Source organism: Larkinella punicea, from assembly GCF_003334855.1.
Taxonomy (GTDB): domain Bacteria; phylum Bacteroidota; class Bacteroidia; order Cytophagales; family Spirosomataceae; genus Larkinella; species Larkinella punicea.
This window is the reverse complement of sequence record NZ_QOWE01000002.1, coordinates 288,356-403,698: the sequence shown is the minus strand read 5'-3', so window position 1 is coordinate 403,698 and position 115,343 is coordinate 288,356. Positions and strand designations below refer to the sequence as shown.

At 47.7% G+C, this 115,343-nt stretch carries 94 protein-coding genes and 1 tRNA gene (2 of these 95 running past the window's edge); 56 read left to right on the top strand and 39 right to left on the bottom strand.

Annotation, left to right across the window (positions count from 1 at the left end):
* Together DUE52_RS03465 and DUE52_RS03460 are read left to right on the top strand one after the other, a co-directional pair.
* A protein-coding gene (locus DUE52_RS03465; RefSeq protein ID WP_114404555.1) for an exonuclease SbcCD subunit D C-terminal domain-containing protein crosses the window boundary here: on the top strand, positions 1 to 450 show its 3' end. It extends 813 nt beyond the left edge of the window; only the last 450 of its 1,263 coding nucleotides appear in the window; its start codon lies off the left edge, out of view; it ends in the stop codon at positions 448 to 450.
* Positions 422 to 3,502 carry an AAA family ATPase gene (locus tag DUE52_RS03460; protein ID WP_114404554.1) on the top strand — a complete coding sequence of 1,027 codons (3,081 nt, stop codon included), beginning with the start codon at positions 422 to 424 and terminating at the stop codon, positions 3,500 to 3,502. The genes DUE52_RS03465 and DUE52_RS03460 overlap by 29 nt, the downstream gene beginning before the upstream one ends.
* A gap of 83 nt (positions 3,503 to 3,585) precedes the next feature.
* On the opposite strand, the gene DUE52_RS03455 is transcribed toward DUE52_RS03460, so the two are convergent.
* Positions 3,586 to 4,419 carry an enoyl-ACP reductase FabI gene (locus DUE52_RS03455; protein ID WP_114404553.1) on the bottom strand — a complete coding sequence of 278 codons (834 nt, stop codon included), beginning with the start codon at positions 4,417 to 4,419 and terminating at the stop codon, positions 3,586 to 3,588.
* Between the two features lie 110 nt (positions 4,420 to 4,529).
* Positions 4,530 to 5,903: an RsmB/NOP family class I SAM-dependent RNA methyltransferase gene (locus DUE52_RS03450; protein WP_114404552.1), complete on the bottom strand. Its 1,374-nt coding sequence runs from the start codon at positions 5,901 to 5,903 to the stop codon at positions 4,530 to 4,532.
* Positions 5,904 to 6,190: 287 nt separating this feature from the next.
* Between DUE52_RS03450 and DUE52_RS03445 the strand changes: the two genes are divergently transcribed.
* The 4 genes from DUE52_RS03445 (at position 6,191) to DUE52_RS03430 (ending at position 16,349) form a co-directional block, all read left to right on the top strand.
* The gene (locus DUE52_RS03445; RefSeq protein ID WP_114404551.1) at positions 6,191 to 9,397 is read left to right on the top strand and encodes a SusC/RagA family TonB-linked outer membrane protein; all 3,207 of its coding nucleotides are present in this window, start codon (positions 6,191 to 6,193) and stop codon (positions 9,395 to 9,397) included.
* Between the two features lie 23 nt (positions 9,398 to 9,420).
* Positions 9,421 to 10,872, top strand: a complete 1,452-nt coding sequence (locus tag DUE52_RS03440) for a SusD/RagB family nutrient-binding outer membrane lipoprotein (RefSeq protein ID WP_114404550.1) — start codon at positions 9,421 to 9,423, stop codon at positions 10,870 to 10,872.
* Between the two features lie 694 nt (positions 10,873 to 11,566).
* Entirely contained in the window at positions 11,567 to 14,800 is a 3,234-nt protein-coding gene (locus DUE52_RS03435; RefSeq protein ID WP_114404549.1) for a SusC/RagA family TonB-linked outer membrane protein, read from the top strand.
* 22 nt (positions 14,801 to 14,822) lie between these two features.
* Positions 14,823 to 16,349: a SusD/RagB family nutrient-binding outer membrane lipoprotein gene (locus DUE52_RS03430; RefSeq protein ID WP_114404548.1), complete on the top strand. Its 1,527-nt coding sequence runs from the start codon at positions 14,823 to 14,825 to the stop codon at positions 16,347 to 16,349.
* Between the two features lie 171 nt (positions 16,350 to 16,520).
* Here the strand turns inward: DUE52_RS03430 and lon are convergent, their stop codons facing one another.
* From lon to DUE52_RS03395, 7 genes are all read right to left on the bottom strand, one after another.
* A complete protein-coding gene (lon, locus tag DUE52_RS03425; RefSeq protein WP_114404547.1) occupies positions 16,521 to 19,043 on the bottom strand; it encodes an endopeptidase La in 2,523 nt (840 codons plus the stop codon).
* A gap of 209 nt (positions 19,044 to 19,252) precedes the next feature.
* Entirely contained in the window at positions 19,253 to 19,699 is a 447-nt protein-coding gene (locus DUE52_RS03420) for a DUF6702 family protein (protein ID WP_310587774.1), read from the bottom strand.
* Between the two features lie 124 nt (positions 19,700 to 19,823).
* Complete coding sequence (rseP, locus tag DUE52_RS03415; RefSeq protein ID WP_114404546.1) at positions 19,824 to 21,161, bottom strand: RIP metalloprotease RseP; 1,338 nt, start codon at positions 21,159 to 21,161, stop codon at positions 19,824 to 19,826.
* Between the two features lie 346 nt (positions 21,162 to 21,507).
* Complete coding sequence (locus DUE52_RS03410; protein WP_114404545.1) at positions 21,508 to 22,677, bottom strand: 1-deoxy-D-xylulose-5-phosphate reductoisomerase; 1,170 nt, start codon at positions 22,675 to 22,677, stop codon at positions 21,508 to 21,510.
* A complete protein-coding gene (locus DUE52_RS03405; RefSeq protein ID WP_114404544.1) occupies positions 22,670 to 23,260 on the bottom strand; it encodes an HNH endonuclease family protein in 591 nt (196 codons plus the stop codon). Before DUE52_RS03405 ends, DUE52_RS03410 begins: the two co-directional genes overlap by 8 nt.
* Positions 23,261 to 23,265: 5 nt before the next feature.
* Positions 23,266 to 24,606 carry an AAA family ATPase gene (locus tag DUE52_RS03400; protein ID WP_114404543.1) on the bottom strand — a complete coding sequence of 447 codons (1,341 nt, stop codon included), beginning with the start codon at positions 24,604 to 24,606 and terminating at the stop codon, positions 23,266 to 23,268.
* A gap of 3 nt (positions 24,607 to 24,609) precedes the next feature.
* The gene (locus DUE52_RS03395) at positions 24,610 to 26,112 is read right to left on the bottom strand and encodes a GH3 auxin-responsive promoter family protein (RefSeq protein ID WP_114404542.1); all 1,503 of its coding nucleotides are present in this window, start codon (positions 26,110 to 26,112) and stop codon (positions 24,610 to 24,612) included.
* A 217-nt stretch (positions 26,113 to 26,329) separates the two neighbouring features.
* Between DUE52_RS03395 and DUE52_RS03390 the strand changes: the two genes are divergently transcribed.
* The 15 genes from DUE52_RS03390 to DUE52_RS03320 all read left to right on the top strand — a co-directional run bounded on the left by DUE52_RS03390 (position 26,330) and on the right by DUE52_RS03320 (position 44,858).
* On the top strand, positions 26,330 to 27,355 hold the full coding sequence (locus DUE52_RS03390; protein WP_114404541.1) for a rod shape-determining protein: 1,026 nt from the start codon (positions 26,330 to 26,332) through the stop codon (positions 27,353 to 27,355).
* A 98-nt stretch (positions 27,356 to 27,453) separates the two neighbouring features.
* Positions 27,454 to 28,293, top strand: a complete 840-nt coding sequence (mreC, locus tag DUE52_RS03385; protein ID WP_114404540.1) for a rod shape-determining protein MreC — start codon at positions 27,454 to 27,456, stop codon at positions 28,291 to 28,293.
* 15 nt (positions 28,294 to 28,308) lie between these two features.
* On the top strand, positions 28,309 to 28,815 hold the full coding sequence (locus tag DUE52_RS03380; RefSeq protein WP_114404539.1) for a hypothetical protein: 507 nt from the start codon (positions 28,309 to 28,311) through the stop codon (positions 28,813 to 28,815).
* A gap of 407 nt (positions 28,816 to 29,222) precedes the next feature.
* On the top strand, positions 29,223 to 30,722 hold the full coding sequence (gene glpK, locus DUE52_RS03375) for a glycerol kinase GlpK (protein ID WP_114404538.1): 1,500 nt from the start codon (positions 29,223 to 29,225) through the stop codon (positions 30,720 to 30,722).
* Positions 30,723 to 30,830: 108 nt separating this feature from the next.
* Positions 30,831 to 31,640, top strand: coding sequence for a 3'-5' exonuclease (locus DUE52_RS03370; protein WP_114404537.1), 810 nt, complete (start codon positions 30,831 to 30,833; stop codon positions 31,638 to 31,640).
* A 155-nt stretch (positions 31,641 to 31,795) separates the two neighbouring features.
* Positions 31,796 to 32,143 carry an NADH-quinone oxidoreductase subunit NuoK gene (gene nuoK, locus DUE52_RS03365; protein ID WP_114404536.1) on the top strand — a complete coding sequence of 116 codons (348 nt, stop codon included), beginning with the start codon at positions 31,796 to 31,798 and terminating at the stop codon, positions 32,141 to 32,143.
* A 117-nt stretch (positions 32,144 to 32,260) separates the two neighbouring features.
* Positions 32,261 to 34,198: an NADH-quinone oxidoreductase subunit L gene (gene nuoL, locus DUE52_RS03360; RefSeq protein WP_114404534.1), complete on the top strand. Its 1,938-nt coding sequence runs from the start codon at positions 32,261 to 32,263 to the stop codon at positions 34,196 to 34,198.
* Between the two features lie 45 nt (positions 34,199 to 34,243).
* Complete coding sequence (locus DUE52_RS03355; protein WP_114404533.1) at positions 34,244 to 35,698, top strand: complex I subunit 4 family protein; 1,455 nt, start codon at positions 34,244 to 34,246, stop codon at positions 35,696 to 35,698.
* A gap of 47 nt (positions 35,699 to 35,745) precedes the next feature.
* Positions 35,746 to 37,137 (top strand): NADH-quinone oxidoreductase subunit N, encoded by a 1,392-nt coding sequence (locus DUE52_RS03350; protein WP_114404532.1) that lies wholly within the window; start codon positions 35,746 to 35,748, stop codon positions 37,135 to 37,137.
* Between the two features lie 86 nt (positions 37,138 to 37,223).
* Entirely contained in the window at positions 37,224 to 37,730 is a 507-nt protein-coding gene (locus tag DUE52_RS03345) for a GtrA family protein (protein ID WP_114404531.1), read from the top strand.
* 161 nt (positions 37,731 to 37,891) lie between these two features.
* Positions 37,892 to 38,047, top strand: a complete 156-nt coding sequence (locus DUE52_RS03340) for a hypothetical protein (protein ID WP_229312051.1) — start codon at positions 37,892 to 37,894, stop codon at positions 38,045 to 38,047.
* A gap of 71 nt (positions 38,048 to 38,118) precedes the next feature.
* Complete coding sequence (locus DUE52_RS03335; RefSeq protein ID WP_114404598.1) at positions 38,119 to 38,721, top strand: SprT-like domain-containing protein; 603 nt, start codon at positions 38,119 to 38,121, stop codon at positions 38,719 to 38,721.
* A gap of 7 nt (positions 38,722 to 38,728) precedes the next feature.
* Positions 38,729 to 42,124 carry a type IX secretion system sortase PorU gene (gene porU, locus DUE52_RS03330; RefSeq protein WP_229312050.1) on the top strand — a complete coding sequence of 1,132 codons (3,396 nt, stop codon included), beginning with the start codon at positions 38,729 to 38,731 and terminating at the stop codon, positions 42,122 to 42,124.
* Between the two features lie 117 nt (positions 42,125 to 42,241).
* Complete coding sequence (porV, locus tag DUE52_RS03325; protein WP_133299751.1) at positions 42,242 to 43,489, top strand: type IX secretion system outer membrane channel protein PorV; 1,248 nt, start codon at positions 42,242 to 42,244, stop codon at positions 43,487 to 43,489.
* An 85-nt stretch (positions 43,490 to 43,574) separates the two neighbouring features.
* Positions 43,575 to 44,858, top strand: coding sequence for a M16 family metallopeptidase (locus tag DUE52_RS03320; RefSeq protein ID WP_114404528.1), 1,284 nt, complete (start codon positions 43,575 to 43,577; stop codon positions 44,856 to 44,858).
* A gap of 80 nt (positions 44,859 to 44,938) precedes the next feature.
* Here the strand turns inward: DUE52_RS03320 and DUE52_RS03315 are convergent, their stop codons facing one another.
* Positions 44,939 to 45,853 carry a PfkB family carbohydrate kinase gene (locus tag DUE52_RS03315; RefSeq protein ID WP_114404527.1) on the bottom strand — a complete coding sequence of 305 codons (915 nt, stop codon included), beginning with the start codon at positions 45,851 to 45,853 and terminating at the stop codon, positions 44,939 to 44,941.
* Between the two features lie 187 nt (positions 45,854 to 46,040).
* Between DUE52_RS03315 and cysS the strand changes: the two genes are divergently transcribed.
* From cysS to DUE52_RS03290, 5 genes are all read left to right on the top strand, one after another.
* Complete coding sequence (gene cysS / locus DUE52_RS03310; RefSeq protein WP_114404526.1) at positions 46,041 to 47,540, top strand: cysteine--tRNA ligase; 1,500 nt, start codon at positions 46,041 to 46,043, stop codon at positions 47,538 to 47,540.
* Positions 47,541 to 47,560: 20 nt separating this feature from the next.
* Complete coding sequence (locus DUE52_RS03305) at positions 47,561 to 48,559, top strand: M28 family peptidase (RefSeq protein ID WP_114404525.1); 999 nt, start codon at positions 47,561 to 47,563, stop codon at positions 48,557 to 48,559.
* Entirely contained in the window at positions 48,549 to 48,983 is a 435-nt protein-coding gene (locus DUE52_RS03300; protein ID WP_229312049.1) for a hypothetical protein, read from the top strand. The genes DUE52_RS03305 and DUE52_RS03300 overlap by 11 nt, the downstream gene beginning before the upstream one ends.
* A gap of 63 nt (positions 48,984 to 49,046) precedes the next feature.
* The gene (locus DUE52_RS03295; RefSeq protein WP_222930250.1) at positions 49,047 to 49,991 is read left to right on the top strand and encodes a DNA-methyltransferase; all 945 of its coding nucleotides are present in this window, start codon (positions 49,047 to 49,049) and stop codon (positions 49,989 to 49,991) included.
* A complete protein-coding gene (locus DUE52_RS03290) occupies positions 49,981 to 50,943 on the top strand; it encodes an XcyI family restriction endonuclease (RefSeq protein ID WP_114404523.1) in 963 nt (320 codons plus the stop codon). The genes DUE52_RS03295 and DUE52_RS03290 overlap by 11 nt, the downstream gene beginning before the upstream one ends.
* Before the next feature lie 28 nt (positions 50,944 to 50,971).
* On the opposite strand, the gene nadD is transcribed toward DUE52_RS03290, so the two are convergent.
* The 4 genes from nadD to DUE52_RS03270 all read right to left on the bottom strand — a co-directional run bounded on the left by nadD (position 50,972) and on the right by DUE52_RS03270 (position 53,185).
* Positions 50,972 to 51,544, bottom strand: a complete 573-nt coding sequence (nadD, locus tag DUE52_RS03285) for a nicotinate (nicotinamide) nucleotide adenylyltransferase (RefSeq protein WP_114404522.1) — start codon at positions 51,542 to 51,544, stop codon at positions 50,972 to 50,974.
* A gap of 36 nt (positions 51,545 to 51,580) precedes the next feature.
* Complete coding sequence (gmk, locus tag DUE52_RS03280; protein WP_114404521.1) at positions 51,581 to 52,180, bottom strand: guanylate kinase; 600 nt, start codon at positions 52,178 to 52,180, stop codon at positions 51,581 to 51,583.
* Positions 52,181 to 52,186: 6 nt separating this feature from the next.
* Positions 52,187 to 52,486, bottom strand: a complete 300-nt coding sequence (locus tag DUE52_RS03275) for a zf-HC2 domain-containing protein (RefSeq protein WP_225309527.1) — start codon at positions 52,484 to 52,486, stop codon at positions 52,187 to 52,189.
* Between the two features lie 84 nt (positions 52,487 to 52,570).
* Entirely contained in the window at positions 52,571 to 53,185 is a 615-nt protein-coding gene (locus DUE52_RS03270; protein WP_114404520.1) for a sigma-70 family RNA polymerase sigma factor, read from the bottom strand.
* 75 nt (positions 53,186 to 53,260) lie between these two features.
* Here DUE52_RS03270 and DUE52_RS03265 point away from each other — a divergent pair, with 75 nt between their 5' ends.
* The gene (locus tag DUE52_RS03265; RefSeq protein WP_114404519.1) at positions 53,261 to 53,464 is read left to right on the top strand and encodes a hypothetical protein; all 204 of its coding nucleotides are present in this window, start codon (positions 53,261 to 53,263) and stop codon (positions 53,462 to 53,464) included.
* An 18-nt stretch (positions 53,465 to 53,482) separates the two neighbouring features.
* Here the strand turns inward: DUE52_RS03265 and DUE52_RS03260 are convergent, their stop codons facing one another.
* Together DUE52_RS03260 and DUE52_RS03255 are read right to left on the bottom strand one after the other, a co-directional pair.
* Positions 53,483 to 53,788: a LytS family sensor histidine kinase gene (locus tag DUE52_RS03260; protein WP_114404518.1), complete on the bottom strand. Its 306-nt coding sequence runs from the start codon at positions 53,786 to 53,788 to the stop codon at positions 53,483 to 53,485.
* 89 nt (positions 53,789 to 53,877) lie between these two features.
* Positions 53,878 to 54,276 carry an OsmC family protein gene (locus DUE52_RS03255; RefSeq protein ID WP_114404517.1) on the bottom strand — a complete coding sequence of 133 codons (399 nt, stop codon included), beginning with the start codon at positions 54,274 to 54,276 and terminating at the stop codon, positions 53,878 to 53,880.
* A 304-nt stretch (positions 54,277 to 54,580) separates the two neighbouring features.
* Between DUE52_RS03255 and DUE52_RS03245 the strand changes: the two genes are divergently transcribed.
* Together DUE52_RS03245 and DUE52_RS03240 are read left to right on the top strand one after the other, a co-directional pair.
* Positions 54,581 to 55,030 carry an Hsp20/alpha crystallin family protein gene (locus DUE52_RS03245; RefSeq protein ID WP_114404514.1) on the top strand — a complete coding sequence of 150 codons (450 nt, stop codon included), beginning with the start codon at positions 54,581 to 54,583 and terminating at the stop codon, positions 55,028 to 55,030.
* 247 nt (positions 55,031 to 55,277) lie between these two features.
* A complete protein-coding gene (locus tag DUE52_RS03240; RefSeq protein WP_114404513.1) occupies positions 55,278 to 55,670 on the top strand; it encodes a DUF805 domain-containing protein in 393 nt (130 codons plus the stop codon).
* Positions 55,671 to 55,760: 90 nt separating this feature from the next.
* Here DUE52_RS03240 and DUE52_RS03235 read toward each other — a convergent pair whose 3' ends face one another.
* Positions 55,761 to 56,723, bottom strand: coding sequence for an amidohydrolase family protein (locus DUE52_RS03235; protein ID WP_114404512.1), 963 nt, complete (start codon positions 56,721 to 56,723; stop codon positions 55,761 to 55,763).
* A 216-nt stretch (positions 56,724 to 56,939) separates the two neighbouring features.
* Here DUE52_RS03235 and DUE52_RS03230 point away from each other — a divergent pair, with 216 nt between their 5' ends.
* From DUE52_RS03230 to DUE52_RS03195, 7 genes are all read left to right on the top strand, one after another.
* Positions 56,940 to 57,965, top strand: coding sequence for a PDDEXK family nuclease (locus tag DUE52_RS03230; protein WP_133299750.1), 1,026 nt, complete (start codon positions 56,940 to 56,942; stop codon positions 57,963 to 57,965).
* 494 nt (positions 57,966 to 58,459) lie between these two features.
* Positions 58,460 to 59,782, top strand: a complete 1,323-nt coding sequence (locus DUE52_RS03225; protein ID WP_114404509.1) for a site-specific integrase — start codon at positions 58,460 to 58,462, stop codon at positions 59,780 to 59,782.
* A 16-nt stretch (positions 59,783 to 59,798) separates the two neighbouring features.
* A complete protein-coding gene (locus DUE52_RS03220; RefSeq protein WP_114404508.1) occupies positions 59,799 to 60,710 on the top strand; it encodes a hypothetical protein in 912 nt (303 codons plus the stop codon).
* A gap of 91 nt (positions 60,711 to 60,801) precedes the next feature.
* Positions 60,802 to 61,092: a hypothetical protein gene (locus DUE52_RS03215; RefSeq protein WP_114404507.1), complete on the top strand. Its 291-nt coding sequence runs from the start codon at positions 60,802 to 60,804 to the stop codon at positions 61,090 to 61,092.
* Positions 61,093 to 61,258: 166 nt separating this feature from the next.
* Positions 61,259 to 62,161, top strand: a complete 903-nt coding sequence (locus DUE52_RS03210) for a hypothetical protein (RefSeq protein WP_133299749.1) — start codon at positions 61,259 to 61,261, stop codon at positions 62,159 to 62,161.
* Positions 62,162 to 62,360: 199 nt separating this feature from the next.
* On the top strand, positions 62,361 to 62,657 hold the full coding sequence (locus tag DUE52_RS03205; RefSeq protein WP_114404504.1) for a hypothetical protein: 297 nt from the start codon (positions 62,361 to 62,363) through the stop codon (positions 62,655 to 62,657).
* Between the two features lie 943 nt (positions 62,658 to 63,600).
* On the top strand, positions 63,601 to 63,942 hold the full coding sequence (locus tag DUE52_RS03195; protein WP_114404501.1) for a helix-turn-helix domain-containing protein: 342 nt from the start codon (positions 63,601 to 63,603) through the stop codon (positions 63,940 to 63,942).
* A gap of 226 nt (positions 63,943 to 64,168) precedes the next feature.
* Here DUE52_RS03195 and DUE52_RS03190 read toward each other — a convergent pair whose 3' ends face one another.
* Positions 64,169 to 64,756 carry an RNA polymerase sigma-70 factor gene (locus tag DUE52_RS03190; protein WP_114404499.1) on the bottom strand — a complete coding sequence of 196 codons (588 nt, stop codon included), beginning with the start codon at positions 64,754 to 64,756 and terminating at the stop codon, positions 64,169 to 64,171.
* Between the two features lie 142 nt (positions 64,757 to 64,898).
* On the opposite strand from DUE52_RS03190, the gene DUE52_RS03185 reads away from it, so the two are divergent.
* From DUE52_RS03185 to DUE52_RS32740, 5 genes are all read left to right on the top strand, one after another.
* Positions 64,899 to 65,885 (top strand): FecR family protein, encoded by a 987-nt coding sequence (locus DUE52_RS03185; protein ID WP_165840854.1) that lies wholly within the window; start codon positions 64,899 to 64,901, stop codon positions 65,883 to 65,885.
* Positions 65,886 to 65,907: 22 nt separating this feature from the next.
* On the top strand, positions 65,908 to 69,354 hold the full coding sequence (locus tag DUE52_RS03180) for a SusC/RagA family TonB-linked outer membrane protein (protein ID WP_229312048.1): 3,447 nt from the start codon (positions 65,908 to 65,910) through the stop codon (positions 69,352 to 69,354).
* A 12-nt stretch (positions 69,355 to 69,366) separates the two neighbouring features.
* Positions 69,367 to 70,830, top strand: coding sequence for a RagB/SusD family nutrient uptake outer membrane protein (locus DUE52_RS03175; protein ID WP_114404497.1), 1,464 nt, complete (start codon positions 69,367 to 69,369; stop codon positions 70,828 to 70,830).
* 62 nt (positions 70,831 to 70,892) lie between these two features.
* Positions 70,893 to 72,920, top strand: coding sequence for an FAD-dependent oxidoreductase (locus tag DUE52_RS03170; RefSeq protein ID WP_222930249.1), 2,028 nt, complete (start codon positions 70,893 to 70,895; stop codon positions 72,918 to 72,920).
* 456 nt (positions 72,921 to 73,376) lie between these two features.
* Positions 73,377 to 73,691, top strand: coding sequence for a recombinase family protein (locus tag DUE52_RS32740; RefSeq protein ID WP_229312047.1), 315 nt, complete (start codon positions 73,377 to 73,379; stop codon positions 73,689 to 73,691).
* A gap of 295 nt (positions 73,692 to 73,986) precedes the next feature.
* Here DUE52_RS32740 and DUE52_RS03160 read toward each other — a convergent pair whose 3' ends face one another.
* The 7 genes from DUE52_RS03160 to DUE52_RS32025 form a co-directional block, all read right to left on the bottom strand.
* A complete protein-coding gene (locus tag DUE52_RS03160) occupies positions 73,987 to 75,279 on the bottom strand; it encodes a hypothetical protein (RefSeq protein WP_114404496.1) in 1,293 nt (430 codons plus the stop codon).
* A gap of 4 nt (positions 75,280 to 75,283) precedes the next feature.
* Positions 75,284 to 76,423, bottom strand: coding sequence for a caspase family protein (locus DUE52_RS03155; RefSeq protein WP_114404494.1), 1,140 nt, complete (start codon positions 76,421 to 76,423; stop codon positions 75,284 to 75,286).
* Positions 76,420 to 77,619 carry a hypothetical protein gene (locus DUE52_RS03150; protein ID WP_133299748.1) on the bottom strand — a complete coding sequence of 400 codons (1,200 nt, stop codon included), beginning with the start codon at positions 77,617 to 77,619 and terminating at the stop codon, positions 76,420 to 76,422. The genes DUE52_RS03155 and DUE52_RS03150 overlap by 4 nt, the downstream gene beginning before the upstream one ends.
* 175 nt (positions 77,620 to 77,794) lie before the next feature.
* The gene (locus DUE52_RS03145) at positions 77,795 to 78,022 is read right to left on the bottom strand and encodes a hypothetical protein (protein WP_114404492.1); all 228 of its coding nucleotides are present in this window, start codon (positions 78,020 to 78,022) and stop codon (positions 77,795 to 77,797) included.
* Positions 78,023 to 78,260: 238 nt separating this feature from the next.
* On the bottom strand, positions 78,261 to 80,054 hold the full coding sequence (locus tag DUE52_RS03140; RefSeq protein ID WP_114404490.1) for a DUF262 domain-containing protein: 1,794 nt from the start codon (positions 80,052 to 80,054) through the stop codon (positions 78,261 to 78,263).
* An 83-nt stretch (positions 80,055 to 80,137) separates the two neighbouring features.
* Entirely contained in the window at positions 80,138 to 80,413 is a 276-nt protein-coding gene (locus DUE52_RS03135) for a hypothetical protein (protein ID WP_114404489.1), read from the bottom strand.
* Between the two features lie 23 nt (positions 80,414 to 80,436).
* Entirely contained in the window at positions 80,437 to 81,150 is a 714-nt protein-coding gene (locus DUE52_RS32025; RefSeq protein WP_133299747.1) for a hypothetical protein, read from the bottom strand.
* Between the two features lie 331 nt (positions 81,151 to 81,481).
* Here DUE52_RS32025 and DUE52_RS03130 point away from each other — a divergent pair, with 331 nt between their 5' ends.
* The 3 genes from DUE52_RS03130 (at position 81,482) to DUE52_RS03120 (ending at position 87,847) form a co-directional block, all read left to right on the top strand.
* The gene (locus tag DUE52_RS03130; RefSeq protein ID WP_114404488.1) at positions 81,482 to 84,553 is read left to right on the top strand and encodes an Eco57I restriction-modification methylase domain-containing protein; all 3,072 of its coding nucleotides are present in this window, start codon (positions 81,482 to 81,484) and stop codon (positions 84,551 to 84,553) included.
* Between the two features lie 2 nt (positions 84,554 to 84,555).
* Positions 84,556 to 86,205 (top strand): Eco57I restriction-modification methylase domain-containing protein, encoded by a 1,650-nt coding sequence (locus DUE52_RS03125; protein ID WP_114404486.1) that lies wholly within the window; start codon positions 84,556 to 84,558, stop codon positions 86,203 to 86,205.
* Positions 86,206 to 86,320: 115 nt separating this feature from the next.
* Positions 86,321 to 87,847: a hypothetical protein gene (locus DUE52_RS03120; protein ID WP_165840853.1), complete on the top strand. Its 1,527-nt coding sequence runs from the start codon at positions 86,321 to 86,323 to the stop codon at positions 87,845 to 87,847.
* Between the two features lie 77 nt (positions 87,848 to 87,924).
* Here DUE52_RS03120 and DUE52_RS03115 read toward each other — a convergent pair whose 3' ends face one another.
* From DUE52_RS03115 to DUE52_RS03110, 3 genes are read right to left on the bottom strand one after another with little or no spacing between them, the layout of a single operon-like run.
* The gene (locus DUE52_RS03115; RefSeq protein ID WP_165840852.1) at positions 87,925 to 88,719 is read right to left on the bottom strand and encodes an ImmA/IrrE family metallo-endopeptidase; all 795 of its coding nucleotides are present in this window, start codon (positions 88,717 to 88,719) and stop codon (positions 87,925 to 87,927) included.
* A complete protein-coding gene (locus DUE52_RS32300; protein ID WP_165840851.1) occupies positions 88,712 to 89,056 on the bottom strand; it encodes a hypothetical protein in 345 nt (114 codons plus the stop codon). The genes DUE52_RS03115 and DUE52_RS32300 overlap by 8 nt, the downstream gene beginning before the upstream one ends.
* Position 89,057: 1 nt before the next feature.
* Positions 89,058 to 89,750 carry a hypothetical protein gene (locus tag DUE52_RS03110; protein ID WP_114404482.1) on the bottom strand — a complete coding sequence of 231 codons (693 nt, stop codon included), beginning with the start codon at positions 89,748 to 89,750 and terminating at the stop codon, positions 89,058 to 89,060.
* A 92-nt stretch (positions 89,751 to 89,842) separates the two neighbouring features.
* Here DUE52_RS03110 and DUE52_RS03105 point away from each other — a divergent pair, with 92 nt between their 5' ends.
* The 8 genes from DUE52_RS03105 to DUE52_RS03075 all read left to right on the top strand — a co-directional run bounded on the left by DUE52_RS03105 (position 89,843) and on the right by DUE52_RS03075 (position 96,883).
* Positions 89,843 to 90,922 (top strand): nucleotidyltransferase domain-containing protein, encoded by a 1,080-nt coding sequence (locus DUE52_RS03105; protein ID WP_114404480.1) that lies wholly within the window; start codon positions 89,843 to 89,845, stop codon positions 90,920 to 90,922.
* Positions 90,923 to 90,928: 6 nt separating this feature from the next.
* Entirely contained in the window at positions 90,929 to 92,650 is a 1,722-nt protein-coding gene (locus DUE52_RS03100) for a ThiF family adenylyltransferase (protein ID WP_114404479.1), read from the top strand.
* Positions 92,650 to 93,177 carry a Mov34/MPN/PAD-1 family protein gene (locus tag DUE52_RS03095; protein ID WP_222930248.1) on the top strand — a complete coding sequence of 176 codons (528 nt, stop codon included), beginning with the start codon at positions 92,650 to 92,652 and terminating at the stop codon, positions 93,175 to 93,177. The genes DUE52_RS03100 and DUE52_RS03095 overlap by 1 nt, the downstream gene beginning before the upstream one ends.
* Positions 93,158 to 93,418, top strand: a complete 261-nt coding sequence (locus DUE52_RS33205) for a hypothetical protein (protein ID WP_510186370.1) — start codon at positions 93,158 to 93,160, stop codon at positions 93,416 to 93,418. The genes DUE52_RS03095 and DUE52_RS33205 overlap by 20 nt, the downstream gene beginning before the upstream one ends.
* 25 nt (positions 93,419 to 93,443) lie before the next feature.
* Positions 93,444 to 94,661: an SAVED domain-containing protein gene (locus tag DUE52_RS03090; protein WP_114404478.1), complete on the top strand. Its 1,218-nt coding sequence runs from the start codon at positions 93,444 to 93,446 to the stop codon at positions 94,659 to 94,661.
* 44 nt (positions 94,662 to 94,705) lie between these two features.
* A complete protein-coding gene (locus DUE52_RS03085) occupies positions 94,706 to 95,335 on the top strand; it encodes a hypothetical protein (RefSeq protein WP_114404477.1) in 630 nt (209 codons plus the stop codon).
* 187 nt (positions 95,336 to 95,522) lie between these two features.
* Positions 95,523 to 96,008, top strand: a complete 486-nt coding sequence (locus DUE52_RS03080) for a HEPN family nuclease (protein ID WP_114404476.1) — start codon at positions 95,523 to 95,525, stop codon at positions 96,006 to 96,008.
* 50 nt (positions 96,009 to 96,058) lie between these two features.
* Positions 96,059 to 96,883, top strand: coding sequence for a GGDEF domain-containing protein (locus tag DUE52_RS03075; RefSeq protein WP_114404475.1), 825 nt, complete (start codon positions 96,059 to 96,061; stop codon positions 96,881 to 96,883).
* 195 nt (positions 96,884 to 97,078) lie between these two features.
* On the opposite strand, the gene DUE52_RS03070 is transcribed toward DUE52_RS03075, so the two are convergent.
* The 8 genes from DUE52_RS03070 to DUE52_RS32730 form a co-directional block, all read right to left on the bottom strand.
* Positions 97,079 to 98,449 (bottom strand): FAD-dependent oxidoreductase, encoded by a 1,371-nt coding sequence (locus DUE52_RS03070; protein ID WP_114404474.1) that lies wholly within the window; start codon positions 98,447 to 98,449, stop codon positions 97,079 to 97,081.
* Between the two features lie 13 nt (positions 98,450 to 98,462).
* Positions 98,463 to 99,707, bottom strand: a complete 1,245-nt coding sequence (locus tag DUE52_RS03065; RefSeq protein ID WP_114404473.1) for a Gfo/Idh/MocA family protein — start codon at positions 99,705 to 99,707, stop codon at positions 98,463 to 98,465.
* Between the two features lie 134 nt (positions 99,708 to 99,841).
* Positions 99,842 to 101,296 carry a SusD/RagB family nutrient-binding outer membrane lipoprotein gene (locus DUE52_RS03060; RefSeq protein WP_114404472.1) on the bottom strand — a complete coding sequence of 485 codons (1,455 nt, stop codon included), beginning with the start codon at positions 101,294 to 101,296 and terminating at the stop codon, positions 99,842 to 99,844.
* Between the two features lie 16 nt (positions 101,297 to 101,312).
* Entirely contained in the window at positions 101,313 to 104,738 is a 3,426-nt protein-coding gene (locus DUE52_RS03055; protein WP_114404471.1) for a SusC/RagA family TonB-linked outer membrane protein, read from the bottom strand.
* Positions 104,739 to 104,912: 174 nt separating this feature from the next.
* Positions 104,913 to 105,989 carry a FecR family protein gene (locus DUE52_RS03050; protein ID WP_133299746.1) on the bottom strand — a complete coding sequence of 359 codons (1,077 nt, stop codon included), beginning with the start codon at positions 105,987 to 105,989 and terminating at the stop codon, positions 104,913 to 104,915.
* A gap of 144 nt (positions 105,990 to 106,133) precedes the next feature.
* Positions 106,134 to 106,742 carry an RNA polymerase sigma factor gene (locus DUE52_RS03045; protein WP_114404469.1) on the bottom strand — a complete coding sequence of 203 codons (609 nt, stop codon included), beginning with the start codon at positions 106,740 to 106,742 and terminating at the stop codon, positions 106,134 to 106,136.
* A gap of 603 nt (positions 106,743 to 107,345) precedes the next feature.
* Positions 107,346 to 107,684, bottom strand: a complete 339-nt coding sequence (locus DUE52_RS32735) for an amidohydrolase family protein (protein ID WP_229312054.1) — start codon at positions 107,682 to 107,684, stop codon at positions 107,346 to 107,348.
* Positions 107,685 to 107,761: 77 nt separating this feature from the next.
* Positions 107,762 to 108,247, bottom strand: a complete 486-nt coding sequence (locus DUE52_RS32730) for an amidohydrolase family protein (RefSeq protein WP_229312046.1) — start codon at positions 108,245 to 108,247, stop codon at positions 107,762 to 107,764.
* 99 nt (positions 108,248 to 108,346) lie between these two features.
* On the opposite strand from DUE52_RS32730, the gene DUE52_RS03030 reads away from it, so the two are divergent.
* Complete coding sequence (locus DUE52_RS03030) at positions 108,347 to 108,589, top strand: hypothetical protein (RefSeq protein WP_114404467.1); 243 nt, start codon at positions 108,347 to 108,349, stop codon at positions 108,587 to 108,589.
* A gap of 72 nt (positions 108,590 to 108,661) precedes the next feature.
* Here the strand turns inward: DUE52_RS03030 and DUE52_RS03025 are convergent, their stop codons facing one another.
* Together DUE52_RS03025 and DUE52_RS03020 are read right to left on the bottom strand one after the other, a co-directional pair.
* On the bottom strand, positions 108,662 to 108,862 hold the full coding sequence (locus DUE52_RS03025) for a hypothetical protein (RefSeq protein ID WP_114404466.1): 201 nt from the start codon (positions 108,860 to 108,862) through the stop codon (positions 108,662 to 108,664).
* A 362-nt stretch (positions 108,863 to 109,224) separates the two neighbouring features.
* Positions 109,225 to 109,297, bottom strand: a tRNA-Gly gene (locus DUE52_RS03020).
* A gap of 203 nt (positions 109,298 to 109,500) precedes the next feature.
* Between DUE52_RS03020 and DUE52_RS03015 the strand changes: the two genes are divergently transcribed.
* From DUE52_RS03015 to DUE52_RS03005, 3 genes are all read left to right on the top strand, one after another.
* Positions 109,501 to 111,537 (top strand): OPT family oligopeptide transporter, encoded by a 2,037-nt coding sequence (locus tag DUE52_RS03015; RefSeq protein ID WP_114404465.1) that lies wholly within the window; start codon positions 109,501 to 109,503, stop codon positions 111,535 to 111,537.
* Positions 111,538 to 111,659: 122 nt separating this feature from the next.
* The gene (locus tag DUE52_RS03010) at positions 111,660 to 112,538 is read left to right on the top strand and encodes an alpha/beta hydrolase (protein WP_114404464.1); all 879 of its coding nucleotides are present in this window, start codon (positions 111,660 to 111,662) and stop codon (positions 112,536 to 112,538) included.
* Between the two features lie 192 nt (positions 112,539 to 112,730).
* The gene (locus DUE52_RS03005) at positions 112,731 to 114,167 is read left to right on the top strand and encodes an FAD-dependent oxidoreductase (protein WP_114404463.1); all 1,437 of its coding nucleotides are present in this window, start codon (positions 112,731 to 112,733) and stop codon (positions 114,165 to 114,167) included.
* 87 nt (positions 114,168 to 114,254) lie between these two features.
* On the opposite strand, the gene DUE52_RS03000 is transcribed toward DUE52_RS03005, so the two are convergent.
* A protein-coding gene (locus DUE52_RS03000) for a M61 family metallopeptidase (protein WP_114404462.1) crosses the window boundary here: on the bottom strand, positions 114,255 to 115,343 show its 3' portion. 753 nt of this gene lie beyond the right edge of the window; 1,089 of the gene's 1,842 nt are visible here — the last part of the coding sequence; the start codon falls outside the window, past its right edge; it ends in the stop codon at positions 114,255 to 114,257.

Below are 115,343 nucleotides of genomic sequence, written 5' to 3'. Positions count from 1 at the left end.
GAATCCGTTCCGGTTCCGCATTTCCGCTCGTTGCGGCAGGTGGCCGGAACGCTGGATGCCGTTCGGGAGACGCTGGAAAAACTGGAAGAAACCGATGCGCTGGCCACGATGGTGGAAATTCTGGTCGAAGAAGAGAACGAAAGCCTGACGGTTCGGCAGCATTTTGAGCAGTTGCAGCGCGATTATGCCGAAGCGCCGTTTCTGATTGCCAAGTCCCGGTTGATTTTTCGCAATAAATTAAAAGGGTTAGACTCGCTTTACGTGGCCGACACGCAGTTGCAGGACCTTTCGTACCTCGATGTGTTTGGCCGTCGGCTGGATGCGTCGCTGGTCGAGGGCGACGAGCGGACCGCGCTTCTGGAAGCGTATAAAGAATTGTATCGTTTGGTTACGGAACAAGCAGCCCATCCTGTACTCCTGCATGAAAATCCGACAAATTCGCTTTCGTAACATCAATTCCTTTTACGGCGAACACCCGCCGATTCAGTTTAACGAAGGGCTGCTGAACAGTACCGGCCTGTTTGTCATTGCTGGTCCAACCGGAGCCGGAAAATCGACTTTGCTGGACGTCATTACGCTGGCGTTGTTCAACCGGGTACCGCGGATTTCGGGCGGTATTTCCAACACCAGCATCATCGACGAAGGCATCCTGGTCAATCAGCAGGCGGCCCGGGAACCGGGTACGGCGGCTTATGCGGAGATTGAGTATGAAGTGGGCGGGAAAGCCTACCGTTCGCGCTGGTCGATCAAGAAAAACCGCAACGGCAACTGGAACAACTACGAAATGGAAATTGCCTTTCTCCCCGAAGGGCAAACGGAAGGTCAGTTGTTACCGATCAAAGGATTAAGTGAATTTCCGAAGAAGAACGAAGAACTCATTGGCCTGACCTACGACCAGTTTATCCGGTCTATCGTGCTGGCGCAGGGTGCGTTCGACCAGTTTCTGAAGTCGCGGGCGGCCGAACGGAGCAAGATGCTGGAACGAATTACCGGCACCGAAATTTACCGGCAATTGGGTCAGCGGGCGCACGCGGTCAATAAAACGTACGACGAACGTATCAAGGACAAACGGCAGGAAGTCGAGCTGATCAAAGTATTGAACGACGAGCAGGTCGAGGAACTCAAAACCCGCCAGAAAGCGATTGGTAGTCGGCTGGATGAACTCGCCAAAGAGATTGTCTTTTACACGAACGAGGAACAGTTTCTGCGCCAGATTGCCGATGCCGATCAGCAGCTTGCGGTTTTGACCAAGCGGCAGCAGGTGTCGGAAGAAAAAAAACAGGCTTTTGTGCCGGATGCGCTGCGACTGCAACGCCACGAGCAGGTCGCCGATTTGGCTGCTCACTTCTCCGATATTACCAACGCCGAGCGGAACCGCAAAACCGCCGAACAGGACCAGCAAACGGCCCGCACGAATCTGCGCGATCTGGAAAACCAGCAGACGGTTTTGATGGGGAAAGCGCAAACGCTGACGCAGAAAACCGGGCTGTCGGAACAGACCTTTGAAAAAGAGTTGAACGACTTTCGGGAAACCGTGCTGGATCTAACCAACCGGTACCAAACTGAACGGGATAAAGCCAAACCGGCGTTCAGTTCGATCAAAAAAGAACTGGAAAGTACGAAACTGGTGTGGTTTAAGTCGCTTGATTTGCGGCATGTCGACCAGATGACGGCGTCGGTCAATGGGCGATTGCATGAGTTGAACGTTCAATTGGTGCAGATTGAGCAGGATTACGCGGCCCTAACCCCGGCTTCGATTCAGGACGAATTAAACCGGCTGCTGGAACAGGACGGAAATCTGGCCGAACTGCTCCTGTTGCTCATTCAGCAACAGGAGCGACTACTCGACGGAACGACGCTGAACGGCAAAATCAATGACCATACCGCTTTTTTGAACGAACACCAAAAACCGTTGGGCCAGCTATTGGCGGAGGTGGAAGGGCTTCAGCAGAAAATAGAACAACTTCAGAACACCAAACGGCGACTGGCCGAAGAAGCGGATCTGGAAGAGTTGCGGAAGGCTTTGCAGGACGGCGAACCCTGCCCGTTGTGCGGTTCGCTGGACCATCCATACGCCCAGCATTACATCAACCAGACCGGCAAACTGGAACTGGAATTGCGCCTGGCTACGAAGGATCTGGAGCATAAGAAAAAGCAGTTTGATACCTTGCAGGGCAAACTGCTGAAAATACAGTCGGAACTGGAGCTGTATTCCGAACAGCGGAACGCGCTTCGAAAAGCCTATTCTGAAAAACGGAACTTCATTTCAAACCGGTTGACCACACTCGCGCTGGACCCAACGCTGTCGCCGGAGCAAATCAGAGACGCCCAGCAGGAGATTCAGATTCAGCGGAAAGAACTGAACCAGATTCAAACGCTCTGGGAGGAAGAAAGTCTGTTACGACGGCTTTCGGGTGACCTGGAAACCGTGCAGCAGAGTAAAACTCAGGCGGAATTGCTAAAAGCGCAAAAGGAGCAGTTGTTTGTGGGCGATGATGTGCGGTTTCAATGTGAACAACTTGTCAATCAGTATACTACCGTTCGGGCAAAAATCAGTGCGCAGCGGAGCCTGCTCGAAAAGGCCACCGCCAACTATGCTGATTCGGATAAAAGCTACCAAACGCTGACGACCGAATTACAGCCGGTTTTGGCCGAACGCGGTTTTGCCGACCTGACCGATGCCCGCGCCTGTTTGCTCGAAACGCCGAAAGTCCGGCAGTGGCAGGAACTGAAAACCGCCCTGGAAAGAGAAGCAGACGAGATCGTTCGGAAGCAGCAGGAAGAAACGCAGAAACGCCGGGAAGCTGCCGACGCCTGCCAAACCGCCTTGCCGCTGGATGAAATAACGGCCAAACTTCAGATCACCAAAAAAGAAGAATCCGGTGAGCGGGAAAATATCGGGTATTACAAACGACAACTGGAGGAAGACAAGGAGAAACGTCGAAAATTCAAACAACTGACCAAAGACCTCGAAAAACTCGAAACCGAAGCCCGGCCCTGGCGGGAGCTGGACCGACTGATTGGCAGCGCGAAAGGCGACGATTACAGCAAGTTTGCGCAGGGATTGACGCTGGCGCAACTGATCGGTTTGGCGAATCGCCGGTTGAAAGAGCTGTCGGATCGGTATTTATTGTTAAAACCGCGCGACGGGCAGGACGAACTCTACGTTGTGGATCTCTACCAGGGCAGCACCGAACGCTCGGTGTCGAGCCTGTCGGGGGGCGAAACGTTTACGCTGAGTCTGGCGCTGGCGTTGGGTTTATCCGATCTGGCTTCCCAAAACGTCCAGATTGAAAGTCTGTTCATTGACGAAGGCTTCGGCACACTCGACCCTGATACGCTCGATACGGCGGTTGCGATGCTGGAAAAATTGCAGCACGACAGCAAGAAAACTATCGGCATTATTTCCCACCGCCACGAAATTAAAGAGCGGATCAGCGTACAGATTCAGGTGGAGAAAGGAATGGACGGCAATAGTAAGATCAGTGTGATTGAAGTGTGATAAGAACAGAAAAGGGAGAAAAGGACAAACGTGCCAGTGGCTCCCTTTCATCCTTTCCTCCCTTCTCCGGTATTCCTTCTTTTTTACTGTTGCTGTTGCTGATGCACCTGCGTCAGTTTCACGGCCATATCTTCAGAAATGCCGACGCTGGAGAAACCGCCGTCGTGCAGCAGATTTTGCATCGTAACCATGCGGGTCAGGTCGCTGAAGAGCGTGATGACGTAGTTGGCACAATCTTCGGCGGTGGCGTTGCCCAGCGGAGACATAATGCCGGCGTATTCGTAGAAAACGTCGAAACCACCTACGCCGGAACCGGCGGTTGTCATCGTCGGCGACTGAGAAACGGTATTGACGCGAACATTTTTCAGTTTACCGTAGCGGTAGCCGTAACCCCGGGCGATGGATTCGAGCACGGCTTTGGCATCCGCCATGTCGGTATAGAACGGGAACGTCCGTTGGGCAGCAATGTAGCTCAGGGCGACAAACGATCCCCACTCATTGATGGCGTCCAGTTTTTCGGCGGTCTGCATCATTTTATGAAACGACAGGGCCGAAACGTCGAGGCTTTTCTGATACCATTCGTAGTTCAGATCGCCGTACGGTTTGTTCTTGCGGATGTTGGGGCTCATGCCGATGGAGTGCAGCACGAAGTCGATTTTGCCGCCCAACACGTCCATTGATTTGGTATACAGGTTCTCAATATCCTCTAAAGACGTTGCGTCGGCGGAAATGATTTCGGCGTCGCATTGCTCCGCCAGTTGCTTGATCGCACCCATTCGCATGGCTATCGGTGCGTTGGAAAGCGTGAACGTTGCGCCTTCTTCTTTCGCTTTCAGTGCTACTTTCCAGGCAATGGATTTTTCATCCAATGCTCCGGTGATGATTCCTCGCTTGCCTTTCAATAATCCGTAAGCCATGAATTTGAGTTGCTTTGTTGGGTGATCGTGTCGATTCAGAAGGGGGCAAAGTAACTACTTTTTTTGCTGGAATGCCAACACCGGCGTTTGCCCCGGGCCGGGTTTGCGGATCAATATTCCTTGATATCCATGCGGATGCGCCATTCTTTCGGCAGGTAATTATTCACCCGGTTACCCACGCCTTTCAGCCAACCCAGGTTCAATCCGTTGTAGCGGGCCAGCAGCCAGCCCTTCACCGGTTCGTTCAAAACCAGGTTTTCCTTCTTGAAATACCGCAACGCATCCTCCTTTGATAATTCAATACCAGGCAGATTTTCGGCCAGAGCGTTACTCAAAGCCAGGGCGTGCGACGGAATGAAATCATCACCTTTGAACGTGCCCATTTCCAGGCCAAAACCTTTGTTGTGGAGGGCCGCATCCAGCACGCGGAGGTCGGCCGAGAGGGTTTCCGGGATCGCAAAAACGTCCTCATTCGGTTTCACATAAAAAGAAAATGCGTCGGAATTTTTCAGAAAAGTCTTTAAGATTTTCTCCTGCCAGTTGCGAACCGGTTTGAGCGACCGAAATGACCGGGGAACACCCATTTCGGGGCTGGACCGTTGTTTCTTTTTGAACACACTTAGGAAAAAACCTTCGCCGGTTACCCGGTGGGGATAACATTGGTAGCCGACGGTTTGGTCCAGCGTTTTTTCAGCAATTCCCCAGGATTCGGGCAAATCTAACGGAACGTTTTCAAAACCGTGTTTGCTCAGCCAGGCGGCATTCTGGCTATTTTCTTCGTCATTATAGGTACACGTACTATAAAGGAGCAATCCGTCGTCGCACAGCAGGGGCGTGGCGGCCGTCAGAATCCGCTGCTGGCGGGCGGCACAGAACACAACGCTGTCCGGCGACCATTCGAGCATGGCTTCCGGATCTTTCCGAAACAGTCCTTCGCCCGAGCAGGGGGCATCCACCAGCACGACATCGAAAAAACCGTTCAGGCTCTTGAAGTCTTCCGGATCGTGGTTGCTGATGACGACATTGGGATGCCCCCACTTTTCCATATTTTCTTTCAAAACCGGGATCCGGCTGCGAATGACTTCGTTACAGACCAGCAAACTGTCGGCGTTTAGCAGGGATGCGAGCAGGGTACTTTTGCCACCGGGCGCGGCACACAGATCCAGCACCCGCAGCGGGCGTTTCAACCGGGCCGTCTGGCGAAGGGCTTCTGCCACCAGCATCGACGATGCTTCCTGAACGTAAAACGCACCGGCCTGAAACAAAGGGTCGAGCGTAAAAACCGGCCGCTCCGGCAAGTAGAAGCCTTCGGAACACCACAAAACCGGTTCCAGATCGGCCGTTGGTAACGCCATTTTTTGGGGATTCACCCGGATGCTGATGGGGGGCGATTGTTGCAGAGACGCCAGAAAAGCCGCGTAATCGGCACCCAATTGCTGCGCCATTTGGTGCCGGAATTGGGCAGGTAAAGGAATGTCACTCATCGGACAAATATATAATTTTTCTGAGTTGTTTGCTTACAACAGAACGGCCATTGAATAGGAATTCAGGTTGGTGTAAAGGCAATGTTGCTAATATTAATTATTTGGTTGACAAACAGTTAACTTCTGATTAGTGTGTTTTTCTATGGGTATTCATTCATTTTGCAAAATATTTTGGCTTGGATTAGTGCCTTATGACTTGTTGACAAAACAAAATTTTGTAGTAATTTCACTTTACGAAATTAGTGATTAGCTAATTAGTGCATTGCTTCATTAACCTAACTAAGAACATGTTGAAACGTTTACTCATTGCCTCATTGTGCCTATTGGGCACGGTGGGCTTCTCCTTTGCGCAAACCCGTACGGTTTCGGGCAAAGTGACCTCCGCCGAAGACACTTCTCCACTTCCCGGCGTAAACATTGTCGTTAAAGGAACCTCCCGCGGAGCGACTTCCAATGCCAACGGCGAATACACCCTGAGCGTGCCTGACAATGCCGGAACGTTAACGTTTTCGTTCATTGGATTTAAAACGACGGACGTTTCCATCGGGAATCGCTCGACGGTCGATCTGGCGCTGGAACCCGACGCTTCAACACTCCAGGAAATTGTGGTGACGGCCCTCGGTATTTCGCGGGAAAAGAAAGCCCTCAATTACGCCGTTCAGGAACTGAAACAGGAAAAACTGAACATTGCCCGCGACCAGAATGTGGCCAACGCCCTGGCCGGTAAAATTGCGGGTGTGCAGGTGTTGGGCCAGTCGGCGGCTAAATTTGGCAGCCCCAGCATCCGGGTTCGGGGGGTCAACTCGCTGACGGGCGGTGATCCGCTGTATGTGGTAGACGGAACGCCCACCGATGTGAGCCAGGTCAACATGGACGATGTCGAAACGCTGTCGGTGCTGAAAGGCCCTTCCGCAACGGCTTTGTACGGAAACCGGGCTTCGGCCGGGGTTATCGTCATTACGACCAAACGCGCCAAAGCGGGCGAAACCCGGCTGGACATCAACCACAGCACCACCATCGATATGGTGGGTCTGCTGCCGAAATACCAGAACGAATACGGTGGCGGTTATTCGCAGGATTGGGCCACGTTTGAATATGACCCGGCGTTGCATCCGGCAGACTGGGCCTCGTTTAACGGACAGAAGATTCTGGATTATGCCGCTGATGAAAGCTGGGGTCCCCGCATCGACAATTCGCCCCACCGCTCGGCGGCATCCTGGCAACAGGGCCCCGGCTTCGGACAGTTGACGCCGTATTCGGCGAATCCCAACAACGTGCGCGATTTCTTCGCCAAACCGATCAGCAACAACACCAACATCGCCTTTTCGCGCGGAACGGAAGCGTTCCAAAGCCGGATTTCGTACACGCACATCATCAACAACGGGATTGTTCCGAACTCATCACAAACCCGCGATTTTGTCAGTGCCAAAAACACGATCAAATTTGGCAGCAAACTGTCGGCCAACCTGAATGTGAATTATACGGCGTTCAAAACGAACAACCTGCCGGCTGACCGCTACGGTTCTTCGGGCGGTACGACACCCTCAAACAGCCCGATCGGTATTTCGAACGCTACCCTGAACGGGTATAACCAGACGATCGGTTCGTTCAACCAGTGGTTTCAGCGCCAGCTTAGCATCGACGACCTCAAAAACTACAAGAATCCGGATGGCACGTTCCGGAGCTGGAACATTGGCAGCCCCACCGACCCGCGCCCGAAATACTGGGATAGCCCGTATACGCAGGTGTACGAAAATACGAACACCAACCGCAGCGACCGGCTGTTCGGAGACATTGGGTTAACGTACGAATTTACGCCTTTCCTGAAAGCCTCGGCCACCGTCCGGCGCGACCAGAACTACTTTACGCAGGAATCGCGCGTGGCACAGGGAACGCTGAACGCTGGTGGTTTGGGTGCCTACTCGACCCTGGGAGCCAGTGCCCGCGAAAACAACTACGAATTTCTGGCCAGTTACAACCAGGAATTTGCCAACCTGTCGGTGGTCGCCAATGCCGGGGGAAACATCCGCTACAACCGCATCGACGGTCAGTTCCAGGCCACGGTAGGGGGGCTTTCGGCACCAAATTTCTACAACATTGCCGCTTCCATCGACCGGCCTTTGTCGAACAACTACTTGTACGAACGGCAGGTCAACAGTGTGTTCGGAAACGTGAGCATCGGCTACAAAGATTTTGTTTTTGTAGAAGCTTCGATTCGGAACGACTGGTCGTCGACCCTGCCGAAAGCCAACAACTCGTATCTCTACCCGTCCGTGTCGGCCGGTTTGGTCTTCTCGGAGTTGCTTCCGCAGAACAGCATTCTGTCGTACGGTAAAATCCGGGCCGGTTATGCTCAGGTAGGTACGGACGTTGGGCCTTACCAGACGGCGTTGGCCTACAACTCCGGAACACCGTATTCGAGTAATGCAACCCTGTTTCTTCCATCGCTTTTGCCGAATTCCAACCTGCAACCGGGTCTGTCGTCTTCCTATGAAGGTGGTATTGACCTGCGTTTCCTGAATAACCGACTGGGTTTTGAATTTACGGCCTATCGCAACGACAACAAAAACCAGATTATTCCGGTGCCGGTTACGCCGACCAGCGGCTATACCAACGCCGTTATCAACGCCGGTCTGATTCAAACCAGCGGTCTGGAATTGCACATCAATGCGACGCCGGTTCGGTCGGCGTCCGGTTTTACCTGGGAGTTTGACATCAACCTGGACCGCAACCGCTCGAAGGTCGTTGAACTGCGGGAAGGTTTGACCAACTACCAGATCGACGGCCCCCAATGGCGGACGTTGACCCTCAACGCCCGCGAAGGCGAAGACTGGGGTCTGCTGGTAGGGCAGGGAATCAAGAAAGATGCGAACGGAAACCGTCTGGTCTACGGCAGTGGTGCCAATGCCGGTTTATACATCAAGGAAGAAAACGTGCCGCTGGGTTCCGTTTTGCCGAAGTTCAAAGGTGGATTCCTGAATACCTTCACGTATAAAGGGCTGTCGTTGCGGGTGAATGCCGACTTCATTGCCGGAGGTAAATTCTTCTCGACCACGAAAATGTTCAACAACTATTCGGGTCTGGGTGCCGAAACCGCCGGTCTGAACGAGTTGGGAGTGCCGAAACGCGATCCGGTAGCAAACAATGGCGGTATTTTACTGGAAGGTGTAACGGAAGATGGTCAGCCGAACACCACCCGGGTCGATGCCCAGAACCTGTATGAAAACTGGCTGTTTGCGCTGAATGAGTACTGGATTTACGATAAATCCTACATCAAACTGCGCGAAGTAGCTGTGGGGTACAATTTCCCGAAAAGCATGCTGGGTAAATTCATCAAATCGGCTAACATTTCGCTGATTGCCCGCAATCCGTTGCTGATATACAGCGCGATTGGTGGCGGCATCGATATTTCTGAATCAGAGACCCTGTGGTATGAAGGCGGTCAGTTGCCGCCCGTTCGCTCGTTCGGGATCAACCTGCGCCTGGGTCTTTAATCAACACTTCAAAAACAGACATCATGAAACTTTATAAGTCCATTCTTTTTGCCGGGTTGATGCTGACGACAGTCGCCTGCAGCGATTTCGAAGAAATGAACGTCAACCCCAACAGTCCGCTGTTGCCCAACACCGCCAGTTTATTTACGGGGGCCATTCGAACCGTCGGAACGATGAACAGCCAGGTGGGGCCGGCCGGGTTCAACATCACCCCGGCTCTGTACGTTCAGCAGTTTGGCGATGTAACCTACATCGAGGATTCCCGGTATAAGACCATCAACTTCAGCTACAACGGTTTGTATGCCGGGCCGCTGGTCAACCTGCAGGCCATTATCGATCAGAACACCAACGAGGCTACCCGCGCCAGTGTGGCGACGTATGGATCGAACAACAACCAGATTGCCATTGCGCGGATTCTGAAGGCGTATATTTATCAGTGGATGACCGATCGCTGGGGCGACATTCCGTATTCTCAGGCGTTGAAAGGCGATCAGAATTTCTCACCGGCTTTCGACAAGCAGCAGGATATTTACACCGATCTGTTTAAGGAATACAAGGAAGCCGCGGCCCAGTTTGACGCCGGGGCGGCTGTGAAGGGTGATATTTTGCTCAGTGGCAATGCTGCCCGCTGGAAAAAGTTTGCTGCCACCCAACGGATGCTGGCCGCGCTGCAATTGTCAAAAGTGGACCCCACGAAAGGCCGAACCGAATTTGCGGCAGCCGTAGCCGATGGCGTTCTGGCTTCGAATGCGGATAATGTCCGGTATACGTATCTGTCGGATGCCAACAACGAGAATCCGTTGTATACCAACTATGTCCGGAGCAACCGGAAAGACTTCGCGGTGAGCAACACGTTTGTGGATTATCTGAAGAAAGTGAGTGATCCGCGTCTGCCTTATCTGGCGGCTCCCAACCAGCGGGGTGAATACGTCGGGGTTCCGTATGCAGTTTTCCCGGCTACCGGCCCGGCGCAGAACTTCTCACTGGCGGCAACAACGGTTGCGGCACAAAATGCCCCGGCCAACATCGTGACCTACGCGGAGGTTTTGTTTGCGCAGGCCGAAGCCGCCAAATTGGGCTGGACTACAGGTAACGCCAAAACCCTCTACGAATCGGCGATTATGGCGTCGATGCAGCAGTGGATGGGAACCAACTTCACAGATGCAGCTTATAAGACGTACATCGCTCAGCCGGATGTGGCTTATACGGAGGCTAAAGGTATCGAGCAAATTGCGACCCAGCGCTGGATTGCTTTGTTCAACCAGGGAACATCGGCCTGGAACTCCTGGCGCCGGACGGGCTTCCCGGTGTTGAAACCGGCGGCTTCACCGCTCAACGGCGGCACGGCCATTCCGCGTCGTCTGGCCTATCCGGTCGCAACGGAAGGAACGCTGAATACGGCCAACTACAATGCCGTGATCGCCAGCCAGGGCGCCGACGATCCGTATACGCGCATCTGGTGGGACAAGCCCTAAGCAACGGATGTAAATCGGATTCGTGCCTTCTTAAAACCTCCTCTCTGCTACCGCAGGGAGGAGGTTTTTGTTTATAAAAGGAAACCGGGGCAACGCCTGGGGCGTGTAAAGATTAAAGCCGCATTAAATTTTACAATAATGCCATATAAAGGAACAAAATATGGGGATGTGGCGGCATCAGGGATAGTATATTTTGTATATTGGCCGTTATTATTCATTAACCTACGCTAAAAACATGAAGAAAAGTTTACTGCTTTACCCACTGTATCCCTCCGGGACGGTGGCCGAATCTCCTCCACAACAGAAATCCCGGCCGGAAAAAATGATTTCCGGAGAAGCGGGTTCGCTAGGTTCCGCTCCTGCCATCAGGTTATTCCACTCATCTTTTGCCAACGGTGCTGGTCAGCAGCGTAGGTAAAAATTACACCCCTTATCTCAGCGTATCGTACAGTACCGGTAGTTGCGTAAATCCTGAAACCCAGGTCGTCAGATGTAGGGATCTATTGTAGATCCGGTGCGATTCAGTACCCGATCCGTTCTGACTATACGGTTTTTGGATGTAGCAACAAGCGTTCGTGCTGCCCGCGTCCTGCGGGAGACTTTTCTAAAACAGGATGACGTAAACGGGCAGTGTTGACATTGTCACCGTGACCGTCTGTTTCGTTGAATTAACCAAACAAACTACAATTTCATTATGAAAAAACATTTACTCAGCAGCTTGCTGCTGTCATTTGTGTTCTGTTTGCCTTTGTGGGCGCAGGATCTTACCGTATCGGGCCGGATCACGGCTTCGGAAGATGGTTCTCCGCTTCCCGGTGTGAATGTGATTGTGAAAGGAACCACGAAAGGAACCACGAGCAGTGCCGACGGTACGTACCAGATCACGGTTGGAAAAGGAACGGTATTGCAATTCAGTTTCATCGGTTTTCTGAACCAAAGTGTTACAATAGACACGAAAACCAAGGTCGATGTTGCCATGAAGTCCGATGTTTCCCAGTTGCAGGAGATCGTGGTTACGGCCCAGGGTATTCGGAAAAACCAGCGGGAAATCGGGTATGCGTATTCCAATGTCACGACCGATGACGTAACCGTAGGCCGTTCGCCCCAATTGGCGCAGGCCCTTTCGGGAAAAGTAACCGGTTTGGCGGTTTATAACGTCAACAACAGCGTCGATCCGGCGGTGAAGGTAGTCTTGCGGGGCTATCGCTCTTTGACGGGGAACAACGAAGCCCTCGTGGTGCTGGACGGGATGCAAACCACCGCTACGGTATTGTCGATCATCAACCCGAATGATATCGAGAGCGTTTCGATCCTGAAAGGGGGCCAGGCGGCTACCCTGTACGGATCGGCCGGGATCAACGGGGCGCTGATCATCACCACCAAAAAAGGCGTGAAAGGCAAGCTGAAAGTGTCGTATTCAAACAGTACGAACTTTGAACAGATCAGCTTCCTGCCCCAGCTTCAGGATCAGTATGGCTCCGGGTCGCACTACTACCCTTCATTCGGGACGGCGGGTTACAGCAATGATTACCTGGTTCGGATGCAGGGCAACTGGCGCTCGTACGAAAACCAGCAGTACGGTGATCCGTTTGACGGGTCGATCCGGATGCAGGGCCGGACCACGGAGAGCGGAGGCCAGTATATGCTGCCTTACTCGGCCATTAAGAACGCCCGCCGGAAGGCCTTCGATACCGGCGTATCGATGAACAACCAGATCAATTTTCAGGGGGGCGACGAAACCAGTTCGTTCTATATGTCGATTGAAAACCAGAAGGTGAACGGGATTGTGCCCGGCGACAAAAGCGACCGGAGCGGGGCACGTCTGTCGGCTACGAAAGAATACGGCAAACTGACGGCGAGTTTCAATGCGGCTTTCACCCAGGCGATGTATAACCGGACCTCGGCGGACTTCTACAACGACATCCTCAATCAGCCCGCCAACCTGCCCTTGGAAGACCTGCGCGACTGGCGGACCAATCAGTTTGCAAACCCCAACGGCTTTTACAACGATTATTACAACAACCCGTATTTCAATGCCGACAACAACCGGATGAAGTACAAGGACGCCAACCTGAACGGAAACGTGAGTCTGGTTTTCAAACCGACGCCCTGGTTGATGTTCACCGAGCGAATGGGCGTGATGAACAACTCCCGGACGGGTAAAAACACCACCGGTAAGTTCCTGTATTCGGACTGGGCCAAAACCAAATCATTCATTCCGGCTCCCTTCTTCCGGGATGGCGACGGTACGGGCATCTACCGGGCCATTACCGACAACCTGGGCTCGGTGCTGGATTATTCAGGGACGGAGAACGTCGTGAACAACGAATTCCTGATTCAATTGTCGAAAGACTTTGGGCCGCTCTCCAACAGGTTGATTCTCGGAAACAGCGTTTACCAACGCACGACCAAAGCCATTGGCGTTGGGTCTACTTCCATTGTCGTACCCGATGTGTATAACGTAGCCAACCGGCAGGGTGAGTTGCAGGGTGGTGAAATCAGCACGCAGGAACGCCGGTTTGGCTACTACGCCGATTTGACCATGAACTACAAAAACTGGCTGATCCTGAACGGTACATTCCGTTTCGATGCGACCTCCCGGTTCTACAAACCCGACCGTCCGGCCAACACCTGGTCATATCCCTACTACGGTGCCGCGCTTTCGTTTATTGCAACCGATGCGTTTCCCTCGCTCAAGAGCAATATCCTGAACTACGCCAAGCTTCGGGTGAATGCCAACAAAAACGCCAACGATAACATCCCGCTCTATGGCCTGGATCTGGCCTATACGAACGGGGCTAACTTCCCCTACGGCAACACGGTTGGTCTGTCGGTGGGTAACATTCTGCCGGATGCCAACTTAAAACCGGAAATCGTTTATTCGGCGGAAATCGGTGGTGAGTTCCAGTTGTTCAACAACCGCATCAACCTGGACGTGTCGGCCTATACGCAAACTTCCGAAGGCCAGGTTATTACCGTTAAAGTGCCGAACTCGACCGGTTTCAACAACCTGTTGATCAACGTGGGCGAAACCAAAAACTGGGGGTATGAGGCTGAACTGAAATACCTGATTGCCCGGGGCGGTAAATTCTCCTGGGATGCCAGCCTGCGCTACTCCTACAACGATAACAAAGTGGTTGACCTCTATCCGGGCATCAACGAGTTCCAGTATGGCGGTTTTGCGTATGCCAACACAAACGTGATCAAGGATTCCCGTTTCCCGATCCTGAAAACCGATGGATATCAGTATGCGCCGGATGGTTCAGGCCGTGTGCTGGTCAACTCGACCACGGGTTATCCGTTGCGTCAAACGACGCTGTCACCGCGCGGTGGTGTATTGCCCCGTCACATTGCCGGTCTGGGTTCGAAAATTGAGTACGGTGATTTTGGCTTTACCTTTAACTTCGAATACCGGGGCGGCAACGTGATGTTCAGCGATTTGGGCCGTCAGATGACCTTCACCGGAACCGGCAAATGGACTGAAAACCGCACTCCGCACATTTACCCCAATTCGGCTTATCTGGACACGGACGGCAAAACCGTCATTCCGAATACGACGGTTAACGTCCGTGAGCCGGAGTACGCCCTGTGGGTCGATAATTACCGGTTGATCTCCGAAAACTTCGTTACACCCGCCTGGTTCATCAAACTCCGGGATGTCAATCTGGCGTATCGTTTGCCACAAAACCTGCTGGCTAAAACGAAGTTTATTTCGGGAGCCAGCATTTCCATCTACGGACGGAACCTGTTCACCATTGTGGATAAGCTTAATTACTACACGGATCCCGAGTTCAGCTACCAGGGCAATCCGCTGCCAGGTTCTACGGCAACGCCAACGACCACCTCAGCACTTGGGATCGGGATCAATACGACTGGCCAGACACCACCTGTTCGTCAATATGGTGTCAATCTTAATATTACATTTTAGTACTCACTGAAATTGTCTTGACATGAAATTAAAATCATTTTTCATATTCGCCTTCGTGGCACTGGTGGGTAGTGCGTGTAAAGAATCGTTTCTGGACATCAATACCAACCCGAACGTATTGCCGACGGCGTCGCCGAGTTTTGTATTTACGAATGCGGTCAATACGTCGGCAACCAACATTCTGGGCCCCAATGAAATTGGAACCTATTGGGCCGGGCAGTGGACGCAGGGAAACGGGTATATCCTTAATACTGCCCAGTTTGCCTACATCTTTACCAATGGTGATTTCAACTATTGGGATGGTTATTACGATAACCTGGAAGATTACCAGTTTGTGATCAACACGGCCGATGCCAACAACCAGAAGTACCTGAAAGGGCCGGCAAAGGTGATGAAAGCCATGCTGTTTCAACAGTTGGTCGATATGTACGGCAGCGTACCGTATACGGAAGCGTTGAAAGGCGGGGAAATCCTGGCTCCCAAATTCGACGATCAAAAAGTGGTTTACGAATCGTTGATTACGCTGTTGGACGAGGCTATTGTTGACTTAAAGGCGAACCCTTTTGCCAGTGCTTTTACCGGCTCGGATCTGATTTTCAGAGGGAATGTTACCAAGTGGGTTCAGTTTGCCAATTCGCTCAAGATGCGGATTCTGATTCGCCAGTCTAAAGTGGCGGGAAAAGAAACCTACATCAAAACGGAAATCAACAAGATTGTAACGGAAGGCTCGGGCTTTATTACCGGCGAAGAAGTGGGCGTTGGGGGTACATTTTTCTATCTGGCTACGGCTGGTAAGTTGAATCCGATCTATGACCGCTGGGGCTATGACGCCAACGGGGCGAAACGGGCGCTGAATAACTATCCGCGTTTAACAAAGTTTTTGATCGACGGTCTTAAAGCCTCGGGTGATACGTTGCGGATGAAGCGGATTGCCTACGCCAATGGCGGTGAAAATGGCAGTAATCCGGGGGTGAGTACGTTGAAGGAAGTGTCTGCCAACTACTCGGGTACCCCGTTTGGGGTCAGTTCAGGCTATTTGCCGGCCAACACAACCTCGCTGGGGCCAAGCCTGATTGTGAAAGGGGACTTCAACCGGCCGTATATTCTGATGACGGCGTCGGAAGTGCAATTCCTGCTGGCCGAAGCCAAGCAACGGTTTTCGGATGTAACGCTGCCGCTGACTGCCAAGGCCTATTTTGAAGCGGGTATTACCCAGTCGTTCCGCGTGCTGGGTGCGAATGTCGCCGGTGCAGAAGCTTTCAAGGGAAGCAAGATCGAAAACTATGATTGGGATGCATCGACGAACAAGCTGACGGCCATCGCAACGCAGAAATGGATTGCCCTGACGAACTTCAGCGGTCTGGAAGCCTGGACGGAATACCGCCGTACCAACCTGCCGGTTATTCCACAGAGTGTGCAGGTGACGGATGCAAAACGGCCGCTCCGCTTTTTTTATCCAAATACGGAAGCGGGTTCCAACAGTGCCAATGTAGAAGCGCAGGGAAAAATCGATGTCTTTGCTACCAAGCTGTTCTGGGATGTCGATTAGATGAATTTTACCAGTTAGGTTATTGGAAGGAGGTCATCGTATCGATGACCTCTCTTTTTTAAGAATTACAAATGCAAAATGATGAATGCTCAATGTAAAAGTAGAGTGCGCTAGCCTCTTCACTTTTACATTGAGCATTCATCATTTTGCATTTGTAATTAACTTAAAAGATCACAAAACCGTTACGGTTGCTGGAACGGCGGGTTCGCTTTCTTTCTCTTTATCCTTCGGGAAAACAAACTTCATCGGTTTGGAAACCTGTTGGGGCAAAAGGGCCGTTTCCAGCACCTGATCGACCGTATCGACGTAGTGAATGGTCAGGTCCTTGATGTAATTCTGGTTAATTTCCTCCACATCCTTCCGGTTTTTGGAACAAAGCAGAATTTCGCGAACACCCGCCCGGTTTGCCGCCAGAATTTTCTCTTTGATACCGCCCACCGGTAATACTTTTCCGCGCAACGTGATTTCACCTGTCATCGCCAGGTAAGGCCGCACTTTCCGTTGGGTATAAATCGATGCCATCGACGTTAGCATCGTAATCCCCGCCGAAGGGCCATCTTTAGGAACCGCGCCAGCCGGCACGTGAACGTGCAGATCGTAGTGGTTGAAAACGTTGTAATCGAGACCGATCTCGTCGGAATGGGCTTTCAGATACGATAAGGCCGTTACCGCCGATTCCTTCATGACATCGCCCAACTGGCCCGAAAGCGTCAGGTTGCCTTTGCCACGGCTCAGGCTCGATTCGATGAACAGGATTTCACCGCCGACCTGCGTCCAGGCGAGGCCTGTCACAATACCGGCAATATCGTCGTCGGAATACAGATCGCGGTCGAAGATTTCGGCCCCCAGCATTTTCAGCACATCCGCCGGTTTGATGGTTTTCGGATACTCTTCTTCCAGGGCAATCGATTTGGCGATTTTGCGAACCAGCGCACCGATTTTCTGCTCCAGATTCCGAACGCCCGACTCACGGGTGTAACTTTCGATAATCCGCTGAATGGCTTTGTCGTCCACCATCAGATCTTTCGGCTTCAAACCGTGTTCTTTCCGTTGCTTCGGAATCAGGTATTTCTTGGCAATCTGGATTTTCTCTTCCACCGTATACCCCGTCAGTTCGATGATTTCCATCCGGTCGCGCAGGGCCGGATGAATGGTGTCGAGGGAGTTGGCGGTGGCAATGAACAGCACCTTCGACAAATCGTATTCAACTTCGAGGTAGTTGTCGATAAACGTCGAGTTCTGCTCCGGATCGAGCACTTCGAGCAGGGCCGACGACGGATCACCCCGGAAATCGGAGCTTACTTTGTCGATTTCGTCCAGAATAAAAACCGGGTTCGACGAATCGGATTTCTTGATATTCTGAATGATTTTGCCCGGCATCGCGCCGATATACGTTTTCCGGTGCCCCCGGATTTCGGCTTCGTCGTGAACGCCACCCAGGGCCATCCGGATGTATTTCCGGCCCAGAGCTTTGGCAACCGACCGACCGAGTGAGGTTTTTCCGACACCTGGAGGGCCGTATAAACACAAGATCGGGGCTTTCATGCCTTCGGAGGCCCGGTCGTTTTTCAATTTCAAAACCGCCAGGTATTCAATCATCCGTTCCTTCACTTTCTCCAGCCCGAAGTGGTCGCTGTCCAGGACTTTCTGCGCCCGGCGGAGATCGAAATTGTCTTTTGAATACTCGTTCCAGGGCAGATCGACCATCAACTCGATGTAATTCATCGTCACCGGATACTCGGGTGCCATCGGGTTGATCCGTTGCAGTTTGTTCAGTTCCTTGTCAAAATGGGCCTGAACCGCCGGGGTCCACTTTTTACGGGCCGCCCGCATCCGGACTTCTTCCAGGTCGCGGTCGGGGCTGTCCATGCCGAGTTCGTCCTGCAACACCTTGATCTGTTGACGCAAGAAATAGTCGCGCTGCTGTTGGTCGATGTCCGAGCTGGCCTTGGTCTGAATTTCGCGTTTCAACTCCAGCAACTGAATTTGTCGCAGCATGAATTCGAGCAGAAGCGTCGCCTGTTGAGCACCTTCGGTCGTTTCCAGTAATTTTTGTTTATCGGCAACTTCCCCTTCGATGTTCGACGACAGAAAATGCATCAGAAACATCGGGCTTTCGATGTTATCGAGGGCAATCCGGGCTTCCTGCGGAATTTCCGGATTCAGACGCAGAATTTTATAGGCTGATTCTTTCAGTGATTGAATCAGGGCTTTTGATTCTTTGCGGTTCGGGCTCGGGAAATGGTCGTCGATCTGGCGGACGTTGGCCGTCAGATACGGTTCTTCCTGGAGGTAATTGACAATTTCAAACCGCTTTTTACCCTGAATGATGATGGTGATGTTGCCATCGGGCAGCGTAATCATTTTGATGATGTACGCGACCGTTCCCAGGCGGTAGAGGTCGTCGGCTGTCGGCTCGTCTTTTTGCTGATTCGACTGCGCTACGACGCCAATAATGCGGTTTCCCTTGTAAGCCTTCTTTACTAATTTGATCGATTTCTGCCGTCCCACCGTCACCGGGATAACCATGCCCGGAAAGAGTACCGTGTTCCGCACGGGCAGGATCGACAGGTCGCTGGGGACAATATAGTCGTCGTCGGCATCATCGGCTGATCCCAACGGAACAATTTCGAGATTGTCCAGATCCGATTCAGCTAACCACAATTGGGTATCGTATTTACTGTTTACACTCATAATTAGGTGCCTGCCAAACTGACAGTCTTAACGTATCATACAGGCTTAATAGGTATTGAGAAACAAAGATTGATAACTAGCGCAAGGGGTATGCCAAAGATTTTGTGTGAAAAAACAGGCAGAATTGTCTGTATCGATACAAGTAACAAAAAAGGAAATGAAACTCAAAGCATACGCAGAATCAATACATTTCCTCGGGGTAAGTACGTCTACCAGGTGAGTACCTGCTGCGTATTGCTTTTTCGGAACAGGACGGTTTTTTTCTCGGTCAGATAGCTTACATTCACCAGATTCATCTGGTCATCGAACAAATCCGTCAGCATGGATTGCTGGAGCAAACTGCCCTGAACCGGTTCATTATACGGTATTTCGATGTAAATCCAGGTGGCATCCACTTCCTGTTCCTTGCCCAGAAACCGATACGGTTTGCGTTGGCGGCTGGCGCTGGTCAGGCCGAAGTGCTTCCGGACGTAGCGTTCCACCAGGGGGCTGTTGGCGTCTTTATCACTGAGCCGCACACGCTGGTTGTTGTTCTCTTTCGTCAGGGCCTCTTCCAGATCGTCGGTGAACACCCGCAGACTCACTTCAAACGTTTTCTCAGCCGCATTGTACTGCATTTGCGTAATGCTGGTATGAACCGGATGGCTTCCCGTCAGACAAAAAAGTGCTAGAAGGCAAAACGTTATTTCGCGGAGTTGAGCGGAGCAAACAAGAGTTAAGCGAAGAAAAACTCTGCTTAACTCTGTTTTCCTCCGCTTAACTCCGCGAAATAACTCTTCCTTAAAAAACCGCTTTGAATACATCATTGAAGATTGCAAACGCCATCAAACTCAGCAGAATCACCATGCCAACCCGTTGGGCTCCTTCCAGAAACCGGTCCGACGGTTTCCGTCCCGACACCATTTCGTAGAGCAACAGCGTCGAGTGACCGCCGTCGAGGGCCGGAATCGGCAGAATGTTGAAGAAAGCGAGTGCCATGGACAGCAGACCCGTTACGAACCAGAAACGCTCCCACATCCAGACACCACCAAAAAGATTTTGGGCAATGCCAATCGGGCCGCTCAAGGCTTTGGAAGCGGACACATCGCCCCGGAAAATCTTACCGAAACCTTTGATGTTGTCGTAAACCACGCCGAAAGCCTGTTCCGTTCCTTTCACCAGCGCCTGGCCAAACGTGTAGTCGATATGGGTCTTTTTCAGCAGCGTTTCGGCACCAAAACCGATCTGACCTTTGTCGGTCACGGTTGTTTTGAGCGAAACCGGCTGGGGGACATTCGGGCGTTGTACGGTCAACGTAATCGGTTTGTTGACGTTCGCCTTGACAATGTCCTGAAACTCGTGGTAAAACCGCGTAGGCTGACCATTGACGGCCGTGATGACGTCGCCTTTTTTCAGACCTGACTTTTCGGCGGGCATTCCCGGCACCAGTTCACCGACCCGAAAGGGCTGAATGGCTTCAACAAACATCCCGGCATTCTTCTTGTCGGATAACTTGTTGATAAAGTCGTTGGGAATGTCGATGGTCACTTCCTCCACTTTCCCGTCGGCGCCTGTGCGTTCAACAATGTAGTAGCTGTCGGATCCCAGAAAGACCTCCGAACTCCGGATGTCGCTGAAATCTTCGAAAGGTTTTCCGTTGATGCGAACGATCTTATCACCGGTTTTCAGGCCGATTTCTTTGCCCAATTCGTAGGCGACAATACCGTATTTGGCATCGCGGGCCGAAAGATACGTTTCGCCGTTTTTGTAGGTGAGGGCAACAAAGATGACAATCCCAGTGATGACGTTGATGATGATGCCGCCCAACATAACGATCAGCCGCTGCCAGGCGGGTTTGGAGCGGAATTCCCAGGGTTGCGGTTCCTGCTGCATCGCTTTGGTATCGAGCGATTCGTCGATCATCCCGGTGATTTTGACAAAACCGCCGAGGGGGATGGCACCGAGACCATACTCCGTTCCTCCGCGCTTGATGCTCCAGACTTTCGGCGGGAAACCGATGAAATACTGCTCCACGCGCATCCCAAACGCCTTGGCGGCCAGCAGGTGTCCCAATTCGTGCAAACCCACTAATATTGACAGGCCCAAAATGAGCTGTCCTGCCATGATTACTATTTCCATTCGTTCAAACTTTGATTATTGCAGCGAACCGCCTGCTTGTTAATTGATTATGTTTTATTCTGTTGTTGCTTCCTTTTTCTGGATTTCAGGAGGTAGGTAATGCCATAAATGACTGAACAGACGATAAGGGCCTCGATAAACCCACTCCAGAAGGCCTGATTAAACAGAAGCATACTCTCCTTATTTTACGGCCGGCCTTTGTTTTTTCTTCGAAATACCTTGAGCAGAACGAAGCCAATTACCAACCCAATGATAAACCAAACCCAAAAATCCATACGTAGATAACGTTGAGTGGTTAAAAAACTTCCGAAAAACCACGAATTAATTCGCTTTTATCGGGAAACAATTAAACGAAACTTTTAATTCGGGCGGTGGCAATGCGCCGGGTTTCTTCATCCGTCCAAACGTAGTCTTCGTACGTTGGCCGGGCCACGTAAGCCACTTTCTGCATCCCTTCTTCGATGATTTCGGAGATTTCCAGAAACCCGATTTCGTCGTGCAAAAAAGCTTCCACCGCTACCTCATTGGCCGCGTTGACGATGCAGGGAACGTTGCCACCCCGCCCGAGCGCGTCAAAAGCGAGTTGCAAGTTACGAAATGTTTCAAGATCAGCCTGTTCGAATGTGAGGGACGGATACTGGAGGAAGTCGAAGCGCGGAAAATCGGAGGGCAGCCGGTAGGGATACGCCAGCGCACACTGAATCGGCAGTCGCATGTCGGGCAAACCCATCTGCGCCTTGATGCTGCCATCCTGAAACTGCACCATCGAATGAATGATGCTCTGGGGGTGAACCACCACCTCGATTTGCGACGGTTCCAGCCCAAACAGCCACCGGGCTTCGATGACCTCCAGCCCCTTGTTCATGAGCGTGGCCGAGTCGATGGTAATTTTTGCACCCATCGTCCAGTTCGGGTGTTTCAGGGCCTGGGCTTTGGTAACGGTTTTCAGAAATTCCCGCGTTTTTCCCCGGAACGGCCCGCCCGAAGCGGTCAGAATAATCTTCTCGATCGGATTGTGCAGTTCACCGGCCAGGCACTGAAAAATGGCCGAATGCTCCGAATCGACGGGGAGAATGTTGACGCCTTTTTCCTGCGCGAGTTTGGTAATCAATTCGCCGGCTACTACGAGGGTCTCCTTGTTGGCCAGCGCGATGTGCTTCCCGGCTTCGATGGCCTTGATGGTGGGCAGCAAACCCGCGTAGCCGACCATGGCCGTCAGCACGATGTCGATGCGTTCCATCTGCACCACCGACGAAACCGCTGCCGCTCCGGCGTACACCTTGATGCCCAGCGGATCGAGGGCCGAAAACACCTGGTCGTAGCGGTTTTCGTTGCAAATTACTACCACGTTAGGGCGCACCAGTGCGGCCTGTTCGATCAGCAGTTCGGCATTGTTGTTGGCCACGAGCACTTCGACTTCGAACGCATCGGGATGGGCGCGAATCACGTCGATCGTTTGCGTTCCGATGGAGCCAGTGGAGCCCAGAATGGCGATATGGCGTTTGGGGTTAGTCATATTTTTCAAGCAGATCAAAGTTAACCTTTACCTGCAATTCTTCTTGGAGGGCGCGGATAAAGTAAACACCTTCGGGATAACTCATTAGCAGATCATCTAAAAACTGCTGGCTGGATTTGTTAGCATCCTTAATCTCCTGCTTTTTTAGTCTCACATAACGTTTGCGTTGATCCGCCAGCCTTGCATTATCCAAATCTAATAGCTTTATAAGATTAATAGCTTCAATATCGTTTGGATTAGCTGGTTCATAGTCTCCATTGTTATATACTATTCGACTTTCTAGGTCTTCCGCTGTTGGATGAAGTATAGGCTGGTCGTCAGACCACTTTTTAGCTTTTCTGGTATTCCAAAGCCCTTTAACTAAAAACCAGTTGTTGTAATTGTCTTCGGCATTGCCTTTGAGCAGAGGATTGAAGTGTTCGATATGGGCGTCGTCGGAGGGGCCAAGATACGTTTCTGTGTATGCACAGATGCAATGTTGCTCATCAGCCAACAATTGTCTCAACTCATCATTATTGCCTTCTTTGTAGGTCAACTTGCGTTCAATTATTTTCGACTCAGTCGACTTTAATACTTGTCGCATGAGGGTCAAAATTTGTATAAATCTCCCAATTGGGCACGTTCAACAATCAATTCATCTTTTCGCTTAGGATCTTTCTCATTCCTAATCTCAACGCCCAGATTTCGATAGCGCTCATAGGCTTCTAAACCTTTTGGTAACATCAGTTCTTCTAATCCAAAATCTTCACTAAGAATATCATTCGGATCGTCGCCCTCCGGTGCGACACCGTTATGAAATTTCACTTCTCCATTTTCGTCGAAATAAAGAATAAACCGTTCGCAAGGTTCGAAAGCGGAGGCTATGATTGGTGAATGGGTGGCAAAGAAGAATTGGGCAGTTGGGGCTAAAGAAGTATAGTGTCCAATTAGCTCACGTTGAATATCGGGAAAAAGAGAGCGTTCAGGTTCATCGAAAAGGATAACTGAATTATCTGTATTGAATTTAAAAATAGAAATAGCTGTCGATAGTAGTTGACGAGTTCCGGTACTTAATTTTGAACTGTCAATTTTAATGCCTCGCTTTGTTCTTATGGCAATAGGGGTATTTGAAACTGTAACATCTGTATCTACTTCCAAAAACAGTTTATCCAAGATAGGATTTAGGCATTTTTCGGCTAATTCAGTTTTAGGGCTTTTTGTAGTGGATTTCCATTTAATTAGTTCCTCAATCTTTTTTGTTTCCGATGAGCCGTTGCCACTATAAATGATTTTGAGAGCTAACTCTTTTGCTTGGTCATCATAGTCATTAATATCTTTTAAAAGATACTGCCATATATTAAGCGATTGTAAATCACCCAAGTTGATTATTTGACTCTGAGCGATATCATCAATTAATTGCTCTTTTTCTAATTTTTCTTTGTCAATTTGGCTCTCTGTTTTTATAAAATCTGAAAATGTTTTTGGTGTAGACGTTTGATCTAGCAAGAATGCATTCGCTTCTCGGGCAACATTATCTTTTATGTAAATACATAATTTGTCAATAGATTCAGCTCTCTCAATTATTTCACTATACCGGTTAGCAAAATCCGGCTTAACTAGTTCATAGATGTTAACTGTATTGTCTAAAGGTATCCTTACATTAACTGTTTCATAATTTTCAATTGTATCACTCAGTTGTTTTGTATAACTAAAATCTACCTGATCTAAATACTGTACTACTCCACGAGGATAGAAAGGATAACCAATAATCAATCTGAAAAAATCGGCAATAACATTCAGCAACGTCGTCTTTCCTGTTCCACTCTGCCCAATAAAACACACCTTATCCAGCGGCTGTCCTGCTTTCGCATGACCTTCCGGATACGTAAAATCAAACTTAATATTCTTGAACTGACGATATTCCCCTATTTCAAGCCCGGTTATTTTCATAATCTATACCGTTTGCATCGTCTCTAACAACCCTTCCCCGATCACCCGATCGTTCGACAACCGCGGCACTTTGTTCTGGCCGCCGAGCTTGCCCTGCGCCTTCATGTAGTTGCGGAACGTTTCGCGGGGCAAAACCGTCAGCTTCAGCGGACGCAGGATGCTCCCCGAAATCAGGTCTTTGTAATACACGTTCAATTCGGTCAACCGGCGGTCGAGGTCGCGGACGAAGGCTTCGGCATCGTGCGGTGGCGTCGCAAATTCAACAAACCACTCGTGATAAGGCAGTCCTTCGCGGGGCGAAACCATCGGGGCCACGGTGAATTCGACCACTTCCGTTTCGGGGTGTTGCTCCATCGCGTAGTACAAGGCTTTTTCAACTTCCTCGCCGATGACGTGTTCGCCAAAGGCCGAGATAAAGTGCTTGATGCGCCCCGTCACCAGCAGCCGATACGGATCGTTCGAAACAAACTTAACGGTATCGCCCAGCGAATAGCCCCACAAACCGGCGTTGTTGTGAATGACCACGGCGTAATTCTTGCCCAGTTCGACCTGCTCGATGGTCAGTCGGCGCGGGTTTTTGGAAAAATAGTCTTCGGCGGGAATGAATTCGAAGAAAATACCGCTGTTCAGCATCATCAGCAGGCCTTCTTCCGTCTGCGTATCCTGATAGGCAATGAAGCCCTCCGAAGCCGGGTAGGTTTCGATGCTGTCGATTTTCTTCCCAATGGATTCGTACAATTTCGCCCGGTAGGGTTCAAAGTTGACACCGCCGTAGACAAACAGCGAAAAGTCAGGAAAAACGTCTTTGATCTTCTTGCCGGTTCGCGCCTGAATCCGGTCGAAATACATCTGCACCCAGGGCGGAATGCCCGAAATCAGCGACATCGGCTGCGTCAGCGTTTCGTCGATGATCTTTTCCAGCTTGGTCTCCCAGTCCTCGATGGTGTTGGTTTCGTACGACGGCAATTGGTTGGTGCGCAGGTAGGCCGGAACGTGGTGGTTCGAAATACCGGAAAGCCGCCCGATGTTGATGCCGTTTTTGACGACCAATTCGGGGCTACCCGACAGAAAAATTAGCTTCTTATCCAGAAAAGCCGACTTTCCGGTTTCGTGGATGTAGTTCAGCAGGGCGTCGCGGGCCGAGTTGATGTGGTTGGGAATCGACTCTCTGGTAATCGGAATATACTTCGTGCCGGAGGTGGTTCCGGAGGTTTTGGCCATATAAACCGGCTTTCCTTTCCACAACACATCCGACTCACCGGCCAGAATCCGCTCGATATACGGTTTGAGGTCTTCGTAGTCGCGGATGGGAACGGCCTGCCGAAATTCGGGGTAGGAGTTAATGTCTTTAAACCGGTGATCGCGGCCAAAAGCGGTATTTTTGGCCCCCTCGAGCAGGGCCTGAAACCACCGTTGCTGCGTCTCGCCCGGCCGGTGCATCCACTCCTGTTGCCGCTGTACGACAAACTGCGCCAGTGGCTTGCTCAATACTGATCGGATTCCCATAGCCCCGCAAAGGTAACAGTTTTACGCTAATGTATCCCGGCGGAATGATATTCTGAACCACCCCGTCCGGCGTTCTGAACCGTTGTTTTTTTAGTAAACAACCCTTATGGATAAAAAATAATAAAAATCCAATTATTTAGCGATAGTTGTCTCGAATTATCTATATTTTTGCACCTCCAAAAACAGGAGCTACACCGTGCTTGCACGAAAATAACGAATGGCACTATTTAACTTTCTTTCAAGCGATATTGCGATTGACCTCGGTACCGCCAATACGCTGATTATTCACAAAGACCGGATTGTGGTGGATGAGCCTTCGATCATCGCTATGGACAAAATTAATGGGAAAGTCCTGGCGATTGGTCACAAGGCGATGCAAATGCACGAAAAGACGAACGAGAATATCAAAACAATCCGCCCGCTTAAAGACGGTGTCATCGCCGACTTCACGGCCGCTGAGCTGATGATTCGCGGGTTGATTAAGATGATCGATACGGGCAACCGGCTGTTTTCACCCTCCCACCGGATGGTGATTTGCATTCCGTCTGGTATCACAGAAGTGGAAAAGCGGGCCGTCAAGGACTCTGCCGAACACGCCGGAGCCAAAGAAGTGTACATGGTTCACGAACCGATTGCGGCCGCCATCGGAATCGGGATCGATATTACCCAACCGAACGGAACGATGATTGTCGACATCGGCGGAGGCACTACGGAAATTGCGGTTATTGCCCTGTCGGGAATCGTCTGCGAACAGTCGATCCGGATTGCCGGTGACGTTTTCACGCGCGACATTGTCGATTACATGCGCCGGGAACACAACCTGCTGATCGGCGAACGCTCGGCGGAACAAATCAAAATGGAAGTGGGCTCGGCTTTGCCCGAACTCGACAACCCACCGGCTGACTACGAAATCCGGGGCCGCGACCTGATGACCGGTATTCCGAAAGAAATCAAGGTAACCTACAGCGAAATCGCCTACGCCCTCGATAAATCGATTTCGAAGATCGAAGAAGCCGTGATGAAGGCGCTGGAAATTTCGCCACCGGAATTGTCCGCCGATATTTATACGAATGGAATTCACCTGACGGGCGGTGGTGCGTTGCTGCACGGTCTCGACAAGCGGATCGGTGCCAAAACCAAGCTGCCGATCCACGTGGCCGACGATCCACTGAAAGCCGTCGTGAAAGGAACCGGCGAGGTCATCAAAAACCTCGACATGTACAAATCCGTCCTAATCAGTTAAGAGTGATGAGTTAAGAGTTAAGACGGGGCCGCCCGGCGGTTGGCTGAAGCAGGCTGACTTTTAACTCTTAACTCTTAACTCATAATTCTTAACTCTCTATGTTTGAGTTATTCCAGTTCATCGTCCGAAGCCGGAACTTCATTCTGTTTGTTCTGCTCGAGGTGCTGAGCTTTTATTTTATTATCAATACCAATAACTACTGGAGCGTTCGGTTTTTTAACACTTCCAATTATTACGCGGCCAAAATTCTGGACTGGTCGAACAAGGCGCAGGAATATGCCCGGCTGCGGCAGGTAAACACCGATCTGGCCGAAGAAAACCGGCGGCTCAATACGCTCGTTACCCAGCTTCAGCAGCAAAAACCGCAGGCTCCTACCAGCTACCAGACGGATTCGATTTTCGCAACCCGGTTTCAGTACCGGGTGGCCCGGGTGATCAACAACACCACGCAGCACCCCAACAATTACATCACGCTGGACAAAGGCAGCGCCGATGGCATCAAACCCGGCATGGGGGTAATTTCGCCCACCGGCGTCGTCGGAAAAGTCAAGATTTGTTCCGAACACCTTTCGATTGTTACTTCCATTCTGCATTCGGATTATATGGTTTCCTCCAAACTGGTGAAAGCCGGGGTCATCGGGACCGTTAAATGGGATGGCATCAACCCGACCCGGATGAAAATGCTGGACATTTCGCGCAACACGAAAATGTACCGGGGCGATTCGGTGGTCACGTCGGAATACAATGCCATTTTTCCATCCGGGCTTCTGGTGGGACGCGTCATCCGGGTTGGCGAAATGCCCAATCAAACCTTCCACGATGTTACCCTGTCCGTGGGGACGGATTTTAATAACCTGTCTTTCGTTTATGTGGTCGAGAATAAATTGCAGGGCGAACAGGAAAAACTGGAAGAAACCACCGAACCGGAACGGAGATAAAGTCAACACAAACCCATGACGTTACGCGAAATACTGAACATCATTTTCCTGTTTGTGTTGTACCTGGCTCTCCAGATTCTGATTGTGCGGAATTTGGTGCTATTCGATGTGGCGTTTTGCTTTGTTTATGTGGCCTGTATTTTGTTACTGCCCGCCGAAATGAGTCTGTCGGCTACCTTACTGACGGCGTTTGGGGTCGGAATTGTCGTCGATACGTTTTACAACACGCTGGGGATGCACGCGGCCGCGACGGTATTGATGGCTTACGTTCGACCGGCGGTGGTGCGGTTTCAGGCGGCCCAGCGGGGCTTTGACAGCCGGATTGTCTTTTCAATTCATGAAATGGGCTCGCGCAATTTCTTTTATTATGTCCTGACGCTCACCTTCATCCACCACTTCGCACTTTTCCTGATCGAAGCCAATAACGTCCTCCTTTTTCTGCCAGCCATGGTGAAAATTATCGCCAGTACGGTATTCACTTCCGTAACCATCATGCTGGTGCAGTATTTTTCGCGGAATTAATTCTCTGGCTTCTGGGTCATTATTGTATGGTTTGTGTGCAGGAACGGACAAGACAATGATTCAAAGTTCTTGATAACCGAGCTGAATTTTGCCCCAGTCGGGGCTCAACAGCGCAGCGTCGGTAGTCCAAGAATGTCGACCTGCTCCCGCATGCCGTGAGGTACACGACCCTTGGGTTGGGTTGCTGCGGATTGTTGCGTGCCGTCAGGCACGCGGAAGGATAGAATACCCTATCTACTACCGACGCTACGCTGTTCAATCCCTGCGGGATAAATAACTCCGATAGTTCTATTCTTCATTCGTCTTTTCATGGGAGATAGACCGAAATCCTATTCGATAGCGATAAATTCCTATATTACGGCTTTTTTGCAGCATCATTCCTAAAATCAGCCGAATTTCAGCCCCTTATGCCCACTTACATAGCCGCCATCGACCAGGGCACTACCAGCACCCGTTGCATCATTTTTGACCGCCAGGGCAACATTGTTTCCCTGGGACAGAAAGAACATTCCCAGATTTACCCCCAACCGGGCTGGGTAGAACACGATCCGGAGGAAATCTGGCGCAATACGCAGGAGGTTATTGCGCGGGCCCGCATCAACGCCCAGATTCAGGCCAGCGACATTGCTGCCGTGGGCATCACCAACCAACGCGAAACCACCGTGGTCTGGAATCGGAAAACCGGAAAGCCGTATTACAACGCCCTCGTCTGGCAAGACACCCGAACCGGCGATCTGGTGGCCAAATACGCTGAGGAAGCCGGACAGGACCGGTTTCGGGCGGCCACCGGATTGCCTATGGCCACGTATTTTAGTAGTCTGAAAATCAAGTGGATATTGGACAACGTACCGGAGGTGCGTGACGATGCGGAGCGCGGTCTGGCGTTGTTTGGCAACATGGACACGTTCCTGATTTGGCACCTGACGGGCGGTATTTACAACGGGCAGCACATTACCGATGTGACCAACGCCAGCCGGACCCAGTTGATGAACCTGGAAACGTTGGAATGGGACGATGCCTTGCTGGAAGCCTTCGACATTCCGCGGGCGATGCTGCCGCAAATCCGTTCCAGCAGTGAAGTCTACGGGACCGTAACCTCGGAAGTGCTGCCGGGCGTTCCCATCGCCGGTATTCTGGGCGACCAGCAAGCGGCTTTGGTCGGGCAGACGTGCTTTGAACCGGGACAGGCTAAAAATACCTACGGAACCGGCTGTTTTTTACTGATGAATACAGGCACTGAGCTGCGCCATTCGACCTGTGGTTTGCTGACGACGGTGGCCTACCGGTTTGGTGATCAGCCTGTTCATTATGCGCTGGAAGGCAGCGTGGCCATTGCCGGAGCGCTGGTTCAGTGGCTGCGCGATAACCTCGGCCTGATTTCGACCAGCGCTGAGGTCGACACCCTGGCGAGGACCGTCGCCGACAACGGCGGGGCGTATTTCGTTCCGGCTTTTTCGGGTTTGTATGCGCCCTACTGGAAGGCCGACGCCCGGGGCGTCATCGCCGGTTTGACGCGGTTTGTTACCAAAGCCCACCTCGCACGGGCGGTTTTGGAAGCCACGGCCTACCAGACGCTGGACGTGGTTCAGGCAATGGAAAAAGACGCCAGTATTGAACTGAGTTCGTTGCGGGTCGATGGGGGCATGACGGTCAATGAGTTACTGATGCAGTTCCAAGCCGATATGCTGGGTGTACCCGTGATTCGACCGAAAATGACCGAAACCACAGCCCTGGGCGCAGCCTATGCCGCCGGTCTGGCCGTGGGCTATTGGAGCAGTTTTGACGACCTGCGCCAGAACTGGGGCGTTGACCGAACCTTCGAGCCCCAGATGGCCGAAGCCGATCAGCAACGATTTTATCGCGGTTGGCAAAAAGCCGTTGAACGGTCGTTTGGCTGGGAAAATTAACCGGTCTTCCTGTAGTCACTGAATTAATTCGGTGACTACAGGAGGGCGGAGACCATACTCCTGCGTATTTTTGCAGCCGTACATCCCGTACACGTACGTAAACCGGCTATGACGCATACGCTCATTCTTAAAAAACCACTGGCTTTCTTCGATCTGGAAACCACGGGCATCGACCCGATGAAAGACCGGATTGTTGAAATCAGTATCGCCAAGGCACTTCCCAATGGCGAAGTAGTCATCAAAACCCAGCGCATCAATCCCACGATTCCCATCCCGATCGAAACCAGTCTGATTCACGGTATTTACGACGAGGATATAAAAGACGAACCGACCTTCAAAACCGTGGCCCGCTCTATGGCCCAGTTTCTGGACGGCTGTGATTTGGGTGGATACAACTGCAACCGCTTCGATATTCCCCTGTTAGTGGAAGAATTTTTGCGCGCCAATGTCGATTTCGACCTCAAAAACCGGCGTCTGATCGACGTACAGCGGATTTTTCACATGATGGAACCGCGAACGCTGAAAGCCGCCTACAAGTTTTATTGTGGCAAAGACCTCATCAACGCCCATAGTGCGGAAGCCGATACAGTTGCCACCTTTGAGGTGCTGGAGTCGATGGTCGTTCGCTACGACGGCGCGATTGTCAACGACGAAAAAGGCAACGAAATCATCATTGGCAACGATGTGGATATTCTCAACAAGTTGATGCTGAACAACAACGTCGATTTGCGGGGGCACATGGTCTACAACAAGGAAGGCAAGGAAGTGGTCAATTTTGGCAAGCACAAAGGCACGCTGGTGGTCGATGTGCTGCAAAAAGAACCGTCTTTCTACGACTGGATTCTGAAGAGTGAATTTCCGCTCGACACCAAACGGAAACTGACGGAGATCAAACTGCGGATGTTTAACAAGCGGTAATCGCGGAAGAAAACCGTCCGATAACCTGTACTCATTCCAAATTCCCAAACCGTTTGAGTAAGCGGGAATATTACTTAACTTTGCCGGGTCTTCTCCGCTGCTCACCCAGAACCGGAACAAGGCCTTAACCAGTAGTAATCGAACTTCAGAGTCGTATGCAGCCAACCCAAGTGCCGATTCAAGTACCCGAAGTGATCCAACTGATCGACTTGAAATACTACCTCATCATTAGCACGGCGCTGTTTGTCATCGGCATTATCGGTGTATTGACCCGGCGAAATGCCATCATCATTTTCATGTCGATTGAGCTGATGCTCAACTCCGTCAATCTGATGCTCATTGCTTTCTCATCCTACCGGGCCGATCCTACCGGTCAGGTTTTTGTCTTTTTCATCATGGCAGTTGCTGCGGCCGAAGTAGCCATTGGGCTCGCCATCATCGTGATGATTTACCGCAATACCCGTTCAATTGACGTCGGCTTGCTCAATAAACTCAAGTGGTAAGTTTCAATAAATGATGAACGATGTAATGATGAACGATGAATTGCTACGCGTCAGCCCATTCATCGTTCATCATCCATCATTCATCGTCATTTTTTAACAACGCTATAGCTCTAAGAAATGCAGACGGATTTACTGATACTCTTGATTCCGCTGTTGCCTTTAATCGGATTCATTATTAATGGAATTGGTTTTCGGAAGGTGCCCACCAGTCTGGTCGGAATCATCGGCGCTTTAGGCCCCCTGGCCGCTTTTGCCTGTGTTCTGCTGGTGTTCGACGGTTTTACTACCATTTCTGAACTAGGGAATGCCGCCCCCATCCGAACGGTTTTGTTCGACTGGATCACGGTCGGCCACTTCAACATCCCATTTTCGTTCCAGATCGACCAGCTTTCGCTGATCATGTTGCTGATTGTGACCGGTGTCGGATCATTGATCCACATTTATTCCATCGGCTACATGAAACACGACGACGGCTACGGAAAGTTTATGGCTTTCCTGAACCTGTTTTTGTTCTTCATGCTCCTGCTGGTGATGGGGTCCAACTACGTCGTCATGTTCATCGGCTGGGAAGGCGTCGGGCTTTGCTCGTACCTGCTGATCGGTTTCTGGAATAAAAATACGAGTTACAACAACGCGGCCCGGAAAGCCTTCGTCATGAACCGCATCGGTGACCTCGGTTTCCTGCTCGGTATTTTCATGATCATGGGCGCGTTCGGCACCGTCGAATACCTCGAAGTGTTCGAACAGGCGGCCGGTTTTCCCGTCAGCGATCCCACGGTCGTTGCCATTACGATGCTGCTGTTTGTCGGGGCGATGGGGAAATCAGCGCAGATTCCGCTCTATACCTGGCTTCCGGACGCTATGGCCGGGCCAACTCCGGTTTCGGCCCTGATCCACGCAGCCACGATGGTAACGGCGGGCATCTACATGGTCGTCCGCTCGAACGTTCTCTACACGCTGTCGCCGATTACGCTCGAAATTATGGGCGGCATTGCCATCGCCACGGCTCTGCTGGCTGCGTCGATTGGTCTGGTTCAAAACGACATCAAGAAAGTGCTGGCCTACTCCACGGTCAGCCAGTTGGGGTATATGTTCCTCGGATTGAGCGTGATGGGCTATACGTCCGGCATGTTCCACGTCATGACCCACGCTTTCTTCAAAGCCTTGCTGTTCCTCGGAGCCGGTAGCGTGATCCACGCGATGGCCGATGAGCAGGATATTCGCAAAATGGGCGGTTTGCGGAAATACCTGCCGGTTACCTACTGGACCTTCCTGATTGCCACCATTGCCATTTCCGGTATTCCGCCGTTCGCCGGTTTCTTCTCGAAAGACGAAATTCTGATGCACGTCTACGAGCACAACAAATTCCTCTGGATTCTGGGTGTGATCGGCTCGGCCATGACTTCTTTCTACATGTTCCGACTGCTGTTCCTGACGTTTTTTGGACGGTTCCGTGGCACGGAACACACCCGTGAACATCTGCACGAATCCCCCGCCACGATGACGGTTCCGTTGCTGGTGCTGGCGGTTTTGTCGGTCATCGGCGGTTTCTTCAACGTTCCGGAAGCCCTGGGCGGCAGCGCCCATCTGGCTGAGTTCCTGAACCCGATTTTTGAATTATCGCACAAAGTCAGACCCGAAGCATTTAATGAAACCCTGCTGACCCACAGCGAAGAATACATGCTGATGGGTATTTCGTCGGGTGTCGCTATTTTGTCGCTGGTGGTTGCCTACGTTCTGTATATCCAGCGGGTTACGATGCCCGAGCCGGATACGGTCGATCGCCCGGTGGTCGAGAAAGTGCTGTATAACAAATATTACATTGACGAACTGTACGAAACCATCATTGTGAAACCGACCCGCGGGTTGTCGGATGCCTTCTATAGTTTCGGTGAGTTTATCATCGACGGCGTCGTGAACGGCATCGGCTGGGGCGTCAAACAAACATCGGGGCAGTTGCGGAAAATGCAGACCGGTTCCATCGGTTTCTATCTTTTCGCGATGGTCGTCAGTATTGCCACCATTCTGTGGCTGCGGTTTTTTATCAAGTTTTAGTGCATGGGCGGATTGGTCAACAGTCACTTATCATACAACTAGTAGATGCTTACACTTTCTATTCTGCTTTTTCCGATTCTGGCAGCCCTGCTGGTGCTGGCTGTTGGGGGGAAACAGGCCAAACAAATCGCTTTTCTGGGCGCTCTGGTCGAACTGGGCTTGTCGGGTTACGCTTTTTTTAGTTTTGTTCCCGACGCAACGTCGCAATTCGCCTTCGATTATCCGTGGATTGCCGCGGGCAGCATTCGCTTCAGTGCCGGGATCGACGGCGTCAGTCTGTTGCTGGTGGTGCTGACCGGCCTCCTGACTCCCCTGATCATTCTATCGGCTTTTCGCCATACCTACGAACGTCCGGCGGTTTTTTACGCCCTGATTCTGTTCATGCAAGCCGCCTTGATGGGGGTTTTCACGGCGCGGGATGCGTTTCTGTTCTACCTGTATTTTGAAGCGGCTCTGATTCCGATTTATTTCCTGGCGGCTTCCTGGGGGGGCGAAAACCGGATCGCGGTTACGTTCAAGTTTTTCGTGTACACGATTTTCGGGAGCCTTTTCATGCTGGTGGCGCTGGTTTATCTGTACTTCAAAACATCGACCACAGCCGGTCTGCATTCGTCGGCGATTACGGATCTGTATAACCTGACGCTAAGCGCAACCGAGCAAACCTGGATTTTCTGGGCCTTTTTCATCGCCTTTGCCATCAAAATGCCGGTTTTCCCATTTCATACCTGGCAACCCGATACCTACGTCGAATCACCAACACCCGCCACCATGCTGCTGGCCGGTATTATGCTGAAAATGGGGGTTTATGGCGTCATTCGCCTGTTGCTGCCCATTGTTCCGGAAGGTGTTGACATGTGGGGAACCACGGCGATTGTCCTTTCCGTCATCGGTATTGTCTACGGTGCGATCATTGCCATTCGCCAGCGCGACATCAAGCGACTGATTGCCTATTCATCTTTTTCGCACGTCGGTTTGATGGCCGCCGGGGTTTTCTCGCAAACGTCCTATGGTATTCAGGGTGCGCTGGTGCAGATGCTGGCGCACGGGATTAACGTGGTCGGGATGTTTTTTGTGGCCGACATCATTGCGTCGCGCACCAACACCCGGCTGCTCGACCAGATGGGCGGCATCACCCGTTACACGCCAAAGCTGACGGTGTATTTCATGATTCTGCTGCTGGGCAGTGTAGCCCTGCCGCTGACGAACGGTTTTGTCGGTGAGTTTTTGCTGCTGGCCGGTGTGTTCGAATACAACAACATTCTGGGTGCCATTGCCGGTCTGACCATCATTTTCGGGGCGGTTTACATGCTGCGGTTGTTCCAAAAGGCGATGTTCGGCAAAACCACGGATGTAACGACCGGTTTCAAAGACGTCTCCGGCAGCGAAAGCTGGGTGTTCATTCCGCTTTGCATCATGGTTTTCTGGATTGGACTGGTTCCCAATTCGTTTTTGAAACTGACCGAACCGGCCGTCGCGAATCTGTTACAGTTTATAAAATAAGGATAAGCCGGGCCGCCGGTGCGGTTTGACTTCAAACGATAAAAGATATGCTTTCGATTATACTGCTGTCTGTATTTGGAATCGTACTCTTGTACCTGGGCTTTCTGAAGTCCCGGGCGGTTCTGTTACCGGCGACTTTATTTTTTATCCTGCTTACCCTGGGAGCCGGGTTTCTGGAGTGGAATAAATCGTACCTCTATTTCGGCGACATGCTGCTGGTGAGCAACACGGCGATTTTATTCACGGGCATCGTGCTGGTTTCGGCCTTTATGGTCGTCTCGCTTTCCGGTGATTTTTTGGACGATGAAGCTGCTCAACCGGCTGAATATTACGCCATTCTGCTGTTTTCAATCGTTGGCGCCATCATGATGATCGCCTATGAAAACCTGATTATGCTCTTTGTTGGTGTCGAAATTCTCTCGGTCTCCATGTACGTCCTGACGGGGAGTGACAAAAAGAATCTGCGTTCCAATGAAGCGGCTCTGAAGTATTTTCTGATGGGCGCTTTCGCCACCGGCATCATGCTGTTTGGCATAGCCTTGTTGTATGGCGCGGCCGGTTCGTTCACGCTGACCGATATCAAAGGCTACATTGCGCTGTCGCAGGGCCGTCCGTCTTTGTTGCTCTACATGGGTGTATTGCTGATATTGATCGGGATGCTGTTCAAAGTATCGGCGGCTCCGTTTCACTTCTGGACACCCGACGTTTACGAAGGCGCACCGACCTTGTTTACGGCTTTTATGTCCACGGTCGTCAAAACCGCCGGTTTTGCGGCTTTGCTCCAGTTGCTGTCGGTTGCTTTCGGGGCCATTTACGGTTTCTGGTGGATCACGCTGGCGGCTATTACGGGGCTGACCTTGCTGGTCGGCAACCTGACGGCGGCTTACCAGGACAGCTTTAAACGGATGATGGCCTATTCGAGCATTTCCCACGCAGGCTATCTCCTGATCGGTTTGGCGGCTCTGGGGCCACAATCAAAGCAGGCACTCGTCTTTTATTCATTGGCCTATTCCGTCGCCACCATCGCGGCCTTTGGCATTTTGCTGGTGGTCGCCAAACAGCGGGTTACCGACGGCCGGCCCGACGATACGTACTCGGCTTTCAACGGACTATCACGTCAGAACCCCTTATTGGCCTTCATTCTGGCGGTTTCCATGTTGTCACTCGCCGGGATTCCGCTAACGGCCGGTTTCTGGGGGAAATTCATGGTTTTCTCGGCGGCAATCGACAAAGGCATGGTCTGGATTCTGGTGTTGGCGGTTTTGATGTCGGCGGTGGGAATTTATTATTACTTCCGGGTGGTGATCGCCATGTATTTCCGGGAAGGTTCATCAACTTACATTCAGGTGGCTCCGTTCTACCGGTTTGTGTTGATCGCGGCCACGGCCATCACGATCATTCTGGGGCTGGTGCCCGGTTTATTTCAGAATTTGATGTAGAGCCTGCCAACCGTTGGCTCATAAACTCTTCACCGATACAGGTGTAATTCGGGTAGTTTTTTACCTTTGAGTTCTCAAACAACTAAATGCCCCTGCACCAGGTGATCAGTGTGAATAACAGCCAACCTACAACCCAGGAAGTAAAAGGGAAAAGCTTTTTTACATTCTTTTTAACGGCGCTTTTAGGAGCAACGGTCAACTTCGTCTCCCAGATCTTCTATCGAAAATTCTTCAATTTCGATACCAGCGTTTTATTAGGCTACCTGACGGCCACGGTGGTCAGTTTTCTCCCCACCAAGAATTATGCTTTTTCGGCGCGCGAAACCGGCAATACGGGTCGTGAAGTTGTCAAGTTTCTGGTGATTGCACTGGTTGCCTGGGGTGTGCAGGTGGGTATGGCGGTCGCAACGCTGAAATGGGTAGCCAACCCGCATTTCCCAACCGCATCGTTATTCTGGCGTGAAAAAAGCTCACACGTCGTAGGCATGGGATTTAGCTTTCTGGCCAATTATTTCGGGCATAAACTGTTGACTTTTCGCAGCACCGGCATGTATGACCGATTCAAAGCCCGATCCAGCCGCAGTACAGAATAAATACCATATGTAATGTGATATTTAGAAGCCTATCCTATATTTTACCAGTTGAGAGGCAGGATGTTATTGTATTTTTTGATTTTATGTTAAATTTGGAGCTCAAACCTTAAACGCCCCGAGACGCAATGAAAAAAGTATTCGCACTTCTGTTCGTAGGTAGCATGCTTACCTTCGCAGCCTGCCAAAGCAAACCAAAAACGGAAGAAACGACAACAACAGACAGCACGGCTACGATGTCATCAGACAGCAGCATGATGTCGACCGACAGCGCAACGGCTGCTCCGGCTGACAGCGCGGCTGCCGATACGACGAAGTAATCCGACGGTCTGAAAACGAACTGACGGAAAAAGCCTTATCTTTATGATAGGGCTTTTTTGTTTTAGTGGGAATGGAAGTACTTCGTCTTTTTGAAAAACACCTGCCGGGCCATGCGGTTTCCTATTGCTACGATTTGTGGAAAAACCATCCCTTCACATTTGTTGCGTCGCGTCCCCGGCGTACGAAGCTGGGCGATTTTCGGGCCGAACCCGGAAAAGGATTGACCATTACCGTCAATAGCGACTTGAATCCCTACGCTTTCCTGATCACCTACCTGCACGAAGTCGCCCATTTACTGGTGTACCAACGCTATCGGCGGTTTGGGCAGCCGCACGGACCGATCTGGAAAAAAACCTTCCGGGAAGTCATGCAGCCCGTGTTGCACGAGTCGGTTTTTCCAAAAACCGTATTGATTCCGTTGAAACATTATCTCAGTAATCCGGCGGCTTCGACGGGGGCACATCCGACGCTTACCCGTTCGTTGCGGGAAATGGATGAGCAACCCGCCGGAAAACAGTTGCTGGTGGAGATGCCGGAAGGGGAGACGTTTCGTTTTTTGCAGAAAGAATACATCCGAGGCATGAAACGGCGAACCCGCGTCGTTTGTACGGAGAAGACTACAGGATTGAGAGTATCAATTTGGGCGCATGTTTGGGTGGAAAAAACGGACTAGATGCGGGTTGGCGGGTTGGCTGCTTGGAATCGGATGGGCTCTGGCTACGCAGGCGCAATCGGTACCGTCCGTATTGGCCGAAGGACCGTGGCTGAAAATAGGCATTTCGAAAACCGGTATCTACAAACTCGATGCGGCTTTTCTGACGAAATCGGGCGTTCCTGTTTCGACCGTCGACCCGCGCACGATCCGACTTTTTGGCAACGGCGGGGCTACCTTACCGCAGGCCAACAACAAAACCCGCCCGCGCGACCTGACCGAAAATGTCATTTGGGTAACCGGCGAAACCGATGGCCGTTTCGATGCCAGCGACGCCGTCTATTTTTTTGCCGAAAGTCCGCACCCCATTTCCTACGATTCGACCACCCGGCGACTCTCGCACCAGATCAATCCCTACACCGATACGACCTATTATTTTCTGACGTTCGGCCACAAAACCGGCAAACGCATCGCCACTCAGCCTACGCTGCCGCAAACCGGTACAGTAATCACCGAATTTGACGACTACGCGTTTTACAAAGCAAGCGGAGAAATGACCAACCTGGTTCGGTCGGGCCGGGAGTGGCTGGAATATCTCGGCATCGGAACCGATAAAACCGTTTCGTTCAATTTGCCCGGTATCGTCCCCGGTTCGAGTGCGCTGGTTACTTCCGATGTGGTAGGACGTGCGCTGATCAATACCCAGTTTCAGTTGAAATGGGGGGCGCAAGTCGTCGGAACTCAAACTATCGAAAGCGTAACGGATTACCAGTATGATAGGAAAGGCCGTCAAAACCGCCAGACGTTTACCCTAACGCCTGCTTCGCTGGAAAGCCCGGTGAAACTAGTACTGGCGTACGACAGAAACGGGCAGGGCTATTTGCAATCGCTGGCGCTTCAGACCCGACGCATCCTTCGTCGGTATGACGAGCCCTTTCTTTTCCGATCGCTGGAATCGGTTCGTTCGGCAACCGTCCGCTACCTTATTCAGCAGGCCAATGCCACCATGCAGGTGTGGGATGTGACCAATCGGCAAGAGCCGGTTTTGATGCCCGTCACCCTCAATGACAAGCAGGAGGGAAGCATGCCAGCCGTAGGAAACCGCTTGCGCGAATACCTGGTTTTTTCGCCGGAGCAGGCAAGCGCGCCCGAAACCGCCGTTGCCGTTGCCAACCAGAACCTGCAAAGCCGTGAAACGCCCGATTTGCTGATCGTTACCCCGGCAAGCTGGCGAACACAGGCTGAGCGACTGGCCGATTTTCGCCGAAAAAACGATCAACTTGATGTACTGGTCGTTAGTTCGCAGGAAGTGTACAACGAATTTGCATCGGGACAGCCCGATCCGACGGCCCTTCGGGATTTCGCCCGTTTGCTGAATAACCAGACACCGCGTAAGCTTAAATACCTGCTGCTGTTTGGCGACGCGACGTTCGATTACAAAAATTATTCTAAGTTGCTGACCCCGGCCCAACTGGCGGCCACGCTGCCAACTTACGAAAGCCGGGAGTCGCTGCATCCGGTTTTGAGCTACAGTTCCGACGACTATTTCGGGTTTCTGGAAACCGCTGAGGGCGAGTGGACGGAAGATTTTTCGGGCGACCATTCGCTGGACATTGGCGTAGGCCGGTTGCCGGTGAAATCCGCTGAAGAAGCCCGGACGATGGTCGATAAGCTGATCCGGTATGCCGCTACGGGGAAACTGCCGGGGGACTGGCAGACGAAAATTTCGTTTGTGGCCGACGATGGCGACCGTGATTTTCCGAACATTCACCAAACCGATGCCGACCGGCTGGCCCAGAAAATTACGACCTTACGACCACCATTTCGGACTGAAAAGCTGTATCTGGATAGTTTTGCCCAGGAATCAAGCCCCGGCGGACAGAAGGCTCCGCTCGTGAATCAGGCCATTACGAAGGCGTTGAACGACGGTCGGTTGATTGTCAATTATACGGGCCACGGGGGTGAGTCGGGCTGGGCCGAGGAACAGGTGGTGACCTTGCAGGACATTCTGGGCTGGACCAACCAACGGCTCCCGATCTTTGTCACGGCCACCTGCCAGTTTGGTCGCTACGACGATCCGGCGCAGACGTCCGGGGCCGAACTGGCTTTGCTGAACCCGCAGGGCGGCAGCATTGCCCTCCTGACGACCGCACGACCGGTTTATGCCAGTACGAATTATCTGTTGAACAACGCGTTTTACGACGCCCTCGCCCAAAATACCGCTGACGGTGCGCCCCGGCTGGGCGATTTGATCCGGCTTACCAAAAATGGCAGCCTCAGCGGCAGCCTGAACCGCAATTTTACGCTCCTGGGCGATCCTTCCATGCAACTGGCTTTTCCAACGGCCCAGGCCGTGCTGACCCGTATCAATGGAAAAACCGTTGGCGCAAAGGCCGATACGCTCCGGGCGTTGGAAACCGTTCGGCTGGAAGGCGAAGTTCAGCAGGGCCGGTCGGTTCTGAATCCATTTAATGGGTACGTAAAAGTGACGCTGTTCGACAAAGCGGACACCGTAACGACCAACGGCACCGAGTTCAGTCCGCCAATGAACTATGCCGAATACCGAAGCCCGTTGTATTCCGGTCAGGTGCGCGTTCAGAATGGCAGGTTCGTCTGTCAGTTTGTGATGCCCAAAGATCTGGACTACCGCGTTGGTCTGGGAAAACTGTTTCTGTATGCTGTTCAGGCGGACAGTTTGGTTGAAGCCGCCGGGAGTTACGATAATTTATTAATCGGTAGCAGCGTCCCGAATCCGGTGGCCGATACGAAGCCACCGGTCATTCGTCTGTTTATAAACGATACGACTTTTGTAGACGACGGAACGGTTTTTGGACCGATTACTACACTGATTGCCAAACTTAATGACGAAAATGGCATCAATATTGCGCGTAACGGTATTGGTCACGAAATAACGGTTCGTCTGAACGACGGGACGCCGGTTGTGGTGAATGCGTATTTTACCCCAAATCTGGATGATTGGCGGGGCGGGACGGTTCAGTATGACTGGCAAAACCTGCCACCGGGTGCGTACACCGTTCGGGTAAAAGCGTGGGATGTTTACAATAATCCGTCGGAAACAACGTTGAATTTTGTAGTTTCCGCACAACCGCCCCTGGTCATTCAGTCGGTTGTTGTAACACCCAACCCATTTCAGGAACAGGCAAACTTCGGTTTGCAACACAATCGGCCCGGCGATGCGTTAGAAAGTACGCTGGTGATCGCCGATTTGAGCGGCCGAACGGTGAGCGAACGAATCGATCAATGTTCCAACTGCAACGCGTCTATTACCGGACTAAGCTGGAACGGAACCATGCCGGGCGGAGCAGCCATTATACCCGGTTTGTATGTATATCGGCTTATTTTGCGTTCAATGTCGGATGGCTCGTCGGCAATACATACGGGCAAGTTGCTCTACGTTAGATAGTTATAAAAATATATTCCAAACGTCCTTTTATATTCTATCTTAAACATCGTAAATTTGGCGTTCTTACCCTGGTTACCCAACGAACGCGCTGATTCGGGAGTTAATTAAACCTCTTTTATGACACGTACCTTATCGTCAATTTGTTTACTTGGTTGCCTGACACTTCCGCTTGTTTCAAATGCCCAGGTTAGTGGGGGGTTATTGGGGCAGGATACGGTTGCGTACCGGATTCCTCAAATGTCATTGCCGTTCCTGAACTTTACACCCGACGCCCGCAGTGCCGGGTTGGGAGATGCCGGTGCCGCGCTGGGTGCCGACGCCAATGCGGTTTTCTGGAATCCGGCGAAGCTGGTTTTTGCGGAGAAGGATCAGGGGCTGGCGTTGTCCTATACGCCCTGGCTGCGGAGTATCGGGGTTGACGATATGTATTTTACGTTTTTATCGGGCTACAAAAAAGTGAGCAAGAACGATGTAATCGGGCTTTCGCTGATGTATTTCGATATGGGAACCATCGACTTTACGACCATCCTGGGTCAGCCGGCCGGTTCATTCAACTCCAGAGAGTATGCCTTAACGGCTTCCTATTCCCGCCGGTTGTTTCAGAACTTCTCGATGGGCGTCAACCTGCGCTACATCAATTCGAACCTTTCCGGCAACTACTCGGTCAATGGCGTCTCGCTGAAACCGGCATCGACGGCGGCTTTCGACATCAGTGCTTTTTACCAAAACGAAGTTCGGGACGATATTACCGGCAAAGGGTTTAAATGGGCTTTCGGTGGAATCATTTCCAATATTGGTGGAAAAGTGACGTACGGCACGTCCGATCCGGCGCCTATTCCAACCAATTTGAAATTAGGGACGGCGTTGACGTTGTACACGGATAAATTCAACAAATTCAACTTCATTCTCGATCTGAACAAGTTGATGGTACCGACGCCACCGGTATACCAAACCGTCAATGGGGTGGTTCAGTACAATGGTATCAATCCTATTATTGCGCAGGGCAAAAATCCTAATCGACCAACCCTCAGCTCGATTTTCGGTTCGTTCTCCGATGCACCCGATGGCTTCTCGGAAGAGGTGAAGGAAATCAACATTGCCACGGGGATCGAATACTGGTATAATGAGCAATTTGCTGCCCGCGTTGGCTATTACCACGAGCCTCGCCTGAAAGGCGGTCGCCAATATTTTACGACCGGTTTGGGCATTCGGCTGCAACAGAAATACGGGATCGACTTTGCTTACCTGATTCCGGTAACGCAGGGTAGTCCGCTGGCGCAAACCTTCCGGATTTCGCTGATTATCGACATCGACAAAAAAGCCAAATCGGCTGAGGTTGACGATGCCGATGATAGTCTTGAATAAGCGAACCTAACTTCACTTGTAACGATGGCACCCTTCGGGCGTGCCATTCTTTTTTTACCGCCTGAGCATGGCAATTGATTGAACAATGGAAGTAGTAAACCGAACCGAAGCCCCCGAATATAAACGAATTGAAGAGGTCAGGGTGCCGGCCATCGCGACGCTGACGATGGACAATGGTCAGCCGATGTATTGGATTAATGCCGGCCAGCAGCCCATTATCCGGCTGGAGGTGATCTTCGATGCCGGTGCGTGGTATGAACCGTTGCCGGGGCTGTCGACGCTGGCGATGAAAATGCTGACGGAAGGAACCCATTCGCACACTTCGGCCCAAATCAGTGAATATTTTGACCGTTATGGGGCTTTTGTCGAGCAACAAAGCGGGACCAACCGCGCCAGCCTGACGGTTTACGGTTTGACAAAGCACCTGCCGGCATTGTTGCCGATGATTCAGGAAATGCTGACGGAATCGGTGATTCCGGAAAAAGAACTGAATCACCAGAAAAACATTACCCTGCAAACGCTGCGGGTTAATCTGGAGAAAAACAACTTCGTCGCCAGCCGCCTGATTCGGGAAAAGGTTTTCGGTGCCCACCATCCATACGGCCATAACCAGAAACCGGAAACGCTGGAAGCGATTCAGCGGGACAGGGTAGAAGCTTACTACCGGCAGCGCATCCGACAACGGCCCTTCCGGGTCATGGTGGCCGGACAAATTACCGAAACCGAAATTGCCCTGATCAACCAATACCTGGGCCATCAGGTCGTTGAAACCGTTCCGGAAACCGCTGATGCCGCCAAAACCGCCATCAGCGATCCGTCGCCGGGCCTGGTCGACAAACCCGACAGCCTGCAATCTTCGATCCGGCTGGGGCGGTTGCTGTTTACCCGCAAACACCCGGATTATTTCCCGGCGCTGGTGATGAACGAAGTGCTGGGTGGTTATTTCGGCTCCCGGCTGATGAAAAACATTCGGGAAGAAAAAGGATTTACGTACGGAATCTGGTCGAATCTGGCGATGCACCCGAATGAGGGATCGTTCCTGATCGGAACCGACGTCAAACGCGAAAATACGCAGGAAACACTCGACGAAATCGGGAAGGAAATCGGGCGGTTGCGCGAGGAACTGGTGCCGGAAAACGAACTGGAAACGGTTCGGAACTACATGGCGGGCTCCTACGTGGGCAATCTCAATACGCCGTTTGAAATTGCCGACCGCTACAAAGCGTTGCTCTTCGACGGTTTACCCGCCGACTACATCTCGACCTACATCGAACACATTCGTGCCGTCACGGCCGAACAGGTACTGGAAATGGCCAACCGGTATTTGCCGGATGGTTCGTTGATTGAGGTGGTGGTTGGGGGGAAGTAATCTGAACCGGGATTAAGCTGATTTTTCTGATTAAGCTGATAAAAAATCTGTTCAATCAGAAAAATCAGCTTAATCCTGGTTCAGATTTCAAAAGCCGACAACTGCACAAACTTCGCTACACGCTCATTGATCTCATCTATGGTTAGATTGAAAAGCCGTTCGGCACCGAATTTTTCGACGCAGAACGATGCCATGGCCGAACCGTAAATAATACCGCGTTTCATGTTGTTGAACGACACATCGCCGGTGCTGGCCAGGTAGCCGATAAAACCGCCCGCAAACGTATCACCTGCACCGGTTGGATCAAATACTTCTTCGAGGGGCAGCGCGGGTGCAAAAAAGATGTGGCCACCGTGGAACAGCAGCGCGCCGTGTTCGCCTTTCTTGATAATCACGGTTTTGGGTCCCATCGCACCAATTTTGGCAGCCGCTTTCACCAGGGAATATTCGCCGGACAACTGGCGGGCTTCCTCGTCGTTCACCGTCAGCACATCCACCAGTTTGATCACTTCCATCAGGTCGTCCCAGGCGATGTTCATCCAGAAATTCATGGTGTCGAGCATGATCAGCTTCGGGCGGTTGGGAAGCCGTTCGATGACCAGTTTCTGAATGGCCGGAGCGGTGTTGCCCAGCATCAGAAATTCGCAGTTACCGTAAGCTTCGGGAATAACCGGGTCAAAATTTTCCATCACATTCAACTGAACATCAATGGTATCCCGCGTGTTCATGTCGTTGTGGTATTTCCCCGACCAGAAGAACGTTTTTTCGCCGGGGCGGATTTCCAGCCCGGTGGTATCGACGCCGTGGCTTTCGAGGATGTCGATCATCTCCTGCGGGAAATCGTCGCCGACGACGGCTACCAGGTTGTTTTCATTCGTAAAATACGATGCTGACAGCGTAATGTACGTGGCGGCTCCGCCGATGATTTTATCGGTTTTGCCAAAAGGCGTTTCCAGCGCATCGAAAGCCACTGAACCAACGGTTAACAAACTCATGCTGATTGGATAAATACAGTGTAAACTAACTTATTGAACGAACAGAAGGCTGACTGCCAGCCCCAGAATGTTGCGAAGATAGGAAAAGTACGCCATTTGCCACTCGTCACAACGCGCTGACTTCCGACGAACATTGTGTAGATTTGTGGTCGAAGAAAACCGTAGGGTCGGATCGACCGATTGAAGAATGACAACACCGACACAGCCGCTAAAGTTATACAATACGCTCACCCGCCGGAAAGACCTGTTTGTACCGATTGCCGCGCCTTACGTGGGCTTGTACGTTTGTGGGCCAACGGTTTATAACTACGTGCATTTGGGCAACGTCCGCACGTTTCTGACCTTCGATACGCTGTTTCGGTATTTAACGCATATCGGCTACAAAGTTCGGTATGTGCGGAACATTACGGACGTGGGCCACCTGGTGGGCGACGGCGACGATGGCGAAGATAAGATCGGGCGGATGGCGAAACTGGAGAAGATCGAACCCATGGAAATCGTGCAGCGCTACACAAACGATTTTCATTCGGTAACGGAGATGTTCAATCTGTTGTCGCCCAGCATCGAACCTACCGCAACGGGTCATATGGTCGAGCAGATTGAAGCCGTCCGGGTGTTGATCGACAAGGGGCTGGCTTACGAATCGAATGGTTCGGTGTATTTTGACATTTTGCAATACAACCAGCAGGGCGGCAACTACGGAAAGCTGTCCGGGCGTATTCTGGACGACCTGCTGAACGAAACCCGCGATCTGGACGGTCAGTCGGAAAAACGAAATCCGCTGGATTTTGCCCTCTGGAAAAGAGCCGCTCCCGAACACCTGATGCGGTGGCCTTCGCCCTGGAGCAACGGTTTTCCGGGCTGGCATTTGGAGTGTACCTGCATGAGTACCAAATACCTGGGAAAACAGTTCGATATTCACGGGGGCGGAATGGATTTGAAATTTCCGCACCACGAATGCGAGGTGGCGCAGGGGCAGAGCATTTATGGCGAAGAACCGGCGCGGTATTGGATGCACTCCAACATGCTGACGGTGAACGGACAGAAAATGTCGAAGTCGCTGGGTAACTCCTTTCTGCCGTCGGAACTGGTAACCGGCACGCACCACCTGCTCGAACAGCCCTACAGCCCGATGACGGTGCGGTTTTTCATGCTGCAATCGCATTACCGGAGCACACTCGATTTTTCGAACGAAGCCCTCAAAGCGGCTCAGAAAGGTTACAAACGGCTGGCAAACGGGTTGCGGATCGCCAAGACATTGACCTATACCGCAGCCGACGGCGTGGTGGTTGATGAAAAAAAGCAGCAGGAAATTCGCAAAGCCATCGACGATTTTTATGGTGCGCTGAACGACGACCTGAACACGGCGGTCGGCATTGCCCAGTTGTTTGCGTTGCTGAAATACGTCAATATGCTGTATGCAAACCAGCTTCAGTCGGCGGCTTTGGGAGAAGAAATCTTTACGGAATTGAAAGATTCGTTCATCCAGTTCATGGAAGGCGTTTTGGGATTGACCGAAGAAAAAACCGGGAGTCAGGCGGTATTGGACGGCATGCTGACGTTATACCGGGAGTATAAAGACCAGAAGCAATACGATAAAGTGGATCAGGTCCGTTCCTATTTCAAGGCGCAGGGGCTGGCCATCAAAGATATGAAGCACCGGATCGACTGGGCTTACGAAGAGTAGTCAAACCTTATCGGTAAAACATGCGCCTAAACAGGAAAATCATTCTCTTTTGGCTGGCTGCGGTAATCACCGTCAGTTCCTGCAAAAGCAAAAAACAGGATCAGCAGGAAAACCAGGCCACCGAAGTCAAAACGGTTACGGCCCCGGCGTTCAATGCCGATTCGGCTTACGCATACGTTGCGAAACAGGTGGCATTTGGGCCGCGGGTGCCCAACACCGATGCACACCGGCGTTGTGGGGACTACCTGATTGCCCAACTGAAGCAATTCGGCTGCGAAGTCACGGTGCAGAACTTCACGGCGACGACCTACGACAACCTCAAGCTAAACGCCCGGAACATCATTGGCAGCATTAACCCGGACGCGCCCAAACGGATTGTTCTGGCTTCCCACTGGGATTCCCGCCCGTTTGCCGATCAGGACAGCGTGGCCCGAACCAAACCGGTGATCGGTGCCAACGACGGTGCCAGTGGCGTCGGGGTTTTGCTCGAAATGGCCCGAACCATTCAGCAATCCGGCACGAAACCCGATGTGGGCATCGATCTGATATTCTTCGATGCTGAAGACTGGGGTAATTCCGAACTGGCGAAAGACGAATACGGCGGTTTTTGCCTGGGATCGCAGTATTGGGCGGCCAACAAACACAAACCGGGTTATGCAGCCTATTACGGCGTTTTGCTGGATATGGTCGGTGCCAAAGGGGCTACGTTCCTGAAAGAAGGCAATTCCATGCAGTATGCGCCGACGGTGGTCAACAAAGTGTGGGAAACGGCCAGCCGCATGGGCTACAACCAGTATTTTGTCGATACGGGCCAATCGGGTCCCGCCATTACGGATGACCACCTGCCGGTGAACAAAGTCGCCAAAATTCCGATGATCGACATCATCCACCTGAAAGTGGAGTCGGGAAGTTTCTTCAAAGACTGGCACACTGCCCACGACGACATGGACAACATCGACCGCGGTACGCTCAAAGCCGTCGGTCAGGTGCTGCTGCAAACGTTATACAATGAACAATAACCCGTTAACCGCATTTGATTTCAGAAAGGGTCGGCGGTTTTTTCTTTGGCTGTTCATTCTTCCGGGCGCGTTGTTCCTTCTATCAAGTTGTTCTCCCCCGCCGGATCAGCTTGGTAAGCTGGATCTGGTCAAATGGCGGACCGATCGGGGTGGTTGTAACGGCGTTAGAGCCTCGCTGGTCGATGATTTCAAAACCGTTCGGCAGGAATTGAAAGGGAAATCCTCGAATGAAATTGGACAGATTCTGGGCCGCCCGGACAGTGAGCAACTGGACGACCGCAACCAGAAATTCTACATTTACTTTCTCGAAAAAGGCGTCCACTGCCAGGACCCGAAGGTGAAAACCGACAGCCGCTCGGTGGCGCTACGGATCAGTGCGATTGGGTTGGTGACAGAGATCACGTTTCAGCGGGGGAGGCCGTAAAGAGCAAGCTTAAATAAATAAATTGCTGTTAATCAGTATTTTGTAGTTTTATGTTTTGTTTTATTGAATCGCAAATCCGGTTTATATTCAAATAATTTTCATAAAGGCTTTTCAAAACATTTAATGTCTCAGGAAAGGGAATTAATAATGGTAAGACATGCAGGGGATATATTAACAGGATCATCTGAGAATAATTGGAAATCATCCGAGATTTTTCATGGTGATACGAGAGAAATTGTTGCTAGTTTACAAAATGAATTTTATTCAAGTATCATAACTAGCCCTCCCTATTGGGGAAAAAGGGATTATGGGTATTCTGGACAAATTGGGGCAGAGGAAAGCTTAAATGAGTATATAGATCATTTAGTTTCTATTTTCAGAATCTTGCGAGATAAACTTAAAAAGGACGGTACATTTTGGCTTAATATAGGGGACTCTTATACAAGCGGTAATAGAACCTGGCGTGCAGAAGATAAAAAAAATCCTGCAAGAGGAATGACTTATAGACCACAAACTCCAGTAGGATTAAAACCTAAAGATTTAATAGGTATTCCTTGGAGATTAGCTTTAGCTCTTCAGGCTGATGGTTGGTATCTTCGTTCTGATATTATATGGTATAAACCTAATTGCCAGCCTGAGTCTGTTAAAGACCGACCAACGCAATCGCATGAGTATTTGTTTATGTTTTCAAAAAATGAAGACTATTATTATGACTATGAAAATATGAGGGAACCAGCAGCGGAAAAAGGTAAAACCAGAAACAAGAGAACCGTTTGGCAAGTTAATACTGAGCCTTTTCCTGAAGCACATTTCGCAACATTTCCTGAAGAATTAATTAAACCTATAATTTACGCTACTTCCAAAGAAGGGGACTTTATTTTAGACCCTTTTTTTGGTGCAGGAACGGTAGGAGTAGTATGTAAAAAGTTGAAACGCAATTATCACGGAATTGAGCTAAAAGAAGACTATATTGAAATTTCAGAAAAAAGGATAAGCAATGTCGCCTAAAAATTTTCCAACTTTACTTCCTGACTTACAAATAGGACTTCACTACAGGCTTAGAAATATTAAAGATCTTTACTTTCATGAAGCTCTAAGTAAAGCTGTAAAGAATATGTCTATAAGCTCTATTGACAGCGAACTTAATAGTTTAGTATCTCAAGATGCTTTACAGAAACTAGCTTCTTTTTCGCTGAGAGGAGAAGCGCTTTTTCCTTTGCCTATTCTTTTAAAAGAAAATCCATTTTTACTAGGTTATTATAGATTATTGTACGGATTTTCACAAAAAGAATTTTACAATAAAGGCCCTTTCGGCGCATTTAAAGCAATGGAAGAAAAAGGGAAATTATCTAAAAATGCCTCAAATGATTTAGAGTATTTGTGTAAAAGTTTAATATCAACTGCTCAAGGATTTGTTTCTCAACTAGATGATATTAGTTTGTCGTTAATTGCTGAATTACAACTTTTAACGGTTGGCCCACAATTAAGAGGTTCTAAAAATAATGAATATGGACAAATTGCTACACAAAAGACTTTTAGTATTATAAAAGATTTACTTAAAAATTATATTTTATCTTCTGCCCAGACTTGGATTGAGGTAAAGAATGATTCTGGTAGAATAGTAAAGATAAAATTCTCTTCTGATCCAGATATTGAGATTATCGAGCAACTTAAGAGTGGCAGCAGAGGGTTAATTTCAATTGAAATAAAAGGAGGAACGGATTTGTCAAATGTGCATAATCGAATTGGAGAAGCTGAAAAAAGTCATCAAAAAGCAAGGCATAGAGGATATTTTGAGTTTATGACAATAATAAGCGTCGATATAGATTATAAAAATTTAAAATCAGAATCTCCAACAACAAGTCATTTCTTTAATTTATTTAAGATCGCAGATAAAAACTCAGATGAGCATCAGAAGTTCAAAGACACTTTAGCTTCAATAATAAGTGTAAATATTTAACAGGTAGGAAATTTGTAGAGAAAAGTGATCAGACATAAAACTTCTTTCGTTCAATAATTTCCCCGACCACATCCGGGACCAGATACCGAATGGAGCGGTTATTTTTCAGGGAATCGCGGATGAAGGTGGCGGAGATGTCGAGCAGGGGCGCTTGCACAAACCGCACATTCGGGTGCTGCTCCAGCGGACTGGGCTCGCTGTTTGGGCGTGGATACACATACAGTCCAAAGTACTCCAGGATCTGTTCGTGATTTTTCCAGTTGGGAAACTGCGCGAGGTTATCACCACCGATGATCAGTTTAAACGCGTGCTGCGGGTATTTTTCCTGCAGCCGGATCAGCGTGTCGATTGTGAAGCTGGGGCGGGGCATAGAGAACTCGATATCCGTCGCTTTCAGCTTCGAGTTGTCAGCAATAGCCCGCTCCACCAGATCGATGCGGTCGAACTCGTGGAGCAGGCTTTTATTCTTTTTAAACGGATTTTGGGGAGAAACCACAAACCAGACCTGTTCGAGATCGGTGGTGGTCGCCATGGTGTTGGCGATGATCAGATGGCCAATGTGTACGGGATTGAAAGAGCCGAAGAACAAACCGATTTTCATAAGCAGACCGCGTTCAGACTAGCCAGCCGGTTCGTATTATACGACAGTGGCTTTTTCCGGAATGATGTTCCTGTTCAGGAAATTATCTACCAGTTTCTGTGCTTTTTCCAGGGTTGTTGCCAGATCATCGTTCACCAGAATGGCATCGAACTGGTCCTGAAAGCTCATTTCGAAGTGGACCTTAAACAGCCGTTTAGACAGGCTGTCGTCGGTTTCGGTTCCGCGGTCCAGCAAACGTTGTTTCAGGGTTTCCTCGTCCGGCACTTTCACAAAAATGGCCAGGGCTTTGTCTCCGTAGTATTTTTTGAGTTTCAACCCGCCCTGAACGTCAACATCGAACAAAACGTGCTTTCCGTTGCTCCAGACGCGTTCGATCTCGGATTTGAGCGTTCCGTAGAAGGCACCGACATACACTTCTTCCCACTCGACGAATTCGTCGTTGTCAATTTTTTCTTTAAAATCTTCGGGAGTCAGAAAGTAATAGTCTTGGCCGTTTTGTTCTGCGCGGCCCCGGCGGTCACGGGTGCAGGCGGAGATTGAAAAACCCAGATTCGGGTTCGTGGCTAATAAGTGCCTGACAATGGTGGTTTTACCTGAACCGGAGGGTGCCGAAAAAATAATCAGTTTGCCGTCCAATGCCGCTTATTTAGTGATTTCGGATCGAATTGCAGCCGCAATCTTGTCGGGGCAGCACTTCTTTTCAACTTTGCCCTGTAAGGCTTCTTTAATACACTTTTCAAGGTGGTACATATCGATGCACGGTTTGCAAATATCGATATGCTGCTTGAAATGCTCTTTTTCTTCTTCGGTAGCCCCACCGTCCAGAATCGACTGAATCCGTTTCAGGCACTCGGCCTGATGTTCGCAGCTTTCCTTCATGGGGGCGGTCGCCTGCCTACCCTCTACACCAACCGTAGTCGACGAATGCAATGTGCCTGACATTGGAAATGTTTAATTTATTCCAGAAATAATTCTACAATATGTAACTTGACATAACAACCAAGTATCTATCTCAAAAAGTTTCAGTTAGTCATCATTTTTGTTGTAACCCATTGACGCTGCGTATTCTTTCAGCTTGTCTTTCAATAGATTCCGGGCACGGTGTAACCGTGAGCGAACCGTTCCAATCGGAATATCCAGAATTTTGGCCATTTCCTCGTACGTGAATCCTTCGATGTCACAGAGGATAATAACCGTCCGGAAATCGACGGGCAGCGAGTTGAGCGCGGAGGCCACTTCGTCACCAATCATGTCCTGCACTGTTTCGAACCGAAGGTCCGTCGTGTGCTCGGTTTCCGATGCTTCGTCAGAATTGTAGGTTGTCTCTACATCCTGATAATCAACCTTCGCAGGTTCTTTACTTTTCTTGCGATAGTCGTTGATGAAGCTGTTCTTCAGAATGCGGAACAACCACGCTTTCGCGTTAGTTCCCTGTTCGAAGGAGGAGATAAATCGAAAAGCTTTTAAATAGGTATCCTGCACCAGGTCGTTCGCGTCATCTTCGTCCATCGTCAGGCGGAAGGCAAAGTTGTACATGGAGTCGATGTGGGGCATGAACTCCTTGTTGAAGACCTGGTACTTTTGTTCGTCTGTATACCCTTGGAGTTGCGTATCTGACATAATTTCGGGCATCGTCGTCATAAAATTACAAATGAAAATTAAATGGCATCCATTTTTTTCTCGGGTTCAATACATACGGATGCGTGACAAGTAGCGATGTTTCATAGAATCAAGGGGTTAGCGCTTGAGAAAGACTATTTAACGGATAATAAAAAATTCAACGGCAATGTTTTAAGAATACTGCAAAAATCAATCCTAGCCGGTTTTGATCTCAGGAATCGCAAGGAACAAGACAAATTGGCAGGACGCAAGCCGGGGGTGATGGATGGTTGGTTAAGGCGGATGGAAGGACAGAAATAGAGAGTGAAAATCAGAACTTCAGGAATCCCGTTCGATGAGGGGGAGCGTGACCAAAAATTGTCCATTCTCTTCATGTACGGTCGGCCGGGGTTGATTCAACATCTGGTATTTACTTAAAATATTGGAGATACCGACGCCATTCGAAAAAATGCGGGAGGGTTTTCGCTGCAAATTGTTGGAGACCTGCACCGTACCCTCGTCGGTGGTGGTGATCTCGATCAGCAGCGGTTGGTCGGGTAGAATCATGTTGTGCTTGACGGCATTTTCCACCAGAAGCTGGCGCGTCAGCGGGGGCAGTTGGTGGCTCCGGTAGCGTTCGTCCACGCGGGTCCAACATGCAGTATTTTTAGGCAAGGGCGTTAAAACACTGCAAATGTGTGCAAAAAATCCACATCGCCAACATTCACTTGCGCTTACGAAACCAGCGTGATGCTCAGTCCCTGCCGCAAGGTATTGTGGATTTCAGCAATGCGGTCGGTGTGTTTAATCAGCGCGTCAATTTCATCCGAAGGAGCGTCGGAGATAACCGTGACCTTGTATTGAAAATCGCTCCCTGGTTCGCCCACGCCCCCGAACCGGCCGGTGCAGACGACCTTCACTTCCGACACGCTGATGTTTCGTTCGGCGGCTTCCCGGTAGATGTCATTGCAGAAGCAGGTTGCCAGCGACAGCAGGAGAAGTTCGCCCCCGTTGAGCGACGATCCGTAGCCCGACGGTTTTGGGGAAATCTGGACGGTTTTTGCGTCGCCGTTGGTTTGCACGACCACCTCGTGCTGCTGGAAGGTGTTTTTTATGGAAGCGGAAATTTCCATGCTTTTGCCATTTAAATCGGGTTAGATCGTGTCTTCCCACAGTTTTTGTGCTCTGGTAAAGCTACCGAAAAGGAGAGACGCTTCAAAGGCTACCAGCCGGGAAAATATTGGTAGAAGTCCGGGTATTCAGACTGACAAAATTTCTTTTTCGACGGTATTTCTGGCAGAAAACCGGCCCTGTTTCTGTCATTTTTTCTGCCAGAAATACCGTTGGCACAGGGTTTGAAAAACCGGTTTCTGGCGGTGAAAACCGATCATTGATGTTCATTTCTGTATTGTTTAACTTTTAAAAAAGGAGGTTGATATGTCACTCATCAAAAGGAATGGGGCTTCGTCCCCGGCGTTTCCGGCTTTGTTCGATGACTTTTTTAGCCGGGATCTTTTTAATTGGAACAACAGCAATTTTTCCACCACGCAAACGACCATTCCGTCGGTCAACATCAAGGAAACCACCGAAGCGTTTGAAGTAGAACTGGCTGCGCCCGGTATGGAAAAAACGGATTTTATGGTTGAACTGGACGGCAATCAGCTTACGATTTCCTCGGTGAAACAGCACAGCGAGGAAAAAGAAGCGCAACATTATTCGCGCCGGGAATTCAGCTACCAATCCTTCCAGCGCAGCTTCGTGCTTCCCAAAGACGTGGTGGATGAAGACCGGATTGAGGCCAAATACGAAAAAGGTCTGCTGCATCTGACGATTCCCAAAAAGGAAGAGGCCAAACAAAAAGGCCCGAGACGCATCGAGATCGGATAAACCGGACGGCCTGCTCCCCGAGCAGGCCGTTTTTTTTGTGTCGAAAGGATGGATAAATTTCCGGGTCGCCGGTGGTTGTCAACCAATTACGGCCACCAGACCACCAGTTACCAGATTTTTGCTACCAGTTACCATTCCGGCGTTGTGGACCCTTGGCCGACCCGCTACTTTTGATGCATCAACGGGCCAGAAAAGAGCGAAACCCGGACTCTCACATCATTCCAAACAACTACTTACAAACACTACGATGAACACATCCATCCCTTCTTCGACCACCAATTCAATTCTGGACAATTACGTTTCGGTCCTGAAAAAGTACAATGATTTCAACGGGCGCGCCCGGCGGAGCGAGTACTGGTATTTTTTCCTGATCAACATGCTGGTTACGCAGGCGATCAATTTCACCAACATCCTGCTTTTCGACGGTCTGGCGGTGATTGGCTGGATAACGATGCTGTTTAACCTGGCGATCCTGGTTCCTTCGGTGGCCGTAGCAATCCGGCGGATGCACGATGTCGGCAAGAGCGGATGGTATGCGCTGATTCCGTTTTACAACCTGATTCTGGCCTGCACCGAAGGCACGCGTGGCGTCAATGAATATGGTGCCGACCCGAAAGCCAAAGCTGCCACAGTTGCCTGATTTTCTCGCTTTTAACTATAAATGAAGCCGCCCGATTCTGGTAAATCGGGCGGCTTTTTGTGTTTTGTCCGTCAGCGGAACGTGCTGGCTCTACCCGGGCTGTGAAGGGTCGCGCTTTTGCCAGTGATAGGCCGCAATTGAGTTCTTCCAGAAATACTTTTCGGCTACGGTTTGACCTTTTGTGTTGAAGTATTCCCTAACCAGACCCAATCCGACGTGAAAAGGTAGCCACTGGTCGCTATTCGGCCAATCACTGCCATAAAGCAGTCGATCTTCGCCAAAAAGGCCGAAGAACTCATCCAGCCGTGCCCGGTAGAAAGGCAGCGTCTGTGGAATCGTTCCGTCCACCCGGCGCAAGACTTCAGAAATCTTCACATACACTTGGGGCCGCTTGCCCAACGCCTGCAGGTCGGCTTCAGAGGTTTTCCGGACCGCAGCCGCTTCCGGTGGGGTCATTTGGGGAAGATGATCGATGATGACCCGCAGATCCGGCACCAGATCCGTAACCCGCACGATGGCCGTCAGGAGCGCCGGATTCGGATTCGCCGTATCCAGCACCAGTCCGGCCTGAGCCAGGAACCGAAGGTCTGATACGAAGCGGGGATTGGCCAGTTGGCGGGACAGATCGTGTTCCCAGAGATTTCCATACCGAATTCCCCGAAACAGCGGATTGCGCTGGAAGCGTTCGAGTTGATGGCGGAAGTCTGGTTTGCCCGGTTCGAGATTGCCCACAGTTCCGACGATGATTTTGTCCGTGGCAGCGACGTCGAGTACCCACTGGTTGTCTTCCAGCCAGGGACTGGCTTCCACGACAATCGCGCCCACAATGCCGAGGGGCACCGCGATCTTGCGGTAGCGGTCCGGCAACGCGGGTTTATACAGAATGCCGTCTTTTTGGGTCGGCCAGGGCACACCCTGAGAGCGATCCGTATCGAACAGGTGAATGTGGGTGTCAATGACCGGGATGGCGGCATCCTCCTTCCGGTCCGACGGAGAAAGCCCGGTCGCAGCGGAAGCACCGACGGTCAGGGCCAGAAAATTTCTGCGGTTCATGGGCCTGAAATTAGTAGTTCCCAAGGAACTTGAACAGGATGGGCGCGAGTCGGATGTTCGGTTTTAGCTTAAATCCGAATTAATTATCCTTTTGATGCCGATTCGATTCCACCCTGCTCTACACCTGTTCTTTCTTCGCTCTGAAAGATAGTGTAGATTTGAGCATTGATCCGCCCGTTGGGACACCACAAGTTTAAATACCATATTATAATCATAATGCTACTCGTCGTACCTGACCGGAATCCAGCTACTTTTATCAAAGTTGAGTCTGATCGTTTTATCAGTTTAAACATATGGGAACGGCGTCATATCCAGGAGTGGATTCGTCAGGCCCCTGAAGTGTTGGGAGAAGACTTGTTGGTTGTCAGTACAGAATTTAATCGATTTAAAAATTCTGATGATCGGCTGGATATTCTAGCGCTTGACCGGAAAGGCAATTTAGTTATTATTGAATTGAAGCGTGATGGGTATGCCGGTTTTGCTGACTTGCAAGCGCTGCGCTATGCTGCGATGGTATCATCAATGCGTTTAGAAATACTCCTGCCTTACTACATTACTTACCAACGTCAGGCTAATTGCCATGACATTGACTCGGATTCGGCCTTAGAACAACTACGGGAATTTGTTACTGAGAAAGAATCCTTTGAAGAGTTGTCAGATAAACCTCGCATTATTCTCTGCTCAGAAGGCTTCTCAACGGAACTTACAACGACCGTATTGTGGCTCAATCAGCATGGAATGGATATCTCTTGTGTCAGTATTAAACCTCATAAAGTGGGGGAGCAGATTATTATTGTACCCAACAAAATTATTCCGCTCCAAGAAGCTAAACAATACCTGATTGAAATTCAGCAGAAAGAGGAGGCTAAACAGCAGGTAAACAGTCGCTCTAAAAGACCGACGACGATGAAAGTGCTAATTGAAAGCGGACGCTTGAAAAGTGGAGATAAGATTTATTTGAGTCGTTTTTTGCCTGCCTATCTTCAGCCTGCAAGCCGAACAGATCTGCGGTATGTAGCAGAAATTACGGGCAAGTTAGGTAAAAACGATAATGTCCGCTGGCTCAACGATGGAAGTGAATATTCAATTTCCTATTTGACACACCTTATTTTTCTGACTTATCATCCAAATAATCAGCATCCAGGTGCTATTCAAGGCGGCATTTATTGGGTAACAGAGACAGGTCAGTCGCTCGCGGAAATGGCAGATGATGTTTGGGCTTCAAAACAAATTTTACAGTGATCCCGTATTGGTAAATAGCATTAATTTTCAATCGTGAGGTCGTTGGGAGAATGTGTTCAGCTCATAAGAACTGGAAACCTCATGGAGTGCTTCAAAGAAGGAATGCGTATGGTGGAAAGAAACGGAGTAGACATTGCCGGAGACACCGTGGACACAAGAATCTGGACATGTTACGTTTGATACTGTGCTAAGCTGGGAATAGTTACTATCCGTCGTGCTGGGAGCTCTTATTCGTCAATTTCACTATAACTCATCAAAAAAAGCACCCAACCTTTCAGTTAAGTGCTTCATTTACAGAGATTACGAAACGAGCGGGAAATGGGGTTCGAACCCACGGCCTGCAGCTTGGGAAGCTGCGTTTGTTAATATTCAATATATCTCGTTAATGTCTTTAAAGTCCTTTAAGTGAGGTTTTTAGCAATTTTCTGTACTGGTTAATATTGGTTATGTTTGGTTGTATTCGTATATTTGTTTCAACCAACGTTTCAACCGACATGTCAAGATCTACCGAACATAAAGAGGGTAAGGCCACCGTTAAGGTCGTTTATTACAAGCATAAAACTCTAAGCGATGGTTCGCATCCATTTGTAGTAAGAATTACAAAAAACCGTAAGAACCGCTGGGTTTCCACCGGCCAGAGCCTACACCCTAGATATTGGAATGATGAACGCAATGAAGTTCGTCGGAGTTACCCGCATGATAAGCGGCAGGCACTGGAAGCAACATTGAAAAAATGGGAAGTACGTTATAGTGATGCAGCGGATAGCTTAGCCATGTCCGATGAGGTTCATGATGTCAAAGCAGTAGCTAGTAAAGTCAGCGATGAGCGTAAAATTAACAGTCAATTCCAATTGCTGGCATACATGGATGATTTGGCCAGCCAGATGCTTCAGTCGGGGCAAGTAGGGAACCGAAAAGTTTACCGGGAAATACGGTTACAGCTCACTAAATATATCCAATCGCAGTACAATAAAGAAGATATTCCTTTCGATCAGGTAACTGTCAAATTCTGCAATGGGTGGGAAACATTCATGCGGAAGAGTGGCCTAACTGAAATTACACTTTCCGTGAAATTCAGAACTCTTCGGGCTGTTCTGAATAAAGCTATTGCCAATGGCTACGCTAAAGCCGAATACTACCCATTTGCTCGCAATGCAGCAGAAAAGTATAAATTTCATATTGGTAAATTTGATACCTCGACTTCAAAAAGAGCAATCAATCGGGCTGAGATTCGTAAGATTGAAGAATATGAGCCGACCGGCGCGACCAAATATGACGTAGAAAGACTTCAGCTTGCCAAAGATGTCTTTCTATTCTCATATTTCTGTGGAGGAATTAATTTTGTGGATATTGCCGCGTTACGCTGGTCCAATATTGCTTCAAATCTTAATGGGCACCAACGGTTAAGCTATATTCGTCAAAAAACGGGAGGACGTTTTTCCTTTCGGTTGGTGCCACCGGCGCTAGCCATTTTGGACTGCTATCGTTCAGGACCTGGTAATAGTTTTAATGAATATATATTTCCCATATTAAATGATGCTTTGCATAAAACACCGCTTCAGATTCACAACCGGTGCAACAAGGTAATGGGCCATATCAATTCAGGTCTGAAGGAAATTGCTGAGGTTGTAGGAATAACAACGCTGTTAACTACATATGTGGCCCGCCATTCCTTTGCTACAACCCTGAAACATTCTGGAGTAGCTACAGGTATCATTTCTGAGTTAATGGGGCACAAGACCGAAGCAGTAACCCAGACCTATCTGGCTTCATTTGATAGTGATTTGATTGATGAAGCTTTTGAAAATTTATTGTAAAAACTTTAGTTAAACTATGGAGTCGAATAATAACAACATCATATTAGATCAACTAATTTCGATTTTTACAAATGTTAATCAAGTAATTAAAGGACAAGATGTTCGTGCGTATGATATAGTCGAAATTAAAGGGAAAATTATAGACGAATATAGAGGCATCCTATTTAATATATTTTGTCATTCGATAATCTGTTCTTCTGAAAATGGTAATTATATTCAAGAAGAAAATCTATTTATCAAAGAAATTGAGAAAAATGAATCAAATTTCGAATTCGCAAGATTCGTTCAATATGTGAACAGGTTAATTCGGTATCAGAAATCCTTATTTAGGCCATTACATTCGCTGATAGGAACAGAGATTGCCAAGCTTGGTAATTATTTAAGAAGGACTCATGATCCTAATGCAGGGTTTGATCCTGATTCGCAAATAACCCATAGTTCTCATTATCACTCCACCCTTAAATATTTGAATGAACATTACTTGGAAGTTGTTTTAGATAATATACAAATAGCAGAGCAGATGATTAGCGGCTTGCCGCAAAGCCAATTCCCTTCCCAAATTTTTACTGTTGCCAAGCCTAAAAAAGTTAAGCGCCCTATTAAATACGATTTTAGAGATTTTATTCTGGAAGAAAATTCAAAAAGAAAAGAAAAATTGATCAGTGGTCTGACTGAGGAATTACAAGGTGCAAAACCTCAGGAAATTACCTACATGCTGTACGCCTTATATGATCTGGGTTTCTTTAACAAGATTGATATGCAGAAAAATCAGACAAAATTATACGAAGCACTAAAAAATACTTTCGGTTTTGGAGGAACAAGACAAGGTCTTAATAATAGTATTACTGTTGTGGATCGAGCAACAAGTAGTATCGAATTAGAAATCAATAGATTTAAAAAGCTAATAAACAGCATCTTAACAAAATGAAAGTTGCTATTTTTTTGCTAGCAATTAAGTAGCAAAAACCTCAATAGATTCCTCTAATACCTTTGGCTTATCAATTAAAAAACGATAAGTCATGATTGATAACCCCTTCGCAGTTCTTGAGCGGCGGCTGAATCGCTTAGAATCTCTTCTTTTAGAAATAAAGGACAACTGTCGTCCTACCCAGTTCCAAACACCCAATAACGGGCCCTTAAAGCCAAGCCTTTCTAATTCTGAACAGATTATGGCAGCTACAGGGTGGGCACGAAGCACCTTCTATCAAAAGGTGTCAAAGATGCCTGCAGGTGTTGTAATCCGTCGGGGCAAAAGACTGCTATTTAATACTGAAAAGTTTTATGAATGGCTACAAAATAGTGGCAAATAATGGAAACCTGGTAATCTGCCAGCTAGTCAAATATGCCTTTCACCTAACTAAATACGGCATATTGCAAGATGACGGGTCATTCCACCAGTGATTCTGTAAATGGTAATCGAGGTTGGTCGCTAACCGACATTTAATTATTCGGTCGTTTTTTAAATAGACTACTGCAATGCCGATTTGCAATACCACACTAGAATATCCAGGCAATTTAGCGGAAAAATTGTTGAAAAGCTCGTTACTTCGTTTTGACGAAGTACGAGAAATGGGAGCGACATTTGTTAAAACTTATCGTACTAGTTCAAAGTTTAGAAATTTTTCATTTTTCTACTACCCGAAAATAGGAAAGGTATTTGTCAAAGGCTCATGGGCTAAATTCCATAATAACGGTGAACAGAACTATTCGCCGTATACTACAAAAGCGCTGGAGCATGACATTGATGAGCTTTCTGAATTATTCGATTATGACTTTTCAATCGGTCTGATTCATGGCGTTGAAGCAGGAGTGAATCTAAATCTATCAAATTTTATTCAGCCCTATTTCGCACCTAAATACTTTTTAGACCAAATGATATGCTTCCAGGGTAGGAAACCATTTGGGCTGATGGCGTCCATACGAGGAGAAGGATATGGGGTTGAATGCAGTCTTACGAACTACCGAATAAAGGCGTATGATAAAGGAACACAATATCATTTACCAGAGTCACTATTCCGGTTTGAATATGACAACAATGCCGCCAAAGAACTTTCCCCGATGGGTATTCGGTATATGGCAGATTTGACCGATCCTACTAAGTTACAATTATTAGGCAACAGGGTAGTTGGTTTATTAGAAGATGTCGTAATGGTTGAGCCGGTACATATAGAAAAATTATCTACCGCCGAACGGAAATTATATGAGAAAGCCCAACGCCCTCATTTCTGGCGAGATCTTGACTACCAGAAACGTTTCCGCAAGCTCCGACAATTTCGAGAGATTACGCAGACGTATAGCCAATACCGTATCCATCGTACTCTGTGTAATTTAGCACGGCAGCAGTGGGATTTGCTGACAGAAAATGATAAGATTCTCTAACATATTAATTGTGGAAAATCTTACAAAATGCCATTGGCCACAAAACCAATTCAATTACTTTAATCTCCGGCTGGTTGTGTTCGTGTTTCAATTTTGCAAACACAGGCATCCTCCTTTCTGAGCAAGAGCCAACCAATAGCAAAGCAATTGATTTTACAATCCAGAATCAAGGAAGCAATTGCGGAATCGTTAAAACCGAATGAAACCCTATGTCGAAAGCCACTCCGAAGCGTATTACTTGGTTCATGGTCCACGCAACGAGAAGAGTAACCCTGCCAACAACCTACTGCGACGAATTCAAAAAGCCCATGCCAACACATCATTATTTCCAGTGGTGGAAGTGTTACGGCTTTCTTCCAAACAGCAGACGATTCTCAATTATTTTGACGGGACAAAGAACGAAGTGGATATTTCAATCAAACAGCTTCACCGGCGTGAAGAATTAATAGATTCCTTTGGCCAAACCAAATCTACCGAAGCGGGGGGGATGGTGTAAAACGTGTGGGACGATGGGGGAAGCTCTGGGTACAGTCCCCGGAGACGCTCGTTCTACTATTTTGCTTAACCGAAGATTTAGTGAATTTACGAAGAAGTTCCTCTTTTAGAATTTGGAAGTAATCAAAAATCTTCATCCAACTTAAAAACTCGGGGGCCGAGTTGGCTCAATAATCGCTCCCGTGCCCAGGCTTGCTTTGCTACTTTGGTATAGGAGATATGAATGTAATGATCTTTATATTTTAGCTCCATTCGCTTTTTGAGCTTTGGAATGTTGAAGTAGTAGATCCAAAATACGGCTTGTAGCTTTTGAAGCAGCTTATGACGGAGCCTAGTCGATTTCATATCATTTATGGCAATCAGCCGTTTTTGTAATGGTGCCCAAGATTGCAATTAAATATACGCAGAATTACTAGGCTGGTGAAACTGAGGTCCGCGACACACGGTAATGGATTGAATTACCCGAAGAAATTTTACGTTTTGTTTCTTCTTGTGAACGTCATAGGAAATTGGTGATTTGCCAATAGTTCAGGTTGTTGTCGAACTGTCTGACGAAATGAAAATAGCGCTGTTAGCCGCACGCCCGAACCGAATCGGGAAGGGTCCCGCCAACTTAATGGAAAAGAACCCCACTACTGCTAACAACGCTATTACGATAACAAATTTACTGGATGCTGGAGTAAGTATCAACAGTTCAAAAGGATCAACCAGTAAAAAGCCCGGATTGACACATGTACCGTGCCATCGCACTCCCAGATGAAAGCCAAAGTACCTATCTGATCGAAATAACAACTGGGACTCGTAAAATGAAAAACCTACAGAGGGTAGAATAAGGTCCGAAGACAGTCCCCGGGGTTGTTTTTCACCCACATTTGGCACAAAAAATGGCTTTATTTTGTTAATATATTAAGTGTCAATTGCTTAACTCAAAACAGATAGAACCAATGGCGGCAAACGTTCTGCGCTATCATGACCGAAGCCCTTTTAAAGATTCAAAATCCCGGCAGATGGCTATTATATTCACACCAAATGAATATTATGCCACTAAGCTGGCTACACTATCACCAATTGCTTTACGAGTGCTATTAAAAATGGCTAGTGACCTAAATGGAGAAGGCTATGTTTTGGCGTCGTTAGACGAGTTGGCGGAGGAACTACAAAGTCCCCGCACTTACGTAAATAAAGGATTATTGGAACTGGCTCGTTTTGAAATTATCAGCAAAAAACGGCGTAGTGAGTATTGGATTAACCCGGCTGTATTTCGACCGGCGGTGATAGAACTATAAAGATTGCTAATTACTAAATTGGTTAATTTAGGTTACACTACTAGACGGTCAAAAATCTATAAACTTTTTGAACCTATTAGTTCTCAACGTAAAAAAGGGGCTCATTTTGAGTCAGGATATCGGTTCAGAAAATGGGCATTTAGTCGCAAACTATCCCTCATTTTGACGCAAATTCACCTGGCAATAGATTGGTTTAAACAAAGCTTTAAACTGCACCGCCAATTTTCTACAACCTCATGCAAAGCAATAACAGACAGAGATCCGTCAAATGGAGTCGCAACAGTCGAAGGGCTTTGGTAATGTGGTATTCGATGGCTTTGGGCGATAGATGCATCTTTTCGGCAATCTGGGCAACGGAAAGTCCTTCGAAGCGGCTTAACAGAAAAACTTGCCGGGTGGTTACTGGAAACGCATCGATTTGTTGCTGAATCAGGGCGGTCGTTTCCTCAAAAGCCAGTTGCTGTTCGGTGGTTTCTTCGGTCGCGGTCTGGGTGTAGGCCGCATAGTCGGCGTAGAGACTGGCGCTTTTCTGTTTATCCAGCAAATCGTACAGTCTGAACCGGATCGCGCCATACAGATAACTCTCCAGATTGGTGCGCACCACCAGTTCTTCCCGTTTTACCCATAAACTCATAAAAACTTCCTGAACCAGTTCCTGCGCCGTTTCCCGGGATCGGGTGTAATTGTAGGCTACCGTAAAAAGACGCTGCCAGTAGAAATCGTAGAGTTGGGTAAAAGCATTCCGGTCACCCGTTTTCAGGGCTTGCAGCCATTCCGATTCGATTGCGCTATCGGGCGAAGACCACCTGGACATTGCGTGCGGTTTAGTTCGAATGTTGAAGGTAAATGATTTTTTCTGGAATTGGAATCCCTCAAAAAAATCTTTAAAAAAGGTAAGATTCGGTTTAGGGATTGGGGTGAGTTGTCCTACTTACAAGCAAACCCCAACCAAATTCATGGGAAAACAATACCTGCAAACCCTAATCCGTAAACTTCTGCGGGGGAAGGCGACCGATGCGGAGAAGCGGCAATTAGAAAGCTGGTGGAAACATTTCTCCGATGACGATTCGTACCTGCGCTCGCTTTCCGAAACGGAACGCCAGTCTCTCCGCAACACGATGCTGTCGGGCATCTGGCAGCAACTCGACGAAAAACCGCTTGGTGAACCAACAAAGAACAAGCCGAAAAAAACCGTTCTGCCGGTTTCCAAATCAGGACGGGTGATGCACCTGCCGGTCGTGCGTTGGGCGGCTGCGGCAATCGTTCTGCTGGTTTCGGGATTGCTCCTTTATCCGTATCTGACGGGGCCACAAACCATCCGGACTTCCTACGGCGAGCAGCGCACGGTGGAACTGCCCGATGGGTCGGTGGTGACGCTCAATGGCAATTCATCACTGCGGTTTTCTGACGATTGGGACGAAACCGGTCAACGCGATGTCTGGCTGGAAGGGGAAGCTTTTTTTGGTGTACAACACACCCGCAATCACCAGAAATTTATCGTTCACACCCCCGATCAGCTTGCGGTCGAGGTGCTGGGAACCCGGTTTAATGTACAAAATCGCCGGGGTACAACGCAGGTCGTTTTGCAGGAAGGGAAAGTAAGAGTGACCAACCCGGCCCAACAAACGTATACGCTGAAACCCGGTGATGAGGTTCGCTACACCCAGGTTACGAAGCAACTGACATCTGTCCGGGCCAATCTCTCCCACGAACTGGCCTGGAGGACCTCCATCCTGCTTTTCACCGATCAGCCCGTTTCCGAAGTGCTTCAGGAAATCCGCGACAGTCATGGGTTGCAGGTGGAACTGCGTAACCCAACCGTTGGGCGGGAACTATTCAGCGGTTCGATTCCCGCCGACGATGTGAAACAGGTATTGAGCAAAATTGAGAAAATATACAAGGTTACCGTCACCTTCGACGGTGATCACTACATCATTGAGTAGTCAGTTTATATCCCAAACCCTTATGAAAACACATGTAGTTATCTGGGCCGTAATCGGTCTATTCCATTGCGGTTTGCCTGCCATTGGTCAGGACGTGGCCATGGCGTCGGCCCGTTCGCAGCAAACAAACCGCCAGAACCAGCAGGCCTTGATCGATGTCCTGAAAAATCTGGAAAAACAGCACCACGTTGTCTTTGATTACAACCGCCGGGAATTGAAAGATAAATTTGTTGCGCCGGTCACTAACGCAGCGGGTTCGCTGGAGCGTACTTTGCAAATCCTGCTGGAACCGTTCAATCTGGTGGTTGAAAAAAACAATCCGCATTCATACCTGATTTATAGCCGGGATCGGAAACGGCCGGAAACGAAGTCTGCCGGTGAAACCAAAAATGCAGAACAACCCACCAGCTTGCCCGCCACGAAAGCGCAAGCGCAGCAATCGTTTTCGTTAGAGGCATTTCCGACGGGCTCTTCACCAATCCAGGAACGAACGATCAGCGGCAACGTGACCGATGTGGTCCGGAATGAGCCTTTGCCGGGCGTCAGCATCATCCAGAAAGGGACAACCCGTGGAACCACAACCGACAAAGACGGGGCATTCCGGATGCCGATTCCAGTGGGAGACGTTGTGCTGGTTTTCAGTTACGTGGGCTACGAAAAACAGGAACTGTCAGTCGGTTCGCAGTCGACACTGACGGTTCGCCTGAAAGCCGATGAAAAATCGCTCGATGAAGTCGTCGTGGTGGGTTATGGCACCGTCAAAAAATCGGACCTGACCGGTTCGGTAGCCAAAGTTGGGGAAGAAAATATCAAAGCAACGCCTATTGTTTCGCTGGACCGGGCCATGCAGGGCCGGGCGGCCGGCGTACTGGTTACCCAGGGATCGGCCCGACCCGGTGGGGCAACGGCCATTCGCATCCGGGGTACGGGTTCGGTCAATGCCAGCAACGAGCCGCTCTACGTAATCGACGGTTTTCCAACCGGGAATCTGAATTCCATCAATCCGAATGACATTGAATCCATTGAAATCCTGAAAGATGCGTCGGCAACCGCCATTTATGGTTCGCGGGGTTCGAACGGCGTCGTGATGGTCACCACCAAACGAGGCCGGGAAGGCCAGTCGACGGTGAATTTCGAGAGCTACTACGGTGTCCAGACGGTTCGCCGGAAAATTCCATTGCTCAACGCCCGTGAATACGCCGAATTCATCAACGAAGCCCGGGTAAACGGGGGCGGAACACCTTATTTCGACGGTTCTTCCGCCGATCGTCCGGCCATTTCCGCGCTCGGGACCGGAACCGACTGGCAGGAAGAAGTATTCCGGCAAGCACCCATTCAGAACTACCAGTTGAGCTTTACGGGCGGTGAATCCAAAACCCGGTACGCCATTTCAGGCAGCTACTTCGATCAGCAGGGCATCATTCGGGATTCGTTTTTTAAACGGTATTCGTTGCGGGCCAATCTGGATCGTGAAGTGAAATCATGGCTCAAAGTAGGGCTTTCCATGCAGGGGGCTTACGGGCAATCCAACAGCGCCCGTACGGAAACTGAAGGTGGTATCAATTCCGGCGTTACCAATGCCGCCATTAATTTTGCGCCCACTTTCCCGGTCTACAACACGGCCGGAACCTACTACCGCGATCAGGGCCCCTTGAATGGAAACAATGTGGATAATCCGCTGGGGATTGCCCGGGAAATAACCGATCTGCTGACCACGACCCGCGTGCTGGCCAATGTATTTGCCGATGTGTCGCTGGCCAAAGGACTTACTTTCCGAACCAGTTGGGGGGGCGATTTATTCAATACCAAATCCAATTTTTACGCCACGCGCCTGATTGCACTCGGCGCCAACACCAGCGGTAACGCATCGGTTAACGCTGTTCAAACCGTCAATTGGCTGAATGAAAACACATTGACGTATATGAAGACCGTTCAGGAAAGACACAACTTGACGGCTTTGCTGGGGTACACGACTCAGACCTATCACAGCGAGGGTGTAACCGCCAATGCCGTCGGTTTCAACGACGATTTTGGTCTCTACAATAACTTGGGAGCCGGTGCTACGTTACGGGTTCCGGCCTCATCGGCCAGCGACTGGGCCTTGATTTCATATCTGGCGCGGGTCAATTACGGATTTGACAACCGGTTTTTACTGACCTTGACGGCCCGCCGGGATGGATCTTCCCGGTTTGGCCCTGCCAACAAATACGGTTTCTTCCCTTCCGGAGCGTTGGCCTGGCGACTCATCAATGAGAAATTCATGCAAAACCAGCAGGCGTTCTCGGATCTGAAGTTCCGGCTCAGCTACGGGTTGACGGGTAATCAGGAAATTGGCGACTACCGGTTTTTATCCTCCATTGCGGTGGCGGCTTACCCCTTCGGTGGAGCCAATCCAACGCGGTTCAACGGGGGCGCGCCGAACGGGATTAGCAACCTGGATTTACGCTGGGAAAAAAATGCCCAACTTGATGCGGGTTTTGATATCGGCCTGCTCAATAACCGCTTGCAGATTACGGCCGATTATTACATCAAAACAACCTCCGATTTGTTATTCAGTGTAAATGTCCCGCTGTCGACCGGCTACTCTACCTCGCTGCAAAACATCGGAAAAGTGCAGAACCGGGGTCTGGAACTGTCGTTGAACACGATCAATGTCGATCAGGGAGGACTTCGCTGGTCGACCGAATTTAATATCGCTTTTAATCGGAACAAGGTGTTAACGTTGGATGGCCGACCGGATTTTCTCACCGGCGACGGAGCCAGTCATTTAAATGTTTCCAACACCGTACAGTTGAAAGTGGGCGAACCGCTGGGAAATTTCTACGGGCGGGTATTCGAAGGTGTTTTCCAGAACCAGGAAGAAATTACCAATTCGGCTCAGAAAACCGCCAAACCGGGCGACATTCGTTATGCTGACCTGAACAACGACGGGGTGATAAACGACAACGACCGTACCGTGATCGGCAATGGCTATCCTAAGTTTTTTGGAGGACTCAACAACACGCTCAGTTACAAAGGCGTCGAGTTAAATTTCTTTCTGCAGGGTTCATCCGGCAACAGCATTCTCAACTACGGACGGTTTGATCTGTACAGCCTGAACGGCAACAACAACCAATCGAAAGAGGTATTGGACCGATGGACGCCCACCAATCCGAGTAACACCATTCCGCGCGCCAATTCAGCCGGAGGGCAGCGAATTTTGTCTTCTTTTCACGTTGAAGATGGCTCTTACCTGCGCTTAAAGACAATTTCTATCGGCTATAATTTACCCCAGGCGTTGCTAGACCGGGCAACCATCCGGTCGGCGAAAGTCTATCTATCGGCGCAGAACTGGCTCACCTTCACCAGGTATCAGGGCTACGATCCCGAAGTGAGCCGGTACGGCACCTCATCCATCAGCCAGGGCATGGACTACGGTGGTTATCCGGCGGCCAAAACCGTGCTGGTTGGTTTAAATCTTACTTTTTAACCGTTGCTATTCATGAAACTCCGACACGTATTTTCTGTTCTACTGACGGGCCTTTTACTCAACTGTCAGCCCGATCTGGACGTTGCGCCCCTGGGATTGCCCGCAACCACCACGTTTTATAAAACCGCTAAAGATGCGGAATCGGCGGTGACAGCCGCTTATGCGACCCTCTTAGCGATTTATGATTCCGAAAACATCGTGACGCCCACCACCGTCGGTTCCGATGATGGAGTTCCGTTTCTGACCGGCAACGCCGACCGCGTCGCCCTCTGGAAATACAACCTGGTTTCCACCAATACCTTTGTCAACAACGTCTGGAGCCAGGCCTATTCCGGCATTCAGCGGGCCAATGTGGTGATCAATCGGATTCCGGGCGTTGCGATGGACGAAACCCTTAAAAAACGCTACGTGGGCGAAGCGAAATTCCTGCGGGCCTTGCATTATTTCAATCTGGTCCGCTTTTTCGGTGACTTGCCGCTGGTCGTTGGCGAAACCACGTCGCTGGAAGGCGTGGAAGTTCCCCGCGCAAAAACCGAAGAAATTTACGCCCAGATCGAAGCCGATTTAAAGGATGCCGAGGGGGCGTTACCCAGGAGTTATACCGGAAACGACATTGGCCGGGCCACCCTGGGAGCCGCCAAAGGACTGTTGTCGAAAGTTTACCTCACCCAGGCCGGAGCCAACGCCAGCTCACCATTATGGGCTTTGGCGGCCGCCAAAGCGAAGGAAGTTATCGAGCTGGGGCAATACGATTTGTGGACCAATTACGCGGATGTGTTTGACATGAAAAACCGGGGCGGCAAGGAGTCGCTTTTTGAGGTGCTGTATATCACCGATCAATTGGGCAATGGCCATTCCACCCACTGGGCACCCCGAAGTGCGCCGATTGTGCCCAGCAACGGTTTTGGCACCATCCGGGTGGCCAAAAGCCTATGGGATGGCTTCGCAGCCAACGACAAACGCCGGGATGCCACTTTTCTGACCTCCTATGTCAACCCGACTACCGGCAATACCGTTAACCTTTCGATCGACACCTCAGACCCGGCACTGGCGGTCTCGTTGTGGAAATTTGCCGACCAGACGGCCAAAATTTCCGGTGGCAAAAGCTTTCCGTACCTTCGTTTTTCCGACATTCTGCTGGTGTATGCCGAAGCCCTGAGCGAAGCAGCCAACGGCCCAACGCCCGACGCTTACACCGCCCTGAACCGCGTTCGAAACCGGGCCGGACTTCCTCCGCTCGCGGGTCTGAACCGGGCGCAATTTAAGGATGCCGTTTTGCAGGAACGCCGGCTGGAACTGTGCTGGGAAGGAAACCGGTGGTTCGATCTGGTGCGGACGGGCCGACTGGTCGAGGCCGTAAAATCCGAAAATTCGTTTGGCCGGAATGCGACTATTCAAGCCAGCAACCAGTTGTTCCCCATTCCGCAACGGGAACGCGACATCAATCCGTCGCTGACTCAGAATCCCGGTTATTGATCCGGAATAAGGTTTTGTTCCTAAGTTCAAATTGTACTTTACCACAAAAAAACGTTTCTATCGTGCCTGTATTCGTTCATCGTCTGGTCTATATTCTGGTCTTGCTTCCACTTTTTGCGCTTGCGCAGTCCCCGCAAACAGCGGACGTCATTGTGTACGGTGGTACGGCGGGCGGGGTGACAGCCGCCATTGCGGCCGCCCGCGAAGGCGCATCCGTCCTGTTGGTCGAACCGGGTCGGCACCTGGGGGGTATGGTAACCGGGGGGCTTTCGCATACCGATTACGGGGACCGGGCAGTGATTGGTGGCCTGGCGTTGGAATTTTACGAACGGGTGGCCCGTGTATACAAAAAACCGCTCTTTTTCTGGCGGGGCCCGGAACCAACACTTGGTGAAAAAATCCTCAGCGATTGGCTGAAGGAAGCCAACGTGACGGTTCGGTTTGGTGACCGGGTCAAATCCGTTCAAAAGCAGGGGCGGAAAATCCGTAGTATCGAACTGGTATCGGGTACAACGTTGACGGCCAATGTGTTTATCGATGCCACGTATGAAGGCGATCTGATGGCCCGGGCGGGCGTTTCATACGCGATTGGGCGGGAAGGTGTAGCGCAATATGGTGAATCGTGGGCCGGGCGGCAACCCTTTTATCCCGACAAACATAATTTTCCGTTACCGGTCTCACCGTTCGTAAATGGCAAAGATGGCAAGCTGCTCCCCCTGATCAACGCCCGACCCCAGGCCGGTATTGGTGAAGCCGACAGCGCCGTGCAAGCGTATTGTTTCCGGTTGCTGATGACCAACAACCCGGCTAACCGCGTTGCCATCACACGCCCTGCCGGTTACGATTCGACCCGTTTCGAACTCCTCCGTCGCTACCTGAAACTCCGAAAACCGGCGACTTTATCGGAAAGCGGGGTCTTTAGAGCGGGCGTCAATCTGCCCAACCAGAAAGCTGAAATTAATTCGGCAGGACCAATTTCAACGAACCTGTACGATGGCAGCAACTGGGCCTATCCTGATGCCGATTATCCACTCCGGGATAAAATCTGGAATGATCACCTGCTCTACACCCACAGTTTATTGTATTTTATCAGTCACGATCCCGAAGTGCCGGAATCCATTCGGCGCGAAGCGCAGCAGTGGGGACTTTGCAAAGATGAGTTCGCAGATACCCAACACTGGCCGCACCAATTATACATCCGGGTCGCCCGCCGGATGATTGGCGAATATGTGCTGACGCAACGTGATCTGGAAAAAGATACACTCAAGTACGACGCCATTGCCATGGGTTCCTACAACATCGATGTGCGGCACACCCAACGGACTTACCACCTGGTATCACGATTTCCAGAACTCCAGGCCGAGACCATCAATGAAGGGTATTTGTCCATTCCGGTGGCTCCCTACGAAATTCCGTATCGCTCCCTGGTTCCCCGGTTTGACCAGTGTACGAACCTGCTGGTTCCGGTTTGTCTGTCGAGTTCCAACCTGGCGTATGCATCCGTTCGGATGGAGCCCCAGTTCATGACCGTAGGACACGCAGCGGGCGTCGCGGCTGCGCTGGCCAGCAAACAGCAGGTGGCGGTGCAACGGGTGGATATGACGGTTTTGCAAAAGAAATTACGGGCGCAGCGGCAGGTGCTGAGTTTTGAAGAAAATCCCAACGGTATTTTTGGACAGAATAATACGGTGGTGGTGGATGATGATATGAGTCGGTTTGTCGAACGAACCGGCACCTGGCGATCGTCCGAAAGCCCGCTGATGGACCGCCACGCCATTACGTTTCTGGCCAGCCCGAAAACGGAACCGGCGTCCATCGTTTATCAGCCGTATTTACCCGAAACCGGAAACTATAACGTCTACGGTTGGTGGCCAAACGGACCCGATTTTGCGACCAATACGCCGATGACGATCCATCATGCCGATGGAAAACAGCAACTAACGGTCAATCAGCGGGCAAAGGGCGGTCAGTGGATGCTTCTGGGAAAATTCCGGTTTGAGAAAGGCTACAAAGGGTCGATCCGGATGAGCAATCAGGGAGCTGTCGGATCTGTCATAGCAGATGCCTTCCGGTTTGACCGGGTAAAATGAGGAAATTGGACTTGCAACAAAACACTGGACGTGGTTCCCGCCGACGTGGAACGGGACAAATCGTTAAGCAACCTGTTGGGGTTACCCACGGTAATCGGTAAAATTGGAAAGGTAGCTTAACCCCGAATGCTTCTGTTGGTGATTGTACAGTTTGGGTAGCCCCGCTACGGCTGAGAATGAAACGGATTCTTTACAGAACCGCAGTGACGAATGATCCAACGAAACCGCCTGTAAAGCTCACCAAGCGGTTTCGTTTTTTCTTAGGGTTGGAAAGGGGTGGCCGAAGCCAGGGAAAAATGAAACTGGGCTCAATCAAAAATCTATAACTTTTTGAACCTATCATACTAACCACCCTTTTTCAAAAAGGTCTTCATAAAGCCAGGTCCAAAAAGTAGGTTCAGGATTTTTTTTGCTTTAATCTTACTGAGACTAACTTACTGACCCTAAATGGAATAGGTGTTTGGTTATGCCCGCGTATCCACGGTCGATCAGAACCTGGACACCCAAATCGAGTCTTTACAGAAGTTTGGCTGCGATGAAATTTTCCAGGATAATGTTTCCGAAGTTCATATTAGCCGACCAGCCCTGGATGAATTGCTTTCCAAATTACGAGGATATGACACCGTGGTAATAGCCCGTTTTTTTCGATTGGGTAAGAGTAGAGACCACCTCATTTCCCTGATCAGCCAGTTTGCCCAACTCGGTATTCATTTTCGGGCACTGGATCTGGGAGTGGACAGTTTCACACCTGCATGTAAGATGGTTTTGTAAATCTTTGCCGCCTTAGCGGAATACGACCGGGAGAGTATTTTAGAAAAAACCAGGGCTGGCCAGCTTTTGGCCAAAGCGAATGGGAAACATATTGGCCGGCCTAATGGCATTGATCCCAAGAAGTTTAAGAATGTCAAAAAAGCGTTTGAGCGAGGGTTATCAGTCTCAGAGATTGTGAATCTCACTGGTATTAGCATGTCTAGTGTCAAGCGGTATCGAAAACTGATTCAAAAATGATGGAATAGGGTAGGAGCAAAGTGACTTTATTACCATATTTATAAAATAAAAGTTTGAATTATAAATAATGAGTTTCGTGATATCCTATCAATGTTGTTACGGGTTGGTTCCAATCAGCTTTTGAGACAACAGAACGCAATTTATTTAAAGCTTTTTGAATTTTTTCCTTAACAATAGGTTCTTTATTTAAGCTAGAATGCGCAGCCAAGAGGTTCAAACCATCGTAGAGTCGGCGCAGGCCAATAGTATAATATGGTATACCACGATTAACCGCTTCGATAAATAATTCACTTGCTTGAATTAGATTAGGTGTTTCTTGTTTCAATAGGGTCCAACCATGAATGACTGCTCCATCAGGTATATTTGGAAACCAATTGTAAAGATTTTCAGTCCAGTTAGAAAAGCCTAAAACATCCATCGTTTGTAACAGAACATAGCCGCCAATAACAGCACCTAATGGATCCTCTCGTTTTCCAAATAAAGATCGTTGTGCTAACTCTAAAACCTCGTTCCTTAATTTACCAATGGATTGAAAATCACCGTTCATTAAGTAGCTCAACAAAGATTCTGCAGTAGGTTTATTACCGGCCACCATGACATGAAAAGGATCTTTTTCTGTTTCATTCCTGATGGCTTCGTCTGCCCCATCCAGCAGAATCAGTATTTTAACTTCTTCAAATGGAGGCAACAAAATTGATTTATTGGGAATTCCATTTGCAAAAACGTTAAGGACAATCTGGGCTTTAACATTTTGTAAACCTCGGATGATTATCTGACCCAATAAATGTAGTTGGTCAGGATCCTGAATAGATTCGAAGCTCAGCGAAATATCATATAAATTGAAGAATAATAAGTTGGGTGAGTAAGTTAATGTAAAGGGTGAGTTAGCTAATTCAAAAGTATGATATAAAATGTCATCATTTAACAATCTGTCTTCGTTTAATAAAAATAAATTCATTATAGGCTGAAGCTGCGATCTACTGTTTTTCTCTATAATTGTTCTTTTTAATGGATGGAGTGGGTCGTATCCTTTATTTATTCTGCTGGTTCTCTTTAAATAATACGCCCAGCTTAGTGATTCCCGGGGAGAATTCGATTCTGGAACCAAAATTACTTCCTTGGTTTGATCAAGTTCTACCTCGATTTGATTTGTGATGGTTTCTCCATTTGGTAGTTGTACCCTTACTAAATAGGAACCTGGCTCTACCGCAATATTCGTCGTTTCGCCTAAAACTATATAATTAGGATCCACTTTAACCTTTTTTAATCGTTCATCGATTAAATCGAATGCAATTCTAGCTGACCCACTGTCCGCTGTGTATCTAGAAAACAGTATTTTTAACGTACTCATAATGTTAGTGAAGTGGACAGTTTCGTTCCGGAGGAAATACAATGAATTTCGGATTTTCCATTCGTGGAAAAATCCCAGAGTCAAATTGGGCTTCCACACGGTAAACACCAGATTCGACCTCTTCCGTCCAAGGTTCTATTGAAGGATTACGGCTATACACTTTTGGAAGGTCAACCAATCGTTGAGTCATTATCAAGCGAGCGGCCTGGTGTCTTTCCGGAGGCGAACAGGTGACCTTCACTCTGCATAATACCGGGTCGGGAATTTGGTGAATTACTTTATTTGGTATCTGTAACTCTCCTTCCACACTGCAAAACCGATCCTGCCAACGTAAAGCATTCATTAGTCCTTTCGAAAGAGATTCCGGTGTGACTCGCCAAAAATCCTCAACTTGGTCTTCAGCCCCAAAATTGTTTAACGTCCGAATCAATTCCTGGGTGAAAAAGCTTACCTCTTCTTGTATCGCATCAGCGGTTCCTCCTTGAAGACTAGACTTAAAAATAGGCGCTGCCCGGGGTGGGAATTGTGTCTTTTGGGAAGTTTTCAGGGGGCGTGGCTTGTAACCTTCCGATTTAAGTGATTCTTTGTTAGCCTCCCGGCAAGCGTCAAGGAAAAAAATTTGCGTTTCTGCCTGGCAATCGATCATTCCGGTATATGTAGTCGTAAAATCTATCGCGTTCTCCCAAGGTCGTCCGGAACTGGCCCCAAAATCTTCAGTCAATAAAGTCGTCGTCATATAATCCAATCCATGGCCACAAAAGAAAAATAGGGCGACATTTTGTTTGGATTCATCACAGCGTGCTACCCATCGATCGAAGGCGTCCGCAATGTTGCTGAAGGTAGCGGCTTCAACGGGTATATTATTCCCGTTTGGGGATTTATATTGACCTGCTGGTGAAATAAGTAACTCAATACTGCCCAACGGGGCATCTAGATTCCGATGTGTTGATATCAGCCAATCCGTAAATGCTTTAGCTGAAATTGGGGGTGATGTCAACTGACCAAGTCCCATCGTAAACGGAGCAGGCTTGGTATTGTATAAATCACCCTCTGGTAAGTGCCGATATGCCCCAACGCCAATAACAAAGGCATGCGTTTGTGGCTGGTTAGGCTGAAAATCCGTTTTCTCGAATACAAGGCTCATTGTATATTTTGGTGTATTCGCTGTTGTAAGCGCTTGTGAAAAGTGGGCCGAAAAAAATACATGCTGTGGGCACCAAAAGGTGAAGCTCCGGTGTCGAAAACAAAATCCTCTGTTTCACTGAAAATTTTGCCAGTGGCATAACCAAGTATATCCATCGGGTCAAAAACATTGATCCACTTTTGGACATTGTCAGGTTTTAAGGCAAATTCTTGGCTATCTGAAGGTACAGAAGGATCACTTGCTAAAAACAATTTCAATTCTTCAAACATCCCAACCTGAGACCCAACCGTTATAAGTAAGTCTGGTCTAAGTTCGGGATGAAATCGAGTTAAAATGTCATAAGTAATATTTCCACCCATGCTGTGAGCAACAATAATAAAGGGATTATTAAGTTTTCTTTTAGACTGTGCAGCCAAAAAGTCATCAGAAATGATGCGGACAATTGGACCAGGGTTCTCAGGAGTACCTCGGTTTTTTAAGTACATAAATACATCTCCAACGAATCTGGCAACTCGCTCATGAGCCCATGGGCGAAGGGGTTTCGCTATTCCACCAAATACCAGTTTAGGTATAGCACTCGCAAGCCTACTGGCTGATTCTTTTACAACGTCCCATATCTCTGCACCACCGAATTGTTCACCGGCTTTGGAAGTTTGGGTTAAAATTCCTTTTGGTTTTGCGTAAAGTGTTGTTTCTGTCAGTAATTTGTCAACAAATTCATCATTACTGCTAACCAAGGATAACCATGAGGGATGGGGATTTTCTTCTGCATATTGTAATGTTAAATCCGCGAGTAAAGCTACCTCGTCAGATAGAAGGTTATCCTCGTTGCTTAATCCAACGGCTGTCCACAAACAATCTACGGCTAAACTAAGCGAAGCTTGATTAGCAATTTCCTTGAATGCTTGATCCGGTTCTTCAATTTTAACATCTGGAGCAATCTCCAGCAGCACCTGAGCCAACTGATCAGATTTTGAACCAAAGGATTCATATTTTTTACCCGGTAGAGAGGCATTTTTAAATGCCATGTGTGCTCCGTGATCACCCCAATATGGATTTAAAATGAGCTCGGTGGCCGGGTCAGTGACAATACCCTTTAATGCATACCTCCTGAACAATGCGTCACGTGTGATAACCTCTGAGGTATAGGTATCACCTTTGCGGGTATTTACACCATGAACAAAAACTAATGGCATAGAATTAATTACAATATGGACAAACAATTCAATAACTGTTTCAAAAGTGATTTTTTTTATACATTAATGTACTACCGTTTAATAAAGGGCTAAGTAAATTTTTCGAGCCATTTCTTAGTGATGATTTCAAGCTAGAAAAATGGAAATCTCGAGTCTCCTAACAAATGAAAATTGTTTAAAATGGCCATCTTTTATTTTCATCTAAGACCCATTCTAAAACTTTAGCATCCCTTAATGCTTTTTTCATCTGATTAGTAAAGGAGTTTTCATTAGCAATTTCTTTTTCTGATGTACTGAAAGATGCTTGTTGTTTGCAAAATTTAGCATTCGATTTAAGCTCAGCAATCTTTTTCTCAATCTTCGCTATTGACCTAGATGACCTTGTTCGGCTTTGACTTTCCATGGATTTTTTGGTAAAAAGTGTGTATGTCACTAAATGTACCAACTTTCACTCTGCTGTCTTTATGTTTTCACTATTTCCACTGTAAACACTGACCATCTTCATTTTGAGCATTTTAATTAAAATTGTTTAATAGCCGGAAGTAAAAAAACGCTATTCGTAGATGAGTCTGACTGAGGCAAAATAAAGGACTCAATACAGCAGGCAAAAGTTAAATAATGGATTTATGTTATTTTGTTTATTAAAGGGAATAATAATACAAGCGTAGCTTTTGAGAAATTAATAAGCGTCGTGATTCTAGAAACTCCTCGTAGTTTTCAACTGACATGTCGAAGATTGATTCAGGTATGTCATTCTGTCGCAAGTTTTCAAATAGAGCATTATCACTAGTTATTGCCCCATATTTGAGTGGTCCACCATTACATTGTTCTCGTAATTCGGAGAAGTATATTTTGGGGGCTTTATTTCCTATACGAATATTTGTGGCCGTCTCAGTATAAACAAAATTGGCTACTTGGTTATAGATCGCTTTACTGAGGTTTTGTTTTTTGAGATAGTCAGCAGGAAACAAATGGTGAACGTCACCTTGGTGAGTGATCATATCACGAATAGTAATGTCTTTTGACAAGAAGCCCTTAGCATTCTGGTGGCATTGGGCAGCTAGATAAACATTAAATGCAGGATTCGTACTACTCGATGAATTAAGTTGCTGTAATAGCCCTGCATCCCAAAACCCGTCAGATAACTGTGCCGCTTCTAAATCATCCAAATACAGCTGAAATCCCCGCTCCGAGATTTGACGAATATCATAATCAAATGTAGATTCTGGGCTGCCTGAGTATCGGCTTGTCAATAATGACATAACTAGCCACTTCTTAACTGCACTAGTAATTGTAGCATCATTAGCACGCTCAGCACGCAGATGTAGATAAACTACATAGGCGAAGTTGAGCGCATTCTTTGATCTTATCATATTAGGATGTACAAAGCCTGCCGACTTAACAATCATGACGAATCGCTGAAAATTAGTTTCGTTGATGAAGTTTAATACACCCTTCTTCAGCCTAGCATACGATGATTCGGCAATCTCTTCTTCAAACGTTTTCTTCTCGAAATTCCGGCCAGAGAGCAGGCTGACTAAATCACTTAACTTACCTCTGCCAAATTCACTGATGAATGCAACACGCAGTAAGTCGCTATAGTTAGGATCATATAAATCGTCGCTTTCATGCCGTAACCAGGCAACTTTAGAAAAGTATTCAGATTGAACAAACTCAATATCATTCTCTTTAATATGGTTATACGATTCCGGCGACACAGCCAAATGGCAAAAATAGTCTATGCCTTTACGTAGCATGTTTCCACCATATGTGTCATTGGAAGCAATTTTGGACATGGCGAAGTCCGCTTGACTCAATACCACTCCTTCGCGATTAATACGGATAAAGATTTCAGTTACCGTTTCGATCGGCAGATCACCGTCAAGTTCAATGATGCCGATTTGCTTTTTGATAATAGCCTTGAGTGTTTCCAGACTATCCTCTACTTCTTCCTCAATTGCATCAGGGTTCTTATCTAAATATGTTCGGACAACACGACTCACTCGTTCATCGCCACGAATAATCGGGGCTATATCATGAATCCAGGCTGCATCCTTGCCTATTGCTGGGTTGATTACTTCAAATTGTTTTTTAATTGGGTGAAATGCAATCGTAATTCTATCCCTTTTGTAGGTTTTATCCATTACAGGTTGACCCAGAATAGCTGCTGTTAGTGCAGTAACGCGCTGCTGACCATCAATTAAGATTTTTTTGCCTGAAGCTGAGGAACCATCTTTCAGCCGCACAGTTGGGTTTCGCCAGGCAATGATATAACCGATTGGGTATCCTTGATAAAGGCTATCCATCAGATCCCTTACTTTAACTTTACTCCAAACAAAGGGCCGTTGAATTTCGGGAATAGCAATTTCTCCAGATTTAACCCAGGAGAGCAGTGTTTCTATAAGCTGTTGGTTAACGGCGTACTTCTGTTTCATAGATTTTAATTAACACGTGATTCTGATTACTACTACGGTTTTCTAGAATTCAATGATGACCTATTGCCTATATAATGATATTTTCATAAATCACTTTGCTCATCAAGAAATTGCCGAAGAACCTTTGTAATGCGACCTTTTAGAGCTTCATCGGGGCAATCAACGGCAATTTTTAATCCTTCTTTTGAATTTCCATGAAATGTCAATCGAATAGAAAGACTTTGTTGATTCAACATCCGTACTAGGCCTTCCATCTTACGCATATCTTCCTGATAGGTTTTGTTCAAGGTTTTGCCTATGTCTAAGTCTGCTCGGCTGTCTGGTTTGGAATAAATGAAGGAATCAATAATTGTGATCATGCTAGTAAAAGGATAAGTAAAAGCTATTCTCCGACATGAGGAGGTAAACCTTTGTATCGGTTAATATATACAGCTTCTACTTGTGCAGAAAAGGACTCGATTCGTAAAGGTGATAGTGGGTCTGGTAAAGTGGGATTAATTATACTCGTTACCGGATTCCATAAAACTAATGAAATTGATTCGGCTCTATGTGATGGTTCATTAAAATCTAGACGTCTAGAAAGCCTTTCTAAAGTTTGAATGACCGCAGATAACCGAGGTTCAGTTATACATACTTCGGGAATGATTACCATAAAACCAACAATTGCATGGGGAAAGCGTGTATGAACGGTTGTTGCCTCTGTTGCTAAGTCATTGATCATATTCTGCCAATTTTTCTTTACGCTTTTCGTATCATTCAAGGATTTTGAATCAAACGCGAACCGAATTCCATCGGGTCGATAACCTACATCAAAATTCTGAGGTCTAACGCCACCGACTACCCGAACGGGACCCACTTCGACACAATTTGGATGACTAGGCGTTAACGCATTTTTATTTGGCACTACGACAGCGATGTTTCCCAACATGACTGCTAAGGCACGACCGACCTCTTGATCAAAAACCTCGCATAAGGCACTAGATGAATTAGGTGGTGAACGGGTTAGTTTGCCTCCATTATCTTGCCAAGCCTGCCCGAAAGGCAATAAAGCAGCAGGTGATACATGTAGGGCTGGCATTGGTTGTAGTAAACTCATAGATTGATTCTTTTTTAATCGTTTGCTGCTCTTCTCAGTAAAATCCGAACTGAAAGAGTTAATATACTAATGAATAGTAAATTTTGCATTAAGCGAATTCGGGTCCAGCTTTAAAATTTCGATCCGTTTTCGACTCGTTAATGTACTACCCTTTTTGATCATGCACTTAATTAAGTAGGCAATTAGCGCTACTTACTCAAGATTGGAATTGGGTTAACGAGCGATTGGGCCTACTAAAAATGGCCAATGATTAAACCTGATTTGTTAAAGTGCATTCCAATCGCAGTATTCAGTAACTTTAGTGCCAAGTACTTGACCCTAACCATACGACATGCCATTAAGTAAGGAGGATACATTCTCCCAAGTTCAAGCGTTAACGCAATCATTTTCCTACCAATATGCCTATTATCGAACTGCCGCTTATAGTGAAGCTCAGTTACGAATTGATTACCTAAACCCGCTTTTAAAAGCATTCGGTTGGGACGTCGATAATACAGAAGGCAAATCAGCCTATCTGCGAGACGTTATACAGGAAGAGTCTATTGCCATAGAAGAGAACGACACAGATGGCAATTCAGTGATTGCTAAAAAAAATCCTGACTACACCTTACGCGTTGCAGGTGCACGGAAGTTATTTGTAGAAGCCAAAAAAGTATCCGTTGATGTCGTAGGCAATCCTAAACCTGCTTTTCAAACCCGTCGCTACGGCTGGAACGCGGGCTTACTGGTATCTATCCTGACTAATTTTGATAAGATCATTGTATATGATTGCCGAGTTAAGCCTACGGCTGTTGATCCAGCTTCCACCGCTCGGCTAAGACTTTTCTCCTATCAGGACCTTATTGATAAGTTTGATGAAATTTATGAGTTGCTGTCTTTTGAGTCAGTAGCCTCAGGCCAACTGGAAGAAACCTATTCTACGACTCCTAAACTCGCTCAACCCTTTGACTCCTACTTTTTAGGACAGATCGAACATTGGCGTAATCTGCTGGCCACTGATATTATGGCCCGCCACAACTTGGATGAGGTTACCATTAACTACTTGGTTCAACGGCTGCTGAACCGAATCGTTTTTCTACGAATCTGTGAAGACCGAACGATAGAGAAATACGCTACTCTTCAACAGATAACTAATTATGAAGAATTAAAAGCCATGTTTCTGCGGGCAGATAAGCGCTATAATGCTGGCTTATTTGATTTTATTGAAGATGAGCTGTCCCTAAAAGTATCTATCAATACGGCCACCTTGGTAGACATTTTTAACGAGCTTTATTATCCACAAAGCCCATACGATTTCTCCGTTATTGATCCCGCTATTCTTAGTCAGATCTATGAACACTATTTGGGTAACCGGATTGCTGTAAGTGACACGGGGTCTGTTGCCATTGTTGCCGAAGCTGAAATTGCGGCATCTGATGGTGTAGTGCCAACGCCTAAAGTAATAGTAGAGAAAATTGTCCATGAAACACTTCAACCCTTACTCGTTGGTAAAAACATCCCTGATGTAATCCGATTGCGAATTGCTGATATCTGCTGTGGCTCCGGGATATTTTTGCTGACTATTTATGATCAGCTGCTAATCTATGTAGCCAGTCGATTGGAGGTAGACCGGTTACCAGTCGAATGGGTCATAAAAACGACAAACAACGACCAGCGCATCAGTATTTGGGGCAAACAGCAGATACTGCTCAATTGCCTATACGGTTTAGATATTAACCCTTACGCGGTGGAAGTGGCCAAATTTAGTTTATATCTGAAACTGCTAGAAGGAGAGACATCGTCTACGACGGACGATTTTGTTAGTCGCTATAAAAATGGCGTTTTGCCCTCCCTTTCCGATACAATCAAATGTGGTAATGCTTTAGTTGACAACTCGATCGTTACGGTAATTCCGTCTATTCTGCATAATGACGAATTACTTTACCGCATAAAGCCTTTCGATTGGTTAGCGGAATTTCCTTTTCTTTCTGAAACCGGTGGATTCGATGCCATTGTAGGAAACCCGCCTTACATTCGGATTCAAAATATGGCTCGCTATGCAGCCGAAGAATTGGTCTACTATCAATCAAATGTATCAGGCTACGGGGGGACGGGGCATGAAAGCTTTGATAAATATTATCTATTCATCCAGCGAGCGTTACGTCTTCTCAATTCCACTGGGTGGCTGGGTTATATCGTGCCCAACAAATTTTTTACACTAACCGGTGGTCGGGTACTCAGAGAGTTTATCATAACCAATAGCCATGTCCATAAACTGATCCATTTTGGCGTAACGCAGATCTTCCCAGGCCGATCTACGTATACGGCTATTTTGTTGCTCAGTCGTCAAAAAGCGCAAGAATTTACGCTGGTCAAAATAGCAAGCCTAGCCCTTGAGTTGTGGAAAGAACCCTTATCCGCTACGTACCCACATGCACAGCTTGACGGTGATCCCTGGATATTTATTTCTCCGCAAACGGAAACTATTTTTTCAAAAATTCGAGCAGGCCAAGTTAGATCATTGAAGCACATTGCCGATATTCCAGTAGGCTTACAGACGAGTGCCGATCCAATTTACATCATTGAGCCCTATCAGGAGGATACTCACTACTATTACTTTAAAAAACTAAAGACTGAATGGAAGATCGAGAAAGCCTTGTGTTGTCCTTGTCTTTACAAGGCTTCTCTTCATCTATTTCAAACAGTTACCCCCAACACTCAACTGCTATTTCCCTATAGCATCAGTGCAGCTGGTGCTGAATTAATGGATGAAGCTACGCTTCAAACTACTTATCCATACGGTTGGGCTTATCTGGTACATCACCGTCAACAGTTAGAAAAAAGAAGTATTAATGGGTCCAAAAAACCCAAGTGGTATCAGTATGGGCGGTCGCAGAGCCTCACCAAATTTCATCAGGCGCCTAAGCTAATTTGGTCGGTTCTATCCCTCCAGGCCGCTTATGCCTACGATGACCAAAATTCTCTATTCACGGGTGGGGGAAATGGTCCTTACTACGCCATACTGCAAACATCTGATTACTCCCTTTACTATATTTTGGCTATCTTGAGCCATCCGTTATGGGAAGCAATGATCAAAGCGGGTACTAGTCCATTCCGAGGAGGATACTATTCACATGGTCGTCAGTTCGTTGAGAGCTTGCCTATCCATACAATAGACTTTGCCAACCCTGACCAACGAGCGGTTCATGATGCCATTGTTATGGAAGCAAGGCAAATGATAGACACGCAAAAAACGTTTGATACATTAAAAAATCCGCTGAAACGTGACGTGCTGAAACGCAAACTGACGTTTATTCGGGCAAGGCTGATTCAATTAGTCGACGATTTATACGGCATAACGCATGCTGATAAACAAGTTGTAGCAAACGATGAATTACTGCATCGACGCGAAACAGATAATTAATTATGGGAGTAGCAATTAATGCTAAACTAGATCATGACAAGTTAAGAGGTGGTTATTATACCCCTAAACCGATTGCCGATTTTATTTGTCGATGGGGTATTACCTCACCAACCGAAACTGTATTGGAACCCAGCTGCGGTGATGGTAACTTTCTAGAGGCTGCTATTGAACGATATGAAGCATTAGGGGTCGCTAGAAAGGATTTGCCCGGGCGAATTCAAGGGGTTGAATTGTCTGAAATTGAAGCGGACAAAGCTCAGGAGCGGATAGGTCGGTATGGCTTGAATGGGACAACTGTCATTAATTCAGATTTTTTTAGTTTCGTACGTGACCATCGAGATAACCGCTATGATGTAGTCGTAGGCAATCCACCCTTTATTCGCTACCAAACGTTTCCCGAAGAGCATCGCAACCGGGCAATTACGCTGATGGCCGAAGTGGGTTTGATCCCCAATAAACTAACTAACATTTGGGTTCCATTCCTAGTAGTCTCAGCGAGTTTGCTGAATGAAACAGGACGACTAGGTATGGTCATTCCAGCCGAATTATTTCAAGTGAAATATGCGGCTGATACACGCGTGTTCCTGTCAAATTTCTTCGAGCGGATTACCATCGTGACGTTTCGTAAGTTAGTCTTTGACACAATCCAGCAGGAAGTTGTTTTACTGCTTTGTGAGAAAAGTGTAACTGACCGAGGGGGTATTCGGGTTGTCGAGCTAGATGGGCTGGCCGATTTACAAGCCATTGATCTGGATCAGTTACTGGACAAGCCTGTTAAGCAAATTGAACATAACTCCGAAAAGTGGACCAAGTACTTCCTTGAGGAAGAAGAAATAGCCCTGCTTAGACGCATCAAATTGGATGATCGGATTCAGATGTGTGGCACCTATATGGAAGTTGATGTAGGGGTTGTAACCGGTCGAAACGAGTTCTTTATGATGAACAAAGAGCAAGTGGAGGCTTGGAAGGTCGAACCGTTCTTACGCCCAGTGGTTAGTAAGTCTCCACACCTGAAAGGAATTACATTCAAACCGGATGATTTCGAGCTCAATAAAAAAAGTGGTTATCCTGTCCACTTATTTCTGCCTCCTAATCAACCGTTTGAAGAATTACCCCAGCCATGTCGAGAGTACATCGTTTATGGAGAAGATAAACAGTATAATACGGGTTATAAATGTCAGGTCCGTAAACGCTGGTATGTAACCCCATCACTTAAAATACCTGATGGATTTGCCCTGCGTCAAGTTAATGAGTTTCCAAAACTAGCTATTAATGAAGCGGATGCACTTTCAACAGATACCATACATCGAGTTAAATTCAAACCAGGCGTGAATAAAGGCCGGGCCGTTCTTTCTTATTTAAATTCGCTAACCTTTGCTTTTTCGGAGATTTTGGGGCGAAGTTATGGTGGGGGAGTATTGACGTTTGAACCAACTGAGGTTGAGGAATTGCCGCTACCTTTTTTAACTGGGGACGTACTGGACTTTGATGAGATTGACCAACTAATGCGCCAAAAGCGGATTCATGAGGTACTTGATATAGTTGATAAAGTATTACTAATCGATCAACTTGGTTTCTCGATTTCGGAAGTCGCGCAATTACGGTCTATTTGGAAAAAATTATCCGGCCGAAGGATAGGCCGTAAACATTAATTAGAAAAAATAAGCATGTAGATCATTGAAATGGAATTACCTCTTTCTCAACAAGAGGTAATTCCAAAAACTGTATACAAAACTATAAATAATGACTAGGCAAAATAATAAGTTATTGAAAACATTTGAAATTATAAATGATTTAGAAAAAAAACACAAAAGTATAACTGTAAATTTTAATGGTCAATCTAAAAAACTAAGACTATATAAAGATTTTGAGAATGGTTTTTTAATAAACCACTACCATAATCGACTATTATTTAATTATAATTCAGATTTAAGTGACATTAAAATTGCAACTCATAACAATGATTTGTTTATAATCAAGGCCAAATATAAAGACTATTCCACATTAACAATTAACAATTTTTATTCGGAAAGTTTTACAAAAGAGGAAAGTAGCCAATTCCGGCTTTTGATTCCAGTGAAAAGTAAAATATTTATTGATCATTTTATCCAACAGAATATTTCACAAGATATAGTTATAGAATATATTAATTTAAATATCAGTCTTTATCAGCACGAAACAGAGCCAGATAAGTCCGCATTCTTAATATTTGAAAGTCTAAGTGCTGTTTCGTTGAATACTTTTGAAAAATATTGCTTTTCCATAATTATATCACTTAATTATATAATTGGCAACATTTGCTTTAATGAAGGATATTTCTTTTCTTATAATATAAATGATTTTGAAACACCTAAAAGCTTATTCTACTCTAAACTTATAAGTGGATCGCACTCCATTTTCTCGCCATTAGGCAATGTTAATCTTTTTAGCCCAATAAGAAAATTCACTAGTGAATCTCAGCCAATGAGTAGTGCTGTATTTTCTAAGCTATGCCAATGGTCCAACGACTCATCTCATTTCTCATCTGTGCTGCAATTGATAATTGAAGCGAGAAGTGCTTCGCTTGCAATTATGCCATCTGGTTTTTTTGTTGCACTAGAAGGAATAACCACATTAATAAATACTAGTTCTATCTCAGAATCAAAAAATCAAGTAGAGGCAAAACAATATATACTTGGAAATTTTATTGAAAACTTGGAAATTGAGATGAACAAATACAATGAAAAAGCAAAAGTTAACTTTAAAGATATAATAGAAGAAGAAAAACAAAGAGCTAGAATTGTTAAAAAACTTCTTAGACAATGCAAAAATATGGCAAATAGCACAATCATTGATTTTAATGAGATAGTTAATAACGAAAAGTCAATAAAAGATAAAATTGTTAAAAAGTATATTAAATACTTAGAGGTTTTAATTGAAAAGGAGACTCAAAAATTAGGAGATTTCAAGACAGTAATTGAGGAGTTTAAGGTGTCTGAAAAAATAAATAATTTACTGCGAAAACCAAAAAATAGAGATGTTTTTACCAATATTTTCTCAGAATTGGACATTATTTTATCAGAATATGATGAAAAATCTTTAGATAAACGCAATTATTTTCTTCATGGGAACATTTCACTTACTGCCAAAACAGATAAGGAAATAGATAACAATAATATTCTTCTGTATGCAATGAACGTATATACATTATTAAACGCTTTAATTTTAAAGTCAATTGGATATGACGGAAAGATCCTTGATTGGCATAAAATATTTTTAAAATTAGAAGAAGATTATACTCGCAATATAAACTAATTATATTTATGGGCCAAACAACAAGCTGCTGTCCACTATTAATTTCATAAGACCTTATAATAAAAAACAAATTAGAATTACCATATGATGGTAAAAACCATATTAAAATTATCATAATAAAAGCACTGTTCATTTAAAGTATAGGTGTTGCGTTCATAATTAATGTATTCAAACCAATCTTCGGCAAAAATCTTTTCTGGATGATTATATCGTTTTTTATTTTTATAGTATTCCCCTGTCACAGTAGTTAAAGGTACACGGTTATGTGTTTTTTTTAAATACTTAAACTCAAAGTCATCGCTTTTCCAATCCCAAAGAATTTCACAATCCTTTGAGCAAATAACGACAATAGGATGGTTCCCAATATTAACATACCGAAGTAAGGTTGCTACCAAACTAGTATGGTATTTCTTGGAAAGTGATTGTATTAATTCTATGGACATCCTCTGGTGGTTGCAATCAGTCCTAAACCGGGTCTCAGGCATTAATAAAGAACATGAAAAATAATCAGCTTCAAGTTCCACTGGATTTTTAGACGAAAAATCGGTTACTGAAGGGTGTGAAGGCGTTCGGCCTGCTTTTAAGGCTATCCGGTGTTCGTCCAAAAAATAGTGTCCTAACTCATGTCCAAACGTAAATCGACTCCTGGGACTATCCTGACGCTTGAGTTTTGTTAAGTTCATATAGATGTGAAAACCGCCGGCTTTGTGTTCAATTAATCCATCAAAATAATCATCATAATACCCGTAATTAAAAGTAATCCCATTATCTACAGCAATTTGTTCGGGTAAAATAAGACTATTGGGAAAGTATAAATTTGAAATGTATTCGGCGGTGTTCGATATAACCCGCTTTCTAAAAAGACTAATCACTTTCCCTTTTTGATTTAGTAGCATTGAGACGATCCCGAAGCATTTGATCTCTAACATTAGATGGAATCTCTTTTCCTTCCCGTGCAGCCTGGGCCAGATTATCTTGCGTTTCCTCATTGATCTGGATGCGAAAATTAGCCTCAAAAGATATAATTCCGCGATTAATAATGTCAGCAGCGGACGTGATACTTGAGGGAATGTTCTGGAAAATATCCTGATGATTTGCTTCTAAAAATTTGACTTGTTCAATCAATATTGGGAATAAATATCCATTGGACCGCAACGAGTAGGTCAATTTAGATTCGGGGAGGTAGTGAAATTGCTCTTGATTTTCCATGTTATTTATTTTTTAAAACCCGAAGTTGGTTTATTTTATCTACTACTTTTCGCCGGGCAACACTTTTGACTTTTCTAAAATTCACCTTTGTAATATGCCAAAGCATACAGGTAGCATCAATGAAAGTAGAGGGAAGGTACTTACCCTCTTGTTCATAAGCTGAGCTCTGGACAAGGATATAGCGTTCCATATCATTGAGGGTAGCTAAAGCTTGATCGAGCAAACTTCGTTCGTAGGAAACCGGCTCTTCAATCCCTTCATCAGCAGGAATGTTCTCCAAGTCTTCTTCAGCGATTGGAACATCAGCCACGAGTTGGATAGCAGGTCTGTTTCTTAACTGACGTAGCAGCAATTTGTGCTCGTTATCAGCAATGCGGCCAATCCACGCTTTAATTCCTAAAGTCATGTCAGAAGCTTTTACTTCGGAGGGATTAAAAGTTTCTGCCCGAAGGTAGACTTTCATAAATGTGTTCTGAAAAACGGCTTCAAATAATTCGTTAGAAGATCCCGGAAATTGCGAAGAAACATTGCGCGCAACACCAAATAGAAATTGCTCGTACCGCTCATAGAATACCTGGAATGCGGCCCTTGCCAGGGATTCATTTTCTTCTCGTAAAGCGATAAGCTTCAACAAAGCTTCATCGCTTTTTTGTCGCAGTTCAGTAATCGAACTTGAAAGTACATTTTTATTCATAATGCGGCATAAATAGTAATATTCAAAAGCGTGAATTCGAGATTTAAATCACGCTTTTGAATATACACTTAAAAGCAACTATTTTAACGTATATGGCAAACGTACAAAAGCAATTCGATCAATACCACAACCAGATAAAACTTCGGCAGGAGGAGACCATTCTAGCGGAAAAACGGGACATTATCCGTAAAAAGCTAAAAGAAAACCTTCCAAAAGTATTCGAAGATCATGACGAGGAAAATTTGGTACCTGAGTTTTGTGACCAGGGAAGCTATGAGATGGGAACAGGGATTAAACCGTTGGATGGAGAATACGACATCGATCAGGGAGTTTATTTCCCCACGTCAAAAGATAACGGAACGTACGCAAAAGATCCGGTTCTACTAAAAGAACGGGTACATGAAGCCCTGGAAGGACATACTAAGGACGTTTGCATTCGTCGTCCCTGCGTTACTGTGTTCTACCAAAAAGATGGTGAACGTGTTTTTCACGTGGATTTGGCCATTTATTCGGACAGTAGTAGTAATACGGATAACACCGATTACTTGGCCATGGGCAAGCGAAATTCCGGTGATGATTACCGGGAATGGCAACGGTCGAATCCGACGGTGTTGAAAGACACGTTTTTTAGACGCTTTTCGAATGACGAACCAGCTCGTAAGCAATTCCGCCGAGTTATCCGGTACATGAAGCGGTGGAAAGATCTAAATTTCTCCAGTGATGGAAACAATGCCCCTCGGGGAATTGGACTAACAATCAGCGCCCATGAGGGATTTATGCCCAAATACTCTGATCCAATCACTTACAAACCCGATGATCTGGAAGCATTACTAGGGCTTGTTAATTATATGGTAAATAGCTTCTTTTCGATTACGCGAAATGAAAATGGCAATCTCATAACAGTTAGAAGATTGACAGCCTATCTTCCGGTTGAACCCAACACGGATATTTATGCCCGAATGTCCGATTCACAAATGCAAAGCTTTGAAGACAAACTGAAAAATTTAAAAACTGCCTTGGAAAAAGCAACCTCCGAAGTGGATACGGTTGAGGCTTGCAAAATTTTGGCTAGCGACAAGGTATTAGGAGATTGTTTTCCTATTCCAACAAAAGAAGCCACAGCGGTTGTTACCAAATCCGCAGCCGTTGCCTCATCCAGTAACGCAGGCTAATTAGCAATGCAAAAACATGAAGCATTAATTATTCTGGACCTATTGAAGACGGATGATAGTCTTCAGGAGTCAGAACTTGTCCCTAATGTGGAGGGAAATACGATTGCAATTTCAGGAAAGGTTTCAATAGAAGGCCATAAAATAAAAATCCTTCTTGTTCTTGATCCTGATTTTCCTAGAAGCTTACCATATATTTTTTTACAAAATGGCAGCGAATATGAAGATTTGCCCCATGTTTTAAAAGAGAACATGGTTTGCTATCAAACCACCGAAGGGATTATTCTTGATGAAAAACAGCCCGCTGAAATAATCCGGTGGGCAATCCAGAAAGCAGTGATTGTACTGGCTGATGGCAAAAAGGGTGCTAATTGGGGTGATTATGCGGACGAGTTTGAAGTGTATTGGGGCTACGTGAGTAGTAGCTCAATTATAAACTTAGTCAACACAACGGCTAAATCGCATGAAGTAAAGCTGTTTAAAAACGGTCAGAAAAGTTACTTAGCACAATCAGTGGGGGATGTTGCCCGTTATTTGCACCTTGATATTGACAAGGTCAGACAAAAATTCCCAATTGAGGAGCGAAGTGCAATTTTCGTTTTACCCGTTGGAACGGTTATTAGACCACCCCGTTTCGATCAACCTTTTTGGTTAGTTGACGAATTAAAGCGGGTTATACAACCAGCACTTGATACATTGTCGGTCAAACAATACAAGCAGTACATTAAGTTAAATAATTCGATGAGCGGCACGATGGTATTTGCCTTACCTCGGCCGAGTGGTGGGTTTTCCTTATTTGGCGTTTCATACGTCAGTCCAGAGGGCAATCATCCTTTTTCAGAACGAGGTAACTCTGCAAAAATACAGCCTATTAAGGTTTTACGCGAAGAAGCTAGCTATATACTCCCACGCGGTGGGAGTAAGACTGCACACAGTTCAAAACGTGTACTTTTAGTTGGGAGTGGAGCAGTAGGAGGGTATGTAGCTCATGAACTAGTACGGGCAGGCGTGATGAATTTGACAGTGGTAGATTCAGACAAAATGAGTCTGGAAAATACCTTCCGGCACGTTCTAGGAAATGCGTACCAAGGTCGCCCAAAAGCTTCGTCAATGCGCGATGAGTTGAACCGGAAGTTTCCGTATGCGGACATAGTAGCAATTGATACTTCCATAGAACAAGCGGTAAACGATGGGTTGGTCCGGTTTTCTACGTTCGATCTAGTAATAAGTGCTTTAGGCAAACCTACCACCGAAATTTGGTTGAACGAACAGGCCGTTAAATACGCAAAGGTTCCTATCTTGTTTGGATGGGTAGAGCCGTTAGGAATTGGCGGGCATGCATTGCTAGCGCAACCTGGCATAAAAGGATGCTTTAAATGCTTGTATAGCTCGATTGACCCGGAGGATGCCATGGCTAACCGAGCTGCTTTCGCCGGTAAAAATCAATGGTTTGGTAAATCATTGTCAGGCTGTGGTCAATTACACACACCGTACGGTTCATTAGATGCATCACGAACCGCAAATTTAATGACGCAACTAGCTTTGGATTCACTGACAGGAAAAGAGACCAAAGGCATGTTACTGTCCTGGAAGGGCGATTCCGCTGAGTTTTTAAAACAGAAATATGTGCTTTCGGAACGATTTAAAACCAGTGAGGAACAGCTTTATCATACTCGATATTTATTTGCCTCTTCCGCATGTCCTATCTGCGGTAGGCTACCAAATATATAATGAGTTTAGCCAAACAAACCTACTTGTTATTTCAACGTCCTAATGGTGGGCATTTAAAAGTGGTCACTCAGGCGTTGCAGCAGATGGTTCCTTATCTGCAACACAAATCTGTCGATTGTGAAGCCGGGGGAATCTTACTGGGCCGGTTACTGCGTGACAGCAATGATATCGTTGTGGATGAGGTGACTATTCCTATGCCAGGAGATAAACGTAACCGGTATGCTTTTTACCGCGCTAAGCGAAGGCATCAGGAAATTATAAACCAACGTTGGCAGGAGAGCAGTGGTACCTGTATTTACTTAGGAGAATGGCATACACATCCGGAACGTATACCGACTCCATCAACTATCGATCTAAAAGATTGGCAGCGCAAGCTTAAGACTGATACGTTTGAAAATGACCTGTTTTTCTTAATTCTGGGCATAGAAGAAGCAAGAATGTGGACTGGTAAGCAGAAATCTCACGAGATGCGACCGATGATTAACATTTACCAAAACAATCCTGATTATGACAGAAAGCTCACCTGAACCTCAACTTTTCACCCTAATTCGGCATAGTGACGAATCGGGCCTTAGTGGAAAGGGAAGAGTATTGGATGGTGTCATTTTTCATACGGGTCAGGTGGTCATTTGCTGGCGAAGTGATCTAAATCAAGAAAAAGCCTCATTCAGTAGCTTAGCTATCTATGAGTCCTGGGAGGCCTTCAAATTTATACATATTGATTCTCACCCTCCTACCCAGACAGAAGTCCAATTTAGGAACCATTGATTTTTGAAATTTTACTTAAGTGATCATGGAAACCAGAAAAACAAAAAAAAGAAAAAGTGACGCATCAACAACTGCGCAACGAAAAAAGCCTAGCGCAAAAGTTCAACAATTATTATACGTAAGGGCGGGTGGACGATGTCAATTGTGTCAAACCTATTTATTAGAAAGTGAAGACTTAGGCTATTACGAATTTAACAGGGGGGAAAAAGCCCACATTGTAGGACAAAGTTTAAATGAATCCTCTCCCCGTAGTAATTACCCACTAGTAAAAGAATTACGCGAGGAGGTGGATAATTTCATGTTGCTTTGCCCCACTCACCACCAAACGATAGATCAGGCAATAGCCCAGGGCGATTTTACTGTCGAAATACTGCGCGAATTGAAGCGCCAACGCGAAGCACACATTAAACATGTTACAGGTATACCACAAAATTACAAAACCTGCATCGTACGAGTAATTGGCAACATCCGGGGTAACACAGTTCAGATTACTCGATCAGAATGTAACAACGCAACTTTGTTTCATGATCCTTCACGATTTGCCGATTTTAGTTTAGACTATCATAGGCAGGGAGTCGAAATCGATCTTACCAATTTAGGGGAGCCAGAAGAAAATCTGGCATACTATGAGACAGCGAAATTGATTGTAGATAAAAATTTAAAGATTATAAGGCAGGGAATCGAACAAAAAGAAATTGACCATATATCAGTTTTCGCCTTTGCCAGAATTCCTATTCTGGTCTATCTAGGTTTTCAATTAGGCAACAAAGTCGGTAGCACCTTTTTTCAGCGCCGACGAGTTGATGCCAACCATTGGCATTGGAAAAGGGAAGAAGCCACTCAGCTATTTGATTGGGAGCTGTTGCAATCTACTTCCAATAACAATAAAGTGGCAGTAATTCTTAATATTAGTGGATCCATCCATCTGGATGAACTTCCAGATGAAATAAAAGACAGTTATAACATCTATGCAATAAGGCCAGTAGGTGTTGATCCAAATCCTGATATTGTGTTGACACTAGAGTCATTAATTGAATTCCGTATCTGTTATCGAAAATTTTTAGCTAATATTGAGGTAATGCATAAACTTACCCCAAGCATTCATTTGTTTCCGGCCGTACCTCTTTCAATCGCAATTGCCAGTGGATCTGATTTGATGCCTCATGCACATCCTGGTTTAATTGTATATGATCGTATGCCACAAGTTTTTAAGCCTGTTTTGTCAATCAATTCAATAATTTGAGTTACAACAAATATTATAAGCAAAACAGATAACTTCAAATTACCATGATCTTTCTTGCTAGAATGACTTATAATTACAATAATAATTGGGAAAAGCCATCGGGACCTAATTATAAATCAACTGATAATGATCAAGCTTTTGAAGCAAAATTCAAATTTGGGTTTGAAGAATGGTTTAGGTGTAAAAGACATGAGATTAATGGTCTTCAATATGCTTATATTGAAAGTTTAGAATCATACCATTGTGAGTCAAAAATAATATTACACACAATTAGACACAATGGTAAAAATAAGAAGAGTGACAGGAAATTAGTAGGTGTATTATATAAAAGTGAATACTATACAGATTGGAACGATATTACTTTGGATGCATTATCGAATGCACTTTACGGTGAAATGAAAACAGAATTAAAGGATGCCTTAAAGATCCTTCCAATTTATGAACAACAATTAGCTATTAATCAGCTTAACATCCATAAAAATTCAATTTCAGGAAAAGATAAACCGTTATTTAATGTTAGGTTTAAAAAAGAGGATTTCAATTATATTTTTTCAAAAAAAATAGATTCTACTTTAATTACAAAGAACAACAGATTTGGAATTGAAAAAATAGATGATGAAATCCTTGAGAGGTATCCATATTCAATTCAAGAAATATTGTTAAGTGTTAGATGATTTAAGATCACTATATGATTTGTAAGTAGTTATATTACTAAATCAAATCAAAATAGATAAGCATTATTGATAATTATAGTTTACAAAAAATAATTATCAGGAACAATAATTATTTAAATTAATCTGATAAATTTAGGAGGGGTTTATAGTGGAGGGCTATAGACACATTTAAAATTTTTATTTAAATATGGGGAATTACAAAAATATCGAAACCGAGTTTATAGAGAGAACTCTAGAACTAATATCTCAATATGATGAAAAAATGCAAAGCTTAGATTTTGAAAAACAGTTCAATCATACCTTATTAATTAATTGTTTATTAGGGATAATAGTGCTACCCAAGGAGAAAACAATTTCGTATTTACCTACGGATAGAATTACTGAGGATTTGAAAAGAGAAATGGGTATCGGTAATTCAACTATTAATAAAGATATAACAGACATGAGATCATTAATAGTTGGTTTGAGACATTCTATATCTCATTTTGATATCCAGTTCAATTCAAATGACGATGATTTCTTAATTGATAAAATTGTATTTTTAGACAATAAACGATCATCTAATTATATCGTAGCTACTTTTTTATCGGAGGAGCTGTTAAATTTTATTCGATATTATGGAGGATGGGTTGTTCATAGTATTAACAAAAACATGATAAATGAACAAGCATAATTGATAAGATTAAGGATATAGGTTTAATTTCTATTTGTATATAATATATAATGAACAAGAAAAGAATATATGATGTAATTGGGGCGGTAATTGCTACTTTGATAGCTACCGCAATCACAAATAAATGGGACAAGTTTATTAGTTTTATCAATAGTGAAATAAGTATCCCGTTATATTTTATTTTGCTTATTGTAATTGTAGCTGTATTTATGTCATTCCTTATATCTAATGGACTACTTATACGAAAGTATGAAAAGAAAATAAAAAATATAGAAAGTGAAAGAGCTTTAAAAATAGATTCACTTAAAGAAGAATTGATCGAAATTAAAAGCAAATATATTGAATTAGAGAAGGTATCAGCTATTGATGATTTAACAAACGCTTTTAATAGTAATCAGATCAATATATTTTTAGAAGAGAAAATTACCGATTCAAATAAAATGAACAAAACATTTTCAGTAATTTTAATTGACATTGATAATTTCAAGAGAATTAATGATAATCATGGTCATGAGGTCGGAAATTTGATCTTAAAGCAAATTTCCGACCTCATAAGACCTCGGTCTAAAGACGATATTTTCATTAGATATGGTGGTGATGAATTTTTGATATTATCTAAAATTGGAGACACTATTCAAAACGGGTATGGTTATGCAGAAAGGATTAGAAAAGAAGTTAATGATTATCAATTCTTAATAAATTATGAACAAATGGGAAAAGAAAATTTATCCATAAGTTGTGGTGTAACTGATTTCAAACCAGGTCTTGATTCAAAAGAAACCGTAAAAGCTAGAGTTGATTCTGCACTAAATAAAGCAAAATCAAAAAAGGCAGATGGTAGTGAAAAAAACTTTGTTCAAGTGCTGGATAGATAGGAACTAACAACGATATACTCCTATACTGTAAAACAGAGCACTAGGTTAACATAATTAAATTTATATAACTCAAGACTTTCAAAACAAATGACTGATGACCAACAAGTTAAAATGATACCGTCCCAAAAATTAACAACTACTAAAATTGATTTAATCTTCGAAACGGTACCAACAAAGTTTACAATCCTCTCTATTTTAAGCCTTCGCCACTTCCTTCCATTGCACTTCATGCGCTAATCGATTCGTGAGCGATGCTTTTGCCGCTACTTTTCCGGCGGCTTCCCCCATGGCCACTGCGTTGCCCGTTACCCGATAGCTGGCGTGGGCGAAAAAATCCCCGCTGATGCATCTCCCAGCCATCATTAATCCGCCTACTTCACTGGCAATCAGCGACCGCAAGGGGATGTCATAAGGTTGCACTTTAATTCCCTCACTGCCATACCCTTTATCACCCTTCCCATCCACCGAGTGGATATCCACGGCAAATTTCACCCGGCAAACCGCATCGTCAAAACGCGAGCCTTTAATAAGGTCTTCCCGATTGACTGTGTATAAACCCTTGATCCTTCGGCCTTCTCGCAGTCCAATTTGCTCCGAAGTGGCCACAATTCTTAAATCACTCCAGATACCGCCTTTTTTCCGAAGCTTGTTTACCATGTTATTGACCTCCAAGCGCGACTCCATAGTTGCCTGGGTGATCTCCTGTGCATCCAACGCATTCATGTTGTACTGATGATTTGCCATCATTGCAAACAGGTCGTCCCGAATCAAAAACAGGGTGGGCATACCGTATGAGGGATCCATGCCGACGCTTCTGATCTCTTCGCGAAGATTAATTTTGTGTTGAGAGTTCTTTACCCCCGCGTGACTGATCAGGTTATTGCGCACCATGTCGTACTTGGTGATTCCGGTCAAAATGGCCATCATGGAAGCGGGTTGCGCCAAACCGGTGCTTGGATGCCCTTTCACAAAGCTACAGCCGGCCTGGGCCGCCAAATCCCCATTCCCGGTGGTGTCGATGAACGTCTTGGCCCGCCAGGCTTCTCTTCCCGACTGGCTTTCGGTAACGATCGTTTCCAGCCTTTTCTTGCTATTGGTATAAGCCGCTACGACACGGGTGTGCAATCTGACGTCCACCCCTGCATCCTTGCAAAGCTGGTCAAGGATCACCTTCATCGCTTCGGCGTCATAGTTGGTTGCCGACACCTGCGCGCCGGACCGAGTCAGTGCATCGAGGATTTCCTGCATAATACCACCCTTATTTTCATGTTCGATCAGGTTGCACAGCAAACCCGCCGTCCAGATTCCACCTAAACAACCGTGGAACTCAATGAGCCTCGTTTTCGCACCGTTTCGGGCCGAAGCTATGGCCGCAGCCACCCCGGCCGGCCCACCGCCACAGACAATCACGTCAACATCTTCCACAACGGTAAGCTTTTTGGCCGGTTCCTGAAAAACGGAGGCACCGCGTTTATCCGCTTCGCGGCCCCAGGTTAGCCCGGTAGAGGATGCTACCGGCAGAATTGTACCCATGATTCCAAGACCTAACAATTCTCTTCTTTTCATGCTATTATGCTGTTTAGTTATATGAATCAGACCATTTTATGATTGATCTTTTTTGGATGGCTTCATTTGCCATGTCGACGGATACCGCTGATACGTGCCCGGTTTCCACGTTGGAAAAAGGTTTTCGTCCTTCACGGATGCACAACGCAAAATGCGCCAGTGCGCCCTCCGTGGGAAGCACATCGTCTCTGGCCGGATTTTTTACACGGATTGGCACGCCTTCCTGGTTATCCCAGGCCAATTTGGTAGCACCCGACACCCCGTCGACCGCTTTTTCTGTCTCGATATTCTCCGCATAGATCTTCGCCCGATGGCCATTCTCACCCATCACTTCCACCGACCCTCTATCGCCCAGAATCTTGATGGAATAACCCTGCCACGCATTCGTCGTCAGCGAAGTAAAACTGGCCTTTACTCCTTTACTGTAGTGCACCAATAAATGGACATTATCGAAAGTATCGCGTCCATCCTTCCAATAATCAATGCCTCCCATGCCGGTAATAAGATCCGGCTTGTCGTCGAGCAGCCAGTTGAGGATGTCCATTTGGTGCGAGCAGAGCTCCGCCACCAGTCCACCCGAGTATTTCTGATACATGCGCCAATTGACCAAATGTTCCAGGTCAGGGTAATCAGCATTGCCCCGAAATGCCAGACCATCTGGCAATGGTCTTCGCCAGTCACCGCGCCGGTTCCAGGTACATTCCACCCGCTCGATTCGGCCACAGTACTCTTTTTCAAGGAGAAACTTGATTTCGGCATAGATTGGGTTGAACCGATGCTGATAACCTACCTGAAAGACGAGCCGTGAGTTGGCTACCAGTTGTCGTAAGGCGAGCGACTCATTGCCGTTATGTGTCATGGTTTTCTCACAGTACACGTGTTTCCCGGCCTGCAAGGCAGCTTTGGCCATTTCAAAATGGAGAAATAACGGGGTTGCGATGATAACCGCTTGCACCTGTTTATCCTCTAGCATACGCCGGTAATCACCATAAACGGCGACCCGTTTCCCTATTTCTTTCTGACAAGTCTCGCTATTGGCTTCCAGAAGATCGCAACAGGCGACCACTTCAAGGGCTGGCAGGGATGAAGCTATTTTGGCCAACCACTTCCCTCTTGCACCGGCTCCTATCAGGCCAATACGAGTCCCATCATCCGCGCCCTGAACAAAAGACGCGTTGGCTGAAAGCCAAGGTTGTGACAACAAACCGGCCGTCAAGCCCATTTTTTTGATAAACGATCGCCTGTTCAATTCCATCATTACGCTGTTTCCTCCGTTTGACAACTGGTACCTGCCCGGTTGTGATCAACTCTCGTTACGCCCGTTTTACCGACCGGTTTTCTGAACCCGCGTGCCCTAAACCTGCTGCCAAAACCGTATTATGTCACTTCGTTTCATTTTGCCCAGAACAATTTGGTCGATGGGTCAAAAAGCGTCGTGAGGTTGACATTCTTAGGCACTTGCGGGTTTCTGGTAAGCTCCGAATCCGGATAGGGCACCCGGTTGGCTAAGCCGCTTGGATCTGTGATGACCATGAACAATTCCCGGCGAACATCATTATAGGCCTCCAGGGGTTGATCGTAGAACAGGTAGATGTACTTTTGCAACAGAATGTGCCGGAGCGTCAGCTGGGCAGCCGACGGCGACACCTTGGGCAGAGCCAGATAAGCGTTGATTTTGTCGTTTGAAAGAGCGGTTGCCGGATTGAAGAGGGAAGCTTGTTTCAACGAGGTCTGTACCGCTACTTGATAGGCGGCATAAGCCGCCGTTCGATTGCCCAACCTCAACTGGGCTTCCGCTTCGATGTATTTCAGTTCCGCATAAGTGGCCAACGGCTGCGGAGAATTCAGCAGCTTTAAAACGGCGGGCTTTGAATAAAACCGTCCATCCAGCCGGGGCTCTCCAAAATCCCCACCGGCCAGACCGTTTGGCGCGGGTTTTACGGCTCCGCTGATCCTTGAAAACCAGATAGCGGTTCGCGGATCATCTTCCACATTCGAGCTCGAACTGAACCACGCCAGGGCGTTGTAAATGCCGTTGCCCATGGCAAATTCGGGTTGGGATTGCTGGGCACCTGAATAGGGGTTTTCGAAGTTACGGTTTTCGGCATACTGCTTAAAAACAAAACCTTCCGTTTCATTGACAAATGATTTTTCCAGAAGACTCAAAACGTTGTTGGCCGAGGCAACCGGATCGGCATTGCTCAGTCGATTGAACAACCTGATTTTTAAGGCATAGGCGGTTTTTTTCCAGGAGGTCATGTTGCCGGCGAAAACCAGGTCGTCACTGCCCGGCTTAACCGGTGCGGTTGCCCCTTTATCCAGATTACCAACCGCTTCGTCCAGAATGCTTTGCAGGTTTTTATAGATGTCCTGGGCGTTGTCAAACTTCGGCTGGCGTATGACACCGGCCTGTAGGGCTTCGCTCATGGGAATATCACCGTACAAATCCACCAGATTGGCGTACGAGTAGGCCGTCAGTACGTCGGCGATGCCTGCATAACCCCAGGCCTCAGCAGCAATAGCCTTCTCCTTCAGCAGCTTCATGTCGTTCAAGGCTGCGTAGGCTCCCGACCAGCCCCCCGAGTTGTAGGAGGTCATGGTATTGTAAATTCCGCCCATTCCCAGAACGTTGGTATGATGCTCCACATAATACGAAGTCAATCGATTGGAAGAGCTCCCTGCCACGGCCTTGACGTAGCCCATTGTAGCCTGCGGCAAACGCGTATTGAGCGGAGCATCATTCACCTGGTTGGGGTTGCGATCGATTTCATTCATGATGCTTTCCGAACAGGAACCCATCATAACCAGTAGAATGGCGGTTGCGATAAATAGTCTATATGATTTCATGGCGTCCGGGTTTTTGTTAAAGAGTTAGCTTAAGGCCACCACCGAAACTTCTGGTCTGAGGGGTAATGCCGCTTCGACCGTTTCCGGTTATGTTCGCACCTCCCTCACTGTAATTCACCTCAGGGTCCGAGAAGGCGTCGGAAATCAGGAACACATTGCGGGCCGACAAGTAGATAGACAGGGACTTCGCCCATTTCAAGCCTAATTTCGACGCTGGTAATGCGTAATTCAGCGTCAATTCGCGTAACCGTACAAAAGAAGCGTCCGACAACTGGGACTCATAGTTGGTCCACAACTGGCTGTAGTACGGATATTCCTTCTTGATCTTAATGTTGTTGGGGCCTTCCACCACCAGTTGGGTACCGTTCCAACGTCCCTGAACTCCTGGCAGCACGACATCCTGTTCCCGATCCAGGGTTCCAGCCGAAAGCCCCCGCCAACTGGCCTCCGCAAAACCATGGTTCCAGAAAACCCCACCCTTTCTCCAGTCGAGCTGAGCGCTCAATGACAAGCTCTTATACCGTAAACTGTTACTAATGTTCAGTTCAAAATCAGGAACCGTACTACCAATCACCTTGAGGGTATTGTCGGTCAACGGAAAGCCATACGTCGAAGATCTGGGATCGTTGTTGATCACGTGCTGGCCGGTGGCGGGGTCTCTCAGGTACGACCGGCCATAGATGGAGGGATAGGCATAACCAGCCTCCGCTACGATCGGGTCGGATAAAACGATCCGGTTGACTCCTTCCGCCAGACTCTGTACGGTGTTATCAAAGGAAGTAAAGTTAACCCCAAGATCCCAGGTAAACGCAGCGGTCGTGACCGGAGTCAGGCCCAGCACCACTTCGTGGCCTTTGGACAGCATCGATCCTGCATTCCGGATTTCTGAAGATGCACCCGTTGAAAGGGGCACCGGAACGCTGTAGATTTGTCCGTCAGATTTAGAATTGAAATAAGTGTACTCCAGCGAAATCCGATCATTGAAAAACTTCAAATCAGCCCCCAGCTCGACGGTTTTCGTATTTTCCGGTTTGAGGTTGGGGTCAATCCGGGTAGAACTTTGGGTGAGACCCGTCAGGCCATTAAAGGGAAACACAAAGCCGCCCGGGCTGCCCTTTACAAATCCTGCATTGTTTACAAAGACCGGTCCTACCTGCCCTACTTCGGCATAGGAAGCGCGTAATTTGATTAAGGAAACCGTTCTTTTCCGAAATGAGAAGGCGTCAGACAAGATAAAGCTTCCGCCGACGGAAGGATAAAAAAATGACCGATTGCCGGTGGGCATATTGGATGCGACGTCGTTTCGGCCGGAGGCATTCAGGAAAAGGATTTTATTCCACCCCAGATTTAGGTTTCCATAGAACCCAACCACCCGTTGTTTTGAAATCGAGTTGCTGCCGACCACATTGGTGGCGTTGTTGAGATTTGCCCAACCACCCGTTACAAAATCCGAACCGATCGTCCGATCATTATTGCTGCTGATATCGTACAGTTCGTTCCCCACGATGACGTTCAGATTCAGCTTCTCGCTGATATTTTTGTCATAGGTTAAAAACAGGTTGGAATTGATCTGGTTCTGGCTGCCGTTATTGATGTTCAGGCTACCGCCGGTGGGCGGAATGGTGCGTCCCCGCGTCGCCGTTCCCAGCTCCTGAAAATCGACCTCTTTGGTGCTAAAGTAATCCACCCCAACCCGATAGGTGACCGACAATTCCGGCAGGACGTCATAGCGAAAAAGAAGGTTACCAAAAGTTCGATTGGTTTTGTTTTGACGCCAGTTGTGGTCCACCGCCCAGTAGGGGTTGTTTTGCCCTCCCCGGTAATACACTTGCTGATACGGATTAGAGGGACTCGCATATCGTTTTCCTTTCAAGTTATATGAGGGTGGCACGTCGGTGAGTCCTCTGAAATAATTGTCATTGCCCCCCAGTTCAGGGTAATCATCCACCGTCAAATCAGAATAATTCAGGGAAAGGCCCACCGTCACCTTTTTAATTTTGGTCATCTCCCCGTTGAATTTGATGTTGTACCGCCTAAGACCCGAGCCCTGAACAATCCCGGTTTGGCTGGTCTGCCCGGCTCCGATCATGAAATGACCATACTCGCCACCATCGGATAGAGACAGGTTGTTGGAAAGCGTATGACCTCTCTGGTAAAACTCCCGGTCGTTGTCATAGGCACGCGCTACTTCCTGTTCCCCGAACTCGTTGGTATAGGTTCCGATTTCGCTGATCCTGCTGCCCCAGGTCCATATCTGGTTCAAGTCAAATTTTCCGTTTAAACCCTGGGCGTAAATATCCTGCATTTTGGGTAAGCGGGCCACTTCGTCAACATTGAAATGACTATCGAAACTAAGGGATGGCTTGCCAGACCTGCCACCGCTTTTCGTTTTGATCACCACCACGCCGTTCGATGCCCTTAAACCATATAGCGCCGAAGCCGCCGGTCCTTTCAAAATATTCATGGATTCAATATCGTTGGGGTTCAGGTCATTGACCCGCACCCCGCCCGCTACCGGAAGACCATCGATGACATACAACGGCTGGTTATTGCCCGTGATGGAGCGATTCCCCCTAATGGTAATTTGGGGCGCTTTCCCAGGCATGCCACTGTTTAGACGAACCGACACACCGGCTACCTTACCCTGAAGGCTATTTAACACGTTGGGGTTTCCAACCGACGTGAGTTGGGCCCCTTTTACCTCTTGCGTGGCATAAAACAAGGCTTTCTTTTCTCGTTCTATACCAAAAGAGGTCACCACTACCTCATCCAGCGATTTCGCGTCTTCTTTCAGTGTAAGGGTAAGCGCAGTTTGGTTGCCGACGGTTATCTCCTGGCTGACATACCCGACATACGAAAACACCAAAACGGCGTTACCATCCGCAACCGCTTGGCGAAATTTACCGTCAGAATCGGTTGTCGTTCCCTGTTGGCTTCCTTTGACCAGGATGCTTACGCCGGGCAATGATTCGCCTTTCTCGTCCGTTACCCGACCGGTTATGACCCGATCCACTTTTTCGTGATCCGGAGATTCAATCGGATTAGTTGCGTTCGACTTTCCCTGGTCATTCTTCAACTCGTCTACACGGGTTAAAATAATCTGGTTATTATTAATAACCCTATAATGTATACGTCGTGGAATCAATACCTGTTTCAGGACATTATCGACTGTTTCCCCCTGAATCGTCAGGTTCAGTTTCTCGTCTAATTCGATAACTCCCTTCTGGTACGAAAAAACGACGTCGACCTGCTGTTCGAGGGTACGTAAAAACAAGCGGAGGTTGCTGTTTTTCAGGGTTACGTTGACCCGCTCCTTCAGTAGCTCCTGGGCCACAACGGGATAGGCTAATGCATTGCCGGCAATCACTCCCACTAGAATCAATTGGGCTAAAGTGATTTTCATGAGCGTGAAAACCTCTTTTTTGGTAAAATATTTTGACATACTTTTGGCTGTTTTTGTTCTGATCAGGACAAGACATTCCCATCAGCCACTGGACAATGGCTGGTTAAGTTCAGGAGAAGATGTTGCTGCATCTTCTCTTTTTTTGTAATTGGGATTTGAGAGTGTTAACGCATAAGAGTTGAGGGTTTAGGATATAATTGGATGTTCGGAATATTACGGGCAGCCCGTAGCCTCGACGACTAACTGAGCGTCCATTTCTTTAAAGGTTGCCCCAATCGTTTGACAGATGACTTCCAACTGGTCTTTCAGTGGCTGGTTACTGAGCGTAGTCGTAATAATACAGTTCGACAGCAGTTCTTCATCGTATAAAATATGAACGCCGTAGCGTCTCTCCAATGTCTTCAAAACCGTTGCTGCCGGTACTTCCTCAAAATAATGCTTTTCACTGGCGGCTAACGGCTGAACGGGCATGGGCTCCGCTACCAATTGTTTCGAAAGACTTTCGGTGTGGCGATTAAAAATTACTTGCTGATTGGGTAACAAAACGAGGTTCTGACGTTCATCACTTGCAAATCGAATTGGTTTTTGATTATATACTGACACGCGTCCGGTGCGTACTTTGACTTGTACTTGCTGGTCGTCATCAAAAGCTGTAATATCGAAACTCGTTCCCAGGACCTGGGTCACCAACTCATTGGCGTAGACATAAAACGGTTTTTTAGGATTGGGGGCAATTTGAAAAAAAGCTTCCCCACTTAAAAAGGTTTCCCGCGATTGGGTCGTAAAATGAGTAGGGTAACTGAACCGGCTATTTTTTTTCAAGTAAACGATACTTCCGTCTTCCAATGTAATCTTTAGGGGAGTATCGCTTCGATTTACCTTCTCAATCAGCGCATTTTTTTCGGCGGCCTTGGTGACGAGCTTCGCGTAAACCGTTTTTGAGGGAAAGTGCTCCACCCATGTCCAGACGACGATGAATAGGGCTAACGAGCATAAAACCGCAACGCCGGTCCACCGTCTTTTTCTAGGCCATCCCACTAACGGATCTGCATCGATGGTCGTGGAACGAATTCGTTTCCAGGTTTTCTCCTCATCGACGGGCAAAGTTCGTAGGGCTTCCGCCTGTTGAAGTTGTTGAATGAGCTGAATCGCTTGCTGAATGACTTCCTGCTTGGCCGGATAATCCGCCAGCACCTGCTGCCAGTAGCGGTCCTGTTCATCAAACAGGACCCACCTGACAAACGCGTCATCGTTCAAGAAATCCTGCAATAAAAACTCGTGGTACAGCATGGTCAATCCCTTAGGTCTTCTTACTATACAGAGTCATGTTTTTTTAGAAATTAATCAATCGAATTGAAATATTTCCTTCTTTTCTATAAAAAAACTCTTCAGACACCTTTTACACCTGGACCGGAATAATGAATTAATGCGGTTTTACGGGTATAAAGGAGAAAGAATTAGGGTCAAGAGAGAAAACACGCCCTTCAGAATGATCCGTAACATCGAATAGGCCTTAAAGAGGAGATTACTGACAACCTGTTTGGAAACCCCCATCAGTTCTGACGACTGATCAAGGTTCATACCGTGAAAAAAGCGAAGATTCACGGCTTCCTGTTGACGTGGACTTAATCGGGCTATCGCACCCTGTATTTGTCGGGATCGGTCAAAAACCGTTTCCTGTTCAACGGTTGTTTGTTCGTCCGAGAGGTGAACTAAGCAGTCCAGAAATTCATCAATATCTTCAGCTTCATCAAAAATGCTGTTTCGGGCATTTCGCTTCAATTGATTTCGGAGGGCGGTCAGTAGATAAAATTTGGGTTCAGCAACAGCAGCTAATTGTACTTTTCGGCGCCAGAGATACGTAAACAGGTCCTGGATGGCATCTTCCAGTAACAGCGGATCGGGCGTCAATCGAGATCCGTAGTTAACCAGTATTTTAAAATAGTGTCGGTAAAGAATTTCAAATGCCTGCTGATCTCCTTGTGCCAGAGATTCCCAAAGGACGGTCTCATTGTAGCTCTTAAACGAGTCAGGGGCAGGCATACGATGCGTTACGATTTTGGTCTAACCATACGAATTAACGCAAAATTAAATAAAAATAATACAAAATATGATTTAATCGGCCTTTAATTATGTGACCTGGGTTGGGCAGTTTCTCAAATGTTTATACAAGCTTGATCTGTGAAAAACAGGAACTCCGGTGGTAAGTAATCATTATGTTTTTTTACTATGTCAATGTCATGCTTCCGAATGTACAATCTGACATTCTGCGAATTCGGACGACCGCTGCCAGGAAGGGGGCACAATTAGGCCATAGAAAGTCAGCATATGATGAAGGCCTACCGGTACGACGGCATCTCAAAGATACCTTATCTCATTGGAATCAAGCTTATAAATCCTTGGATAAAAACGAGCTACTTACTAGTAAACCCTACGTGAATCTCCCTAAGTTGAGAACCCTCCCTGAAGTTGATAAATGGATTGTGATCTTTTTTGGTGACAGGCAAAAAAGCCATTTTCAATTCTAGTTTTAAGCCCTTTACAACCAGTTTAGTATTTACTTAGTTAACATAAAATTAAGTTATATTCCTTCAAAAATTCTATTAATCTTCTGTAAGTTAGTCGTTTACATAACTTAAAATCTAGTTATGTAAGCCAGTATAGGACAACCCTACAGTGGTCGTAAGGCTGTTCCCTGGCTCTACTCAGGTTGTGAAGGTTCACGCTTTTGCCAGTGATAGGCATCAACTGAGTTCTCCAGAAGTATTTTTCGGCTACGGTTCGACCCTTTGTGTTGAAGTATTCACTCACCAAGCCCAAGCCGACGTTTAAAGGCCTCCACTTATCACTATTCGGCCAATCACTGCCATACAGCAACCGATCTTCACCGAAAATGCCGAAGATTTCATCCAGCCGCGCCCTGTAGAAACTTAGTATCTGTGGAATTGTTCCGTTCACCCGGCGCAGGACTTGAGAAATTTTCACATAAACCTGGGGCCGTCTACCCAACTCCTGCAGGTCGGCTTCATAAGCCTTTCGGGCCACAGCCGCTTGTGGGATTATTAGTTGGGGAACATATCGATGATGACCCGCAAATCCGGCACTTGATCCGTGACCCGCACGATGGCGGCCAGAAGGGAAGGCTTCGGGTTCGCCGTATCTAACACCAATCCCGCCTGAGCCAGAAAACGAAGATCCGATACGAACCTGGGATTTGACAGCTGGCTGGACGGATCACGATCCCTAAGATTTCCGTTACGAATGCCACGAAACAGCGGATTGTGTTGGAAACGTTCGAGCTGTTGGCGGAAATCCGGTTTGCCCGGCTCGAGATTGCCAACGGTTCCGACGATGAGTTTGTCCTTCGTTGCAATGTCAAGTACCCACTGATTATCTTCCAGCCAGGGACTGGCTTCCACGACAATCGCGCCCACGATACCGAGCGGCACTGCAATTTTACGATAGCGGTCCGGCAACGCTGGCTGGTAAAGAACGCTGTCTTTTTTGGACGGCCAGGGCACCCCTTGGGAACGCTCCGTGTCGAACAAGTGGATGTGAGTGTCAATAATCGGGATGGCGGTATCATCCGCCCAGCCCAGAGAGGGGAGCTACTGAAAAAAGTTTTCGACTGCAAGTAGCCTAAATAAATGAACTACCATAGTTTTTTAGATCACATTCAAGCAGAGGGTTGTTCTTGGGTACGCAATTTCGATACCGGATTTGGTGCATATTATCACAACGCCCAAACCGGTAGAACTGCCTTTCTTAAGGAATATGACTGGGTTCCTTGGGAAGCCGCAATCGCTTTTTGTAGAGATGCAAGAATTGATATTCCTGCACACTTGCAACCCAAAGAAGTTGAGTTTGATAGATTAGGCTTATCGGATTAAATAAGCAAAAAGCCCCTCACCTTAGGGGCTTTTTGCTTATTAAGATGAACAGATACTCTTCTAATACAGCCTCTAAAAGTCTAATAATATATCTTGAACCCTCTCCATAACCTCGCGATTATCAATATCCCCAAAAAAACCAAGCGTAGTTGCTTCTTCAAATCCACCGCCATCTTTGCCAATAGATACCAATATTTCTTTGCTTTCCGTTTGTGTAACCAAATAGGCGCGCTCTTTTCTTGGTATGCCTACATCAATAATTTTAGTTTTCATATTTTTTAGTTTGTTTAAAAGCCAAAACTAGATATCGGTAAGGGGGCTTGCAAGTTTTTTCGGCAACTTTAAGTGTGTCAAAAAATAAAGCCGTTAGCTTACATAATCTGACTTACAAAATGAGTTTTTCCTCTATTATATCTGTAATTATAACAGATCGTTTACTTCTGATCATCACCCCCATTTAAATGAGTATTGTATCATATATTAACTGGGTCAGTCAAGTATATCATTACCTTAATTATTACTGTTATGAACACCAGGTGACTTGTTTCAACCAACGTTTCAACCGATTAATAATTGAAACAAAAAAAGCACCCTGCCTTTCAGCTAAGTGCTTCATTTACAACGAATAGGAAAGGAGCGGGAAATGGGGTTCGAACCCACGGCCTGCAGCTTGGGAAGCTGCCGCTCTACCAACTGAGCTACTCCCGCTGATAGGCTGCAAATGTTTAAAGAAAGAATGGAAAAGTCAAGGGATTTCGGTGAATCCCGTGCAACAACCGGATGCTCCGTCTTTTGGGCCGCCAACTAAAAATTTATCCGCGTAAATGCACGGATTCCGCCACCTCCGGGGGGCGGGGGCTTTGTATTATTCCAAAATCGTTTGATCTTACGCGCAAATCCTGACCCTTCTTATGGAAACCAAACCGCCCGCGTTTAAACCGTATGTTGCCGACAATACCACTACGGCCGAATTCACGTTCAAAGCCGTGGTCACCGGGGCGCTGTTCGGCGTCTTGTTCGGAGCCGCCACCGTCTACCTGTCCCTGAAAGCTGGCTTGTCGGTGTCGGCTTCCATTCCCATTGCGGTGCTGGCAATTTCGCTCGGCCGGCGGTTTCTGAAAACCACCATTCTCGAAAACAACATCATCCAGACCACCGGCTCGGCGGGGGAGTCCATCGCGTCCGGCGTGGTGTTTACCCTGCCCGGTTTTCTGTTCCTGACCGACGGCGTCGGCGACGATTTCTTCAATTACTGGACCATTCTGACCCTGGCCATTCTGGGCGGGCTACTCGGCACGCTCATGATGATTCCGCTGCGCCGGGCGCTCATCGTGGAGGAACACGGCAAACTACCCTATCCCGAAGGCACCGCCTGTGGCTCGGTGCTGATTGCGGGCGAACGGGGTGGTGATTTTGCCAAAATGGCCTATCGGGGCCTGGGCGTGGCCTTACTCTACGCCGTTCTCCAGAAAGTGCTGCACGTCATTGCCGAGGCACCGGTTTGGGCAACGAACCAGGTAAACCGCTATTTTCCGTCGGCCCAGGTGTCCGGCGAAATCACCCCGGAGTATCTGGGCGTCGGCTACATCATCGGGTTTCGCATTTCGGCGGTGTTGGTGGGGGGCGGTATTCTGGCGTGGCTCGCGTTGATTCCACTGCTGGCAACGCTGGTGCCGGGTGATACCATTGCCTTGCAATTGATCAAACTGGGGTATCTCACCAACCTGCAAACCGCCGGTGGCCCCGGCGGCTGGAATCCCGAAACACACGGTTTTAGCGACACGGCTGCCGCCATCTACCGGGCCTACATCCGGCAAATTGGTGCGGGGGCCGTCACGGCGGGCGGTTTTATGACCCTGCTGAAAACCATCCCGACCATCGTTTCGTCGTTTCGCGATAGCTTCAAAAAAGTAGACGTCGCGGCCGAAGGAACGCAGGTTCGGCGGACGGAGCAGGATTTATCCATTCGAATCGTTGTCATCGGAAGTCTGATTCTGGCGGCTTTGATGGTGATCTTACCGCAAATTCCCGGTGACTCGGTCCTGACCAAACTGCTGATTGCCATTTTGGTCGTGGTATTCGGCTTTTTCTTCGTTACCGTGGCCAGCCGGATCGTGGGCCTGATCGGCTCCAGTTCATCGCCGGTTTCGGGAATGACCATTGCCACCATCATGGGCACGGCTTTGGTATTCATCGGCGCCGGGTTGACGGGCCGAATCTACGAACCCGCCGTGCTGGTGGTGGGCGGTATGATTTGCATCGCGGCCGCCACCGCCGGAGCTACTTCTCAGGATCTGAAAACCGGTTATTTAGTGGGTGCAACGCCAAAATACCAGCAAATGGCACTGTTTGTCGGCGTTATCGTCTCCTCACTGGCCATTGGTGCAACGATCAAGATCCTGGATATACCCACGCCGGATCTCGTGGCACAGGGCATTACCCACGCCATCGGCAGCGACCGCTTTCCGGCTCCGCAGGGAACGCTCATGGCCACGCTCATCAAAGGGCTGCTGTCGTTTAACCTCGACTGGCAGTTTGTGCTCGTGGGCGCGTTCATGTCGTTTGTCGTGGAAATTTGCGGCATCAGCGCGCTGGCGTTTGCCGTCGGTTTGTATCTGCCGCTCGCGACGACGCTGCCGATTTTCGCCGGGGGCTGCGTCAAGGCGCTGGTCGACTGGAATTTCAAGCGGAAAGGTATTGTCGAAGAAGACGCCGACCTGGGCCGCGGCAGTTTGTTTTCAACCGGTTTGGTCGCCGGTGGTGCCCTGGCGGGGGTGGTCGTCGCCCTGCTGTCGGTGAATGAGTCGGTCTACAATTTTCTGTCCCGACTAACCCTGGAACCCGTGCTGGAGAGCGCCCTGGGGGTTGAAGGCTATCAACTGTTGGGTGCGTTGCTCTTTTTGGGTCTGGCGGTTATTCTGTACCGGGTTGCCATGAAGCGAAACTGATTAATAAAAGAATTTCAAATGATGAATGCTAAATGTAAAAGTGTTTGGACCGCGCTAGCCTACTTTTACATTCAGCGTTCATCATTTATCATTTAAAATTAACCCTTTCTCCTTTCCCAACCATGAATCATTTTTTACCATTCGCAGCCGGTCTGTGTCTGTCCATGCTGGCGTTTACCGCCGGTTTTGCCCAGACTGAAACCGCCACCTATGGCGCGGATTCGCAGCGGCACGAGGGCGTTCCAAAAGGTCAGGTGACGAAGTTCGTCTGGAAAAGTACGGTTTTTCCGAATACCATTCGGGAGTATTTTGTCTACGTACCGGCGCAGTACAAGGCCGACAGCCCGGCGGCTCTGATGGTGTTTCAGGACGGACATGCCTACGTGAAGGAAGACGGCGATTTTCGGGTTCCGGTGGTTTTCGATAATCTCATTCACCAGAAAGCCATGCCGGTAACGATTGGCCTGTTTATCAACCCCGGGCAGCACGGCAACGACCTGCCGAAAGATCCCTGGCGGGCCGATAACCGGAGTTTTGAGTATGACACACTCACCAATCAGTACGCCCGGCTGCTCATCGAAGAGCTGATTCCGGAACTCAGCAAGACCTACAAACTGGCCGATTCGCCGAAAAAACGCGCCATCGGCGGGATTTCTTCCGGTGGTATTTGCGCCTTCACGGTGGCCTGGCAACGGCCCGATTATTTCCAGAAAGTGTTGAGCCACGTCGGCAGTTTTACGAACATCAAAGGCGGCCACGTGTATCCATCCCTCATTCGGAAAGCCCCTAAACGGGATATAAAAGTGTTCCTGCAAGACGGCAGCAACGACCTCGACAATGCCCACGGCAACTGGTGGCTGGGCAATCTGCAGATGGATGCGGCTTTGAAATTCCGCCAGTACGACTACCGGTTTGTCGGCGGGACGGGCGGACATAATGGTAAACACGGCGGTTCCATTCTGCCGGAGTCGCTGCGGTGGTTGTGGAAAGAAAAAGAATAATGAACCAATTGCTGTTGCCGGTTGCTCAATAGTTGGCGGAAGTGTATGTAACCGAAAGGATTATTAAGGTAATTAAGTATATTCACGTTCACAATGAAGATAGAGAGTGGCTCCAGTTGGTCTGAATTGGTGAAGAAGGAAGTGGAGGCAAACGGGGCCTAGACCCCGGTAGCCCGCGCTACCGGAAAACAGATGTGCACAAAACTGGACAAAAAAGTTGGAATTATCGGGGCTGGCCCGGCGGGTTTAACGGCCGCCTATGAACTCGCCAAAGCCGGAATCGCCGTTGAGGTGTTTGAAGCGGGGCCCAATGTAGGCGGGTTATCACAGTCCTTTCAGTTATGGAATCAAACGGTTGATCTGGGGCCGCACCGGTTTTTTAGCAGTGATGCCCGCATCAACAAAGTGTGGTTCGAGGTCGCCGGTTCTGATTTCCGCATGGTGAACCGCCTGACCCGGATTTATTACAACTCCAAACTTTTTTATTATCCCCTCAAACCCTTCGATGCGCTTCGTAAACTGGGTATTCGCCAGTCGGTTAGCAGCATGAATAGTTATTTTCGGGAGAAAATAACCCCAACGCCCGATCAGCAGACCTTCGAGACGTGGGTGGTTCGGCGGTTTGGGTATAAACTGTATTCCACGTTTTTCAAGACGTATTCCGAAAAGCTCTGGGGCATTGCCTGTACGGATCTGGACGAAGATTTTGCCGCCCAGCGGATCAAAAAACTCTCACTCGGGGAAGCCGTCAAAAATGCCTTTATAGGCGGGAAAGGCAATACGCACAAAACGCTGATCGACCAGTTTGCCTACCCGGTTGGCGGCAACGGAATGATTTATGAACGGATGGCCGACTACGTGAAGCGCCACGGCGGAGCGGTTCACCTCAAAACCCCGGTTCATTCGGTGGTCACCGACGGGGAGGATCGCTGCGGAATCAAACAGGAAGACGGCACCGTCAGATCATTTGACCATGTGATTTCGACCATGCCGCTGACGTTGCTGGTCAACCGGTTGCCGGACGTGCCGGTTGCCATCAAAAACGAGGTGAGCCGCCTGCGGTTTCGCAACACGATTCTGGTCTATCTGAAAGTAGATTCCAGCGATTTGTTTCCGGATAACTGGCTGTATATCCACTCGAAAGAACTGCTGACCGGGCGGATTACCAACTTCCGGAACTGGGTTCCGGAAATCACCAACGGTGAAAAAGCCAGCATTCTGACGCTGGAATACTGGTGTTACGAACAGGATGACATCTGGAAAAAAACGGATGCAGAACTGATCGAACTGGCGTCGAACGAACTGACCAAAACCGGGCTGATTCCCGGCGCGACCATTTCGGCCGGTTTTGTGAAGCGGTTAGCGCGGAGTTACCCGGTTTATTCAAAAGGCTACAAAGAGATCCTGAAACCGATTCAGGAGTATCTTTCAGGTTTAAAAGGACTGAGCGTCATTGGCCGCTATGGCTCCTTCAAATACAACAACCAGGACCACTCCATTCTGATGGGCATTCTGGCGGCCGACAACATCGTTTCCGGCGTAAAGCACGATTTGTGGGAAATCAATACCGATTACGAAAGCTACCAGGAAAGCGCTTCCGTCGAGAGCCTGCAATCGGAAGCGGTGTGATAGAAAGACAAGAGAGGTTAGACAAGAGAGTAGAGACAAGAACTGTTTTCAGGTCTCTACTCTCTTGTCTAACCTCTTTCCTCTCCTTCACAACCACGCTTTCAAAATGGCCGCTTGCAGGGCCGTCGGGTTGGGAAGTCGGGTTATTTTAAAACTCCGTTCGGATTTTTTACCCAAGACCGCCGTTATTTCTTTGGGCTGATCGTTCTGTAAAACCAGTAGTTTGACCGGATCGCCCGGTTTTTTGGTCTTCACCAGCGCGCTCAGAGCCTGAACGTCTGCTTTCTGCCCGTCAATCTTCAGAATAACCGTTCCCTTGCGGAGCCCGGCTTTCCAGGCGGGTGATTCCCATTCGGCTTCCGTGACGAGCAGGCTGTCCACCTTTTCGGTAAACGAGATGCCCAGCCACGAGCCCGGTACGTCTTTGGGTGTGGCGTCGATGGCCAAACCAGCATAAGCGAAGTATTTTGGATAATCGATTTCCTTCACGGTCGAAGCATAATCGAACAGTTCTCTCAATGACGTTCCGGCGATTTTTTCGCATTCCGCCCAGAATTCGTTCTCCGTAAAACCGCGTTTCTGTGTCTGATAATAGGTCTGGTACAGCGCCCGCATTACGTCGTCGAGCGACTTTTTATTCTGGGTTTCATGCCGGATTTTAAAGTCGAGCATAGCACCCAAAACCGGACCTTTGCTGTAATACGAAATGGTTTTGTAGGCTTCGTCGCCCGTTCGGCCAAAGGGGCCGTCTTCCCAGGTTTCAAAACTGGCCTGGGTGGCCGACTGAAACCGGTGGCCAGGCTTGTTTTCGTAGCTGGCAACGTTTCTCTGCAAGGCTCCAAAAACCTCTTCCTCCGTCATTAAACCGGCTTTTTTCAGAATCAGGTACGGATAATAGACCGTAAATCCTTCCGAAACCCAGAGCATCCGCGTGCGGTTTTGCTGATCGTAATTGAACGGTCCTAACTCGACAGGGCGAATGCGCTTGACATTGTAATGGTGGAAATATTCGTGCGCCAGAAAGTTGTAGAGCTGGTTTTTCCCGGCCCGCGTCTCCAGTTGCTCCCCGCTGAAACTGATCGATGTCGAGTTCAAATGCTCAATGCCGCCCCCGCCCGGCCCGATGGCAATGAAGGTGTAGTGTTTGTAGGGAATATCGCCGATCACGGCCACCGA

Excerpts from the sequence above, each read along its gene's own strand:
- DUE52_RS03460 (WP_114404554.1), top strand. The coding sequence starts at position 422 with ATGAAAATCCGACAAATTCGCTTTCGTAACATCAATTCCTTTTACGGC.
- DUE52_RS03455 (WP_114404553.1), bottom strand. The coding sequence starts at position 4,419 with ATGGCTTACGGATTATTGAAAGGCAAGCGAGGAATCATCACCGGAGCA.
- DUE52_RS03450 (WP_114404552.1), bottom strand. The coding sequence starts at position 5,903 with ATGAGTGACATTCCTTTACCTGCCCAATTCCGGCACCAAATGGCGCAG.
- DUE52_RS03445 (WP_114404551.1), top strand. The coding sequence starts at position 6,191 with ATGTTGAAACGTTTACTCATTGCCTCATTGTGCCTATTGGGCACGGTG.
- DUE52_RS03440 (WP_114404550.1), top strand. The coding sequence starts at position 9,421 with ATGAAACTTTATAAGTCCATTCTTTTTGCCGGGTTGATGCTGACGACA.
- DUE52_RS03435 (WP_114404549.1), top strand. The coding sequence starts at position 11,567 with ATGAAAAAACATTTACTCAGCAGCTTGCTGCTGTCATTTGTGTTCTGT.
- DUE52_RS03430 (WP_114404548.1), top strand. The coding sequence starts at position 14,823 with ATGAAATTAAAATCATTTTTCATATTCGCCTTCGTGGCACTGGTGGGT.
- lon (WP_114404547.1), bottom strand. The coding sequence starts at position 19,043 with ATGAGTGTAAACAGTAAATACGATACCCAATTGTGGTTAGCTGAATCG.
- rseP (WP_114404546.1), bottom strand. The coding sequence starts at position 21,161 with ATGGAAATAGTAATCATGGCAGGACAGCTCATTTTGGGCCTGTCAATA.
- DUE52_RS03410 (WP_114404545.1), bottom strand. The coding sequence starts at position 22,677 with ATGACTAACCCCAAACGCCATATCGCCATTCTGGGCTCCACTGGCTCC.
- DUE52_RS03405 (WP_114404544.1), bottom strand. The coding sequence starts at position 23,260 with ATGCGACAAGTATTAAAGTCGACTGAGTCGAAAATAATTGAACGCAAG.
- DUE52_RS03400 (WP_114404543.1), bottom strand. The coding sequence starts at position 24,606 with ATGAAAATAACCGGGCTTGAAATAGGGGAATATCGTCAGTTCAAGAAT.
- DUE52_RS03395 (WP_114404542.1), bottom strand. The coding sequence starts at position 26,112 with ATGGGAATCCGATCAGTATTGAGCAAGCCACTGGCGCAGTTTGTCGTA.
- DUE52_RS03390 (WP_114404541.1), top strand. The coding sequence starts at position 26,330 with ATGGCACTATTTAACTTTCTTTCAAGCGATATTGCGATTGACCTCGGT.
- mreC (WP_114404540.1), top strand. The coding sequence starts at position 27,454 with ATGTTTGAGTTATTCCAGTTCATCGTCCGAAGCCGGAACTTCATTCTG.
- DUE52_RS03380 (WP_114404539.1), top strand. The coding sequence starts at position 28,309 with ATGACGTTACGCGAAATACTGAACATCATTTTCCTGTTTGTGTTGTAC.
- glpK (WP_114404538.1), top strand. The coding sequence starts at position 29,223 with ATGCCCACTTACATAGCCGCCATCGACCAGGGCACTACCAGCACCCGT.
- DUE52_RS03370 (WP_114404537.1), top strand. The coding sequence starts at position 30,831 with ATGACGCATACGCTCATTCTTAAAAAACCACTGGCTTTCTTCGATCTG.
- nuoK (WP_114404536.1), top strand. The coding sequence starts at position 31,796 with ATGCAGCCAACCCAAGTGCCGATTCAAGTACCCGAAGTGATCCAACTG.
- nuoL (WP_114404534.1), top strand. The coding sequence starts at position 32,261 with ATGCAGACGGATTTACTGATACTCTTGATTCCGCTGTTGCCTTTAATC.
- DUE52_RS03355 (WP_114404533.1), top strand. The coding sequence starts at position 34,244 with ATGCTTACACTTTCTATTCTGCTTTTTCCGATTCTGGCAGCCCTGCTG.
- DUE52_RS03350 (WP_114404532.1), top strand. The coding sequence starts at position 35,746 with ATGCTTTCGATTATACTGCTGTCTGTATTTGGAATCGTACTCTTGTAC.
- DUE52_RS03345 (WP_114404531.1), top strand. The coding sequence starts at position 37,224 with ATGCCCCTGCACCAGGTGATCAGTGTGAATAACAGCCAACCTACAACC.
- DUE52_RS03340 (WP_229312051.1), top strand. The coding sequence starts at position 37,892 with ATGCTTACCTTCGCAGCCTGCCAAAGCAAACCAAAAACGGAAGAAACG.
- DUE52_RS03335 (WP_114404598.1), top strand. The coding sequence starts at position 38,119 with ATGGAAGTACTTCGTCTTTTTGAAAAACACCTGCCGGGCCATGCGGTT.
- porV (WP_133299751.1), top strand. The coding sequence starts at position 42,242 with ATGACACGTACCTTATCGTCAATTTGTTTACTTGGTTGCCTGACACTT.
- DUE52_RS03320 (WP_114404528.1), top strand. The coding sequence starts at position 43,575 with ATGGAAGTAGTAAACCGAACCGAAGCCCCCGAATATAAACGAATTGAA.
- DUE52_RS03315 (WP_114404527.1), bottom strand. The coding sequence starts at position 45,853 with ATGAGTTTGTTAACCGTTGGTTCAGTGGCTTTCGATGCGCTGGAAACG.
- cysS (WP_114404526.1), top strand. The coding sequence starts at position 46,041 with ATGACAACACCGACACAGCCGCTAAAGTTATACAATACGCTCACCCGC.
- DUE52_RS03305 (WP_114404525.1), top strand. The coding sequence starts at position 47,561 with ATGCGCCTAAACAGGAAAATCATTCTCTTTTGGCTGGCTGCGGTAATC.
- DUE52_RS03300 (WP_229312049.1), top strand. The coding sequence starts at position 48,549 with ATGAACAATAACCCGTTAACCGCATTTGATTTCAGAAAGGGTCGGCGG.
- DUE52_RS03290 (WP_114404523.1), top strand. The coding sequence starts at position 49,981 with ATGTCGCCTAAAAATTTTCCAACTTTACTTCCTGACTTACAAATAGGA.
- nadD (WP_114404522.1), bottom strand. The coding sequence starts at position 51,544 with ATGAAAATCGGTTTGTTCTTCGGCTCTTTCAATCCCGTACACATTGGC.
- DUE52_RS03275 (WP_225309527.1), bottom strand. The coding sequence starts at position 52,486 with ATGTCAGGCACATTGCATTCGTCGACTACGGTTGGTGTAGAGGGTAGG.
- DUE52_RS03270 (WP_114404520.1), bottom strand. The coding sequence starts at position 53,185 with ATGACGACGATGCCCGAAATTATGTCAGATACGCAACTCCAAGGGTAT.
- DUE52_RS03265 (WP_114404519.1), top strand. The coding sequence starts at position 53,261 with ATGTTTCATAGAATCAAGGGGTTAGCGCTTGAGAAAGACTATTTAACG.
- DUE52_RS03255 (WP_114404517.1), bottom strand. The coding sequence starts at position 54,276 with ATGGAAATTTCCGCTTCCATAAAAAACACCTTCCAGCAGCACGAGGTG.
- DUE52_RS03245 (WP_114404514.1), top strand. The coding sequence starts at position 54,581 with ATGTCACTCATCAAAAGGAATGGGGCTTCGTCCCCGGCGTTTCCGGCT.
- DUE52_RS03240 (WP_114404513.1), top strand. The coding sequence starts at position 55,278 with ATGAACACATCCATCCCTTCTTCGACCACCAATTCAATTCTGGACAAT.
- DUE52_RS03235 (WP_114404512.1), bottom strand. The coding sequence starts at position 56,723 with ATGAACCGCAGAAATTTTCTGGCCCTGACCGTCGGTGCTTCCGCTGCG.
- DUE52_RS03230 (WP_133299750.1), top strand. The coding sequence starts at position 56,940 with ATGCTACTCGTCGTACCTGACCGGAATCCAGCTACTTTTATCAAAGTT.
- DUE52_RS03225 (WP_114404509.1), top strand. The coding sequence starts at position 58,460 with ATGTCAAGATCTACCGAACATAAAGAGGGTAAGGCCACCGTTAAGGTC.
- DUE52_RS03220 (WP_114404508.1), top strand. The coding sequence starts at position 59,799 with ATGGAGTCGAATAATAACAACATCATATTAGATCAACTAATTTCGATT.
- DUE52_RS03215 (WP_114404507.1), top strand. The coding sequence starts at position 60,802 with ATGATTGATAACCCCTTCGCAGTTCTTGAGCGGCGGCTGAATCGCTTA.
- DUE52_RS03210 (WP_133299749.1), top strand. The coding sequence starts at position 61,259 with ATGCCGATTTGCAATACCACACTAGAATATCCAGGCAATTTAGCGGAA.
- DUE52_RS03205 (WP_114404504.1), top strand. The coding sequence starts at position 62,361 with ATGAAACCCTATGTCGAAAGCCACTCCGAAGCGTATTACTTGGTTCAT.
- DUE52_RS03195 (WP_114404501.1), top strand. The coding sequence starts at position 63,601 with ATGGCGGCAAACGTTCTGCGCTATCATGACCGAAGCCCTTTTAAAGAT.
- DUE52_RS03190 (WP_114404499.1), bottom strand. The coding sequence starts at position 64,756 with ATGTCCAGGTGGTCTTCGCCCGATAGCGCAATCGAATCGGAATGGCTG.
- DUE52_RS03185 (WP_165840854.1), top strand. The coding sequence starts at position 64,899 with ATGGGAAAACAATACCTGCAAACCCTAATCCGTAAACTTCTGCGGGGG.
- DUE52_RS03180 (WP_229312048.1), top strand. The coding sequence starts at position 65,908 with ATGAAAACACATGTAGTTATCTGGGCCGTAATCGGTCTATTCCATTGC.
- DUE52_RS03175 (WP_114404497.1), top strand. The coding sequence starts at position 69,367 with ATGAAACTCCGACACGTATTTTCTGTTCTACTGACGGGCCTTTTACTC.
- DUE52_RS03160 (WP_114404496.1), bottom strand. The coding sequence starts at position 75,279 with ATGAGTACGTTAAAAATACTGTTTTCTAGATACACAGCGGACAGTGGG.
- DUE52_RS03155 (WP_114404494.1), bottom strand. The coding sequence starts at position 76,423 with ATGAGCCTTGTATTCGAGAAAACGGATTTTCAGCCTAACCAGCCACAA.
- DUE52_RS03150 (WP_133299748.1), bottom strand. The coding sequence starts at position 77,619 with ATGCCATTAGTTTTTGTTCATGGTGTAAATACCCGCAAAGGTGATACC.
- DUE52_RS03145 (WP_114404492.1), bottom strand. The coding sequence starts at position 78,022 with ATGGAAAGTCAAAGCCGAACAAGGTCATCTAGGTCAATAGCGAAGATT.
- DUE52_RS03140 (WP_114404490.1), bottom strand. The coding sequence starts at position 80,054 with ATGAAACAGAAGTACGCCGTTAACCAACAGCTTATAGAAACACTGCTC.
- DUE52_RS03135 (WP_114404489.1), bottom strand. The coding sequence starts at position 80,413 with ATGATCACAATTATTGATTCCTTCATTTATTCCAAACCAGACAGCCGA.
- DUE52_RS32025 (WP_133299747.1), bottom strand. The coding sequence starts at position 81,150 with ATGAGTTTACTACAACCAATGCCAGCCCTACATGTATCACCTGCTGCT.
- DUE52_RS03130 (WP_114404488.1), top strand. The coding sequence starts at position 81,482 with ATGCCATTAAGTAAGGAGGATACATTCTCCCAAGTTCAAGCGTTAACG.
- DUE52_RS03125 (WP_114404486.1), top strand. The coding sequence starts at position 84,556 with ATGGGAGTAGCAATTAATGCTAAACTAGATCATGACAAGTTAAGAGGT.
- DUE52_RS32300 (WP_165840851.1), bottom strand. The coding sequence starts at position 89,056 with ATGGAAAATCAAGAGCAATTTCACTACCTCCCCGAATCTAAATTGACC.
- DUE52_RS03110 (WP_114404482.1), bottom strand. The coding sequence starts at position 89,750 with ATGAATAAAAATGTACTTTCAAGTTCGATTACTGAACTGCGACAAAAA.
- DUE52_RS03105 (WP_114404480.1), top strand. The coding sequence starts at position 89,843 with ATGGCAAACGTACAAAAGCAATTCGATCAATACCACAACCAGATAAAA.
- DUE52_RS03100 (WP_114404479.1), top strand. The coding sequence starts at position 90,929 with ATGCAAAAACATGAAGCATTAATTATTCTGGACCTATTGAAGACGGAT.
- DUE52_RS03095 (WP_222930248.1), top strand. The coding sequence starts at position 92,650 with ATGAGTTTAGCCAAACAAACCTACTTGTTATTTCAACGTCCTAATGGT.
- DUE52_RS33205 (WP_510186370.1), top strand. The coding sequence starts at position 93,158 with ATGACAGAAAGCTCACCTGAACCTCAACTTTTCACCCTAATTCGGCAT.
- DUE52_RS03090 (WP_114404478.1), top strand. The coding sequence starts at position 93,444 with ATGGAAACCAGAAAAACAAAAAAAAGAAAAAGTGACGCATCAACAACT.
- DUE52_RS03085 (WP_114404477.1), top strand. The coding sequence starts at position 94,706 with ATGATCTTTCTTGCTAGAATGACTTATAATTACAATAATAATTGGGAA.
- DUE52_RS03080 (WP_114404476.1), top strand. The coding sequence starts at position 95,523 with ATGGGGAATTACAAAAATATCGAAACCGAGTTTATAGAGAGAACTCTA.
- DUE52_RS03075 (WP_114404475.1), top strand. The coding sequence starts at position 96,059 with ATGAACAAGAAAAGAATATATGATGTAATTGGGGCGGTAATTGCTACT.
- DUE52_RS03070 (WP_114404474.1), bottom strand. The coding sequence starts at position 98,449 with ATGAAAAGAAGAGAATTGTTAGGTCTTGGAATCATGGGTACAATTCTG.
- DUE52_RS03065 (WP_114404473.1), bottom strand. The coding sequence starts at position 99,707 with ATGATGGAATTGAACAGGCGATCGTTTATCAAAAAAATGGGCTTGACG.
- DUE52_RS03060 (WP_114404472.1), bottom strand. The coding sequence starts at position 101,296 with ATGAAATCATATAGACTATTTATCGCAACCGCCATTCTACTGGTTATG.
- DUE52_RS03055 (WP_114404471.1), bottom strand. The coding sequence starts at position 104,738 with ATGTCAAAATATTTTACCAAAAAAGAGGTTTTCACGCTCATGAAAATC.
- DUE52_RS03050 (WP_133299746.1), bottom strand. The coding sequence starts at position 105,989 with ATGCTGTACCACGAGTTTTTATTGCAGGATTTCTTGAACGATGACGCG.
- DUE52_RS03045 (WP_114404469.1), bottom strand. The coding sequence starts at position 106,742 with ATGCCTGCCCCTGACTCGTTTAAGAGCTACAATGAGACCGTCCTTTGG.
- DUE52_RS03030 (WP_114404467.1), top strand. The coding sequence starts at position 108,347 with ATGAACTACCATAGTTTTTTAGATCACATTCAAGCAGAGGGTTGTTCT.
- DUE52_RS03025 (WP_114404466.1), bottom strand. The coding sequence starts at position 108,862 with ATGAAAACTAAAATTATTGATGTAGGCATACCAAGAAAAGAGCGCGCC.
- DUE52_RS03015 (WP_114404465.1), top strand. The coding sequence starts at position 109,501 with ATGGAAACCAAACCGCCCGCGTTTAAACCGTATGTTGCCGACAATACC.
- DUE52_RS03010 (WP_114404464.1), top strand. The coding sequence starts at position 111,660 with ATGAATCATTTTTTACCATTCGCAGCCGGTCTGTGTCTGTCCATGCTG.
- DUE52_RS03005 (WP_114404463.1), top strand. The coding sequence starts at position 112,731 with ATGTGCACAAAACTGGACAAAAAAGTTGGAATTATCGGGGCTGGCCCG.